Annotated in this window: 109 protein-coding genes and 2 tRNA genes (2 of these 111 cut by a window edge); 57 read left to right on the top strand and 54 right to left on the bottom strand. The window is 63.4% G+C overall.

Annotated features, from left to right (window positions below):
* The 4 genes from CSQ93_RS02820 to CSQ93_RS02805 form a co-directional block, all read right to left on the bottom strand.
* Nucleotides 1-285, bottom strand: the 5' portion of a protein-coding gene (locus tag CSQ93_RS02820) for a methylated-DNA--[protein]-cysteine S-methyltransferase (RefSeq protein WP_099376617.1). 228 nt of this gene lie to the left of the window's left edge; the window shows 285 of its 513 coding nt (coding positions 1-285); its start codon is at nucleotides 283-285; its stop codon lies beyond the left edge, outside the window.
* Nucleotides 286-710: 425 nt separating this feature from the next.
* Nucleotides 711-1,991, bottom strand: coding sequence for a TRAP transporter large permease (locus tag CSQ93_RS02815; protein WP_034746868.1), 1,281 nt, complete (start codon nucleotides 1,989-1,991; stop codon nucleotides 711-713).
* The gene (locus tag CSQ93_RS02810; RefSeq protein WP_099376616.1) at nucleotides 1,988-2,560 is read right to left on the bottom strand and encodes a TRAP transporter small permease; all 573 of its coding nucleotides are present in this window, start codon (nucleotides 2,558-2,560) and stop codon (nucleotides 1,988-1,990) included. The genes CSQ93_RS02815 and CSQ93_RS02810 overlap by 4 nt, the downstream gene beginning before the upstream one ends.
* Before the next feature lie 116 nt (nucleotides 2,561-2,676).
* Entirely contained in the window at nucleotides 2,677-3,669 is a 993-nt protein-coding gene (locus CSQ93_RS02805) for a TRAP transporter substrate-binding protein (protein WP_374106368.1), read from the bottom strand.
* 135 nt (nucleotides 3,670-3,804) lie between these two features.
* Here CSQ93_RS02805 and CSQ93_RS02800 point away from each other — a divergent pair, with 135 nt between their 5' ends.
* Together CSQ93_RS02800 and CSQ93_RS02795 are read left to right on the top strand one after the other, a co-directional pair.
* Complete coding sequence (locus CSQ93_RS02800) at nucleotides 3,805-5,829, top strand: sensor histidine kinase (protein ID WP_233516005.1); 2,025 nt, start codon at nucleotides 3,805-3,807, stop codon at nucleotides 5,827-5,829.
* A 25-nt stretch (nucleotides 5,830-5,854) separates the two neighbouring features.
* Nucleotides 5,855-6,439: a response regulator transcription factor gene (locus CSQ93_RS02795; RefSeq protein ID WP_034780029.1), complete on the top strand. Its 585-nt coding sequence runs from the start codon at nucleotides 5,855-5,857 to the stop codon at nucleotides 6,437-6,439.
* Nucleotides 6,440-6,488: 49 nt separating this feature from the next.
* Here CSQ93_RS02795 and CSQ93_RS02790 read toward each other — a convergent pair whose 3' ends face one another.
* The gene (locus CSQ93_RS02790) at nucleotides 6,489-7,316 is read right to left on the bottom strand and encodes a siderophore-interacting protein (RefSeq protein ID WP_099376613.1); all 828 of its coding nucleotides are present in this window, start codon (nucleotides 7,314-7,316) and stop codon (nucleotides 6,489-6,491) included.
* 22 nt (nucleotides 7,317-7,338) lie between these two features.
* Nucleotides 7,339-8,025: a PadR family transcriptional regulator gene (locus CSQ93_RS02785; RefSeq protein ID WP_099376612.1), complete on the bottom strand. Its 687-nt coding sequence runs from the start codon at nucleotides 8,023-8,025 to the stop codon at nucleotides 7,339-7,341.
* 113 nt (nucleotides 8,026-8,138) lie between these two features.
* On the opposite strand from CSQ93_RS02785, the gene CSQ93_RS02780 reads away from it, so the two are divergent.
* Nucleotides 8,139-8,516, top strand: a complete 378-nt coding sequence (locus tag CSQ93_RS02780; protein WP_099376611.1) for a DUF3052 family protein — start codon at nucleotides 8,139-8,141, stop codon at nucleotides 8,514-8,516.
* A 7-nt stretch (nucleotides 8,517-8,523) separates the two neighbouring features.
* Here CSQ93_RS02780 and queG read toward each other — a convergent pair whose 3' ends face one another.
* Nucleotides 8,524-9,615 carry a tRNA epoxyqueuosine(34) reductase QueG gene (gene queG, locus CSQ93_RS02775; RefSeq protein WP_099376610.1) on the bottom strand — a complete coding sequence of 364 codons (1,092 nt, stop codon included), beginning with the start codon at nucleotides 9,613-9,615 and terminating at the stop codon, nucleotides 8,524-8,526.
* A 78-nt stretch (nucleotides 9,616-9,693) separates the two neighbouring features.
* Here queG and tsaE point away from each other — a divergent pair, with 78 nt between their 5' ends.
* From tsaE to CSQ93_RS02760, 3 genes are read left to right on the top strand one after another with little or no spacing between them, the layout of a single operon-like run.
* Nucleotides 9,694-10,182 carry a tRNA (adenosine(37)-N6)-threonylcarbamoyltransferase complex ATPase subunit type 1 TsaE gene (tsaE, locus tag CSQ93_RS02770; RefSeq protein ID WP_034746843.1) on the top strand — a complete coding sequence of 163 codons (489 nt, stop codon included), beginning with the start codon at nucleotides 9,694-9,696 and terminating at the stop codon, nucleotides 10,180-10,182.
* Entirely contained in the window at nucleotides 10,146-11,546 is a 1,401-nt protein-coding gene (locus tag CSQ93_RS02765) for an N-acetylmuramoyl-L-alanine amidase (RefSeq protein ID WP_099376609.1), read from the top strand. The genes tsaE and CSQ93_RS02765 overlap by 37 nt, the downstream gene beginning before the upstream one ends.
* 14 nt (nucleotides 11,547-11,560) lie before the next feature.
* A complete protein-coding gene (locus tag CSQ93_RS02760; protein ID WP_099376608.1) occupies nucleotides 11,561-12,397 on the top strand; it encodes a D-hexose-6-phosphate mutarotase in 837 nt (278 codons plus the stop codon).
* On the opposite strand, the gene CSQ93_RS02755 is transcribed toward CSQ93_RS02760, so the two are convergent.
* The gene (locus CSQ93_RS02755; RefSeq protein WP_416208697.1) at nucleotides 12,394-13,293 is read right to left on the bottom strand and encodes a carbonic anhydrase; all 900 of its coding nucleotides are present in this window, start codon (nucleotides 13,291-13,293) and stop codon (nucleotides 12,394-12,396) included. The genes CSQ93_RS02760 and CSQ93_RS02755 overlap by 4 nt on opposite strands.
* Between CSQ93_RS02755 and CSQ93_RS29300 the strand changes: the two genes are divergently transcribed.
* Nucleotides 13,292-13,483, top strand: a complete 192-nt coding sequence (locus tag CSQ93_RS29300; RefSeq protein ID WP_233516018.1) for a hypothetical protein — start codon at nucleotides 13,292-13,294, stop codon at nucleotides 13,481-13,483. The genes CSQ93_RS02755 and CSQ93_RS29300 overlap by 2 nt on opposite strands.
* 99 nt (nucleotides 13,484-13,582) lie before the next feature.
* On the opposite strand, the gene CSQ93_RS02750 is transcribed toward CSQ93_RS29300, so the two are convergent.
* Complete coding sequence (locus CSQ93_RS02750) at nucleotides 13,583-14,233, bottom strand: VTT domain-containing protein (protein ID WP_099376607.1); 651 nt, start codon at nucleotides 14,231-14,233, stop codon at nucleotides 13,583-13,585.
* A 248-nt stretch (nucleotides 14,234-14,481) separates the two neighbouring features.
* Here CSQ93_RS02750 and CSQ93_RS02745 point away from each other — a divergent pair, with 248 nt between their 5' ends.
* The 9 genes from CSQ93_RS02745 to CSQ93_RS02705 all read left to right on the top strand — a co-directional run bounded on the left by CSQ93_RS02745 (nucleotide 14,482) and on the right by CSQ93_RS02705 (nucleotide 24,542).
* A complete protein-coding gene (locus tag CSQ93_RS02745; RefSeq protein ID WP_099376606.1) occupies nucleotides 14,482-15,420 on the top strand; it encodes a peptidylprolyl isomerase in 939 nt (312 codons plus the stop codon).
* Nucleotides 15,421-15,458: 38 nt separating this feature from the next.
* A complete protein-coding gene (mutL, locus tag CSQ93_RS02740; RefSeq protein ID WP_099376605.1) occupies nucleotides 15,459-17,366 on the top strand; it encodes a DNA mismatch repair endonuclease MutL in 1,908 nt (635 codons plus the stop codon).
* 27 nt (nucleotides 17,367-17,393) lie between these two features.
* Entirely contained in the window at nucleotides 17,394-18,353 is a 960-nt protein-coding gene (miaA, locus tag CSQ93_RS02735) for a tRNA (adenosine(37)-N6)-dimethylallyltransferase MiaA (protein WP_099376604.1), read from the top strand.
* Between the two features lie 91 nt (nucleotides 18,354-18,444).
* Nucleotides 18,445-18,521 (top strand) — tRNA-Met (locus CSQ93_RS02730).
* Nucleotides 18,522-18,581: 60 nt separating this feature from the next.
* Nucleotides 18,582-18,658, top strand: a tRNA-Met gene (locus CSQ93_RS02725).
* Nucleotides 18,659-18,840: 182 nt separating this feature from the next.
* Nucleotides 18,841-19,368 carry a sigma-70 family RNA polymerase sigma factor gene (locus tag CSQ93_RS02720; RefSeq protein WP_099376603.1) on the top strand — a complete coding sequence of 176 codons (528 nt, stop codon included), beginning with the start codon at nucleotides 18,841-18,843 and terminating at the stop codon, nucleotides 19,366-19,368.
* Complete coding sequence (locus CSQ93_RS02715) at nucleotides 19,365-20,369, top strand: FecR family protein (RefSeq protein WP_099376602.1); 1,005 nt, start codon at nucleotides 19,365-19,367, stop codon at nucleotides 20,367-20,369. Before CSQ93_RS02720 ends, CSQ93_RS02715 begins: the two co-directional genes overlap by 4 nt.
* Nucleotides 20,370-20,442: 73 nt before the next feature.
* A complete protein-coding gene (locus tag CSQ93_RS02710; protein WP_099376601.1) occupies nucleotides 20,443-22,926 on the top strand; it encodes a TonB-dependent siderophore receptor in 2,484 nt (827 codons plus the stop codon).
* 107 nt (nucleotides 22,927-23,033) lie between these two features.
* Nucleotides 23,034-24,542, top strand: a complete 1,509-nt coding sequence (locus CSQ93_RS02705; protein WP_099376600.1) for a histidine-type phosphatase — start codon at nucleotides 23,034-23,036, stop codon at nucleotides 24,540-24,542.
* A gap of 52 nt (nucleotides 24,543-24,594) precedes the next feature.
* Here CSQ93_RS02705 and CSQ93_RS02700 read toward each other — a convergent pair whose 3' ends face one another.
* The 7 genes from CSQ93_RS02700 to CSQ93_RS02670 form a co-directional block, all read right to left on the bottom strand.
* Nucleotides 24,595-25,881, bottom strand: coding sequence for an MFS transporter (locus CSQ93_RS02700; RefSeq protein ID WP_099376599.1), 1,287 nt, complete (start codon nucleotides 25,879-25,881; stop codon nucleotides 24,595-24,597).
* A 518-nt stretch (nucleotides 25,882-26,399) separates the two neighbouring features.
* The gene (locus CSQ93_RS02695; protein ID WP_099376598.1) at nucleotides 26,400-26,723 is read right to left on the bottom strand and encodes a thioredoxin family protein; all 324 of its coding nucleotides are present in this window, start codon (nucleotides 26,721-26,723) and stop codon (nucleotides 26,400-26,402) included.
* Nucleotides 26,724-26,741: 18 nt separating this feature from the next.
* Nucleotides 26,742-27,437: a fumarylacetoacetate hydrolase family protein gene (locus CSQ93_RS02690; protein WP_099376597.1), complete on the bottom strand. Its 696-nt coding sequence runs from the start codon at nucleotides 27,435-27,437 to the stop codon at nucleotides 26,742-26,744.
* Between the two features lie 75 nt (nucleotides 27,438-27,512).
* The gene (locus CSQ93_RS02685; protein WP_035828173.1) at nucleotides 27,513-28,808 is read right to left on the bottom strand and encodes an MFS family transporter; all 1,296 of its coding nucleotides are present in this window, start codon (nucleotides 28,806-28,808) and stop codon (nucleotides 27,513-27,515) included.
* 154 nt (nucleotides 28,809-28,962) lie between these two features.
* Nucleotides 28,963-30,165, bottom strand: a complete 1,203-nt coding sequence (gene pcaF / locus CSQ93_RS02680) for a 3-oxoadipyl-CoA thiolase (protein WP_099376596.1) — start codon at nucleotides 30,163-30,165, stop codon at nucleotides 28,963-28,965.
* 26 nt (nucleotides 30,166-30,191) lie between these two features.
* Nucleotides 30,192-30,833 (bottom strand): 3-oxoacid CoA-transferase subunit B, encoded by a 642-nt coding sequence (locus CSQ93_RS02675; protein WP_099376595.1) that lies wholly within the window; start codon nucleotides 30,831-30,833, stop codon nucleotides 30,192-30,194.
* A 10-nt stretch (nucleotides 30,834-30,843) separates the two neighbouring features.
* A complete protein-coding gene (locus CSQ93_RS02670) occupies nucleotides 30,844-31,542 on the bottom strand; it encodes a 3-oxoacid CoA-transferase subunit A (RefSeq protein ID WP_077408447.1) in 699 nt (232 codons plus the stop codon).
* 165 nt (nucleotides 31,543-31,707) lie between these two features.
* Here CSQ93_RS02670 and CSQ93_RS02665 point away from each other — a divergent pair, with 165 nt between their 5' ends.
* Nucleotides 31,708-32,535, top strand: coding sequence for an IclR family transcriptional regulator domain-containing protein (locus CSQ93_RS02665; RefSeq protein WP_099376594.1), 828 nt, complete (start codon nucleotides 31,708-31,710; stop codon nucleotides 32,533-32,535).
* Nucleotides 32,536-32,552: 17 nt separating this feature from the next.
* Here the strand turns inward: CSQ93_RS02665 and CSQ93_RS02660 are convergent, their stop codons facing one another.
* Genes CSQ93_RS02660 through CSQ93_RS02645 form a run of 4 tightly spaced genes read right to left on the bottom strand, consistent with a single transcriptional unit; the run spans nucleotide 32,553 to nucleotide 34,667 of the window.
* A complete protein-coding gene (locus CSQ93_RS02660; protein ID WP_099376593.1) occupies nucleotides 32,553-33,410 on the bottom strand; it encodes a ChaN family lipoprotein in 858 nt (285 codons plus the stop codon).
* Nucleotides 33,411-33,452: 42 nt separating this feature from the next.
* Nucleotides 33,453-33,884 carry a DUF6691 family protein gene (locus tag CSQ93_RS02655; RefSeq protein WP_099376592.1) on the bottom strand — a complete coding sequence of 144 codons (432 nt, stop codon included), beginning with the start codon at nucleotides 33,882-33,884 and terminating at the stop codon, nucleotides 33,453-33,455.
* Nucleotides 33,881-34,306: a YeeE/YedE family protein gene (locus CSQ93_RS02650; protein ID WP_099376591.1), complete on the bottom strand. Its 426-nt coding sequence runs from the start codon at nucleotides 34,304-34,306 to the stop codon at nucleotides 33,881-33,883. Before CSQ93_RS02650 ends, CSQ93_RS02655 begins: the two co-directional genes overlap by 4 nt.
* A gap of 7 nt (nucleotides 34,307-34,313) precedes the next feature.
* Nucleotides 34,314-34,667, bottom strand: coding sequence for an ArsR/SmtB family transcription factor (locus CSQ93_RS02645; protein WP_099376590.1), 354 nt, complete (start codon nucleotides 34,665-34,667; stop codon nucleotides 34,314-34,316).
* Nucleotides 34,668-34,997: 330 nt separating this feature from the next.
* Between CSQ93_RS02645 and CSQ93_RS02640 the strand changes: the two genes are divergently transcribed.
* Nucleotides 34,998-35,402 (top strand): hypothetical protein, encoded by a 405-nt coding sequence (locus CSQ93_RS02640; RefSeq protein ID WP_158301082.1) that lies wholly within the window; start codon nucleotides 34,998-35,000, stop codon nucleotides 35,400-35,402.
* Nucleotides 35,403-35,484: 82 nt separating this feature from the next.
* Here the strand turns inward: CSQ93_RS02640 and CSQ93_RS02635 are convergent, their stop codons facing one another.
* Genes CSQ93_RS02635 through CSQ93_RS02620 form a run of 4 tightly spaced genes read right to left on the bottom strand, consistent with a single transcriptional unit; the run spans nucleotide 35,485 to nucleotide 38,242 of the window.
* Nucleotides 35,485-35,664, bottom strand: a complete 180-nt coding sequence (locus CSQ93_RS02635) for a hypothetical protein (protein ID WP_099376588.1) — start codon at nucleotides 35,662-35,664, stop codon at nucleotides 35,485-35,487.
* On the bottom strand, nucleotides 35,661-36,062 hold the full coding sequence (locus CSQ93_RS02630) for a DUF3224 domain-containing protein (RefSeq protein ID WP_099376587.1): 402 nt from the start codon (nucleotides 36,060-36,062) through the stop codon (nucleotides 35,661-35,663). Before CSQ93_RS02630 ends, CSQ93_RS02635 begins: the two co-directional genes overlap by 4 nt.
* Entirely contained in the window at nucleotides 36,062-36,649 is a 588-nt protein-coding gene (locus tag CSQ93_RS02625; protein WP_099376586.1) for a DUF1697 domain-containing protein, read from the bottom strand. Before CSQ93_RS02625 ends, CSQ93_RS02630 begins: the two co-directional genes overlap by 1 nt.
* A gap of 15 nt (nucleotides 36,650-36,664) precedes the next feature.
* A complete protein-coding gene (locus CSQ93_RS02620) occupies nucleotides 36,665-38,242 on the bottom strand; it encodes a sensor histidine kinase (protein WP_099376585.1) in 1,578 nt (525 codons plus the stop codon).
* A gap of 201 nt (nucleotides 38,243-38,443) precedes the next feature.
* Here CSQ93_RS02620 and CSQ93_RS02615 point away from each other — a divergent pair, with 201 nt between their 5' ends.
* Nucleotides 38,444-38,782: a hypothetical protein gene (locus CSQ93_RS02615; protein WP_233516004.1), complete on the top strand. Its 339-nt coding sequence runs from the start codon at nucleotides 38,444-38,446 to the stop codon at nucleotides 38,780-38,782.
* On the top strand, nucleotides 38,779-39,624 hold the full coding sequence (locus tag CSQ93_RS02610; RefSeq protein ID WP_099376583.1) for an HDOD domain-containing protein: 846 nt from the start codon (nucleotides 38,779-38,781) through the stop codon (nucleotides 39,622-39,624). Before CSQ93_RS02615 ends, CSQ93_RS02610 begins: the two co-directional genes overlap by 4 nt.
* Nucleotides 39,625-39,779: 155 nt before the next feature.
* Here the strand turns inward: CSQ93_RS02610 and CSQ93_RS02605 are convergent, their stop codons facing one another.
* Nucleotides 39,780-40,106, bottom strand: coding sequence for a hypothetical protein (locus CSQ93_RS02605; RefSeq protein WP_034746769.1), 327 nt, complete (start codon nucleotides 40,104-40,106; stop codon nucleotides 39,780-39,782).
* A gap of 640 nt (nucleotides 40,107-40,746) precedes the next feature.
* On the opposite strand from CSQ93_RS02605, the gene miaB reads away from it, so the two are divergent.
* The 11 genes from miaB (at nucleotide 40,747) to CSQ93_RS02550 (ending at nucleotide 52,169) form a co-directional block, all read left to right on the top strand.
* The gene (gene miaB / locus CSQ93_RS02600; RefSeq protein ID WP_099376582.1) at nucleotides 40,747-42,114 is read left to right on the top strand and encodes a tRNA (N6-isopentenyl adenosine(37)-C2)-methylthiotransferase MiaB; all 1,368 of its coding nucleotides are present in this window, start codon (nucleotides 40,747-40,749) and stop codon (nucleotides 42,112-42,114) included.
* On the top strand, nucleotides 42,111-43,175 hold the full coding sequence (locus tag CSQ93_RS02595; protein ID WP_099376581.1) for a PhoH family protein: 1,065 nt from the start codon (nucleotides 42,111-42,113) through the stop codon (nucleotides 43,173-43,175). Before miaB ends, CSQ93_RS02595 begins: the two co-directional genes overlap by 4 nt.
* Nucleotides 43,159-43,623, top strand: a complete 465-nt coding sequence (gene ybeY, locus CSQ93_RS02590; protein WP_099376580.1) for an rRNA maturation RNase YbeY — start codon at nucleotides 43,159-43,161, stop codon at nucleotides 43,621-43,623. The genes CSQ93_RS02595 and ybeY overlap by 17 nt, the downstream gene beginning before the upstream one ends.
* 4 nt (nucleotides 43,624-43,627) lie before the next feature.
* Nucleotides 43,628-44,047, top strand: coding sequence for a DUF4259 domain-containing protein (locus tag CSQ93_RS02585; RefSeq protein ID WP_099376579.1), 420 nt, complete (start codon nucleotides 43,628-43,630; stop codon nucleotides 44,045-44,047).
* Nucleotides 44,048-44,164: 117 nt separating this feature from the next.
* Nucleotides 44,165-45,043 (top strand): HlyC/CorC family transporter, encoded by an 879-nt coding sequence (locus CSQ93_RS02580; protein ID WP_034746750.1) that lies wholly within the window; start codon nucleotides 44,165-44,167, stop codon nucleotides 45,041-45,043.
* Between the two features lie 16 nt (nucleotides 45,044-45,059).
* Entirely contained in the window at nucleotides 45,060-46,640 is a 1,581-nt protein-coding gene (gene lnt, locus CSQ93_RS02575) for an apolipoprotein N-acyltransferase (protein WP_233516003.1), read from the top strand.
* Nucleotides 46,641-46,785: 145 nt separating this feature from the next.
* Complete coding sequence (gene glyQ / locus CSQ93_RS02570; protein ID WP_099376578.1) at nucleotides 46,786-47,703, top strand: glycine--tRNA ligase subunit alpha; 918 nt, start codon at nucleotides 46,786-46,788, stop codon at nucleotides 47,701-47,703.
* 39 nt (nucleotides 47,704-47,742) lie between these two features.
* Nucleotides 47,743-49,845, top strand: a complete 2,103-nt coding sequence (gene glyS / locus CSQ93_RS02565; protein WP_099376577.1) for a glycine--tRNA ligase subunit beta — start codon at nucleotides 47,743-47,745, stop codon at nucleotides 49,843-49,845.
* Nucleotides 49,845-50,432 carry a D-glycero-beta-D-manno-heptose 1,7-bisphosphate 7-phosphatase gene (gene gmhB, locus CSQ93_RS02560; protein ID WP_099376576.1) on the top strand — a complete coding sequence of 196 codons (588 nt, stop codon included), beginning with the start codon at nucleotides 49,845-49,847 and terminating at the stop codon, nucleotides 50,430-50,432. The genes glyS and gmhB overlap by 1 nt, the downstream gene beginning before the upstream one ends.
* A 16-nt stretch (nucleotides 50,433-50,448) precedes the next feature.
* A complete protein-coding gene (locus CSQ93_RS02555; protein ID WP_034746739.1) occupies nucleotides 50,449-51,189 on the top strand; it encodes a lysophospholipid acyltransferase family protein in 741 nt (246 codons plus the stop codon).
* 44 nt (nucleotides 51,190-51,233) lie between these two features.
* Nucleotides 51,234-52,169, top strand: a complete 936-nt coding sequence (locus CSQ93_RS02550; RefSeq protein ID WP_099376575.1) for a M48 family metallopeptidase — start codon at nucleotides 51,234-51,236, stop codon at nucleotides 52,167-52,169.
* Here the strand turns inward: CSQ93_RS02550 and waaA are convergent.
* From waaA to CSQ93_RS02530, 4 genes are all read right to left on the bottom strand, one after another.
* The gene (gene waaA, locus CSQ93_RS02545) at nucleotides 52,166-53,443 is read right to left on the bottom strand and encodes a lipid IV(A) 3-deoxy-D-manno-octulosonic acid transferase (RefSeq protein ID WP_099376574.1); all 1,278 of its coding nucleotides are present in this window, start codon (nucleotides 53,441-53,443) and stop codon (nucleotides 52,166-52,168) included. The two genes, CSQ93_RS02550 and waaA, sit on opposite strands and share 4 nt — an antisense overlap.
* A gap of 18 nt (nucleotides 53,444-53,461) precedes the next feature.
* Complete coding sequence (waaC, locus tag CSQ93_RS02540) at nucleotides 53,462-54,484, bottom strand: lipopolysaccharide heptosyltransferase I (protein ID WP_099376573.1); 1,023 nt, start codon at nucleotides 54,482-54,484, stop codon at nucleotides 53,462-53,464.
* Nucleotides 54,485-54,488: 4 nt separating this feature from the next.
* Nucleotides 54,489-55,871, bottom strand: coding sequence for a phosphomannomutase/phosphoglucomutase (locus CSQ93_RS02535; RefSeq protein ID WP_099376572.1), 1,383 nt, complete (start codon nucleotides 55,869-55,871; stop codon nucleotides 54,489-54,491).
* Between the two features lie 89 nt (nucleotides 55,872-55,960).
* Nucleotides 55,961-56,269 carry an H-NS histone family protein gene (locus CSQ93_RS02530; RefSeq protein WP_099376571.1) on the bottom strand — a complete coding sequence of 103 codons (309 nt, stop codon included), beginning with the start codon at nucleotides 56,267-56,269 and terminating at the stop codon, nucleotides 55,961-55,963.
* 455 nt (nucleotides 56,270-56,724) lie between these two features.
* Here CSQ93_RS02530 and CSQ93_RS02525 point away from each other — a divergent pair, with 455 nt between their 5' ends.
* The 7 genes from CSQ93_RS02525 (at nucleotide 56,725) to CSQ93_RS02495 (ending at nucleotide 63,154) form a co-directional block, all read left to right on the top strand.
* On the top strand, nucleotides 56,725-57,564 hold the full coding sequence (locus tag CSQ93_RS02525; RefSeq protein ID WP_099376570.1) for a symmetrical bis(5'-nucleosyl)-tetraphosphatase: 840 nt from the start codon (nucleotides 56,725-56,727) through the stop codon (nucleotides 57,562-57,564).
* A gap of 93 nt (nucleotides 57,565-57,657) precedes the next feature.
* Entirely contained in the window at nucleotides 57,658-58,578 is a 921-nt protein-coding gene (locus tag CSQ93_RS02520) for an AraC family transcriptional regulator (RefSeq protein WP_099376569.1), read from the top strand.
* A gap of 118 nt (nucleotides 58,579-58,696) precedes the next feature.
* Nucleotides 58,697-59,251 (top strand): carboxymuconolactone decarboxylase family protein, encoded by a 555-nt coding sequence (locus CSQ93_RS02515; protein WP_099376568.1) that lies wholly within the window; start codon nucleotides 58,697-58,699, stop codon nucleotides 59,249-59,251.
* A gap of 1 nt (nucleotide 59,252) precedes the next feature.
* The gene (locus tag CSQ93_RS02510; RefSeq protein ID WP_099376567.1) at nucleotides 59,253-60,335 is read left to right on the top strand and encodes an acyl-CoA dehydrogenase family protein; all 1,083 of its coding nucleotides are present in this window, start codon (nucleotides 59,253-59,255) and stop codon (nucleotides 60,333-60,335) included.
* Nucleotides 60,332-61,126 (top strand): ABC transporter ATP-binding protein, encoded by a 795-nt coding sequence (locus CSQ93_RS02505; RefSeq protein WP_099376566.1) that lies wholly within the window; start codon nucleotides 60,332-60,334, stop codon nucleotides 61,124-61,126. Before CSQ93_RS02510 ends, CSQ93_RS02505 begins: the two co-directional genes overlap by 4 nt.
* Before the next feature lie 16 nt (nucleotides 61,127-61,142).
* On the top strand, nucleotides 61,143-62,387 hold the full coding sequence (locus CSQ93_RS02500) for an ABC transporter substrate-binding protein (protein WP_099376565.1): 1,245 nt from the start codon (nucleotides 61,143-61,145) through the stop codon (nucleotides 62,385-62,387).
* Nucleotides 62,388-62,389: 2 nt separating this feature from the next.
* Nucleotides 62,390-63,154 carry an ABC transporter permease gene (locus CSQ93_RS02495; protein WP_034780216.1) on the top strand — a complete coding sequence of 255 codons (765 nt, stop codon included), beginning with the start codon at nucleotides 62,390-62,392 and terminating at the stop codon, nucleotides 63,152-63,154.
* Here CSQ93_RS02495 and CSQ93_RS02490 read toward each other — a convergent pair.
* From CSQ93_RS02490 to CSQ93_RS02465, 6 genes are all read right to left on the bottom strand, one after another.
* Nucleotides 63,151-63,897 carry a lysophospholipid acyltransferase family protein gene (locus CSQ93_RS02490; protein ID WP_099376564.1) on the bottom strand — a complete coding sequence of 249 codons (747 nt, stop codon included), beginning with the start codon at nucleotides 63,895-63,897 and terminating at the stop codon, nucleotides 63,151-63,153. The genes CSQ93_RS02495 and CSQ93_RS02490 overlap by 4 nt on opposite strands.
* Nucleotides 63,898-63,984: 87 nt before the next feature.
* Nucleotides 63,985-65,286 (bottom strand): dihydroorotase, encoded by a 1,302-nt coding sequence (locus tag CSQ93_RS02485; protein ID WP_099376563.1) that lies wholly within the window; start codon nucleotides 65,284-65,286, stop codon nucleotides 63,985-63,987.
* A gap of 24 nt (nucleotides 65,287-65,310) precedes the next feature.
* Nucleotides 65,311-66,276, bottom strand: coding sequence for an aspartate carbamoyltransferase catalytic subunit (locus tag CSQ93_RS02480; RefSeq protein ID WP_034746695.1), 966 nt, complete (start codon nucleotides 66,274-66,276; stop codon nucleotides 65,311-65,313).
* Nucleotides 66,269-66,793: a bifunctional pyr operon transcriptional regulator/uracil phosphoribosyltransferase PyrR gene (pyrR, locus tag CSQ93_RS02475; protein ID WP_099376562.1), complete on the bottom strand. Its 525-nt coding sequence runs from the start codon at nucleotides 66,791-66,793 to the stop codon at nucleotides 66,269-66,271. The genes CSQ93_RS02480 and pyrR overlap by 8 nt, the downstream gene beginning before the upstream one ends.
* A gap of 38 nt (nucleotides 66,794-66,831) precedes the next feature.
* On the bottom strand, nucleotides 66,832-67,230 hold the full coding sequence (gene ruvX / locus CSQ93_RS02470; RefSeq protein WP_233516002.1) for a Holliday junction resolvase RuvX: 399 nt from the start codon (nucleotides 67,228-67,230) through the stop codon (nucleotides 66,832-66,834).
* Nucleotides 67,227-67,829 (bottom strand): YqgE/AlgH family protein, encoded by a 603-nt coding sequence (locus CSQ93_RS02465; RefSeq protein WP_034746689.1) that lies wholly within the window; start codon nucleotides 67,827-67,829, stop codon nucleotides 67,227-67,229. The genes ruvX and CSQ93_RS02465 overlap by 4 nt, the downstream gene beginning before the upstream one ends.
* A 386-nt stretch (nucleotides 67,830-68,215) precedes the next feature.
* Here CSQ93_RS02465 and CSQ93_RS02460 point away from each other — a divergent pair, with 386 nt between their 5' ends.
* Nucleotides 68,216-69,679, top strand: coding sequence for a cryptochrome/photolyase family protein (locus tag CSQ93_RS02460; protein ID WP_099376561.1), 1,464 nt, complete (start codon nucleotides 68,216-68,218; stop codon nucleotides 69,677-69,679).
* Here the strand turns inward: CSQ93_RS02460 and CSQ93_RS02455 are convergent.
* The 7 genes from CSQ93_RS02455 to CSQ93_RS02425 all read right to left on the bottom strand — a co-directional run bounded on the left by CSQ93_RS02455 (nucleotide 69,672) and on the right by CSQ93_RS02425 (nucleotide 79,621).
* Nucleotides 69,672-70,301 carry a hypothetical protein gene (locus CSQ93_RS02455; RefSeq protein WP_099376560.1) on the bottom strand — a complete coding sequence of 210 codons (630 nt, stop codon included), beginning with the start codon at nucleotides 70,299-70,301 and terminating at the stop codon, nucleotides 69,672-69,674. The two genes, CSQ93_RS02460 and CSQ93_RS02455, sit on opposite strands and share 8 nt — an antisense overlap.
* Before the next feature lie 29 nt (nucleotides 70,302-70,330).
* A complete protein-coding gene (locus CSQ93_RS02450) occupies nucleotides 70,331-75,652 on the bottom strand; it encodes a hybrid sensor histidine kinase/response regulator (protein ID WP_099376559.1) in 5,322 nt (1,773 codons plus the stop codon).
* A gap of 40 nt (nucleotides 75,653-75,692) precedes the next feature.
* Complete coding sequence (locus CSQ93_RS02445; RefSeq protein ID WP_099376558.1) at nucleotides 75,693-77,930, bottom strand: methyl-accepting chemotaxis protein; 2,238 nt, start codon at nucleotides 77,928-77,930, stop codon at nucleotides 75,693-75,695.
* A complete protein-coding gene (locus CSQ93_RS02440) occupies nucleotides 77,930-78,568 on the bottom strand; it encodes a chemotaxis protein CheW (RefSeq protein ID WP_099376557.1) in 639 nt (212 codons plus the stop codon). The genes CSQ93_RS02445 and CSQ93_RS02440 overlap by 1 nt, the downstream gene beginning before the upstream one ends.
* A 2-nt stretch (nucleotides 78,569-78,570) precedes the next feature.
* The gene (locus CSQ93_RS02435) at nucleotides 78,571-78,936 is read right to left on the bottom strand and encodes a response regulator (RefSeq protein WP_099376556.1); all 366 of its coding nucleotides are present in this window, start codon (nucleotides 78,934-78,936) and stop codon (nucleotides 78,571-78,573) included.
* 36 nt (nucleotides 78,937-78,972) lie between these two features.
* A complete protein-coding gene (locus tag CSQ93_RS02430) occupies nucleotides 78,973-79,383 on the bottom strand; it encodes a response regulator (protein WP_099376555.1) in 411 nt (136 codons plus the stop codon).
* An 85-nt stretch (nucleotides 79,384-79,468) separates the two neighbouring features.
* Nucleotides 79,469-79,621, bottom strand: a complete 153-nt coding sequence (locus CSQ93_RS02425) for a rubredoxin (RefSeq protein WP_010401308.1) — start codon at nucleotides 79,619-79,621, stop codon at nucleotides 79,469-79,471.
* 96 nt (nucleotides 79,622-79,717) lie between these two features.
* On the opposite strand from CSQ93_RS02425, the gene thiD reads away from it, so the two are divergent.
* The 9 genes from thiD (at nucleotide 79,718) to CSQ93_RS02380 (ending at nucleotide 90,137) form a co-directional block, all read left to right on the top strand.
* Nucleotides 79,718-80,569 carry a bifunctional hydroxymethylpyrimidine kinase/phosphomethylpyrimidine kinase gene (gene thiD / locus CSQ93_RS02420; protein WP_099376554.1) on the top strand — a complete coding sequence of 284 codons (852 nt, stop codon included), beginning with the start codon at nucleotides 79,718-79,720 and terminating at the stop codon, nucleotides 80,567-80,569.
* A gap of 41 nt (nucleotides 80,570-80,610) precedes the next feature.
* Nucleotides 80,611-81,900 (top strand): glutamate-1-semialdehyde 2,1-aminomutase, encoded by a 1,290-nt coding sequence (gene hemL / locus CSQ93_RS02415; RefSeq protein WP_099376553.1) that lies wholly within the window; start codon nucleotides 80,611-80,613, stop codon nucleotides 81,898-81,900.
* Nucleotides 81,901-82,275: 375 nt separating this feature from the next.
* Nucleotides 82,276-83,154 carry an AraC family transcriptional regulator gene (locus CSQ93_RS02410; protein WP_099376552.1) on the top strand — a complete coding sequence of 293 codons (879 nt, stop codon included), beginning with the start codon at nucleotides 82,276-82,278 and terminating at the stop codon, nucleotides 83,152-83,154.
* Between the two features lie 86 nt (nucleotides 83,155-83,240).
* A complete protein-coding gene (locus CSQ93_RS02405) occupies nucleotides 83,241-84,158 on the top strand; it encodes an ABC transporter substrate-binding protein (protein WP_099376551.1) in 918 nt (305 codons plus the stop codon).
* Between the two features lie 73 nt (nucleotides 84,159-84,231).
* The gene (locus CSQ93_RS02400) at nucleotides 84,232-85,728 is read left to right on the top strand and encodes a sugar ABC transporter ATP-binding protein (RefSeq protein ID WP_099376550.1); all 1,497 of its coding nucleotides are present in this window, start codon (nucleotides 84,232-84,234) and stop codon (nucleotides 85,726-85,728) included.
* Nucleotides 85,706-86,713 (top strand): ABC transporter permease, encoded by a 1,008-nt coding sequence (locus CSQ93_RS02395; RefSeq protein WP_099376549.1) that lies wholly within the window; start codon nucleotides 85,706-85,708, stop codon nucleotides 86,711-86,713. Before CSQ93_RS02400 ends, CSQ93_RS02395 begins: the two co-directional genes overlap by 23 nt.
* Nucleotides 86,714-86,741: 28 nt before the next feature.
* Complete coding sequence (locus CSQ93_RS02390; RefSeq protein WP_099376548.1) at nucleotides 86,742-87,833, top strand: alcohol dehydrogenase catalytic domain-containing protein; 1,092 nt, start codon at nucleotides 86,742-86,744, stop codon at nucleotides 87,831-87,833.
* Between the two features lie 13 nt (nucleotides 87,834-87,846).
* Nucleotides 87,847-89,397: an FGGY-family carbohydrate kinase gene (locus CSQ93_RS02385; protein ID WP_099376547.1), complete on the top strand. Its 1,551-nt coding sequence runs from the start codon at nucleotides 87,847-87,849 to the stop codon at nucleotides 89,395-89,397.
* 8 nt (nucleotides 89,398-89,405) lie between these two features.
* Complete coding sequence (locus CSQ93_RS02380) at nucleotides 89,406-90,137, top strand: SDR family oxidoreductase (protein ID WP_099376546.1); 732 nt, start codon at nucleotides 89,406-89,408, stop codon at nucleotides 90,135-90,137.
* Nucleotides 90,138-90,148: 11 nt separating this feature from the next.
* Here the strand turns inward: CSQ93_RS02380 and CSQ93_RS02375 are convergent, their stop codons facing one another.
* From CSQ93_RS02375 to mpl, 9 genes are all read right to left on the bottom strand, one after another.
* Nucleotides 90,149-90,877 (bottom strand): HAD family hydrolase, encoded by a 729-nt coding sequence (locus tag CSQ93_RS02375; RefSeq protein ID WP_099376545.1) that lies wholly within the window; start codon nucleotides 90,875-90,877, stop codon nucleotides 90,149-90,151.
* A 293-nt stretch (nucleotides 90,878-91,170) separates the two neighbouring features.
* Nucleotides 91,171-92,136 (bottom strand): magnesium/cobalt transporter CorA, encoded by a 966-nt coding sequence (gene corA, locus CSQ93_RS02370; protein WP_034746658.1) that lies wholly within the window; start codon nucleotides 92,134-92,136, stop codon nucleotides 91,171-91,173.
* 223 nt (nucleotides 92,137-92,359) lie between these two features.
* Complete coding sequence (gene mtgA / locus CSQ93_RS02365; RefSeq protein ID WP_099376544.1) at nucleotides 92,360-93,085, bottom strand: monofunctional biosynthetic peptidoglycan transglycosylase; 726 nt, start codon at nucleotides 93,083-93,085, stop codon at nucleotides 92,360-92,362.
* On the bottom strand, nucleotides 93,082-93,909 hold the full coding sequence (gene aroE / locus CSQ93_RS02360) for a shikimate dehydrogenase (protein WP_099376701.1): 828 nt from the start codon (nucleotides 93,907-93,909) through the stop codon (nucleotides 93,082-93,084). The genes mtgA and aroE overlap by 4 nt, the downstream gene beginning before the upstream one ends.
* Nucleotides 93,910-93,920: 11 nt before the next feature.
* A complete protein-coding gene (locus CSQ93_RS02355; RefSeq protein ID WP_099376543.1) occupies nucleotides 93,921-94,778 on the bottom strand; it encodes an energy transducer TonB family protein in 858 nt (285 codons plus the stop codon).
* Between the two features lie 138 nt (nucleotides 94,779-94,916).
* Nucleotides 94,917-96,992, bottom strand: coding sequence for a ribonuclease catalytic domain-containing protein (locus CSQ93_RS02350; protein ID WP_099376542.1), 2,076 nt, complete (start codon nucleotides 96,990-96,992; stop codon nucleotides 94,917-94,919).
* Between the two features lie 2 nt (nucleotides 96,993-96,994).
* The gene (locus CSQ93_RS02345; protein WP_099376541.1) at nucleotides 96,995-97,609 is read right to left on the bottom strand and encodes a chorismate--pyruvate lyase family protein; all 615 of its coding nucleotides are present in this window, start codon (nucleotides 97,607-97,609) and stop codon (nucleotides 96,995-96,997) included.
* A complete protein-coding gene (locus CSQ93_RS02340; RefSeq protein WP_099376540.1) occupies nucleotides 97,606-98,190 on the bottom strand; it encodes a YqiA/YcfP family alpha/beta fold hydrolase in 585 nt (194 codons plus the stop codon). The genes CSQ93_RS02345 and CSQ93_RS02340 overlap by 4 nt, the downstream gene beginning before the upstream one ends.
* On the bottom strand, nucleotides 98,187-99,527 hold the full coding sequence (gene mpl / locus CSQ93_RS02335) for a UDP-N-acetylmuramate:L-alanyl-gamma-D-glutamyl-meso-diaminopimelate ligase (protein WP_233516015.1): 1,341 nt from the start codon (nucleotides 99,525-99,527) through the stop codon (nucleotides 98,187-98,189). The genes CSQ93_RS02340 and mpl overlap by 4 nt, the downstream gene beginning before the upstream one ends.
* A 150-nt stretch (nucleotides 99,528-99,677) precedes the next feature.
* On the opposite strand from mpl, the gene CSQ93_RS02330 reads away from it, so the two are divergent.
* The 8 genes from CSQ93_RS02330 (at nucleotide 99,678) to CSQ93_RS02295 (ending at nucleotide 106,650) form a co-directional block, all read left to right on the top strand.
* Nucleotides 99,678-100,328, top strand: a complete 651-nt coding sequence (locus tag CSQ93_RS02330; protein WP_099376538.1) for a hypothetical protein — start codon at nucleotides 99,678-99,680, stop codon at nucleotides 100,326-100,328.
* A 19-nt stretch (nucleotides 100,329-100,347) separates the two neighbouring features.
* Complete coding sequence (locus CSQ93_RS02325; RefSeq protein WP_099376537.1) at nucleotides 100,348-100,902, top strand: TlpA family protein disulfide reductase; 555 nt, start codon at nucleotides 100,348-100,350, stop codon at nucleotides 100,900-100,902.
* A gap of 82 nt (nucleotides 100,903-100,984) precedes the next feature.
* Entirely contained in the window at nucleotides 100,985-101,422 is a 438-nt protein-coding gene (gene aroQ, locus CSQ93_RS02320; RefSeq protein ID WP_034746628.1) for a type II 3-dehydroquinate dehydratase, read from the top strand.
* Nucleotides 101,423-101,512: 90 nt separating this feature from the next.
* Nucleotides 101,513-101,977, top strand: coding sequence for an acetyl-CoA carboxylase biotin carboxyl carrier protein (gene accB, locus CSQ93_RS02315; RefSeq protein ID WP_035822119.1), 465 nt, complete (start codon nucleotides 101,513-101,515; stop codon nucleotides 101,975-101,977).
* Between the two features lie 101 nt (nucleotides 101,978-102,078).
* Entirely contained in the window at nucleotides 102,079-103,494 is a 1,416-nt protein-coding gene (gene accC, locus CSQ93_RS02310; protein ID WP_034746622.1) for an acetyl-CoA carboxylase biotin carboxylase subunit, read from the top strand.
* On the top strand, nucleotides 103,491-104,435 hold the full coding sequence (prmA, locus tag CSQ93_RS02305; RefSeq protein ID WP_099376536.1) for a 50S ribosomal protein L11 methyltransferase: 945 nt from the start codon (nucleotides 103,491-103,493) through the stop codon (nucleotides 104,433-104,435). The genes accC and prmA overlap by 4 nt, the downstream gene beginning before the upstream one ends.
* 8 nt (nucleotides 104,436-104,443) lie before the next feature.
* Complete coding sequence (locus CSQ93_RS02300) at nucleotides 104,444-105,700, top strand: DUF3426 domain-containing protein (RefSeq protein ID WP_099376535.1); 1,257 nt, start codon at nucleotides 104,444-104,446, stop codon at nucleotides 105,698-105,700.
* Nucleotides 105,701-105,711: 11 nt separating this feature from the next.
* Nucleotides 105,712-106,650 carry a carbohydrate kinase family protein gene (locus CSQ93_RS02295; RefSeq protein ID WP_099376534.1) on the top strand — a complete coding sequence of 313 codons (939 nt, stop codon included), beginning with the start codon at nucleotides 105,712-105,714 and terminating at the stop codon, nucleotides 106,648-106,650.
* 49 nt (nucleotides 106,651-106,699) lie between these two features.
* Here the strand turns inward: CSQ93_RS02295 and CSQ93_RS02290 are convergent, their stop codons facing one another.
* The gene (locus CSQ93_RS02290; RefSeq protein ID WP_233515999.1) at nucleotides 106,700-107,233 is read right to left on the bottom strand and encodes a YggT family protein; all 534 of its coding nucleotides are present in this window, start codon (nucleotides 107,231-107,233) and stop codon (nucleotides 106,700-106,702) included.
* Between the two features lie 378 nt (nucleotides 107,234-107,611).
* Between CSQ93_RS02290 and CSQ93_RS29140 the strand changes: the two genes are divergently transcribed.
* On the top strand, nucleotides 107,612-108,613 hold the full coding sequence (locus tag CSQ93_RS29140; protein WP_199534218.1) for a hypothetical protein: 1,002 nt from the start codon (nucleotides 107,612-107,614) through the stop codon (nucleotides 108,611-108,613).
* Between the two features lie 719 nt (nucleotides 108,614-109,332).
* Here the strand turns inward: CSQ93_RS29140 and CSQ93_RS02280 are convergent.
* Together CSQ93_RS02280 and CSQ93_RS02275 are read right to left on the bottom strand one after the other, a co-directional pair.
* Nucleotides 109,333-110,484 (bottom strand): ribonucleotide-diphosphate reductase subunit beta, encoded by a 1,152-nt coding sequence (locus CSQ93_RS02280; RefSeq protein ID WP_034746600.1) that lies wholly within the window; start codon nucleotides 110,482-110,484, stop codon nucleotides 109,333-109,335.
* A gap of 118 nt (nucleotides 110,485-110,602) precedes the next feature.
* Nucleotides 110,603-111,049, bottom strand: partial view of a ribonucleoside-diphosphate reductase subunit alpha gene (locus CSQ93_RS02275; protein WP_099376531.1) — the final stretch only. Its footprint extends 2,505 nt past the window's final position; only the last 447 of its 2,952 coding nucleotides appear in the window; its start codon lies off the right edge, out of view; the stop codon is at nucleotides 110,603-110,605.

The raw sequence follows: 111,049 nt of genomic DNA, 5'->3' as shown, positions 1-111,049 counted from the left end.
CACCTGGCCGCGCGCAATGCCCCGAATCGCCGTCCAGACCCGTTGCTGGTAAGCGCTGCCCGAAGCGGCCAGTGGCAGGTCGAAGACATAATCGGGATCGCGGAAATAGCGCGCCAGCTGCTGGCACGCCCGCTCGGAAACGGCATCCTGCGCGTCTTTTTCCGCGAAGTGCGGCGGCAGGTAGACCAGTTCGCATAACTGGCCATCCTGCGCGCGCACGCCCATGGCGCCGAACGGCGCGGCCACGATGGCGCTGAACAGTTCACTGCCCTGTTGTTTTTTCATCTGCTGATCATTGTTCAAGTGTGGCAAATATACAACCTGCCGGCGCATCTGGCTGCGCCCTGGCGATTATGCACCGACTTTGGGCGTGCCGGCGGACGTTTCCCGCGCACGAAAAAAAAGCGCACCAGTCGGTGCGCTTCAAATATTGCTTCACGTTCCCGGTCGTTTGGGTCCGCCGGTGCCGGCTTGTGGCCGCAGACAGCTATGACTCAACAACTTCTGTGAAACGTGTGTCTCCTCAATATATCCCCGGTATCAATACCGTTTTTATAGACCACTCCCCCACTAACCTTGTTGCCAATTCTGTATTTCAGCCTTGCTACCGGGGCGCATATGCATATACGTGTTTCCCCTTAAGGCTGCCCATCATAGCGCATTTATTCGGCCGGATCGACTTTTTTTGCACCATGACGGGGACAACTGTTTTAGTTGTAAATTAAATTTGGCAGCCACAGCGAGATTTGTGGTACGTAGGTAATCAGGCCCAGGAAGGCCAGCATCGTCAGCAGCCATGGCATCACGGCCACGGTCAGCTCCGAGATGCCCATCTTCGTAATGCCGGACGCCACGTACAGGTTCAGGCCCACGGGCGGATGGCACATGCCGACCTCCATATTGACCACGATCAAGATGCCGAAGTGCACAGGGTCAATGCCCAGCTTCATGGCGACCGGGAACAGGATCGGCGCCATGATCAGCACGATGGACGACGGCTCCATGACGTTACCAGCCAACAACAGCAGCACGTTGACCACCAGCAAGAAGCTGATCACGCCCAGGCCCTTGCCCGTAATCCACTCGGCCATCGCTTGCGGAATGTTTTCACTGGTCATCAGGAACGAGAACAGCACGGCATTGGTGATGATGTACAACAGCATCGCCGACATGGCGGCCGAATCGAGCAAGACCTTGCCCACTTGCTTGATCTTCAAGTCCTTGTAGACGAAGACGGCGATGATGAAGGCGTACACGGCAGCCATGGCGGCCGCTTCCGTCGGCGTGAAGGCACCCGAATAGATGCCGCCCATGACGATGACGATCAGCAGCAAGCCCCAGGCGCTCTTCTTGAACGTGACGAAGCGCTCGCCCCAGCTGGCCTTTTTCATGCGCGGATAATTGTGCTTGCGCGCCAAAAACCACGTGGTCAGGCCCAGCAACATGGCCAGCATCATGCCGGGAATCACGCCCGCCATGAACAGTTTACCAACGGACGTGTTCGTGCTGACGGAATACATCACCATCACGATCGATGGCGGTATCAAAATGCCCAGCGCGCCCGAGGTGGTGATGACACCGGCGCCGAAACCGCGCGGGTAGCCCTGCTTGACCATGGCCGGCAGGATGATGGAGCCGATCGCCACCACGGTGGCCGGGCTGGAACCGGAGACGGCGGCAAACAGCGCGCACGCCATCACGCCGGCCAGCGCCAGGCCGCCATGCCAGTGGCCCACCATGGAGCTGGCGAAGTTGATCATGCGCCGCGCCACCCCGCCATGCGTGAGGAAGTTGCCCGCCAAAATGAAGAACGGGATGGCCATGATCTCGAATTTCTCGATGCCCGTGAAAATCTTCAGGGCCACCGATTCGATGGGCACGCTGGTCATGGTAAACAGGAACGTCAGTACCGTCAGGCCCAGCGAAATGGAGATCGGCATGCCGGTCAGCATCAACGCCAGCAGCAATACAAAAATGATCAGCGCGTTCATGCCTTGGCTCCTTTTTCTTCAGCCGTCAGTTCGTCTTCCAGGCCCTCGACGTGCGAATGGTCGTGTTTTGGCAAGGCGCCCGTCTTGATGAAATGCACCATCACTTGCAGGAAGCGGAAGCACATCAGGTAGGAGCCGAGCGGCACGGCCAGGTAGACCAGCCACATCGGCACTTCCATGTCGGCCGAAGTCTGGTCCGTGTGGCCGATCGACCACACGAAGCTGGCGCCCAAAGTACCGACGATGCCCGTAAACAGGGCGCCGGCACCGAGGCCGAAGACGATGAAACGGTCGCGCCAGCGCGGGTTCATGCGGTTGATCAAGACATCGACGCCCACGTGGATGCCCGTGCGCACGCCGTACGCGGCGCCGAACTTGGCCATCCAGACGAACATGTAGATGCACAGTTCCTGGGCCCAGCTGGTATTGATTTGTATCAGGAAGTCTTGCACGACCGGTATCGGCAAGCCTGCCAGGTAGCGGTGCACGACCGCGACGAAGATGATGAGGGTGGCCGCGCCCATCAGGGTCGCGATCAGCCACTCTTCCAGGTGATCCAGAAATTTCATGGTGGACTTTCAAAGAATGCGGGTACGCTGGCACCCACGCAGGACGCGCAGGTGCCGTTGCTGCAGAAAGACAGGGATGCCCCTGACAGCCGCGCCGGGTGGCGCGGCCAGCGCGATTACTTCGCGCTTTCCTTGTTGATGGCCGAGATCAGATCCTTGCCGATGCGCGCTTCCATGGTCTTCTGCACGGGCGCCAGCGCCTTGCGCCACTCGGCCTGTTCCTGCACCGTCAAGGTGTAGATCTGCGTCTTGCCCGCTTTCTTGATGGCGTCGAGGGCCTGATCGTTGTCGCGCTGGGCGATGGCTTTTTCAAACGTGGTTGCCTCGCGCATGGCTTTTTCCAGCTGGCCGCGGATATCGGGCGGCAAGCCATCCCAGAATTTCTTGTTGACGATGACGGCATAGCCCAGGTAGCCGTGGTTCGACACGGTCACGTGCTTTTGCACTTCATGCATCTTTTGCGTGTACATGTTCGATGGCGGATTTTCCGTGCCGTCGACCACGCCCGTCTGCAGCGCCTGATACACTTCCGAGAAGGCCAGCACCTGCGGATTGGCGCCCAGCGCGCGCATTTGCGCGTCGAGTACCTTCGACGACTGGATGCGCATTTTCAGGCCCTTGAAGTCGGCCGGGCTGTGCAGCGGCTTGTTGGCCGACATCACCTTGAAGCCATTGTCCCAGTAAGCCAGGCCCGTGATACCCTTGGGTTCCAGTTTTTTCAGCAGGCTCTTGCCGATTTCGCCTTCGGTGACGTTGTACAGCGCCGTCTTGGTGGGGAAGATGTAGGGCAGGTCGAAGGCTTCGAATTCCTTCACGCCCAGCGGGCCGAACTTGGCCAGCGACGGTGCCAGCATCTGCACGGCACCCAGCTGCAGGGCTTCGAGTTCTTCCTTGTCCTTGTACAGCTGGCTGTTCGGGTACAGTTCGACCTTGACCTTGCCATTCGTGGCTTTTTCGGCCAGCTGCTTGAAACGTTCGGCGGCCTGGCCTTTCGGCGTGTCGGTGGCCACGACGTGGCTGAACTTGATAACGATGGGGGCTTGCGCGTAAGCGTGCACGCCGGCGGTGGCGCCTATGGCCGCGCACAGCGCGACGAACATGGTTTTCATCTGCATTATTGTCTCCTGAGTGGTTTTTGAAAAACTTTATTATTTGTCTACTTGGATATTGTGCCAAAGAAACTGCCTTCGCTATTGTGGTTAACCACAATAGCCGGCTCCCGATAAGCCGCTACCCTGCCAGCCATGCCGACTCCCCCCACTCTTGCACGCCGCTTCAAGCTATCGAGCCCGATGCGCTGGCTGCTGCCCGTCATCCTGCTGCTGCTGTTCCTGTCCATCCTGTTCTGGCTGCCCTGGCAGGCGCGTCAGATGGAAAGCAACGAGCGCCAGGAGCAGCTGATCGCCGATACGCTGTGGGTGGAGCAGACCATCCGCTTCCAGTTGGCGCGCAACGAGGAAAGCCTGTTCAACCTGGGCGTGGACATCGCCAGCAGCTCCCTGTCGGCGGAAAAAGTGCACGAACGGCTGCAGCAGATGTTGCGCAATGGCCGTGAATTGCAGCGCGTGCTGTGGCTCGACACCAGCGGCAAGGTGCTGGCCACCAGCGACAACAACCTGCCGCATGCCCTGTCGTTTTCGCCCGCCTCGCTGACGGCGGCCGACAATGCGCGCCGTTTGCACCGGGGCCAGTACGCCCAGCCTTCGCAGCAGAGCGGCTTTCCCGACGCGCCGCCGGGCGCCATGCTGATGGATTACCACCAGCCCCTGTTCGATGGCCAGCGCTACGTGGGCAGCCTGGTGGCCACCTACCAGATCAGCAGCCTGCTCGATGAAATGGTGCCGTGGTGGTTTGCGCAGGATAACCAGATTTCGCTGATCGACCGCGACGACAAGGTGCTGGCGCGGCGCGCCGCCGCCGGTCCCGGCCACGGCGTGTACACGCACAAGCGTGCGCTCGACGTGCCCGGCGCCACCATCACCCTGTTTACCGACAGCGTGAAAAGCCAGCCCAAGCTGCTGCCCAATTTGCTGGTCGGCTCCGTCATCGCCCTGTCGCTGGGGCTGCTGTGGAGCTTGCTGGCCCTGTGGCGCCACATTTCGCGCCGCCTGGTGGCCGAAGGCGCGCTGCGCCAGCAGATGCTGTTTCGCACGGCGATGGAAAACTCGCTGGTGACGGGCATGCGCGCGCGCGACCTGGAAGGCAGAGTCACCTACGTGAATCCCGCGTTTTGCCAGATCGTCGGCTATCCGCCCGAGGAAATCCTGGGCCGTTTGCCGCCGATGCCCTACTGGGTGCCCGAGGCGCTGGAGGAATACCAGCAGCGCTTCGTCAAGGCCCTGGCCGGCAATCCCACGCCGCAGTTCGAAACCTATTTCCAGCGTCCCGATGGCACGCGCGTGGCCGTGCTGATCTTCGAGGCGCCCTTGGTGGACAAGAATGGCCAGCAGACGGGCTGGATGGGTTCCGTGCTCGATATCTCGGACCGCAAGCGGGTCGAGGAACTGAATCGCCAGCAGCAGGAAAAACTGCAAACGAGTTCGCGCCTGGCCACCATGGGCGAGCTGGCGTCGATGCTGGCGCACGAACTGAATCAGCCGCTGGCGGCCATTTCCAGCTACACGACGGGCGCCTTGAATTTGATCCGCCGCGCCATCGACAGCGGTGTCCCCGTCGAGCCGAATACATTGAAGCCGGCGCTGGAACAGGCCAGCGCGCAGGCGCAGCGGGCCGGCCAGATCATCCGCAGCGTGCACGATTTCGTGCGCAAGAGCGAGCCGCAGCGCCAGGATATCGCCATCCGCACCCTGATCGACGGCATCCGCGCACTGATCGACCTGCAGGCGCGCAAATACTATGTCACCATCCAGGAAGAGCTGCCGCCGGACCTGCCGCTGCTGCGCGCCGACCCCGTGATGATCGAGCAAGTGCTGCTGAACCTGACGCGCAACGCCATCGAGGCCATGCAGGACGCGGCGCCGGGACGGCGTATCATGCGCCTGCGGGCCAGCCACGACGCGCAGCAAGGCATGGTGACGGTGGACGTGATCGATCATGGACATGGCATCCCGCAGGATGTGGCCGAGCGGCTGTTTTCGCCGTTTTTCTCGACCAAGTCCGAAGGCATGGGCATGGGCCTGAACATCTGCCGCACCGCCATCGAATTTCACGGCGGCGCGCTGACCTTCGGCGCCAACCCCGCAGGCGGTACGATCTTTACATTCAGCGTACCGGCCGCGCCGCGCGCCGCACCAAGCAATAACGAATAACGCATAACGACAATCCGGAGACACCATGCTGCACATCATTGACGACGAAGAGGTCGTACGCGACTCCCTGTCCTGGCTGGCCGCCTCGCGCAGCATCGAGGCGCGCAACTACGCCAGCGCCCAGCAATTCCTCGATAGCCTCGATGGCAGCTTCGACGCCGCCGGCGACTGCGTGCTGCTCGACGTGCGCATGCCCGACATGAACGGCATCGCCCTGTTTGACCAGTTGGTCAAGCGCGACCTGACGGCGCGCCTGCCCGTGATCTTCCTCACCGGCCACGGCGACGTGCCGATGGCCGTCGACAGCCTGAAACGGGGCGCCTTCGATTTCTTTGAAAAGCCGTTCAACGACAACGACCTGATGGACCGCGTGCAGCAAGGCCTGGCCAACTCGCGCCAGGCGGGCGAACTGGCCGCCGTGCATGCGCGCCTGGCCACCCTGTCGACGCGCGAACGCGAAGTGCTGGACCTGATTTTGGCGGGCAAGATGAACAAGGTGGTGGCCGACAAGCTGGGCATCAGCATGCGCACCGTGGAAGTCCACCGCGCGCATATCTTCGACAAGATGCAGGTCAAGACGGCGGTGGAGCTGGCGGGGTTGTTGAAGTAAATGCAGTAGGTCGGCTTAGCGCAACGCGCGTAAGCCGACACCACCACCATCACTCATCGTGATGCTCATGATGCTCGGCCGCCCCATGCTTCCAGTAGCTGGCCACATGCAGATGCTGCTTCGGCACCCCGGCGTCAATAAAGTGCCCACGCAAGCCCTGCACCTGCGCATGCTCGCACGCCACCCATACATAGCCGTCGCCATCCTGCGGCAAGGCCACTTGCGCCAGAGCTTCCAGCAGCAGCGATCCCCTGCGGCCATTGCGCGCCACCCAGCGCACGTCCAGCTGCGCCGCACACTCGAGCGCAATCTGTTCGCCATCTTCGACGATCTCGATCACGGCCATCGCGCGCGCCGTGGCCGGCAACTGCTCCAGGCGGCGGGCGATGGCCGGCAAGGCCGTCTGGTCGCCCACCAGCACATACCAGTCGAAATCGAGCGGCACCAGCATCGAGCCGCGCGGTCCACCCACGCCCAGGGTCTGGCCAGGCGCGGCTTGCGCCGCCCAGCTGGCCGCAGGGCCGTCGCCATGCAGCACGAAGTCGATTTCCAGCTCGCGCCGCGCGGCGTCGTAGCGGCGCGGCGTGTAATTGCGGGCAATCGGGCGCGCGCCTTCCGCATACTGGATGGGATTCGGGCCATTGCCCAGCACGGGAAACACGGGCGTAGCCTGCCCCCGGGCGGGGAAGAACAGTTTCACGTGGTCGTCGTGCGCCGGCGAGACAAAGCCGTCCAGGTCGTCGCCGGCCAGGGTGATGCGGCGCATGTGCGGCGTGATCTGCTCGGTGCGCACGACGGTGAGCACGCGCAGTTTCAAGTCATGCCGCACGCGCTCGATGGCATGCGGACGTGGTGTTGCTGGTGATGCAGTAGTCATGGCTTATCCTTGTAAAGTGGGCTCAGTGGCCGTCGACGATGGCGTTCGCCGCCTGTTCCAGCACGGCGGATACGCGCTCGGCTTCCGCGTCGCTCCAGCTGGTCTTGTTCAGCAACAGCGCATGCTTGAGCGTGTGCATGGCCTGGCGCACGCGCTCGGGCAAGGCGTTGCGCGCCTGGACGCGGGCAAACATGTCGAGGCGGGCCAGGATGCCGTCCACCTGGGCACGGTTCTCGTCCAGATACGCGCGGCCCAGGTCCGTGATCGTGTAGAGCTTCTTGCCGCTGGCGCTTTCGGAGGACGTGACATGGTCCTGCTCTTCCAGCAAGGTCAGGGTCGGATACACGGCGCCCGGACTGGGGGCGTAGGCGCCGCCGCAACGCTCTTCGATGGCCTTGATGATTTCATAGCCGTGACGGGGGCTGATTTCGATCAGCGCCAGCACGATCAGGGGCAGGTCGCCGCGGCCGAAGACGCGCTCGGCCCGTTCACCGCGCCCGCCGCGTCCACCAGGACCACCGCCCATGCCGCCCATGCCATCACCGCGCTCGTCGAAGCCGCGCGGGCCGCGGCCATGCATGAAGTAGTCACCGCGGTGCTCATGGCGATGTTCGTGGCGGTGTTCGCCATGCTGGTGATGCTGGCCGCAATGGCCGTGATGATGGTGATGGCCATGCTGGCCGTGTTCTGTGTGGTGTGAGTTTCTCATGTTTTCTCTTTAAAGATATATCGTTAGTAGGTATCGCCATTTTATAACGATATATCGATAAGTCAAGGAGAAATTTGTTATGCTCGTCTTTTCACCATCCACACGCCGATGCCATGCCTGACAAATCCGCCTTTGAGAAAATGTATGTGAAAAATGCCAGCTCCCTGGCCGTGCTCAATGACGGCGGCGAACATGGAGAATTGCTGGCGCAGTTGCCGGCGGAACGGCGGGTGAGTAAAGGAGAAAGGGCCGACTGGGTACTGCTGTACGCGCGCAGCCGCGCGGAACTGGAACAGTTCCTGCCGATGGCGCAGGCGCGCCTGGCGCCCGGCGGCGCCGTCTGGGTGGCATACCGCAAGGGCGGAATCAAAGCGGGCAGCGACATCCACCGCGACGATATCCGCGACTTTGCGCACACCGTAGGCCTCGACAGCGTGGCCATGGTCGCCATCGATAGTGAGTGGTCGGCACTGCGCCTGAAGCAGGCTTAAAAAGGGTCTAGGCGATGCCGTGCAAGGCCAGCGCCCATTCGACGTGTTCACGCACGATGGCCGATGGATGCTCGCGGCGCGACAGCAGGGCCGCGACGATGTCGGCCTGGCCCCGGGCCTTGGCGGCCGCGTTGCCCATGCCGACGGCCAGGTTGCGCAGCCAGCGTTCGTGGCCGATGCGGCGGATCGCGCTGCCTTCCATGCGGCGGTTGAATTCTTCTTCCGTCCAGGCGAACAGCTCCACCATGCCGGCGCTGCCCAGGCTGTGGCGCTCGTCGAAATCGGGCACGACGGCGCGCTGGGCGAACTTGTTCCACGGGCAGACAGTCTGGCAATCGTCGCAGCCGTACACCTTGTTGCCGATCAGAGGGCGCATCTCGACGGGAATGGCGCCCTTCAATTCGATCGTCAGGTAAGAGATGCAGCGGCGCGCGTCAAGCTTGTACGGCCCCAGGATGGCTTGCGTCGGACACACCGTGATGCACGCCGAGCACTGGCCGCAGCGCGGGGTCTCCGGCGGGTCGACGGGCAAAGGCACGTCGATGAGGATCTCGCCGAGGAAAAAGAAGGAACCGCCCTGGCGGTTGATCAGCAAGGTGTGCTTGCCGCGCCAGCCCAGCCCCCCCTTTTGCGCCAGCTCGACTTCCATCACGGGCGCCGAATCGCTGAAGACGCGGTAGCCGAAGTCGCCGATTTCGCCCTTGATGCGCTCTGCCAGCTGCTGCAGGCGCGAACGCATGACCTTGTGATAGTCGCGGCCCCGCGCATACACGGAGATCACGGCCGCGGCAGGGTCGGCATCGCGCGCCGCCTCGTGCGCGCGCCAGTCGGGACCCAGCGCCGGCGGCAGATAATTCATGCGCGCGCTGATGGCGCGCACCGTGCCCGGCACCAGTTCGGCCGGGCGAGCGCGCTTCATGCCGTGGCTGGCCATGTAGTCCATTTCGCCGTGGTACCCTGCATCGAGCCAGGCTTGCAAGGGCGCTTCCATGTGCGACAAGTCCACGTCGGCGATGCGCACCTCGGCAAAACCCAGCTCGCGCCCCCATTCTTTGATGGTGCGCGCCAGGACGGCGAGATCGGTGATGGTGGCGGACATAGGGGACTTTACGGAAAACGGCAGGCGCGCGGGCGGTTACAATGACAGCAGCCTCCATTTTATGCGATACCGAAGATCATGACCGAACACTTCAAAGCCCACCTCCACGACGAAGCCGGCACCGCCGCGCTGGGCGCCGCGCTGGCGCGCGCGCTGGCGCCGGGCCTGGCGATCTACCTGCACGGCGACCTGGGCGCCGGCAAGACGGCCCTCACGCGCGCCCTGTTGCACGCGGCCGGCCATGCTGGCCACGTGAAAAGCCCCACCTATACGCTGTCCGAACCGTACACGGTGCAACTCGATGGCCAGCGCGTCAACGTCATCCACTTCGACCTGTACCGCATGGGCAGTGCCGAGGAATTCCTCGACGCCGGCTTTCGCGAAGACTTCGACGGTCGCAATATCTGCATCGTCGAATGGCCAGAGAAAGCCGAACCGGTGCTGCCGCCGGCCGACCTGAATATTTATTTGAACGTTGCGGGTACAGGACGTGATGTAGAATTGCAAGCGTCTTCTGAATTGGGTCTGTCATGCCTTCACCGTCTCAAATTCGCCCCGAACCTTTGATCTCCTCGCCCATCACCCGGCGCACGGTCCTCAAGGCCGGCGGCACCCTGCTGTTGTCCGTGTTCGCGCCCATGTCGGCGATGGCGGCGCAAATTCTCGCCGTGCGCGTCTGGCCGGCCGAGGACTACACCCGCGTCACCCTGGAAAACGACAGCATCCTCAAGGCGACCCACTTCATCGTCAAGGACCCGGAACGCCTGGTGGTCGACATCGAAGGCCTGGAACTCAATCCCACGCTCAAGGGCCTGGTGGCGAAGATTCAGTCGAACGACCCGTATATCAAGCAGGTGCGCGTGGGCCAGAACCGGCCCAATGTCGTGCGCCTGGTGTTCGACCTGAAAGAGGAAGTCACGCCGCAGCTGTTTACCCTGCCGCCCGCCGGCTCCTACAACCACCGTTTGATCTTCGACCTGTATCCCGTGCGCGAGCCGGATTTGATCGCGCAGATGATCGAAAAGGGCGACTGGTCGAGCGACCCCGCCAAGCCGCCCATGGCCGGCACGCATACGCCGCCGCCCGCGCTGCCCCTGCCCGAGAGCGGCAAGCCGCCCGTGGCCGCCGTGGCGCCGCCGGCAGCGCCCATCGTGCCGCTCGTTCCCGACGTGCGTCCGGAACAGCGCCCCGAAGCGCGCCCGCTGCCGGGCCAGAAAGTGGTGCGCATGATTACCATCGCGCTCGATCCCGGTCACGGCGGCGAAGACCCTGGCGCCATGGGCAGCCGGGGCAGCCGCGAAAAAGACGTGGTGCTGGCCATTGCCAAGCGCCTCAAGACCAAGCTGGAACTGCAGCCGAACATGCGCGTCATGCTCACGCGCGACGCCGATTTCTTCGTCCCGCTGGGCATGCGCGTGGAAAAGGCGCGCAAGGTGCAGGCCGACCTGCTCGTCTCGATCCACGCCGACGCCTTCATCCAGCCGACGGCGCGCGGCTCGTCCGTCTTCGTGCTGTCCGAAAAGGGCGCCACCTCGACGGCCGCGCGCTGGCTGGCCAACAAGGAAAACCAGGCCGACCTGATCGGCGGCGTGAACGTGAAGAACCACGACAAGCAGCTGGCCAGCGTGCTGCTCGATCTGTCGACGACGGCGCAGATCAATGACAGCATGAAGCTGGGCAAGGCCGTGCTGCGCGAAATCGGCGGCATCAACCGCCTGCACAAGGGCTCCGTCGAGCAAGCCGGCTTCGCCGTGCTCAAAGCGCCGGACATCCCTTCCATCCTGATCGAGACGGCGTTCATCTCGAATCCGGAAGAAGAAGCCAAGCTGACCGACAACGGCTACCAGGACCAGATGGCCGACGCCATCGTCACGGGCATCAAGAATTATTTTGCCAAGAATCCGCCGCTGGCGAAAAGCCGCCTGACCTGACATGAAAGCCTAGCATGAGCGAGAGTATCTTTGGCGAGCTGCCGGCCGTGACCATCCGCGCCGCCGATGGCGCGCAAGCGACCGTCACCCTGTACGGCGGCCACTTGGTCTCGTGGCAGACCAGCGATGGCCAGGAGCGCCTGTTCTGCAGCCGAGATTCCGCGCTCGACGGCAGCCGCGCCATCCGGGGCGGCGTGCCCGTGATCTTTCCCCAGTTCGGCGCGCGCGGCACGGGCATGCGCCACGGCTTTGCGCGCGTGGCGACCTGGCAGCTGGAATCGAGCGGTGAGGCTGATGGTGCCGCATGGGCGCAATTTGTCCTGACCCAGGCTGACTTGCCGGAAGCGATCGCCGCCAGCTGGGCATACAACTTCACCCTGCGCCTGCGCGTTGCCGTCACGGCCCAATCACTGGAGCTGCACCTGTCCGTGCACAACACGGGCGAGCAGGCGTTTCCATTCTCGGCCGCCCTGCACAGTTATTTTGCGATTGATCAATTGAGCGAAGCGCGCATTGGCGGCTTGCAGCGCGTGCGCTACTCGGACGAGACGCCGCAAGACGCCTTGCAGGCGGAAGAAGTACTGCAATTTTCGGACAAACTGGACCGCATCTACTACCAGCTGCCGGGCACCTTGAGCCTGCAGTCTGGCAGCCATACGCTGCGCCTGGAGCAGCAGGGCTTTACGGACGCCGTCGTGTGGAACCCGGGCGCGCAAGACGCGGCCGCCCTGCCCGACCTGGCCGACGACGAGCAGCCGCGCTTCATCTGCATCGAGCCTGCCCTGATCCAGCCCGACCTGCTGGCCGCCGGCGCCGAATGGACCGGCCGCCAGCGCCTCGCATTCGTTTAATTGGACTCTTTGATGATGCGGCCGTTCGTAGGCTGAATCGGGCGCGCATTCAAGGGATACAAGCGGCTGAACAGCGCCATCTGCGCCGGCGAGGCTTGCACCGGCTGCTTCATCACCATCCACAGCACGCCTTCGCTGCAAGGCGGCTCCGTCATCGATCCCATGTAGGTGTAGTAATCGCGCCGCGTCGGCAGCATCTCGGCCGGGTCGAGCAGGATGGTCGGCTGCATGGTCTCGAATTTTTCCAGCGGCAAATTGTTCCACACGGTCTGGATGGTCGCCTGCGGCGCCCCCCGCTCCAGCAGCAGCGCCAGCACGGCTTGCCGGCCTTCCGCGTCGCGGTGCACCAGGTGCACCACCATCTCGAACGCCTTGCCATTGATGCGCTCTTCGGACGGACGGTGGAAATGGAATTGCTGCAGCTCGAACATGCGGTTCTGCACCGTGATGTAATTGCCGCCGCTCACGCCCACCTGCACCGTGTGGCCATTGTCAACCACGTTGAACGACGACGGATGGTAGTCAAAGCTGATCTGCTCGAGCTCCACCTTCATGCCGTCGCGGATATCGATCGGCGACTGGCGGCTGCCATTGCCGCACTTGGCCCAGTCGACATTGATCTTGCTCCAGTGGGCCGGGCCGCTGTCGCCTTCGTACGACCAGTGCGTGCCGCGCGGCACAGGCGGCGGTGGCGGCGGCGCGGCCTTCACCACGGCGGCGCGCTTGGCACGGGCGGCGGCGCGGGCCGCCTGGGTGGCGCGCATTTCCGCCAGGCGCGCGGCGATGCGTTCGGACAGGTCGACTTCGGCCGCTTCTTCCTTTTCGCGCGCCGTGGGCGCAACGACGACTGGCGCCTTGGCCTCCTTGCCCTTCACCGATTCGGTCAGGGTTTTCATGGCGGCCGCACGCGCCGACGCCGACATCGGCGCGGATGCGGTGGCGCTCGCGGAGGCGGGGGCATCTTTGGCGCTTGCCATGGCCGTCATCGCGGCAAGGCTGCAAGCTAACAGGGCGCTCAAATGTCGCATGGAAATCCAGAAAGTGAGAATACCCTCTGGTTTACGGCTGGAAAGCAACAAAACTTGAATCAACGCGGGAGTAAAACAGAAACGAGGCAGGGAAAAACGGGATCCGGGGCCGGCTGCGGACTGTGCCGCAGCGCGCTTGCCCCGTATCCATGCGGCCTTACGCCGACTTGCCGACCATGCGCTTGTAGAGTTTCCACATGCCGCCCAGTACCACCGGCACGACGGCGGCGCCGACACCGATCAGCACGATCAAGGTCAGGTGGTCGCGGATCCACGGGATATTGCCGAAGAAGTAGCCCGCCGTCACCAGACCGACCACCCACAGCAGGGCGCCCGTCACGTTGTACATCTGGAAGCGCGCATGCGTCATGTCGGAAATGCCGGCCACGAACGGCGCGAAGGTGCGCACCACGGGCACGAAGCGGGCCAGGATGATGGTCTTGCCGCCGTGCTTTTCAAAGAATTCATGCGTGCGGCGCATGGCATCCTTGTTGATCCAGCGGTAATCGTGGGTAAACACCCTTTGCCCGATGGCCTCGCCTATCCAGTAATTGAGCGTGTTGCCCGTGACGGCCGCCGTGACGAGCAGGAAAATCAGCAAGCCCAGGTGCATCTGTCCCGTCGCGCAAAACGCGCCGGCGATAAACAGCAAGGTATCTCCAGGGAAGAAAAACAGCACCACGAGGCCTGTCTCGCAAAAAATAATGGCGAACAGCACCGCATACACGAGGGTGCCGTACTGCTCGATCAAGAGACCCAGCGTCTTGTCGACATGCACGATCATGTCGAGGAATTGCACAAAATCCATATATTTTTCCCTAAAGGTAGCGGCGGAATCATACACCACCGGACCGGCGCAACGGCAGTCCCCGGGCCGATATTTCTGGATTAATTATGCGGCGCCCTTGGCGGCGTGGCAATTTAAGTAAAGGTTAAGGAATCGCCTTATCGGCAGGCAACTGTCAGGATTGCTGTCTGCAATGTTTTTCCAACGAAATATTGGCATTCCGGTATACACTTTCTGCACGGCGCAACCCGCGTCGACCAGGAGAAAACATGTATCGACACCCACTGAGCGGCCTGACCATGGCCACCGTACTGGGCCTTGCACATCTGACCGCCCACGCGGCGCCCGTCCGGATCAAGGCGCCCACCGAACTGCCCGCCAAGGCGACCTTGGCCGACGTGATCAAGGCTTCGAAACCGTCCGACTGGCGTGCGCTGGATCCGGACAACACCCTGTACCTGGACATTCCCGCCGGCCGCGTGGTGATCGAACTGGCGCCGGACTTCGCGCCGAAACACGTGGCCAACATCAAGGCCCTGGTGGCCGAGCAGTATTACGACGGCCTGGCCATCACCCGTGCGCAGGACAACTGGGTGGCACAGTGGGGCGATCCGAACGAGAAAAATCCAAAACCGATCCAGCATGCGCAGCGCACCCTGCCCGGCGAATTTACGGTGCCCTTGAAAAACGTCAAGAGCTTCACACGCCTGCCGGACGTCGACGGCTATGCGCCGCAAGTGGGCCATTCGAACGGCTTCCCGTCCGCGCGCGATCCGAAAACCGGCACGGCCTGGCTCACGCATTGCTATGCCACCGTGGGCGTGGGGCGCGACAGCGCCAGTGACAGCGGCGGTGGCACGGAGCTGTACGCCGTCATCGGCCAGTCGCCGCGCCACCTGGACCGCGACATCACGGTCGTCGGCAGGGTCGTCTCCGGCATGCCATTGCTGTCCACCCTGCCACGCGGCACGGGCCCCATGGGTTTTTATGACAGCCCCGAGAAAAACGTGCCGATCAAGGCCATCCGCCTGGCCGCCAGCGTACCGGCCGGGCAACGCAGCAACCTGGAAGTGATGCGCACCGACAGCGCCGCCTATCAGGCCGTGCTGGAAGCCCAGCGCCACCGCGGCGGCCCATGGAGCAAGGTCACGGCCGGCCATGTCGACCTGTGCAATGCGCCGATACCGGTGCGGGAGGTGGCGAAGTAGCCGATGCCCGGCAATTCGCAAACCGTTATAATCAGGGCATGAACGCTCCCATCACGCCCCACCGCCCGATCCAGGCCCTGCCTGACCAGTTGATTTCGCAAATCGCCGCCGGCGAGGTGGTCGAGCGGCCATCGGCCGTCGTCAAAGAGCTGCTGGAAAACGCGCTCGACTCGGGCGCCACGCAGATCACCGTGCGGCTGGAAGAAGGGGGCGTGAAACGCATCGCCATTACCGATAACGGCCGCGGCATCGACAAGGACCAGCTGCCGCTGGCCCTGGCGCGCCACGCCACCTCGAAGATCGCTTCGCTGCACGACCTGGAAAACGTGGGCACCCTGGGTTTTCGCGGCGAGGCGCTGGCCTCGATCGCCTCGGTGGCCGCCGTCACCGTGACCTCGCGCACGGCGGACGCGGCGCATGCGTGGGAAATCGTCGGCTCGCACAATGGCAGCGTCTCGCCCTCGTCGGGCGCGCACGGCACCACGGTCGACGTGCAAGACCTGTATTTCAACACGCCCGCGCGGCGCAAATTCCTCAAATCGGAGCAGACGGAATACGGCCATTGCGCCGAAGTCGTGCGCCGCATCGCGCTGGCGCGGCCGGACGTGTCGTTCTCGCTGTCGCACAATGGCCGCACCATCGACCAGTGGAATATCAGCGAACTGGCCAAGCGCAGCGCCCACATCCTAGGCAATGACTTCGCCGAAGCGCGCCTGGCGCTGGACGAATCGGCCGGCACCTTGCGCATTCACGGCTTTGCCGGCTTGCCGACAGCGTCCAAGGCGCGCGCCGATGGCCAGTTCTTTTATGTCAACGGGCGCTTCGTACGCGACAAGCTGCTGGTGCACGCCGTGCGCATGGCCTACCAGGACGTGCTGCACGGCGACCGTTTTCCCTCGTACGTGCTGGCGCTCGACCTCGACCCGGCGCTGGTCGACGTCAACGTGCACCCGTCGAAGATCGAAGTACGCTTCCGCGACAGCCGCTCCGTGCACCAGTTTGTCTTCCACGCGGTGCAGCGCGCGCTGGCGCAGACGTCGGCCACGGCATTCGGCAGCGTGCCGGCGCCCCTGCCGGCCGCCTCCACCCTGGGCGGCGATACCGCTGGCGCGGGTTTGGGTGGCCCCGGAATCTGGCGCCGCGAGCAGACGCAGACGTCGTTCGGCGCGCAATTCACGAATACCTTCGCGCCCGCCTCGCCCGGCGCGGCCCGCCCCTTCTTTGCCGATGCACCAGGCGTGGGGCAAGACACAGCGGCCTACGGCGCCCTGTTCGGCGGCGCTGCTGCATCCTCGCCGATCACGCAGGTGGAACCGTATATCGCTTCGCCCGAAGCGATGGCGCGCGAAGAATATCCGCTGGGCTTTGCCCTGGCCCAGCTGCACGGCATCTACATCCTGGCGCAAAACACCAAGGGTCTGGTGCTGGTCGACATGCACGCGGCGCACGAGCGCATCCTGTACGAGCAACTGAAAAACGCACTGCAGGCGCAGGTCTCGGGCCAGGACATGCAGGTGCAGTCCTTGCTGATCCCCGTGACGTTCTACGCGGACGCCATCGAAGTGTCGACGGCGAATGAAAACCAGGACACGTTAAAAGCGCTGGGTTTTGACATCGCCGCCCTGTCGCCCACGACGCTGGCCGTGCGCAGCGTGCCGACCCTGCTGAAAAACGCCGATGCGCAAACCCTGGCGCGCGACGTGCTCCGCGACGTACGCGAATACGGCGGCTCGCGCGTGCTGATCGAGCGCCAGAACGAATTGCTGGGCACTCTGGCCTGCCACACGGCCGTGCGCGCCAACCGGATATTATCGGTGCAGGAAATGAACGCCCTGCTGCGCCAGATGGAAAGCACGGAACGCGCCGACCAGTGCAACCATGGCCGGCCCACGTGGGTGCAGGTCGAGATCAACGCGCTCGATAAACTGTTCCTGCGCGGCCAGTAGACAGTAGGTCGGATTACAAAAGTCAACATGCAAAACACCCCACACCTCCCCCTGGCCGTCGCCATCATGGGCCCCACGGCCAGCGGCAAGACGGCCAGTGCGCTGGCCATCGCGCAAGCCATCCCATCCGAGATCATTTCCGTCGATTCCGCCCTCGTTTACCGGGGCATGGATATCGGCACGGCCAAGCCGTCAAAGGAAGAACTGGCCCAGGTGCCGCATCATTTGATCGACATCATCGACCCGCTCGACGCCTATTCCGTGGCGCAGTTCCGCAACGACACCCTGCGCCTGGTAGCGGAGATCACAGCGCGCGGCAAGCTGCCACTGCTGGTCGGCGGCACCATGCTGTATTTTAAAGGCCTGGCCGATGGCCTCGACGATTTGCCCGGCGCCGATCCCGTGCTGCGCGCCCAGCTGGAAGAAGACGCGGCCGCCATCGGCTGGCCCGCCATGCATGCGCGCCTGGCCGAACAGGATCCCGTCACGGCCGCGCGCCTGGCGCCACAGGATGCGCAGCGCATCGGCCGCGCGCTGGAAATCATCGCCCTATCCGGCCAGCCCATGTCGGCCCTGCTGGACCGGCGCGAAAAGACGGTGCTGCCATTCCAGTTGCAATCGTTCGCGCTGGAACCGTCGGATCGCGCCGTGCTGCACGCGCGCATCGCCACGCGCTTCGACCTCATGCTGAAAAACGATGCCCTGCTCGATGAAGTGGATGGGTTGCGCCGGCGCGGCGACCTGCACCCGGGTTTGCCCTCTATGCGCTGCGTCGGTTACCGCCAGGCCTGGGACTATCTCGATGGCCGCATCGACCGCGCCGCCCTGCGCGAGACGGGCATCATCGCCACGCGCCAGCTGGCCAAACGGCAGCTGACCTGGCTGCGCTCCATGCCGGAACGCATCGTCATCGATTGCCTGGGAGCTGATCCGGCCACGGCCATGCTGGCGCAGATCCAGCCCTTGCTGATGCCGTTACAAAAATAATCATGCCGGCGCCGGCGCGTGAAAAAACCGCACATTTTTTTGCGCCGGCATTGACAAGGAAATGGGAAGACTGGATAATGCTCGGCTGTTGGGTGATATAGCTCAGTTGGTTAGAGCACAGCATTCATAATGCTGGGGTCGGTGGTTCAAGTCCACCTATCACCACCAAAGAACATCGATCAGGTTTTTTACTGGTCAAAACCAGCATCCGGTCTGACCGGTCTGTTTGGTGATATAGCTCAGTTGGTTAGAGCACAGCATTCATAATGCTGGGGTCGGTGGTTCAAGTCCACCTATCACCACCAAGAATTAGCAGTATGAAGAACCCGCCCCTGCACCGTGCAGCGGCGGGTTTTTTCATTTCCGGCACCGCCGCGCGTGCGGCCTGCGCGCAACACCTGCCCCCTCCACATGCAATCGGGGATTGTGGCGAGCCGCCACTGGCGCTTACAATGAGAATAATTCTCATTTATGTTATTCATCACCCATGTCCACCATCCAGCCCAGCCTGCAACAGCAAGTGCAGTCGCTCTACAGCGAGCATCACGGCTGGCTGGTCGGCTGGCTGCGCAAAAAACTCAGCTGCCCGCATGGCGCGGCCGACGTGGCGCAAGATACCTTCGTGCGCATCATCGCTTCGCGCGACGCCCTGTTCGGCATGCGCGAACCGCGCGCCTACCTGTCGACGACGGCGAAGCGCCTGCTGCTTGACCGCGCGCGCCGCCAGATACTCGAACGCAGCTACCTGGCGGAACTGGCCCTGCTGGCCGACAGCCTGCCCGGCGCGCCCTCGCCCGACGAGATCCTGATGGCCGTGCAGGCGCTCGAACAGATCGCCACGGCGCTGGCCGGCTTGTCCGCCAAGGCGCGCGACGCCTTTCTGTTGCACTACCTGGAAGAGCAATCGCAGGCCGCCGTCGCCGCGCAGCTGAACGTTTCCACGCGTATGGTGCAAAAATACCTGGTGCAAGCCTTGCTGGCCTGCCGCCACGCCTGCCCGGCCATGGCCGCATGAATAGCCCCCGCACGGATATCGCCGCTGAACAGGCTGCCCGCTGGATCGTGCAGCTCAGCGCCGACGACCCGGCCGAACGCGACACCGCGCAGGCCGGCTTTGCCGCATGGAAGGCGGCCGACCCGCTGCACGCGAGCGCGGCCGCCGGCATGGAAAACCTGCTGCGTCAATTGAACACCGTGCGCGAGCCGGCCGGCGGCGACCATAGGCCCGCGCGCGCCGCCCTGGCCGCCATCGCCCCAAAGCGTCCCCGCCAGCGTCTGCGCCAGCTGGCCGCGGCCAGCGCCGTGGCCGTGCTCGCGCTGACCGGGGCGCTGGTCATCAGCGAGCGCCCCGCCTACCTGCTGGCCGACCTGCGCAGCCCCACGGGACAATGGCAGACGCACACCCTGGCCGATGGCAGCCGCCTGACCCTGGGCAGCAACAGCGCCGTCAACGTGCACTTCAATGGGGGCGAGCGGCATGTGGAACTGGTGCGCGGCGATATCCTCGTCGACGTGGCCAAGGATGCGCAGCGCCCCTTCATCGTCGACAGCGGCCAGGCGGCGATCCGCGCGCTGGGCACGCGTTTCAGCGTGCGCAGGGAAGACGGCGCCACCATCCTCAGCATGCTGGAATCCAGGGTGCTGGCGCAGGTGCCGCAACATCCGGCCGTCGTGGTGCAGGCGGGCCAGCGCACGCGCATCACGGACGATGGCGTGGGCCCCATCACGGCCATCGATGCGGCCAGCGTGCAGGACGCGTGGCGCGCACGCCGGCTGGTGGTCGACGACTTGCCGCTGGCCGAGGTGCTCGACGAGCTGGCGCGCCACCGCCCCGGCCAGCTGCATTACGACCGCGCGCAGATCGCCGGCATCCGCGTGGCCGCCGTGCTGCCGCTGGACGACACGGACAAGGCGCTGCAGCTACTCATCGACAATTTCCCCCAGCTGCGCATCCGCATGTTGACGCGCTACCTGGTGATGGTGGACGCACCAAACACTGGAACCGCAAAAAAATAATGTGCCACGCAGGTTCGTGTTGGCGCATCTCGTGCGTCAAGGCAGCTGAGATCATTCAAAAAAGGCTGTCACCATGTACGCTCCTGCCGTTCCCGTTTCGTCCCCGAATCCCTTGCGCACGCGTTTGCGTCCGCTGGCCCTGGCGGCCATGCTGCTCACTGGCGCAGGCCTGCATGCCCAGGCAATCGCCCAGGCCGTGCCGGCTGTCGCCAGCTACGCCATCCCCGCCGGCCCGCTGGCTGGCGCCCTGAACCGCTATGCGCAGCAGGCGGGCGTGTCCATCGTCATCGACGCCTCCAAAGTACAGGGTTTGACCAGCGCCGGCCTGCAAGGCAGCTACGCCATCAATGACGGTTTCGCCGTGCTGCTGCGCGGCAGCGGCTATGCGATCGGCAAGACGCCCACCGGCTATGTGCTGGTGGCCGCGCCTGCAGTCGCCGCTCCCACGGCGGCGGCCAGTAGCGCCTCGGCGGCCGAACGCACCATGCCCTCGATTACCATCGTCGGCCAGGCCGAGCAAGGCGCCACCACGGAAGGCAGCGGCTCCTACACGGCGCGCAAGATCAGCATCGGCAAGGGCGAGCAAGCGATGAAGGACATCCCGCAATCGGTCAGCGTGCTGACGCGCCAGCGCCTGGACGACCAAGGCATCACGGACTTGCGCGAAGCCGTCAATAACGTCACCGGCGTGGTGGGCGTGCATGGCGTGGGGCCGGGCGTGGTGATCACGGCGCGCGGCTTCCAGATCGATCAATGGCAGTACGATGGCGTGCCGATCGACCGCAATACCTATGCGCTGGGTAACTGGGGCCAGGAAAACATGGTCATCTACGATCGACTGGAAGTGCTGCGCGGCGCCTCGGGCATGCTCGTTGGCACGGGCAGCCCCGGCGGCTCCGTCAGCCTGGTGCGCAAGCGCCCGGGCGCCACGCGCAGTGTCAGCATGACGGCGCGCGCGGGATCCTGGGACCATTATGGCGCGCAGCTCGACGTCAGCAGCCCCCTGACTGCGGACGGCAGCCTGCGCGGACGCGTCATTGTCGATGAAGACGATACCCACTCCTTCATCGACCAGGTGTGGAGCAAGAACCGCACCCTGTACGCGGCGCTCGACTATGACCTGGGTCCGGCCACCACCCTGGGCCTGGCCATCAGCAACGTCAATGACCACGGCCGCCCCACCTTCATCGGCCTGCCCCGCTACGTGGACGGCAGCGCACTGAATCTGCCCCGCTCCACCTTCACGGGCGCCGACTGGAACCGCAGCGAAGCCCGGCAAACCAACGTGTATCTCGACCTGGAGCACCACTTCAACAGCCAGTGGAGCCTGAAGGCATCGGCCGTGAACATGAAGGAAAACACCGGCTCCGTGCACCAGCGCCTGGCTTCCGCCATCCAGCCCGACGGCAGCGGCGCGAGCTATGGCGACTTTGGCATGGATTTCGACAACCGCAAGCGCGGCATCGATACCTACGTACGCGGCAAATTCGACGGCCTGGGCATGGCGCAGGAAGTGCTCGTGGGCGCCAGCTATGTCACGCTGGCGTCGGACGACCGCTACGCGCGCGCCTGGGAATCCGGGGCGAACGTCTTCAACATCAAGCACCACCGCCCATGGCAAGATATCGACAGCATCGCCGCGCGCCCAATGGGCGTGACCAGCAACAGCACCTACGAAATACGCCAGAAAGGCCTGTATGGCAGCTGGAATGGCCAGTTGACCGGCAAGCTGAAAACCGTGCTGGGCGGACGCTTCAGCTGGTATGACTTCCTGTATGCGACGCCGAAAGGTTCCGAAGAACAACTCAACGCCACCGCCAAGTTCACGCCATCGGCGGGACTGATCTACGCGCTCGATCCGCAATGGTCGGCTTACGCCAGCTATGCCGACATCTTCACGCCGCAAAGCATCCGCGACGTGCAAGGCAAGGTCCTCAAGCCCATCACGGGCAGCAACTACGAGGCGGGCATCAAGGGGGAACTGATGGATGGCAAGGTCAACACCTCGCTGGCCGTATTCCGCTATGACCACAAGAACCGCTCCGTCACCGACTATGCTGCCGACCTCGCGTGCGACGGGCAGTACTGCTCGCGCGCCTCGGGCAAGGTGCGCAGCCAGGGCATGGAAGCGGAAGTATCGGGCGAAGTGGCGCGCGGCTTGCAGCTGTCGGCCGGTTACGCCTATACGACGACAACCTATCTGAACGACCCGGACAATCAGGGCAAGATCTTTTCCACCTGGACGCCGAAACACATGCTGCGTGTCTGGTCTTCCTATACCCTGCCTGGCGCCTGGGACAAATTCAGCGTGGGCGCCGGCGTCAACACGCAAAGCCATACGCTCGATACCGCGTACACATTCAAGGTTGCCGGCTTCTCGATCTGGAACGCGCGCCTGGCCTGGCAAGCCACGCCGCAAGTAGCCCTGTCGCTGAACGTCAACAATGTGCTCGACAAGCGCTACATCATCCCGGCCTACAACACCACCGGGTCGAACAACTACTATGGCGACCCGCGCAACGTGCAGTTCACCTTGAAGTACACGCCGAAATGGTAGGCTGACGCACTGCGCTGACAGCACAGGCGGGCACGGCATTCAGCCGTGCCCGCCTTTTTTTCGTTCAGTGCTAGGCTTGCATTCAAGAAACCATCCGCAAAAAAAACATGTCCCAACAGCTTACCCTGTCCAGCATTGCGCTGGCCCTGGCCCTGCACGCCAGTTCCGCCCTCGCCTTCGACGGCCATTACCAGACCAAGACACCGTACGCGCCGCAGCAGGATCCGGCCACCTATGCCGCGCCGCCGGCCGGCTTCCAGCCAATTTTCACGCAGCTGGTGGCGCGCCACGGTGCGCGCGGATTGACGAGCATGAAGGGCGACGCGGCCCTGTACGCGATGTGGCAGCAGGCGGCCGCGCAGGATGCCCTGACGCCGCTGGGGCGCGCACTGGGTCCCGACATCCTGGCCCTGATGCGGGCGAACGCCTTGCTCGGTTATGGCGTGGCCGGCATCGAGCAGCCCGGCTACGGCAACCTGTCGCAAACGGGCATCGAGGAACACCGGCAGCTGGCCGCGCGCATGCTGGCGCGCCTGCCCACCCTGTTTGCGCAAATCGGGCAAGATGCCGCGACGGCGCCGCGCCAGCTCGTCACCATCCATTCCGGCGTGGACCGCGCGCGCGACAGTGCGCGCTTCTTCACGCAGTCGCTGCTCGAACACGCGCCCGCGGTACAGCCGATATTACAAGCGGATGGCGTCAACCGCTTCCTGCTGTACGCGCACAAGCTGGCGCCGCAGACGGACCGGGTCACCGATCCGGGCCATCCTTATTACGCCACCTACCATGCCAGCCAGGCGTACCAGCGCTATATCCGCACCAAGGGCCTGCACGCGCTGATGGACTCGCCCGCCCGGCTGCCGGCAGCGGCGATGCACGCGCGCCATGTGCTCGAACGGCTGTTTGCGCCCGCCTTCCTCGACCAGCTTGAGCGCGGCGGCGCCAGCTATGCCGACACGGGCAACTACACCTTCACCAGCGACGACGGCAAACTCACGCGCAGCATGAAGGGCAGCGGCAAGACCTTCATCCGCAGCCTGAGTGCGGCCGCCACGCAGCTGTATGCGCTGTACGCGATCGCCGCCGGCATGCGCCATGAAGCGCCGGCCGATTTCAACCGCTACATGCCCGCCGAGGATGCGCGCTACTACGCCGCTGTCGCCGACCACGAGGATTTCTACGAAAAAGGACCGGCCACCACGGAAAGCGCCGGCGTGACCTGGCGCTTCGCGCTGGCCCTGCGTGAGGATTTTTTCAAGGAAGTCGATGCGCTGGCCAAAGGAGATTTGCGCCACGCGGCCAAGCTGCGCTTCACACATGCCGAGATGATCATCCCGCTGGCATCGGCCATGGGCTTGCAGCAGCCGCTGCCGGCTTCGGCCAGTTACAGTTATGACGCGAATCCCTGGCGCGGCCAGACCGTCGCGCCGCTGGCGGCCAACATGCAGTGGGACGTATACCGCAATGGCGAGGGCCAGCTGATCGTGCGCCTGCTGTACAACGAAAAGGAAACGCCGTTCCAGCCATCGTGCGACAGTGCCCGCATCGCGCCGGGCAGCGTCTTCTATGATTACGCGGGACTGAAAGCCTGCTACGGCCACGTGGCGGCGCAATAAAAAAGCCGCCAGCTGGGCAACTGGCGGCTTTCGAACTTCGAGCAGAAAGCAGTTACTGCCAGGCTTCCTTGCCCTCGCGTGGCTTGCCCACCATCAGCAAGGCGCCCAGGGTCAGCACGGCGGCCAGCGACAGGTAGTAACCCACGTATTGCAAGCCGTAATTCGTCGCCAGCCAGGTGGCGATGTACGGCGCCAGCGAGGCACCCAGAATGCCGGCCAGGTTGAACGTCAGCGAAGCGCCCGTGTAGCGCACTTCGGGCGGGAACAGCTCGGACAACATCGTGCCCAGCGGTCCGTAGGTCATGCCCATCAGGCCCAGGCCGACGGCCATGAAGACCGTCACTTCCCACGTCACGCCGGAGCCGAACATGGGCGCGAGCACCAGGCCGAAGATGGCGATGGCGACGGAGACCCAGATCAGGGTGGCGCGGCGGCCGCGGCGGTCGGCCAGCACGGCCGAGAATGGAATCGTCAGGGCAAAGAACAGCACGGCAAACAGCTGCACGACGAGGAATTCCTTGCGCGTGAAGCCCAGCTTGGTCGTGCCCCAGCTCAGCGCGAACACCGTCATCAGGTAGAACAGCACGAAGGTGGCCAGGGCGATGATGGTGCCCAGGAACAGCATGCGGCCATGCTGGCGGAACACGGTGGCGACGGGCAGTTTGACGACCTCGTTCTTGTCGATGACTTTCTGGAAGTCCGGCGTTTCCGTGATCTTCAGACGCACATACAGGCCGACGATGACCAGCAGCGCGCTGGCCAGGAACGGGATGCGCCAGCCGTAGCTGAAGAATTGCTCATCGGTCATGGTTTCGCTCAGCAGCAGGAAGATGCCGCCCGACAGGAAGAAGCCGATCGGCGCGCCCAGCTGCGGGAACATGCCGTACCAGGCGCGTTTGCCGGGTGGCGCGTTTTCCGTGGCCAGCAGCACCGCGCCGCCCCACTCGCCGCCCAGACCCAGGCCCTGACCGAAACGGCACAGCGCCAGCAGCAGCGGCGCCAGGGTGCCGATGGCGGCATACGTCGGCAGCAAGCCGATGATGACGGTCGAGATACCCATCGTCAGCAAGGCGGCGACCAGGGTCGCCTTGCGGCCGATGCGGTCGCCGAAATGGCCGAACACGGCCGAACCGATGGGGCGGGCGAAGAAGGCGATGGCGAACGTGGCCAGCGACTGCAGCACGGCGGCCGACGGGTCGCCGGCGGGGAAGAACAGTTTCGGGAACACCAGCACGGCGGCGGTGGCGTAGATATAAAAGTCAAAGAACTCGATGGTGGTGCCGATCAGGCTGGCGAACAGCACCGTGCCGGGGGAATTTTTCTTGGGGGGGGTGCTCATTTACTGCGCTCCTTGGGGAGGGTGTCTAAAGGCCATTCTCTGGATGTTTTTTCAGGCAGCAGCACAGCACGGTGTCTAGGCGCGCGGTTCACATATCATAGCTGTGCGCGGGCGTAATTGCTGCGAATTTGCTATTAAATTCGCAAACAAATTCCATGCCGCAACACGCCGTTGTTAACGGCAGACAACGGTGTACCAACGCGCGCTATCGCGCCGTGATCAGTGCTGATTTAGAGAAACAACGGTCGTGCGCCATCCGGTTACCCGGGGCACGGCAGGAAAGGCGTCAGGGGATGGGCGACGTGTATCAGGCCCGGCGTATCGCCAGGCATTCCGTACCAGACCCGCGCGTCGGCATCGCGGCATCGGTCATTTGTGGTGAATCCTTGCCTGCGGCCCCTCCGGGTGGAGCGGGCCGGCGATCATCGCGCTGCATCACGAAGGATGCGGTTAATCTTGCTGTAAGCGGCTTATGATACGCGCAGTGGTGCAGTGCGGCAAGAAATGATGGAAATCACCTAGGCCTCGATCAGGGCGAACGCCTTGCCGATTTCCGCGCTGTCGAGCGGGCGCACGAGGCGCGCCACTTCCTGGCCATCCTTGAGGAAAATCAAGGTCGGCCACAGCTTCACCCGGAACGCGCGCCCCAGGGCGCGGCCGGGGCCGTCTTCCACGCGCAGGTGTGGTACCGCGGGGTGCTGCGCAAACGCGGCGGCCAGCGGCGCCTGGGTGGCGCGGCAATGGCCGCACCACCCCGTGCCAAATTCCAGCAGGGCCGGCCCCGTCAAGGCGTCGATCTCGGCCCGCGTCGGTTGTGCTACGGAATATGTGTCGTGCATCATGCCCGTCTCCTTGAGAACTTAGACCACTTTCACGCGCAAGGTCTCCAGGCCATCGATGGCCCCCACCAGCTCGTCGCCGCGCTGCACGGCCGCCACGCCGGCCGGCGTGCCCGTGTAGATCAGATCGCCCGGCTGCAAGGTAAAGTAGGTCGACAGGTCGGCGATAGTTTCCGCCACGTTCCAGATCAGCATGTCGATGCTGCTGGCCTGGCGCAGCTCACCGTTCACGTGCAGGGTAATGGCGGCGCTGCCAATATTCCCCGCCTGCACGGCCGGGGTGATGGGACCGATGGGCGCCGAATGCTCGAAGGCCTTGCCCGTGTCCCATGGACGGCCCAGTTTTTTCGCTGCGCCCTGCACGTCGCGTCGCGTCATGTCCAGGCCCACGGCATAGCCCCACACGTGGCTCAACGCCTCTTCGGCGCCGATGTCGCTGCCGCCCTTGCCGATGGCCACCACCAGCTCCATCTCGTGCTGGAAATCCTGCGTCTGCGCCGGATATGGCAGTTCGCCCGTCGTGCCGGCAGGCACGGGCAGCACGGCGTCGTTTGGTTTCATGAAGAAAAACGGCGCCTCGCGGCCCGTGTGGCCCATTTCCTTGGCGTGGTCGACATAGTTGCGGCCCACGCAATAGATGCGGTGGACAGGGAACGTATCAACGCTGCCGGTGACGGGAACGCTGGGCTGGATGGCTGCGGGAATGACATACGACATGAAAACTCCTGATCGGCACGATAAAAAGACGGTGATGAAAAAGGGACACCGCAGTGCCCCCATTTTACGACAACGTTACTTCAACAGCCCCGAGCGGCTCGGGTCCGGCATGCGGATGGCGACGATGAAGGAAATCAGGCACATGACGGTCACGTACCAATAGAAATATTCTTCCACGTGCCAGGCCTTGAACTGCAGCGCCACGTATTCGGCCGAACCGCCGAACATGGCGTTGGCGACCGCATACGACAGGCCCACGCCCAGCGCGCGCACTTCGACGGGGAACATTTCGGCCTTGATCAAGCCGCTGATCGACGTGTAGAAACTGATCACGGCCAGCGCGATGATGATCAGGCCAAACGCCGCGTACGGGCTGGTGACGTCCTTCAAGGCATGCATGATTGGCAACACGCACAGGGTAGCCAGGCCGCCAAAGAACAGCATCGACGTGCGGCGGCCGATGCGGTCGGACAGGGCGCCGAACACCGGTTGCAAAATCATGTACACCAGCAAGGCGCAGGTCATGACGGCGCTGGCCGTCTTGGTATCCATGCCGGCCGTATTGACCAGGTATTTCTGCATGTAGGTGGTAAACGTGTAGAACACGAGCGAGCCGCCGGCAGTAAAGCCCAGTACCGTGATGAAGGCGCGCTTGTGTTTGAGCAAGCCGCGCAGGCTGCCCGCATCCTTGTCCTTGCGCTCGCTGGCGGTGGTCGTTTCCGTCAGGGATTTACGCAGGTTCAGCGACACGAGGGCCGCCAGGGCGCCAAACACGAACGGGATGCGCCAGCCCCAGGCACGCAATTCTTCCAGGGTCAAGAGTTGCTGCAAGACCACCAGCACCAGCAAGGCCAGCAATTGGCCGCCGATCAGGGTCACGTACTGGAACGAGGCAAAGAAACCGCGCTTGCCCGATTCCGACACTTCACTCATGTAGGTGGCGCTGGTGCCGTATTCGCCGCCCACGGACAGGCCCTGGAACAGACGCGCCACCAGCAGCAGGAACGGGGCGAAGGCGCCGATGGTTTCATACGTGGGCAGCACGGCGATCATCAGGGAACCGCCGCACATCATCAGCACGGAAATCATCATCGACTGGCGGCGGCCGTATTTATCGGCGATGCGGCCAAACAACCAGCCGCCCACCGGACGCATGAGGAAGCCGGCGGCGAAAATGCCGGCCGTCTGCAGCAGCTGCGTCGTCGGGTTACCGGAAGGGAAGAAAGCGTGCGAGAAATACAGCGCGCAGAACGAGTAAATGTAGAAGTCGAACCATTCGACCAGGTTACCGGAGGAAGCGCCAATGATGGCCTTGATGCGCTGCTGGGAAGTCAGCTGCGCAACGTCATGCGGAGTATCGTGGGATGTCATATCAGTCTTCTTGTTCGTGTGAAAAAGCCAACGCCAGCCCGGTTGCCCGGGCTGGTTTTGCATCATACGCCCTTGATCAGGGTCAAAAAGCCGCCCGGCATACGGGTTAATACGTATGACGGGCAACTTTTTTTTTGCTTTCAGGCGCTGTCGATCAGACCCGTTCCAGCACCAGCGCGATGCCCTGGCCCACGCCGATGCACATGGTACATAAGGCATAGCGCCCGCCCGTGCGGTGCAGCTGGTTGACGGCCGTCATGGCCAGGCGCGCGCCCGAGGCGCCCAGCGGGTGGCCCAGGGCGATCGCGCCGCCGTTCGGGTTGACGCGCGGGTCGTCGTCGGGCAAGCCCAGCTGGCGCAGCACGGCCAGGCCTTGCGCGGCAAACGCTTCGTTCAGTTCGATGACGTCGAAGTCGGCCAGGGTCAAACCCGTCATGGCCAGCACTTTCAGGGTGGCGGGCGCGGGGCCGATGCCCATGATGCGGGGCGCCACGCCGGCGGTGGCCATGGCCACGACACGGGCGCGCGGCGTCAGGCCAAAGCGGGCCGCGTTCGCCTCGTCGGCCAGCAGCAGCGCCGCCGCACCATCGTTGACGCCGGAAGCGTTGCCGGCGGTAATCGTGCCGTCCGCGCGCACGACGGGTTTCAATTTGGCCAGGATCTCCAGGGTGGTGGCGCGCGGATGCTCGTCGCGGCTGACAACGACGGGGTCGCCCTTCTTGTGCGCGATGCTGACAGGACAGATTTCACTGTCGAACACGCCCGCCTGCTGCGCCGCCAGGGCCTTGACCTGGCTGGCCAGGGCGAACGCGTCCTGGTCCGCGCGGCTGATACCAAAGTCGGACGCCACGTTTTCCGCCGTTTCCGGCATCGAGTCGACGCCGTACCGGGCCTTCATCAGCGGGTTGATGAAACGCCAGCCGATGGTCGTGTCTTCCATTTTCATGCCGCGTGAAAAAGCGCCGTCGGCCTTGCCCATGACAAACGGTGCGCGGCTCATGCTTTCCACGCCGCCGGCGATCATCAATCCCGCTTCGCCGCTCTTGATGAAACGGGCGGCGCTGCCGATGGCGTCCAGGCCCGAGCCGCACAGGCGGTTCAGGGTGGCGCCCGGCACGCTGTCGGGCAAGCCGGCCAGCAAGGCCGCCATGCGCGCCACGTTGCGGTTGTCCTCGCCCGCCTGGTTGGCGCAGCCGTACAGCACGTCGGTAACAAAAGTCCAGTCCACCTCGGGATTGCGCGCCATCAAGGCACGGATGGGCACGGCGCCCAGGTCGTCGGCGCGCACGCCGGACAGGCCGCCGCCGTAGCGGCCAAACGGCGTACGCTGCGCGTCGCAAATGTATGCGTGAGTCATGTTCTCTCCTCCAAGAAAGTGTTGAATTAACGTCCGTCCGTCAGCGGCACGGCCGTCAACGCTTGCAGCTGTTCAAAACTCAAGCCATCGACCAGTTCGACGACTGTGGCGCCGGCGGGCGACAGGTCAAGCACGGCCAGGTCGCTGTAGATGCGGCTGACGCAAGCAATGCCCGTGAGCGGGTAGCTGCACGCCTGCACCAGCTTGCTTTCACCCGTCTTGGTCAGCAACTCCATCATGACCCAGGTTTTTTTCGCGCCGATGGCCAGGTCCATGGCCCCGCCCACGGCGGGAATGGCGTCCGGCGCGCCCGTGTGCCAGTTGGCCAGGTCGCCCGTGGCGGACACTTGAAACGCGCCCAGCACGCAAATGTCCAGGTGGCCGCCGCGCATCATGGCGAAGCTGTCGGCATGGTGGAAATAGCTGCCGCCGGGCAGCAGGGTGACGGGCTGCTTGCCTGCATTGATCAGGTCATAGTCTTCCTCGCCCGGCGCGGGCGCGGGGCCCATGCCGATGACGCCGTTTTCGCTGTGCAGGATGATGTCGGCGCCAGCCGGCAAGTGGTTCGCCACCAGGGTCGGCAAGCCGATGCCCAGGTTGACGACACTGCCTTCATGGATGTCGGCCGCCACGCGGGCTGCCATTTGATCTCGATTCCATTTATTCACTTGATACTCCTCAGGCAGCTTTGAAGCCGGCGGGGCCGGTGGCCGTGCGCGGCACTTGCACGAGGCGCTGCACGAACAGGCCCGGCGTGATGACATGTTCAGGATCGATGCTGCCCAGCTCGGCAACTTCATGCACGGAGGCAATGCTGACCTTGGCGGCCATGGCCATGATGGGACCGAAGTTGCGCGCCGTCTTGCGGTAAGTCAGATTGCCCCAGCGGTCGCCCTGCTCCGCCTTGATCAGCGCGAAATCGGCGTGGATCGGTGACTCGAACACATACATGCGGCCATCGATCTCGCGCGTTTCCTTGCCCTTGGCCAAGTCCGTGCCATAGCCCGTGGGCGTGAAAAAGCCGCCGATGCCGGCGCCGGCGGCGCGGATGCGCTCGGCCAGATTGCCCTGCGGCACCAGTTCCAGCTCCAGCTTGCCCGCGCGGTACAAGGCGTCGAAGACGTGGGAATCGGCCTGGCGCGGGAAGGAGCAGATGATCTTGCGCACTTGCCCGTTTTTCAGCAGGGCGGCCAGGCCCGTGTCGCCATTGCCCGCATTGTTGTTGACGATGACGAGGTCGCGCGCGCCCTGGGCGATCAAGCCGTCGATCAGCTCGGCCGGCTGGCCCGCGCCGCCGAAGCCGCCAATCATGACGGTGGCGCCATCGTGGATATCGGCCAGCGCATCAAGCACGCTGGAACGCAGTTTGTCGATCATTGCTGTCTCCTCCAAGTCAAACCCATCAGCCATTTGTTCGCATATCGAACAAATATTCGCATTTAGAACTTATTCGTGAGAATATGCCTGATCGGGGCGCTTGTCAATTTGCCGTTTTCGCCAGCGCCATGGCTATAATTGCCACCTTGATCAATTGGAATTGCCATGACCGCACGCAGCAGCACCTCCCTCTCCGCCGAAGACACCGTTGATGCCGATGGCGCACCGCGCCCAGGCGACAGCTATGTGCAATCGTTCGCGCGGGGCCTGGCCGTGCTGCGCAGCTTTGGCGCGGATGCGCCGCAACAGACCCTGAGTGAAGTGGCGGAACGGGCGCAGCTGACGCGCGCGGGCGCGCGGCGCATCCTGCACACCTTGTTGCATCTTGGCTACGTGGAAGCGGACGGGCGGCTGTTCAGTTTGACGCCCAAGGTGCTCGACCTCGGTTACGCCTACCTGTCATCCCTGCCCGTGTGGACGCAGGCGCAGCCGCTGCTGGAAGAATTGATGCAGACCTTGCGCCAGTCGTGCTCAGCCACCGTGCTCGACGGCGACGACATCGTGTATGTGGTGCGCCTGTCCGCGCACCGCACCATGTCGATCAACCTGGGCATCGGCAGCAGGCTACCCGCCTATTGCACCTCGATGGGACGGGTTTTACTGTCGGGCCTGGCGCCCGACGTGCTGCGCGAACGGCTATCGAAGATGGCGCTGCTGAAAATCACGCCGGCGACCAAGGTCGATATCGACGTCTTGATGGAAGAGATTGCACAAGTGCGACGCCAGGGCTGGTGCCTGGTGCAGGAAGAACTGGAACAGGGCTTGATCGCCCTGGCCGCGCCCGTGTTCGACCGGGCCGGCAAGGTGGTGGCAGCGATCAACGTCAGCGGCCAGACGGCGGGGCCGTCCGTGGCGCATCTGCTGGAACACAGCCTGCCGAAACTGCTCGATACGGCCAGCCGGGTCAGCGCCCTGGTGCGGGTGCAGCAGTAGCGTTTATTGCTTGAACCTTATTTCTTGAATTTGGCGCACGGGTCCGGGCGCGGTTGCGCCGGCATCGTTTGCGTCAGGTCAAACGTGCCCTTGAAACCAGTGCTACCCTGCTCCAGGTAGCCGATGCTGCGCAGGTTCAGTTGCGGGTCGGCCAGTTTCAGCCAGCGGGGCACGCCGATATCCTTGCGCACATGCGCATTGCCGGCGATCAGCACCACGTCGCGCGGCGCCTGGTCGCGGATCAGCTTGGCCATCCAGATATCGCGCGCCACCTGGGCGTTGACGACGCCTTTGATCATCATGTCGGGCAGCATGTTGCAACGGGCCGCCTGGACTTCCTTCTGTTGCCCGTCGAGGATATCGGCCGGCACGGGCGCGGCCAGGTAGGTGGCCACCATGGCGGGCGGCATCGACCACTGGATGCCGTCGCGTACGATGCGCGAGGCATCGGCGGGCGACAGATTGCCGGCGACCAGGGTCAGCTGGTAGCTGATGACGAGGTCCAGCACGGGGCGGTACAAGCTCCAGTCCCAGCGCGGCTGTTCCATCACGCGGATGATGCAATCGGGGTCGGCGCAATCGCGCGCGGCGCGCGTCAGCAAGGCCTGGTTTTCGCGGTCGAACTGTTCCATGACAATTACGGGACGCCAGCCGGTCGCCAGGCGGCGGCGCAATTCCTCCACGCGCAGGCGCTGGCCTTGCGCATTGTCATGGACTTCGCCCAGCAGCAACACTTGCGGATTGGGCAAGGTGTCAGCCACGGGCACAGGAGCGGGCGGAGCATCTTTCTTCAGCAAGCTGCCGCAGGCGGCCAGCGCCAGCACGCTGCACAGCAGGGCGGCGCGCGCGCCGGCGCGGAAAATCACGGTTGTCATGTAAGCGGTATCCAAAGTGGCGATGCGCCAGATTGTACCGTCTCAGGCCGGCGCGGGCAGCTTGCGGCGCTCCAGCACTTCAAACAGGGCCATGCCGGCCAGCATCGCGCTCACAAACAGCCACGCCTTCGGCTGGCCCGCCAGCAGGGACACGAGGGCGGGGCCGGGACAGAAACCGGCGATGCCCCAGCCCGCGCCAAAGGCCAGGCTGCCCAGCAGCAAGCGCCGGTCGATGCGCCGCGATGCCGGCAATTGCATGGTTTCACCCAGCAGCGACCTGGTGCGCCGCCGCGCCAGCCAGAAGGCCGGCAGGGCCACGCCGATGGCGCCGCCCATCACCAGCGCCAGCGACGGGTCCCAGGCGCCCGCCAAGTCGAGGAAACCAAGCACCTTGGCCGGGTTGCTCATGCCGGAGACGATCAGGCCCAAGCCAAAGACGAGGCCGCTCAACAGGGAAAGGAGTAGTCTACTCATAGGTGGCGCAACAGATAGACGGTGAAGAAACCGGCCGCCATGAAGGCACACGTGGCCGCCAGCGAACGGGGCGACAGGCGCGACAGGCCGCATACGCCGTGGCCGCTGGTGCAGCCGGCGCCGTAGCGCACGCCCACACCCACCAGCAGGCCCGCGACGATCAGGGCGGGCGTACCCGCGTCGATCTGCACGGGCGGCAAGGCATGCCACAGCTGATACAGCAGGGGCGTGCCGACCAGGCCGGCAAGAAAGGCGATGCGCCAGCCCAGGTCGCCACTGCGCGGGCGCAGCATCCCGGCGACAATGCCGCTGATGCCGGCGATGCGGCCATTGAACAGCATCAGCAAGGCAGCGGCCAGGCCGATCAGCATGCCGCCGGCCAGCGAGGCCCATGGCGTGAAGTGCTGCCAGGCTATGCTCATGGCAGTATCAATCCGCTTCGTCGTTGAAGGTGGCGCGCGGGGCGCAAAATTGCGCGTACAGCACTTGCAGCACGGCCAGCACGGGCGCGCTGGCGACGCGGTAATAGATCTGCTTGCCGTCGCGCCGCGTGGCCACCAGCATCTCTTCGCGCAGTACGCCCAGCTGCTGCGACAGGGTCGGCTGGCCGATGCCCACTTTCTGTTCCAGGTCGCTGACGCAATGCTCGCCCTGCGATAGCTGGCACAGCAGCATCAAACGGTCGGCATTGCCCATGGCCTTGAGCAGCGAGCTGGCCTTGTAGGCCGAGCCACGCATGGCGTCGAGGTTGTATTCGGCGTGTTGTGTTGCAACTGTCTCCATCTTGCCCTCCCACAGGCGGTCATATTGATCATCATGCGATAAACAATATACTAATCAATATACTGTTTTCCTGCTGGCGATTCGCACAAAAAACAACAGTGTTTTTCGACGATAGCGTGCTCATGCCAAGTGTGCGGCAGCGATAGCCTTCGCGCTATCAAAATGATAAATATTCGTAATTTAAAGCAAATATACGTAGCAAAATTGACACGATTTGTGCTGTAATAAGGCCTCATCAGAAAAATCGTGATACGCCCCCGTACAGGCGCATTGTCCGTCCAGGCGCAGGCCGGTTTCGGCCGCACCGCACGGTGAACCAGGGAGTCAAAGATGAAGATACTTCAGCCGCTAGGCATGGCCATGCTGGCGCTGTCGGCATGTGCCGGCAATGTGGCGGCCAGCGCCAGTCCCCCGCCCACAGCACGCGCGCATGTCGTGAGCGACGAAAGTCTCGGTTTCACTAATACTGCGAACAATCCCGGCTGGGATACACAGGACTTGCCGTATGCGCGCCTGCTGGCGCAGGGCACGACGCTCAATGCCACCCCGCGCTGGCGCAGCGCCGGTGCGCGCCAGGGCGCACTGCCGCCGCCCACGGCCGCCATCCCTGCGGTACAGCAGGCGAACGTGCCGCCGCCCGTGCCGGAAGCGAGCATGGTCTCGATGTTGTTGGTGGGACTGGGCTTGCTGGCCTTTAGCATGCACGGTGAAAAACAGGAAAAATTCGATAGCTGACCCCAATTCGGCGGCCGATGCTGCCTCAGTAAAAAAATTCCGCCTTGCGCGGAATTTTTTTGGCCACGTCATTCGTCAGGTCTCACTTGTCCAGCAAGCGGCACACCCGTTCGATATTACCCACAGGAATGCCTGATTTCAGGGCGCGCGCGATGCAGGCCGCCTTGTCCGTGCCCGAGGCGGAAATGAGCACGAAGGCCGTGCCCAGAGCACTGACGGCAACCAGCAAGATCAGCACGCCCTTGACGATATCCCAGTTCATGGCGCTTCAGCGATCTCGTACGTGAAATCATAATAATGCTTGCCGCCCTCGATGCGGATGGCCAGGCTGCCCGACAGTCCTTGCAACTGCTCCGTCCCCGTATCGGGCACCACCGTCACCGACAAGGCGGGCGCACCGCGCGTCATCGTGCCGCTATGCTGCAAATAAAAACTGCCATGACGCCCGTCCAGGCTGCCTTCCACCCGCTCCAGCGCCACATAGCCTGCCGAGCCGGCCACGCTGGCGCGCACGCTGAGCATCTCGCCCTGTGCGCTGGCGTCGAGGGCGCCGTGGTAGCGCTTGTCGAGCGACAAGCGTCCCAGCCCCGATTGCGCGGCCGTATCCGACAAGGTTTCCGGCGTGATGGTGACATTGAATTCGCCTGTAATGGTAGGCATCAGTGCTCCTTTGCAAATGAAGAGGTAGCGGCCGCCTCCGGCCCGTTCAGCAGCGCATGTAATTTTTGCATGGTGGCCCAGTTGCGCGAGGTGACGCCATCGCCCAGCAGCACGCCCAGCGCCGCCACCACCTTGCTGGCCAACACGCCATCGGGACACCAGGCATACGCGGCCCATTGGCCCAGCGCCAGCACTTCCGGCTGCCACGGCCGCTGCAGCAAGGGCGCCAGGCGCTGCATGTCGGCCGGATTGTTCAGCACCAAGGTCAGCAGACGCGCCGCGTCGGCCGCCGGCGCCAGCGTGTTTTGTTCGATCAGTTCGGCAAACTGGCTGGCCGACAGCACCGTCACCCTGGCCGCCACACCGAGCTTCAGCACCAGCGCTTCCTCGATGCGGGCAGCGGCGTCGGCCGGCGCGACCTTGCCGCCGTCATACACGACATTGCCGCTGTTGAGCACGGTGCGCACCTGCGCAAAACCCAGGTCGCCCAGCAGCTTGCGCAAGTCGGCCATGGCCACGCGCTTGGCGCGGCCCACATTGATCCCGCGCAAAAGCGCCACTTGCTGACTATTTTCCATCTGTGCCATATCTTGCCTCCTTGCCTATGCCTGGCCGGCAGGAACGCTGGCGGCGCCTTCCGGCAATGGCGTCACCTTGGGCAGGCGCAGCAGGAACGTCGCGCCCTGCCCCAAGGTGCTGCTGACCGTGATGGTGCCGCCAAACTGCTTGGCAATCAAGTTGAATACGATATTCAAGCCCAGGCCCGTGCCGCCCTGTCCGCGCCGCGTGGTGACAAACGGGTCAAACACGCGGTCGAGCATATCGGGCGCGATGCCGCGGCCATTGTCGCGCACCTGCATGGCGATCCAGTCGTTGTCGCCGTGCACGCCAATATGGATATGGCCGTCCGTGTCCGCATCAAAGGCGTGCTCGACGCAGTTCAGGACGAGGTTGGTCAGCACCTGCGCCAGCGCGCCCGGATAGCTGTCGAGCATGATGCCGGGCGGGCAATCGATATCGATGCGGATGCGCGTCTTTTTCAGGGTCGGCTGCAGGCTCGAGATTACCTCGCCGATATAGTCGCGCAATTCAAATAAACGGCGCGCCTCGCTGACCTGGTCGACGGCGATCTGCTTGAAGCTGTGGATCAGGTGCGCGGCGCGGTAGGCATTGTTCATGATCAGGCGCGCGCTCTCACCGGCCGTTTCCAGGTAGCGCACGATATCGGTCTTTTTCACGCTGCCGCCGGCCACCGCCGCGCTGATCTCATCAGTGGCTTCCTTCAGCACCGAGGCGCTGGTCAGCGCGATGCCGACCGGGGTGTTGATTTCATGCGCCACGCCGGCCACCAGGCTGCCCAGCGAGGCCAGGCGTTCCGACTGCAGCAACGATTCCTGCGCGCGGCGCAGCTCGTCCATGGCCTGCGCCGTTGCCTGCTGCGAGCGGCGCGCCATGTCTTCCGCCTCGCGACTGCCCTCGATGATGGACTTGAGCTTGCGCTGCACCGCATTGAAGCCGCGGATCACGTCGCCCAGCTCGTCGCGCCGGTTTTCCGGCAGCTCTTCGACCTCGTCGCTGCCGCGCGTCGCCAGGTCGAACAAGCCGTCGCGCAACTGTTTCAAGGGTCCGAAGACGATGCGCAGGCTCAGCGCCAGGGCGCCCACCAAAATGATGTCAAGTAGCAACACTTCCAGCACCTTGCGCCGCACTTCGCCGCGCAGGGCCGCATCGATCTGGGCGCGGCTGAAATTGACGATGACCTTGCCGACGATCACCGGCTTGCCGCCCGTGGCTGCGGCCACGGCGTCGCGGAACACCAGCGGCGCCTCGACGGGCGTGCCGCCCATGGCCACGTCGGCGGTCAACGGCACCAGGGTGCCGGCCGCGTCGCGCACTTCGCCCGCGAACAGACCGACGGAGGCGTCGTAGACGCGGATACCGACCAGTTCCGGCGGCAGCATTTCGGCCGCGACGATGCTGTCGACCTTGGATTTGTCGAGGTCCCACAGGGCGGAAGGCAAGCTGGTCTGCAAGCGCGTCAGCACGCCGCTGCGCAGGCGCGCGCTGCCCGATTCGAGTTCCTTGCTCAAGGTATATTGGGTATAGCTACCCGAAATGCCCAGCACCAGGGTGACGATCACGACAAAAAGCAGGGTCAGCCGGACTTGGATACTCACCATCGATCAATACTCCCCGGGCCAGGCCGCCGGCCCGCGGCGCGGGCGCACAGACGTCAGCGGACAACAGCCTGAATCAAATGTACGGTATGACATGCTTATTGGCAAGATTTACAGCAATGCCGTTTTCCACCAGGCCTTGATACAGGTTGAGACATTGCGTCATGGCAATGGTAATATCCCGCAATCATCTAAGGAGTCGTCATGGCGGTCATGCATCAACATCTACCCCTGGAACAAGTTCGTCCTGGCATGGTCTTGTCGGATGTCTTGCTCGATGCGCATGGACAAGTGCTGTTGCCGCAAGGCGCGGTATTGACGGAAAACATGCTGGCCCTGATGCCCCGACACAATATCGACATGCTGCCGATCCAGGCGCCGCCGCCCTCGCCCGAAGAAATCGCCGCGCAACAGGCTGCCGACAGCGAACGGCTGGCTTACCTGTTCCGCAAGCACGACCCGGATAATCCCGAAGACGCGGCCACCACCTTGCTGCGCGCCTATGTCACGGCTTACCGTCTGGGCACGGGAGAGGCCGCATGAGCACCCAGCTGACGCTCGACGACATCGTCGCCCACCTCGATGATTTACCCTCGCTGCCCGCCGTCGTGATGGAACTGCTCAACAGCATCGACCAGGAAGACGTGGATATTTCCGTGCTGGCCAAAAAAGTGTCGTACGACCAGGCGCTGACGGCAAAAACCCTGCGCCTGGCCAACTCGTCCCAATATGGCTTGCAAGTGAAGGCCACCACCATCCAGCAGGCGATCACGTACCTGGGCTTCCAGACCACGCGCAGCCTCATCACGTCGGCCGCCATCACGGGCTGCTTCCCGGAAGGACGCTGCCCCGGCTTCGACGACAAGGCCTTCTGGCGCCATTCGGTGGCGACGGCCGCCTGCGCCAAGGTGCTGGCGCGGCAGATCCGCTTCAACCAGGATTACGCCTTCACGGCCGGCTTGCTGCACAACATCGGCCGCCTGGTGCTGGTCAGCAGTTTTCCCGCGCACTATGCGCAAGTCATCGCGTACCAGGCAGCGCACGATTGCAGCCTGCTCGAAGCGGAACAAACCGTGCTGGGCGTGGACCACGTGCAGGCTGGCGTGGCGCTGGCCGAACACTGGAACTTTTCCGACACGATGCGCCTGGCGCTGGGCAACTACCTGCAGCCGGAAACGCCGGGTGCAGGCTTCCTCGCGTCGCTGATCCACGTGGCCAATGCCGTCGTCTGCGCGCTGGACCTGGCGCAGGCGGGCGACGACATGGTGCCGCGCGTCTCGCCGGTGGCCTGGGATGCGCTGTGCCTGGGCGAAGACACGTATCTGCAACTGTTCCGCGAAACGGAGCTGCGCTACGACGAAATCACCTCTGCACTGCTGAGCTAAACACTGGTGCAAACGCAAACGGCTCTCGCTGCGAGGCGAAAGCCGTTAGGGGTACTGCAATACGTTCATGTTGCCCAGTCCATGCTGCCCGGTCCACGCCAGCCTGTTGCCGCCAGCAGCTACGCAAGCGGCACAGTCAGCGCGCAACCGCCACATCAGTGCGCGTAATTCGATTCTTGCGCATCGCCGCGGTCTTCCGCTTTTGGACGGCCCTGGGCGTCGGACAGACGATACTTGGTGCGGCGGTCGCCCATCAAGTCGCGCAGGTCACGGATGCTCATGCCCGTCACTTCGTGCATGCGGATCAGCAGCGAGGCGCCGACCGGCAAGCGGTGGTGGCGGATCTTGCTGATGACAGGTGGCGCCACCTCGAGCAGACGCGACAGGGCTGCATCGTTTTTCAGCTGCATCTTGCTCAGCAGAATGTCCAGCAGGTGGTTCGGGTTGTAACTCTCTTGCGATGCTAATGCATGATGTGCCATGATTTTTCCTCGTCTGGTGAATGTAGAAAATAATGCCGATACGAACTTAAGGCTGGCTTAGAGTGTTCAAATAAACGTCCTCCATCGAATTCAACCCTCCCTCCTTATCGCACTGCCTGCCAGGACTCGCACTGCCACGCCCAGCCAACGTACGCAACTTGCCGCGTGAGTAAAAGCACGTGCAATTCACTGAAATGAATTGCATATAAGACAATATACTAGCCCAAACACGCGGCATCTGCGCCTCGCGCAAACTTCCTGATTGTTAAATATCAATCAAGCTGCTGGTTGGCTTGGCAACGATGCTATTTCAACACATTAGGATGCCAGCGGGCGCACACAAGGCTTTGCAGCAACTTGTTACAAATCAATGGTGTCGCACGGCAATAAATGCTTTTAGGCATCACGACCCAGGGCGGCATATACAGGCGGCAACCTTGTCGGCAAGGTAAGCACAACATGGCCCGCCCCGGCGATTTACGCTAAACTATGGCCTGAACTTGCAGCGAGCCTGCCACCGGGCAGCCAGAGGCGCCCGGCCGGTCATCCACCGCGCCCCACCCTGAGCGGCCCCCTGCGCTGCAGCATCCTGCCCAACCATCTTGTTTGCCGCCACACTTACCGATAAGCGCCCGACGCCATGCAGAAAAAAGTATTCATTAAAACCTTCGGCTGCCAGATGAACGAGTACGACTCGGACAAGATGGCCGACGTGCTGGGCGCCTCCGATGGCCTGGTGCGCACCGACACGCCGGAAGACGCCGATGTGATCCTGCTCAACACCTGCTCAGTGCGCGAAAAGGCGCAGGAAAAAGTGTTTTCCGACCTGGGCCGTCTGCGCGAGCTGAAACTGGCCAAGCCGCACCTCTTGATCGGCGTAGGCGGCTGCGTGGCGTCGCAGGAAGGCGACGCCATCGTCAAGCGCGCGCCGTATGTCGACATGGTCTTCGGCCCGCAGACCCTGCACCGCCTGCCGCAGATGATCGAACTGCGCCGCTCCAGCGGCGCCTCGCAAGTGGACATCAGCTTCCCGGAGATTGAAAAGTTCGATCACATGCCGCCAGCCAAGGTGGAAGGCGCTTCGGCGTTCGTTTCCATCATGGAAGGCTGCAGCAAATATTGCAGCTACTGCGTCGTGCCCTACACGCGCGGCGAGGAAGTGTCGCGCCGCTTCGAGGACGTGCTGACGGAAGTGGCGGGCCTGGCCGCCCAGGGTGTCAAGGAAATCACGCTGCTGGGGCAAAACGTGAACGCCTACCGCGGTGCGATGGAAGGCGGAGACATCGCCGACTTCGCCCTGCTGCTCGAATACGTGGCCGATATCCCCGGCATCGAACGCATGCGCTTCGTCACCAGCCACCCGAAGGAATTCACGCAGCGCCTGATCGACGCCTACGCGAAGATCCCGCAACTGGTCGACCATTTATACCTGCCGGCGCAGCACGGTTCCGACAAGATCCTCGGCGCCATGAAGCGCGGCTACACGGGCCTCGAATACAAGTCCATCATCCGCCGCATCCGCGCCGTGCGCCCGAACATGGCCATTTCGTCGGACTTCATCGTCGGTTTCCCTGGAGAAACCCAGGCCGACTTCGACGCCATGATGAAGCTGATCGCCGACGTGGGATTCGACAACAGCTATAGCTTCATCTTCAGCAAGCGCCCCGGCACGCCGGCCGCCAGCCTGGAAGACGACACGCCGCATGAAGTCAAGCTGGCCCGGCTGCAACAATTGCAGGCGGCCATCGACGCCAACACGCGCAAGTACAGCCTGGCCATGGTGGGCACGGTGCAAACCATCCTCGTCGAAGGCCGTTCGAAGAAGGACACCGATGACAGTGAACTGCAAGGCCGCACGGAGAACAACCGCGTGGTCAATTTCGACGCCGGCCCCGACGGTTTGCAATTGATCGGCCAGCTGGTCGACGTGCGCATCACCGAAAGCCATTCCTACACCCTGCGCGGCGAACTCGTCGCCAGCGCACCCGCATTGAAAAGAGCCAGTTGAAAACCAAAGCCCCGATACAGCCGCATTACTTCATCCCCGAGCCGCTCGACAACACGCGCCTGGCGCATCTGTGCGGCCCCCTCGATGAAAACCTGCGCCAGATTTCCGCCGCTCTCGACGTGACGATCTTCCGCCGCGGCGAGAAGTTCATCGTCGGCGGCAGCAATGCCGCGCGCGCCATGGAAATCCTCGAACAGTTCTACGCCATCGCCAACAAGGTCGTGCCGCTGGAAGAAGTGCAGCTGGCCCTGGTGGAACAGCGCGCGGGCCTGTCCGCCGCCTCGGAACACCACGCCAACGCGCCCGCCAGTACCTTCGTCGAGCCGGACATCGCCAGCCCCGTGCTGAAAACGCGACGCTCCGACTTGCGCGGACGCACGCCGCACCAGATCGCCTACCTGCGCGACATCCTCGAACACGACATCAGCTTTGGCGTCGGCCCGGCCGGCACGGGCAAGACGTATCTGGCCGTCGCCTGCGCCGTCGATGCGCTCGAAAGGGACGCCGTCAAGCGCATCATCCTGACGCGCCCGGCCGTCGAAGCGGGCGAGCGCCTGGGCTTCCTGCCGGGCGACCTGGCGCAAAAGGTCGACCCGTACCTGCGTCCCCTCTACGATGCGCTGTATGATTTGCTGGGCTTTGACCGCACGCAAAAACTGTTTGAAAAACAGGTGATCGAGATCGCCCCGCTGGCCTACATGCGCGGGCGCACCCTGAACCACGCGTTCGTCATCCTCGATGAGGCACAAAACACCACCGTCGAACAGATGAAGATGTTCTTGACGCGCATCGGCTTTGGCAGCAAGGCCGTGGTGACGGGCGACGTGACGCAAGTCGACCTGCACAAGAGCCAGACGAGCGGCCTGATCGACGCCGTGCACGTCTTGAAAGACGTGCGCGGCATCGGCTTCACGCAATTTAACAGCACTGACGTGGTGCGCCATCCGCTCGTCGCGCGCATCGTCGACGCCTATGAAACGGCGCAGGCGGCCAGTGCCGACGCCGCCCAGTTACTTCCCTTATTAAAACCAGCTGCCGCCAAAAATGTCCGAAAAAAATAAACTGTCCTTGTCCGTGCAATACCCGGATGCCCGCCTGGAAACCCTGATCACGCGCTCGAAAGTGCGCCGCTGGGTCAAGGCGGCCATGTTCGCGCCGGCCGAATTCACCATCCGCTTCGTCGACGCGGAAGAAGGCCGCAGCCTGAACCGCGACTACCGCGAAAAGGACTACGCCACCAACGTGCTGACGTTCGCCTACAACGAAGGCGAAGAATTGCATGACGACGAGCCGACACGCGCCGACATCATCCTGTGCACGGACGTGCTGGAAAAGGAAGCGGCGGAACAAAAGAAGAGCGTGGAAGAGCACACGGCCCATTTGATCGTGCATGGCGTGCTGCATGCGCAGGGCTACGACCACATGGATGACGAGGAAGCCACCGAGATGGAGGGCCTGGAAACGGACATCCTCGCAAAGCTCGGCATCACCGACCCGTACAAGGAATAAGCGCATGGGAACCTGGGCACTTGACGCCTTCGGCAACGACTACGCCATGGATTGGGCGCAGGACTTGCACGAATATAAAACCCTGGAACTGATCGAGACGACGCTCGACAACGTCATCGACAGCCAGGAAGCGGCACTCGAAGCACCGTTCGCCGCCGAAGCGCTGGCCGCGCTGGACGTGATCGCGCGCCTGCAAGGCAAGCCGGGCGAGGATGACCCGGCCACCGCGGAAGTGGACGAATGGGTGGCCGCCTGCAAGAAGAAAGTCACGCCGCCGCTGCTGGAAAAAGCGCGCCTGGCCTTCGAGCGCATCATGGCGGAGTCGTCGGAACTGCGCCAGCTGTGGCAGGACAGCGAGCATTTCGCCGACTGGCAGGCCGACGTGGCGGCCCTGCGCGCCCGTGTGCTGGGCCCGGACGCCTGAAACGTCGGGCAACGGCGCACTTCAACGTATTAAATTTGCATCAAAAGCGGGGAAATCCGGTATTCCCCCACTTTTGGTGTATCCTATATCCCTTCGCAACAACGGCTCACGCCTCCTATGCCCGAGCACCCTAGTGGCGTCAGAACTGACGTCAAGCCCCACCGGTCACTGTTTGAACGCCTGACCGCACTCATTTCCCCCGAGCCAGAGAACCGTGCAGAATTGCTCGAAGTTCTACACGATGCGCATGAACGCAAGCTGATTGACGCCGACGCCCTGTCGATGATCGAAGGCGTGTTCCAGGTATCGGATCTCTGTGCGCGCGACATCATGATTCCCCGTTCGCAAATGGATGTCATCGACATCAGCAAGCCGATCGAGGAATGGATGCCGGAAGTCCTGTCCACCGCCCACTCGCGCTTCCCCGCGATCGAAGGCGAGCGCGACAAGGTCATCGGCATCCTGCTGGCGAAAGACTTGCTGCGTTATTACGCAGAAGAAACTTTCGACGTACGCGACATGCTGCGCCCCGCCATCTTCATCCCCGAATCGAAACGCCTGAATGTGCTGCTGCGCGATTTCCGCGCCAACCACAATCACATGGCCATCGTCGTCGATGAATACAGCGGCGTCGCCGGCCTGATCACCATCGAAGACGTGCTGGAGCAGATCGTCGGTGACATCGAGGACGAATACGACTTTGACGAAGCCGAGGACAATATCCTCTCGCTCAAGGAAGGCCAGTTCGGCCCCCGCTGGCGCGTCAAGGCGCTGACCGAGATCGAACAGTTCAACGAGGAAGTGGGCAGCCACCTGGTGGACGACGACGTTGACACCATCGGCGGCCTCGTCTCGAAGTACCTGGGCCGCATGGCGCACAAGGGCGATATTTTCGACCTGGGCAATCTGCGCTTCGAGGTGCTGCGCGCCGATGCGCGCCAGGTGCACGTGCTGCTCGTCGAGCGCCTGCCCAACGTGCCGGAACTGGAACTCTGACATGCGCGTGCTGTAAATGCGTTTCAGACGCGTCGATCCCAACGCCCCCGCCAAACCGCCCCGCAGCACGTGGGCGCGCATGCTGACTGCTGCCGTCGCCGGCGCCGTCGCGGTGCTGGCGTTCGCCCCTTTCGGCTACTGGCCCCTGCAAATCCTCAGCCTGGGCGTGCTGTTCTACCAGGTGCTGCGGTCGTCCAGCGTCAAGGGCGGCGCGCTGATCGGCTGGGCCTATGGCTTCGGCTGGTGCGCGGCCGGCACGCACTGGCTGTACATTTCCATGCACCGTTATGGCGACATGGCCGCGCCGATCGCGGTGATAGCCGTGGCCCTGCTGGCACTCCTGATGGCCATTTACGTGGCCCTGGCCATGGGCGCTGCCGCCTGGCTGCGCCAGCGCTGGGTGCTGTCCCTGCCCGCCATGACCCTGCTGGTTCTGCCCGCTACCTGGACGCTGTTCGAATGGACGCGCGGCTGGCTGTTTACAGGTTTCCCGTGGCTGGCCACCGGTTACGCCCACAATGCCAGCCCGCTGGCCGGCTTTGCCCCCGTCGTCGGCGCGTATGGCCTGGGCTGGCTGGCGGCGCTGTCCGCCGGCGCTCTGCTGCTGCTCACACACCGCACGCGCTGGTTTGCGCTGGGCGGCGTCATCGCCCTGTACGCGGCCGGCATCGGCTTGCAGTACGTGGCGTGGACGCACCCGGTCGGGCGCCCGATCACGGTGCGCCTGTTGCAGGGCAACGTGCCGCAACAGCAGAAATTCGATCCCGGCTTCGTGCTGGGCGCCCTGCAGATGTACCAGAGCGCCATCACCAGCGCGCCGGCCGACCTGATCGCCACGCCGGAAACGGCCGTCACCGTGCTGCCGCACCAACTGCCACCCGGCTATCTGGACAATCTGGCGACGTATTCACAGCAGACGGGCAGCACGATTCTGGTCGGCATGCCCGTACTCGACGAGCAGCAGCGCTTCTACAATGCGGCATTGGGGATCACACCCAACGGCACGCCGGGACCGTATTACCAGTACCGCAAGCACCATCTGGTGCCGTTCGGCGAATTCGTGCCGCCTGGCCTGCACTGGTTCGTTGCCATGATGGCCATCCCGCTGGGCGACATGGGCCGCGGCGCCGAGGTGCAAGCGCCCTTGCCCGTGCGCGACCAGCTGGTGCTGCCGAATATCTGCTACGAAGACTTGTTTGGCGAGGAAATCGCCGGCCAGCTGGCCAGCGCCCACCGCCATGGCAAGCAGTCGGCGTCCGTACTGCTGAATATTTCGAACCTGGCCTGGTTTGGCGATTCGATCGCCATCCCGCAGCATCTGCAGATTTCGCAGATGCGCAGCCTGGAAACGGGCCGCCCCATGCTGCGCTCGACGAACACGGGCGCCACGGCCGTCATCGACGGCAAGGGCGTGGTGCAAAGCCTGCTGCCACCGGAACAGCAAGCCACCTTGGCGGCCAAGGTGCAAGGCATGGGCGGCATGACGCCATACATTCTCTACGGCAATAAACTGGTGCTGGCCATGGTCGCGCTGGCCCTGTTGGCGGCCTTCCTGCTGTCGCGCGCCGCCCGTCGTGGCCGCGCCGCGCAGCAATAAGCGGCCGATATTGCCCGAAGAGTCACAGTGGGTCCGTAAAAACCGCTAAAATTAGCAAAACCCCGGCCCGGACGCTAGCCCAACAGCGTCCGGGCTTCAAGCAAACCTTAACAGCGCGCAGTCTCCCGCGCGGCGAACTCATACGATGCTCACATTTCAACAAATTATCCTGACCTTGCAAACCTATTGGGACAAGCAAGGTTGCGCCCTGCTCCAGCCTTACGACATGGAAGTCGGCGCCGGCACCTTCCACACCGGCACCTTCCTGCGTGCGATCGGCCCGGAACCGTGGCGCGCCGCGTATGTGCAGCCGTCGCGCCGCCCGAAAGATGGCCGCTATGGCGAAAACCCGAACCGCATGCAGCACTACTACCAGTACCAGGTGGTCTTGAAGCCGGCGCCGGAAAACATCCTCGACCTGTATCTGGGTTCCTTGGCCGCGCTGGGCCTGGACTTGAAGCAGAATGACGTGCGCTTCGTCGAAGACGACTGGGAAAGCCCGACCCTGGGCGCCTGGGGCCTGGGCTGGGAAGTCTGGCTGAACGGCATGGAAGTGACCCAATTTACCTACTTCCAGCAAGTGGGCGGCCTCGATTGCAAGCCCGTGTTGGGCGAAATCACCTACGGCATCGAACGCCTGGCCATGTATCTGCAAGGCGTGGAAAACGTGTATGACCTGGTGTGGACCGAGTGGGAAGAAAACGGGATTACCAAGAAGCTGACCTACGGCGACGTCTTCCACCAGAACGAGGTGGAGCAATCGACCTACAACTTCGAGCACGCGAATACGGACCTGCTGTTTGAACAGTTCGGCAACTACGAAGCGGAAGCGAAGCGTTTGATCGAGCTGCAACTGACCCTGCCCGCCTACGAAAAGATCATGAAGGCTTCGCACAGCTTCAATATGCTGGACGCACGTGGCGCCATCTCGGTGACGGAACGCGCCGCCTACATCGGCCGCGTGCGCACCCTGTCGCGCCTGGTGGCGCAAGCGTATTACGACTCGCGCGAGCGCCTCGGTTTCCCGATGCTGCCCGCCGCAGACCAACCCGCCGCCGCCTGATCGCCTAGCTCATACACCGCCGTACCAGACAAGAACACCATGAACCAAACACTGCTCATCGAACTGCTGACCGAAGAACTGCCGCCGAAAGCGCTGGCCAAACTGGGCGCCGCCTTCACAGCCGGCATCGTCAACGGCCTGAAGGCACGCGACTTCCTGGAAGCCGACAGCGTCGCCACCAGCTATGCCTCGCCGCGCCGCCTGGCCGTCTCCATCACCAACGTGCGCGAAGTCTCGCCCGACAAATCGATCCGTGAAAAAGTCTTGCCCGTCTCCGTGGCGCTGGACGCGAACGGCAACGGCACGCCGCCGCTGGCCAAGAAACTGGCCGCGCTGGGCTTCCCCGACCTGACGGTGGCCGAGCTGGAACGCGCCGCCGACGGCAAGGCCGAAAGCTTCTTCTACACCTACACGGCGCCGGGCAGCCAGCTCGCCACCGGCGCGCAGGCAGCATTGACCGAGTCGGCCGCCAAGCTGCCGATTCCAAAGCTGATGAGCTATCAGCGCCCGGACGGCAGCACCGTGCAATTCGTGCGTCCTGCCCACAGCCTGATCGCCCTGCATGGCATCAATATCCTGCCCCTGACACTGCTGGGACTGACGGCCGGCCGCACCACCCTGGGCCACCGCTTCCTCACCGACGGCAAACCGATCACCATCGCGCACGCGGAAAACTATGCGCCGTCCCTGATCCTCAACGCCAGCGTCATCGCCAGCAACGAGGAACGCAAGGAACGCATCCGCGCCCAGTTGCTGGACAAGGCGGGCGCCGACCAGGTCTTGATGCCCGAAGCGCTGCTCGATGAAGTGACCGCCCTGGTCGAATGGCCGGTCGTGTATGAATGCCACTTCGAGGAAGAATTCCTGGCCGTGCCGCAGGAATGCCTGATCCTCACCATGCAGACCAACCAGAAATATTTCGCGCTGACGGACAGCGAAGGCAAGCTGCGTTCGCGCTTCCTGATCGTCTCGAACATCGAGACGGACACGCCCGAGCACATCATCGGCGGCAACGAGCGCGTCGTGCGCCCGCGCCTGTCCGACGCCAAGTTCTTCTTCGAGCAAGACAAGAAGAAGACCCTGGCATCGCGTCTGCCGCTGCTGGCCAACGTCGTCTATCACAACAAGCTGGGCACGCAAGCGGCCCGCACAGAGCGCGTCAAGTCGCTGGCCGGCGCCATCGCCGCCAAGCTGCAATATGACGTGGCCCTGGCCGAACGTGGCGCCCTGCTGGCCAAGGCCGATCTGCTGACCGACATGGTGGGCGAATTCCCCGAGCTGCAAGGCATCATGGGCACCTACTACGCGCGCCATGACGGCGAGCCCGAAGAAGTGGCGCTGGCCGCCTCCGAACACTACCAGCCGCGCTTTGCCGGCGACAGCCTGCCAGCCACCGCCACCGGCACCGCCGTGGCCCTGGCTGACAAGCTCGAAACCCTGGTCGGCATCTGGGCCATCGGCCTGGCGCCGACGGGCGACAAGGATCCGTTCGCGCTGCGCCGCCATGCGCTGGGCGTGCTACGCATGCTGCTGGAAAAACGTTTGCCTTTGTCGATCCAGGGCTTGCTGGCGGATGCCGCTGCGCAGTTCGCAGCCGTACCAGGCTTCAAGGATCCGGTCGCGGATGTCACCACCTTCATGCTGGATCGCCTGCGCGGCATCCTGCGCGAACGCGGTTTCTCGCCGAATGAAATCGAAGCCGTCGTGGCGCAAAACCCGGACCGCCTGGATGACATCGTGCAACGCCTGGAAGCCGTGCAGGCGTTTGCCGCCCTGCCGGAAAGCGCCTCGCTGGCAGCCGCCAACAAGCGCATCACGAACATCCTGAAAAAGAACGAGGAAGCCGTGAGCCAGGTCGCCGCCGGCGGCGTCAACGTGGCGCTGCTGCAGGACGAAGCGGAGAAAAAACTCGCCGCCGCCGTCTCGCGCGTGCAGCCGGAAGTCGACGCGGCCTTTGCCAAGGGCGACTTCACCAGCACCCTGCAAACGCTGGCGCAGCTGCGCGACGATGTCGATGGCTTCTTCAATGACGTGATGGTGATGGCCGAGGATGTCGCCCTGCGCAACAACCGCCTGGCCTTGCTGTCGTCCTTGCACGGCATGATGAACCGCGTGGCCGACATTTCCAAGCTGGCGGCATAATGGGCACGCCGGCGCTGAAACTGATTATTCTCGACCGCGACGGTGTCATTAATCATGACTCGCCGGACTTCATCAAGTCGCCTGCCGAATGGCTGCCGATACCCGGTTCGCTCGAAGCGATCGCCCGCCTGAACCAGGCTGGCTATCGCGTGGTCATCGCCTCGAACCAGTCTGGCATCGCGCGCGAGTACTTCGACATGACGGTCTTGAACGCGATCCATCAGAAGATGCATACCTTGGCGCAGCAGGTGGGCGCCGATATCGACGCCATCTTCTTTTGCCCGCACGCGGGCGCGGACAATTGCGACTGCCGCAAGCCGAAACCGGGCATGTTTCATGAAATTTCGCAGCGCTACAACACCGGCCTGAAAGGCGTGCCCACGGTCGGCGATTCGCTGCGCGACCTGCAGGCCGGTTTCATCAGCGGTTGCGTGCCCTACCTGGTGTTGACGGGCAAGGGCGAAAAGACCAACGAAACGGGTGGCCTGCCGCCTGGCACCCAGGTCTTCCCCGACCTGGCCGCCGTCGTCAGCCACCTGCTCAAGGCGCCCGCAGCATCGGCGCCCGCCGTGGCATTCAGCATCTAATCTTCGGAGAACCGCATTGCGTAATATTTCCCTGTTCCTGCGATCCCTGCTGTTCATGATCATCATGATCGTGGCCACCATCGTCTGGGCCTGCGTGTGCTTTTTCGCCGCGCCATTGAGCTACAACAAGCGCTATTGGGTCACCTCGCGCTGGAACGTGTTTATCCTGTGGTGTGCCAAGGTCATTTGCGGCATCCGCTACGAAGTCAAGGGCGCCGAGAACTTCCCCGATGCGCCGGCCATCGTGCTGTCGAAGCACCAGTCGGCCTGGGAAACCATCTTCTTGCTGCCAAGCTTGCCACGCCCGCTCGTGTATGTGTTCAAGAAGGAGATTTTGTACATCCCGTTCTTCGGCTGGGCCATGGCGCTGCTGCGCATGATCCCCATCGACCGCAAGCAGGGCAAGCATGCGTTCAAGAGCGTCGTGGCCCATGGCAAGCGCCGCCTGGCCGATGGCCAATGGATTATCATGTTCCCTGAAGGGACCCGCATTCCCGTCGGCCAGGCGGGCAAGTACAAGAGCGGCGGCACGCGTCTGGCGATTGCCACGGGTGCCGTGGTGGTGCCGATTGCGCACAATTCAGGCGAGTGCTGGCCCAAGCAGTCATTCCTCAAACGCCCGGGACTGATCACCGTCTCGATAGGCAAACCGATTTCGCCGGAAGGGCAAACCCCGGACAGCATGATGCAACAGGTGGAAAATTGGATAGAATCAGAAATGCGCGTCATTTCGCCTCACGCCTACAACGCTGGCTAGACGGCATCAGCGCGGTCATCCAGGAGCCGACACTGCGCCAGCAGATGAAGACCATCAAGGTCGGCGACCAGCAACTGGATTTGTTCGCGCATGACGTCTCGACCAGCACGCCCCCGGCGGTGCGCCCCACGGCACCGCCAGCGCCGCCCGTGGAGGCGAAGCCTGTAGTTCCCCTGGCGCCGCCACCGGCGCCTGCCACGCCTCCCGCGCGCCCTGTCCTTCCCTCCCCGCCACGCACCGCCGATGGCCCGCCGCTGCGCCAGCTGCAGCTGGGCAGCCACCTCGTCGAATTCGCCCTGCGCCGTTCCACGCGCCGTTCCATCGGCTTCATGATCGACGATAACGGCTTGCGCGTGACGGCACCCAAGCGCGTCACCCTGGCCGAAATCGACAACGCCATCCGCGCCAAGCAAGGCTGGATCGTCTCGAAACTGCTGGAACGGGGCGAGCGCAAGGTGCAGCGCCAGCAGCGCCCGCCCGTGGCCTGGGTCGACGGCGCCGTGCTGCCCTACCTCGGCGGCGACATCACCTTAAGATTGCACCAGGCGCCGCGCCACCGCGCCAGCTTCCAGCGCGAGACGAATGAGCTGCACGTATGGGTCACGCCCACGGGCAGCGAGCAGCAATTGAAGGAAAAAGTGAAGGGCTGGTTCCAGCATGAAGCGCGCCAGCTGTTCGAGGCGCGCCTGGACGTGTATGCGGACAAGCTGGGCGTAAGCTATGACTCGCTGTCGCTGTCGTCGGCCGGCACGCGCTGGGGCAGCTGCACCATCGAGCGCAAGATCCGCCTGAACTGGCGCCTGATCCACTTCGCCCTGCCGCTGATCGACTACGTGGTGGCGCATGAACTGTCGCACCTGCTGGAAATGAACCACAGCCCCCGCTTCTGGGCCACCGTGGAATCGATTTATCCCGATTACGATGGCGCCAAGCAGGCACTCAGAAAACGCTCGCAGGAGCTGCCAGTCCTGTTCAATTAAGCTGGCAGCAAAGGCCGGATGGCCGCGACGGTCCGCGGCGTGGCGCCCCGGTGCTGGTTCGCAAACGCCAGCGCTTTTTCTCCCATTGACGATAGACGCGCAGGATCTTGCAGCAGCGCCGATGCCTGCGCCATCAGCGCATCGGCATCCGCCACCAGCGCGGCGCCGCCTGCGGCAATCGCCTGCTCGGTGACCAGCGCGAAATTGAAGGTGTGCGGGCCGATCAGCACGGGCTTGCCCAGGGCTGCCGGCTCGATCAGGTTTTGCCCGCCCAGCGGCAGCAGGCTGCCGCCGACGAAAGCGCAATCGCAGGCTGCGTAATACGCAAACATCTCGCCCATCGAATCGCCCAGCAACACCTGCGTGCCCGCAGAAACGGTATCGTCCTGCGCCAGGCCGGACCTGCGCTGCACGGCCAGGCCCTGCGCCACGACCAGTTTTTCCACCTCGTCGAAACGCTGCGGATGGCGCGGCACGACCAGCAGCAGCGCATTCGCAGGCAAGCTGGCACGGGTATAGGTATCGAGAATCAGCTGCTCTTCCCCTTCGCGCGTGCTGGCGCATAGCAGCACGGGACGCTGGCCGATGGCGCCGCGCAGCCAGGCGCCCGTCGCCAGGGCCGCCTCGGGCACGACGACGTCGAACTTGATGCTGCCCGTGACGACGACTTCCTGCACGCCCAGCTGGCGCACGCGATCGGCGTCGTCCTGCGTCTGCGCCGCCACCAGGGTGATGCCGCGCGCCGCATCGGCAATCAGCTTGCCCAGGCGCTGCGCCTTGCCCAGCGAGCGCTGCGACAGGCGCGCATTGGCCAGCACCACGGGCACTTTGTAGCGATTGCATTGGTGGATCAGGTTCGGCCACACTTCCGTCTCCATCAGGATGCAGATGCGCGGCGCGAAATGGCGGATGAAACGGGCCGGCATGACGCCCGTGTCATATGGCAGGTAGCTTTGCACGAGGCGCGCGCCGTGTTTGGCGAACAGGGACTTGCCCGTGGCGCGTCCCGTCGGTGTCATGTGCGTGAGCACGATGCGGCACGCCGGCCATGCGGCCAGCAGCGCATCGATCAGCGGCTCGGCCGCGCGCGTCTCTCCGACGGAGACGGCGTGCAGCCAGATGGTGTCAGGAAGCGGTGTGGCCTGGCGGCCGTAAAAGCCCAGGCGCTCGCCCCAGTGCTGGCGATAGCCGGGTTCCTGGCGTCCGCGCAGCCACAGCCGCGCCAGCACCAGGGGCAAGGCCAGCCACCAGGCAAGGGTATAAAGAAGTCGCATGTTTGTTTAATGTTGAAGTCAGGCGGGAGGATAGTCGGCCAGCAGGCGCTGCGCCGCGGCCAGCACGTCCGGCACGCCTGGCGGCGCGCCCTTGTCGCCCAGGTTGATGATTTTCGGCGACCAGTTGCCTTCCGTTTTCCACAGCGGCGAATCGGCATAGATTTCCACCGTCGGACGCACGAAGGCGGCGGCGATATGCGTCAGGCCCGTGTCGACGCCGACCACCAGCGCCGCGTAGCGCGCCAGCAGGGTGGCGTCGCCCATCGACAGCTTCGGCAGCACGCGCGCATTCGGCAAGCCGGCCGCCACTTGTTCGGCTTCCGCCTTTTCCTTGGGCGAACCCCAGGGCAGCAGAATCGGCATCGGTGCCAGCGCCTGGCCCAGGGCGATCCAGTGTTCCGGCGCCCATTTCTTGGCGTCGCGCGCCGTGCCGTGGAAATACACGCAGTAGGGCGCCTCTCCCATCCAGTCCGGACGCGGTTCGCTGCCGGATACTTCCGGCAAGCCGAAATCGGCCGGCGTGTCGACCGTGTAACCGAGTGCCGCGCCCGCCACCAGGCGGCCGCGCGCCACCGCATGCGTGCGCGGATCGAGCGGAATGCTTTTCGTGTGGAACAGGCGCGAGATGCCCTCGTAGCCGGAGCCTTCGCTGCCATTGGCCAGGCCGACTTTCTGTCCGCCCGGTGCCAGGCGCGCCGCGCCCATGATGATGCCCGTCTTCAGCAAGCCCTGGGTATCGAACACATAATCGTACTGCGTCTGGCGCAGGCTGCGGAAGAAGGCGGCGATTTCCGCGCGCGTCTCTTTCTTGCCCAGGCTCTTGCGCCAGCGCCGCAGCGCGAACGGGAAAATGGTAGCCACGCGCGGATTCAGGCGCACCAGGCTCGTGTAGCCCTCCTCGACCACCCAGTCGATGGTCGCGTTCGGGAAATGGCGGGCGATGTCCGCCACCATCGGCAGGTTATGCAGCACGTCGCCCAGCGAAGACACCCGCACCAGCAGGATTTTCAAGGGCGCCTGTGCGCCAGGTTGAGCCGCCATGCTGTCAGAACGGCAGCACGGCGTCTGGCTTGGCGGCCAGGATCACGCTCTTGAACTGTCCCTGGATGCGCGCCAGGGCTTCCGGCGTTTCCGCTTCGAAGCGCATGACGATCACCGGCGTGGTGTTCGACGAGCGGGCCAGGCCGAAGCCGTCCGCGTATTCCACGCGCAGGCCGTCGATGGTGATGATCTGTTCATTGCCGGGGAAGACGGCGTCGCGGCGCAGCATGTCCATCAGCGCGACGTTCTCGCCTTCCTTCAGTTCCAGGTGCAGTTCAGGCGTGCTGTCGGACTGCGGCAGGGAGTTCAGCAGGCTTGACGGATCGGCTTCGCGCGTGAGGATTTCCAGCAGGCGCGCGGCCGAATACAGGCCGTCGTCGAAACCGTACCAGCGGTCCTTGAAGAAGATATGGCCGCTCATTTCGCCGCCCAGCGGCGCACCCGTTTCGCGCAGCTTGGCTTTCACCAGCGAGTGGCCCGTCTTGTACATCAGCGGCACGCCGCCATGCTTGGTGATGTACGGCGCCAGGTGGCGCGTGCATTTGACGTCGTACAAAATCTGCGCGCCAGGGTGGCGGGTCAGCACGTCGGCGGCGAACAGCATCATCTGGCGGTCAGGGTAGATGATCTGGCCATCCTTGGTGACCACGCCCAGGCGGTCGCCGTCGCCGTCGAAGGCGATGCCGATTTCGGCATCCGTCTCGGCCAGGCAGCGGATCAGGTCTTGCAGGTTTTCCGGATGCGCCGGGTCCGGATGGTGGTTCGGGAAATTGCCATCGACGTCGCAGAACAGTTCGATGACGTCGCAACCCATGCCGCGGAACAGGTCGCCCGCGAACGCGCCGGCCACGCCATTGCCGCAGTCGACGGCGATCTTGATCGGACGCACCAGCTTGACGTCGCCCAGGATGCGCTGCAGGTAGGCGGCGCGGATATCATGCGTGGCATAACTACCCGGCGTGGCGCTGGCGCTACCGTCATGCGCGACGATGCTGTGATACAGGGCCTGGATCGCTTCGCCGTGGATCGCTTCACCGGCCAGCACCATCTTGAAGCCGTTGTAGTCGGGTGGATTGTGGCTGCCCGTGACCATGATGCCGGAGCGCGTGTCGAGCACATTCGTGCCGAAGTACACCATCGGCGTGGCCACCACGCCCAGGTCGATCACATCGACGCCTGCCGCTTGCAAGCCCTGCGCCAGCGCCGCCGTCAATTCCGGTCCCGACAGGCGGCCATCGCGGCCGATCACGACTCGCTGCTCGCCCTTGGCCAGGGCAGCCTGGCCAAATGCCTGACCGATCTTGTGGGCCACGCTGGCATCGAGGGTTTTAGCGATGATGCCGCGAATATCGTAGGCCTTGAAGATCGTTCTGGACAATGGAAGCATGGTGTGGGCGGTATAAGAGGGTCAATAGGGTGCCTGGCGAGGTGCAGCGCGGGGCTGACAGCTTGCTACTGCGCCAAGAGTATACCGAATTATACGCGCAGCAGATCGATCGACTTGCCCGATTCCACCCACTGCCTGACCCACAGCGGCTGGCGGCCACGGCCTGTCCATTGCTCGGCTGCATTGTCAGGATGGCGGTAACGCACGGCGACTTTGCCCGTGCGCGGGTGCAAACCGTCGAGTATCAGCTGTTTCAGCGGAATGCCCGCCTGCTGCGCGATGGCCATGATCTGTTCGCGCGCCTTGTTCAAATCTTCACGTTCGCGGCCGCTCAATTCCTGCTTGACATTATCTTCCAGCTTGCGCAATTCCAGCATCGTCATCGTCGACAGATCCATCCCGTACATCCTTTACATTAATTTAAATAATAAAATAAGCGTGAAATATACTACATTGTATAAATATTTGCGCAGCGTTGCATAATCGATCCTCTATTGAATCACGGCCATCGACTTATTTATCTGCTCAACATTAAGATTCAATGAGGAATATGCCGAAAGTGCGCGTGAAACATAAATAAACATGGATGAGTGGCATTCCAGCTTTCCTGTGCAGGCCGCTTGCAAGGCTGGCGTGGCGCGGCGATCCATTCCGATAAACGCGCTGGCGCATTATTATCGCTATACGCCAGCGGGAAATGCAGCCCGATTAAATCACCAAGCGGCATAATCCGCATCCGTTTTTTCTTCCCGCCGGCCATGCGTGCAATCGGGTACTGGCCAGGAATGCACCCAACGCCAAACGGCAGGCATGCTTATAATGCAGGCGCATAGTTCACTTCACCCCGGCACATATGAAAACTTACTTTATCGGCGATCTGCAAGGCTGCCATGCACAAACCGTCGAACTGATCGAACGGATCCAGGCGGCAGCGGATGGCCCGTACCGCCTGCTGTTCGCGGGCGACCTGATCAACCGCGGCCCGGCTTCGCTGGCCACCCTGCGCCACGTGCACGCGCTGGCGCAGCAGGGCCTGGCCGACAGTGTCCTGGGCAACCATGACTTGCACCTGCTGGCCGTGGCCAACGGCATCCGCCCCGAGCATGCGTCCGATACGCTGGCCGAGATCCTCGACGCGCCCGACCGCGACGAGTTGATCAACTGGCTGCGCCAGCGACCATTGGCGCTGGAACACGATGGCCACGTGCTCGTGCATGCGGGCTTGCTGCCGCAATGGAGCGCGACCCAGGCCCTGTCCCTGAGCGGGGAAGTGTCCGCCATGCTGCGCAGCGACGAGTGGGCGGCCTTCCTGCGCACCATGTACGGCAACGAGCCGGCCGCCTGGTGCGACGACCTGCAGGGCGCCGACCGGCTGCGCTGCATCGTCAACGCCATGACGCGGCTGCGTTTTTGCACGCCGGACGGCGTGATGGACTTCAAGATGAAGGAGAGCGGCAGCCCGCCACCGGGCTCCGGCCTGCTGCCGTGGTTCGACGTGCCGGGACGGCGCAGCGCCGGCGACACCATCGTCTTCGGCCACTGGTCGGCGCTGGGACTGCAGTTGCGGGAACACCTGATCGGCCTCGATAGCGGCTGCGTCTGGGGTGGAAAACTGTCGGCCGTGTGCCTGGAAGACCGCTCCTTGCTGCAAGTCGATTGCCCCGCCTTCCAGCAGCACAGCGGCAAGCGCTAAATGGCAAGCATGGCGCGCATATGCTTAGTCGAAATCGGTCGTTGGCCTTGCCGCGCGCAGCCCGTATGATGCAGCTTTTGCCTTTGCTATCCCATGCATCCTGATACCGACAGACTGGCGCGCTGGCTGCTCGGCAGCCTGGAACTCGACACCGCCGTCCTGCATGTGGGCCAGTACTGCGGCCGCTGGCGCGCTTCCACGGCGGGCCGGGAACTGGGCAGCTTTCACCTGGTGCTCGATGGCCACTGCTATTTGCACCTCGATGGGGCGGCGCCGATTGCGCTCGGCCCGCGCGACGGCGTCTTCCTGCTGCGCGACTTGCCGCACTTCCTCAGCCCCCACAGCGACCCGCTGCAGGCGGTGAGCGCGCAAGCGATGCTGCCGCTGCAAGCGTCCACGGACCAGCCGGCGACGGCGCTGGCCTGTGGCTTCTTTCAATTTCGCGGCGCCCTCTCCGCGCTGATCGTCGACTCCTTCCCGCCGTACCTGCTGATACGCGGCGACGCGCCCGCCTTCAGCGCCGCTGCCGCCCTGTTCGACCTGATCCTGGCGGAAGCGGGCGGCGATCCGGAGCAGCCGTCACCCCTCATCGCGCGCCTGGTCGAACTGCTGTTCTTTTACCTGATCCGCCATGTGGCGCAGGGCGAGCAGGTGGCGGCCGGCTTGCTGTCGCTGCTGCACCAGCCCGCGTTTTCGCCGCTGCTCGAACGCATGCTCGACGCGCCCGCCGACGACTGGTCGATCGAGAACATGGCCAAGGCCGCGTGCATGTCGCGCGCCAGCTTCTGCAAGCATTTTGCCAGCGCCAGCGGCCACTCGCCGGCCCAGTTCCTGCTCCTGCTGCGCATGAAGATCGCCGCGCGGCGCCTGCACGATGGCGTCTCCGTCGAACGCGCGGCCGAACTGGTGGGCTACCGCTCGCACGCCGCCTTTACGCGCGCCTTCAAACGGGTCACGGGCGAGCAGCCGGGCGCCTACCGGCGCGACCAGCGCCAGCGCCAACTGGCCAGCTGAAATCAAGGATCACGCAATCGCAGACGAACGAGCACAAAAGGACGACGCTGACGTCTGTTGCGTGCACGGCATGGCCGATATAATGGCCGGGTGACTTACCAACTTAGCAAGGTACCCCATGTCCCGTCTGACGCTGCACACTCTCGATACCGCCCCGGCCGATAGCCGCCCCTTCGTGGAAAAGGCCATCGCCAACAATGGCTTCCTGCCCAACCTGATCGGCGTGCTGGCCAATGCCCCGCTGGCCCTGGAAACCTATCTGACCGTCTCCGGCATCAATGCGCGCGCCAGCCTGACGTTAATGGAACGCGAAGTGGTGCAAATCACGGCCGCGCGCATCCATGGCTGCGATTTCTGCATCGCCGGCCATAGCGCCATCTCGCTGAAAAAAGCGGGCCAGACGCCGGACACGGTGCGCGCCCTGCAGCACGGCCAGCCGACGAACGACGCCAAGCTCGACGCCGTCGCCGCCTTCGCCACGGCCGTCATCGCCACGCGCGGCGCCGTCAGCGACGCCGAGTATCAAACCTTCCTGGCCGCCGGCTACAACGAACAGCAGGCGCTGGAAGTCGTGCTGGGCATCAGCCTGGCGACCCTGTGCAATTTCTCCAACAGCCTGGCCGGCACGCCCGTCAATCCGCAATTGACGCCCTACCTGCCTGGCGCCGTCTGACATGGGCCAACTCAATCACTGGCTGCACATGCATGCCGACCAGCTCGACCAATCGTCGGAACTGGCTGAAACCGTCCTGCCGGCACTCGCTGGCGACCAGCTGCTGGCCATCGGCGTGCCGCAGGAACACGGCGGCGCTGGCGGCGACGTGCGCGATGCCATCGACGCCATCGCCAAAGTCGCCGAGCAATCGGTAACGGCGGCCTTTGTTTTCTGGGGCCAGCGCTGCTTCATCGAATTCCTGCTGCAAAGCGGGAACCGCGCGCTGGCCGAGCGCCGCTTGCCAGGCCTGCTGGCAGGCACGCAGGCAGGCGCCAGCGGCCTGTCGAACGCCATGAAATTCTTGTCCGGCATCGAACAGCTGCAAATCACGGGCGCGCGCCATGATGACGGCTTGCTCGTCGACGGCGGCCTGGCCTGGGTGACGAACTTGCGCAAGGCGGGCTTCGTCGCGGCCGCCGCCGTGGCGCCGGACGACGGCGCGCCACCCGTCATCGTCGCCTTCGACAGCGGCACGGCAGGCGTCAAGCGCAGCGACGACCTGGACCTGATCGCCCTGCGCGGCAGCAATACGGCTTCCGTCAAGCTGGCGCAGGTGCACATCCCCGCCGCGGACATCATCAGCGACAACGCGCCGGCCTGGCTGCCGCAGGTACGCCCCTCGTTCCTCGGCATGCAGTGCGGCCTGTCGATCGGCCTGGCGCGCGCCAGCCTGGCCAAAGCGGCGCAAATTTCCGCCGGCTCGCGCAACCAGCTCACGCCGCGCATCGAAGCGCTGCAAGCGACCCTGGAAAGTGCCGTCGCGACCCTGCTGGCCGGCGTGCACGATGGCCGCTTCCAGACGCAGGCACCAGCCATGTTCCGCCTGCGCATACAACTGGCGGACGTGCTGCAGCAGGCGCTGATGCTGGAACTGCAAGCGATGGGTGGGCGCGCCTACCTGAACGCCGAGCAGCAGGGCTTTGCCCGCCGCTGGCGCGAATCGTCGTTCATCCCCATCGTCACCCCCAGCCTGACGCAATTGCAGGCGGCCTTGCAGCTGTTCGACAGCCAGCAGGCGGCCAAGGCGGGAGCATCGGCATGAGCGTTGCTGATTGGGCCTTGCAGGCGCAGGATCTGAGCTATGCCTATGCGGGCAACGCGCCCGTGTTCCAGCACGTCTCGCTGGGCGTGCGCAAGCGCGAAATCGTCTGCCTGCTGGGCGGCAGCGGCTGCGGCAAATCGAGCCTGCTGCGCGTGCTGGCCGGCTTGCAGCAGCCGTCGACGGGCGAGATCCAGTTCCTCGACGCGCCCATGCGCGAACCGGACCCGCGCAGCGCCCTCGTGTTCCAGCAAGCCAGTTTGCTACCCTGGCTGAACGTCACGGGCAACGCCGGCTTCGGCCTGGACTTCAAGCACCAGCCGCAGCTCACGCGCGCAGCGCACGAGGCGCGCGTGGCGCAAGCCATCGAAGCGGTGGGCTTGAAGGGCCGCGAAAAATTGTATCCATCCGCCCTGTCGGGCGGCATGGCGCAGCGCGTGGCCCTGGCCCGCGCGCTGGCGCGCGAACCGGAACTGCTGTTCGCCGACGAACCGTTTTCCGCCCTCGACGCCATCACGCGCGCCGAGATGCAATCCTTGCTGGTGGACGTGGTGCACCGCTGGCATACGGCCGTGCTGCTCGTCACGCACGATATCGATGAAGCCATCCTCGTGGCCGACCGCATCTTGCTGATGGGCGGCAAGCCGGGCAACATCGTGCGCGAATGGCCCGTCGCCATCGACCAGCCACGCATCGGCCACAGCGCCGAAGTGATCGCCCTCAAGATGGACATCCTCGACGCCCTGCAGGCGCTGCAAAAGCAGGATCAAACGCCTGCCTTCGCCCCCCTATAACCAATCGGAGCACTTCATGTCCTTCCCAGAAAATAACAACCCCCTGCACATCTGCGCCTCGTCCGATTGCGACTGCGGCCTGACGCGGCGCGACTTCCTGCGCATGTCGGCCCTGGCCACGGCCAGCGTCGCCTCACCCCTGCTGTTCGCCGGCGACGCCATGGCCCAGCAAGGCCCGAAAGGCGACGACCAGCCCGTGAAAATCGGCTATCTGCCGATCACCGACGCCACCCCGCTGCTCGTCGCCCACGCGCGCAAGCTGTTCGAGGCGGAAGGCTTGCAGGCGGAAACGCCACGTTTGTTCCGCAGCTGGGCACAGATCATCGAAGCGTTCGTCGCCGGCCAGGTCAACGTCATCCACCTGCTGTCGCCCGCCACCCTGTGGGTGCGCTACGGCGCCAAGTTCCCCGCGAAAGTCGTCGCCTGGAACCACGTCAACGGCTCCGCACTGACGGTGGCCAACGAGATCAACAAGGTCTCCGACCTGGGCGGACGCACGGTCGCGATCCCCTTCTGGTACTCGATCCACAACATCCTGTTGCAGCAAATTCTGTCCTCGAACGGCTTGACCCCGGTCACGCGCGCGCGCAACGCGGCCATCAAGCCGAATGAAGTCAACCTGATCGTGCTGGCGCCGGCCGAAATGGTCTCGGCCCTGGCCAGCAAGTCGATTGCCGGCTACATCGTGGCCGAGCCGTTCAATGCGGCGGCGGAAAACGCCGGCATCGGCAAGATCCTGCGCTTCTCGGGCGACGTGTGGAAAAACCATGCGTGCTGCGTCACGTTCCTGTCCGAGCGCGACATCAACACGCGTCCCGAATGGGCACAGAAAGTCACCAATGCCATCGTCAAGGCGCAGCTGTGGACGCGCTCGAACCAGGTCGATACGGCCAAGTTGCTGTCGAACGTGGGCGAGCACCGCTACACGCCGCATCCACTGCAGGTGCTGACCAAGGTGCTGGCCACCACCGATTACGCCGGCTATGAAAAGCAGGGCCTGATCGTGCACAAGAACTGGCAGCAGCGCCGCATCGACTTCCAGCCGTATCCATTTGCTTCGTACACGGAAGAACTGGTGCGCGCCATCGGCCGCACCAAGGTCGAGGGCGATACGCGCTTCCTGGCCAACCTCGATCCGAAGTTCGCCGCGCGCGACCTGGTCGATGACCGCTTCGTGCGCAAGGCCATCACGGCAGTCGGCGGCCCGGCCGCATTCGGCTTGCCGGCCAACCTGCTGCGCAGCGAAACCGTGGCGGTCTGACGATGGCAAGCAAGTTGTTCACGAAGTTCGGCCTGCCCCTGGTGGGGCTGGCCTGTGCCTTGCTATTGTGGTCCATGGGCGTGACGGCGCTGGAGAAATCCACGCCCATCGCCACCGCCTTTGCGCCGCTGCCTACGGCGCTGGCGTTCCAGGAGATGGTCGGCGGCTCGGATATCTGGCTGCACGTGGTATTGAGCCTGCAGCGGGTGGCGGTCGGCCTGGGACTGGCGATCGTCATCGGCGTACCGCTGGGCGTGCTGGTGGCCATGTCGAAAAGCTTTTCCGGCGCCGCCATGCCGCTATTCCAGCTGCTGCGCATGATTTCGCCGCTGTCGTGGATGCCGATCGCCGTGATGGTGCTCGGTGTCGGTGACGCGCCCGTGTACTTCCTGCTGGCGTTTGCGGCCGTCTGGCCGATTTTGCTCAATACGGCGGCCGGCGTGGCGCGGCTCGATCCGAACTGGCTGCTGCTGGCCCGCAGCCTGTCGGCCACGCGCAGCGAAATCGTCTTCAAGGTGATTTTGCCGGGCATCACGGCCGATATCCTGACGGGCGTGCGCCTGGCCATCGGCATCATCTGGATCGTGCTGGTACCGGCGGAAATGCTGGGCGTGTCAGCAGGTCTTGGCTACTTCATCCTCGACACGCGCGACCGACTCGCGTATTCGGAACTGATGGCCGCCATCGTGCTGATCGGCATACTCGGTTTCATCCTCGACTACCTGGCCCGCGCCGCGCATGCGCGCTGGCTGCACGTGAAGAATTAAGCTACCTTCTCCAGCGGCAGCGTAGCGGCGATAGTCGCCTGCGTTGCCGCTGCCAGTTCGCGGCGGTGCGCGTCAACCGTCGCCACCGGTGCCAGACAGGTCAGGCGCGCCGTAATGGGCGGGCCGCTCAGGATCGCCACCATGCTTTGCGCAAAGCTCATGTCGCCGATGAAATCGACGGCGTGATGCAAGACCCCCTTGTCATCCACATACACGAGCGCGAACGGCTGCACCGGCACTTGCGCGTCGATGGCCGCCTCAAACAGGTTGGCGTGAAACGGCAGGATCTGTCCTTGCGCGGCGGTCGTGCCTTCGGGGAAGAACGCGATGCGTTCGCCCGCCGTCAACTTATCCACCAGGCCCTGGAAAATCAGGCGCAAATCGCGCTTGCTGCCGCGCGAAATGAAGATGGTGCCGGCGCGTCCCGCCAGCCAGCCCAGGATCGGCCAGGCACGGATTTCCGCCTTGGCGACGAAACGGCAGGGGTGGACGGCGTTGATGACGAAAATATCGAGCCACGAAACGTGGTTCGCCACCACCATCGCATGGTCGAGCGCCGGCACGCTGTCTGCCGGCTGCGCCACGTGCACGCCGCAGATGTCGAGCAGCTGTGTCGACCAGCGGCGGATGCGCCGGTTGCGCCCCTCCAGGTCCAGCCAGGGAAAGAGCACGGCGCTCTTGGCCATGCCGCAGCCCAGGTGAATGGCGATGCGCGCGAGGCGGTAGGTAAGCAGAAGTTTCAAATCACACCAACAAATAAACCAGAACCGAAATCCGGGAGCAGACAAGGGGTGCCGGGGCAGCGTGCCCCCGGTCCATGGATCTGATTTTTAACGCTGAAACGCCACCTGTCCGGCAACGATGGTCGCCTTGACGATGCCGCTCAACTCATAGCCGAGGAAAGGCGTGTGCTTGCCCTGGCTGGCCAGCGATGCCGACGACACGGTCCAGCGCGCGGCGGCATCGAAGACGCAGATGTCAGCCGCTTCACCCACGGCCAGGCTGCCGGCCGGGATGCCGGCGACACGGGCCGCGTCGGACGTAACCTTGGCCACGGCGCGTGCCAGCGGACGGGCGCCAGCTTGCGGCTGCGCCAGCGCATAGTCGTCGGCCCATTTCAGGGCCAGCGACAGCAGCAGTTCCAGGCCCGTGGCACCGGGCGACGCTTCGCCGAACGGCAGCAGTTTTTCATCGTCGTCGACGGGCGTGTGGTCCGAGCACATGGCGTCCACCGTGCCATCAAACAGGCCGGCTCGGATCGCATCGCGGTCGCGCTGGCTGCGGAATGGCGGCGTGACGCGCGCATTCGGGTCGAAGAAGCCGATATCGGCATCCGTCAGGTGCACATGGTGCACGCCCACGTCGCAGGTGACGGGCAAGCCTTCGGCCTTGGCCGCGCGGATCAGTTCCAGGCCCGCCGCCGACGAGATGCGGCACAGGTGCACGCGCGCGCGGCTGGCGCGCATCAATTCGAAAATCGTGTGCAGCGCGATGGTTTCGGACATCACGGGCACGCCGGACAGGCCCAGGCGCGAGGCCAGCGGGCCGCTATGGGCGATGCCGCCGCGGCCAATGTGCGGGTCTTGCGGGCGCAGCCAGACGGTGTAGCCGAAGGTGTTCGCGTACTGCATGGCGCGCAGCAGCACGGTGGTGTCTTCGATCGGCTCTTCCGCCTGCGCAAAGCCGATGCAGCCCGCTTCCGTCAGTTCGGCCATCTCCGTCAGCGACTTGCCTTTCAAGCCCATGGTCAGTGCGCCCAGCGGGTGCACGTGGGCCTTGTTCTGCGTCTTGGCGCGGTACTTCAGCATTTCCACCAGGCCCGGCTCGTCCAACACGGGGTCGGTGTCGGGCGGGCAGACCAGGCTCGTGACGCCGCCTTGCAGCGCCGCCTGCAATTCCGATTCCAGGGTCGCCTTGTATTCGTAACCCGGCTCGCGCAGCCGCGCGGACAGGTCGACCAGGCCGGGGGAAACCACCAGGCCGGCCGCGTCAAACGTGGTGTCAGCCTTGAAGCCGGCCGGGGCGCTGCCCACGGCCAGCACCTTGCCATCGGCGATAAACAGGTCTTGCAAGCCATCGATGCCGTTGGCAGGGTCGATCAGGTGGCCGTTCTTGATATGTAGTGTCGTCATGCTCGCTTACTCGTCCTTGGGCTATCAGCCCTGATTACCAGCCAAAATACTCATCACCGCCATGCGTACGGCGATACCGAAGGTCACCTGCGGCAGGATCACCGCCTGCGGACCGTCGGCCACAGCCGAATCGATCTCCACGCCGCGGTTCATCGGGCCCGGATGCATCACGATGGCGTCCGGTTTCGCCAGCGCCAGGCGCTCGGGCGTCAAGCCGTAGCTCTTGAAATATTCCTGCGCCGACGGCAGCAGCGCGCCGCTCATGCGTTCATTCTGCAGGCGCAGCATGATGATCACGTCCACACCCTTGAGGCCTTCATCCATGTTCGTGAAGGTGCGCACGCCCATCTGCTCCAGGCCACCCGGCAGCAGGGTGTGCGGGCCGATGGCGCGCACTTCCGGCACGCCCAGGGTGGTCAGCGCGTGGATGTCGGAACGGGCCACGCGGCTGTGCAGGATGTCGCCCACGATGGCCACCGTCAGGTTGGTGAAATCCTTCTTGTAGTGGCGGATCGTGTACATGTCGAGCAAGCCCTGGGTCGGGTGCGCATGGCGACCGTCGCCCGCGTTGACCACGTGGACATGCGGCTGCTTGGTGTCGATCAGGTGCTTGGCAATCAGGTAGGGCGCGCCCGACTGCGCGTGGCGCACGACGAACATGTCGGCATGCATGGCCGACAGGTTGTCGATGGTGTCGAGCAGGGACTCTCCCTTGCTGGCCGACGAGGCCTGGATGTTCAGGTTGATGACGTCGGCCGACAGCCTTTTTGACGCGATTTCGAAGGTGGTGCGGGTGCGCGTGGAGTTTTCAAAGAACAGGTTGAAAACGCTCTTGCCGCGCATCAGCGGGACCTTTTTCACATCGCGGTCGGAGATACCGACGAACGAGGAAGCGGTATCGAGGATGTGGTTGACGATAGACTTCGGCAAGCCTTCAATCGTCAGCAGGTGTTGCAGTTCGCCGTGTTTATTCAGTTGCGGATTAAGCATGGTTGGTATCTATGGTGAGCGTGAATTTTCCATCGTCGGCTTGCTTCAGGACCAGGGCCTGGCCCGCCGGCACGGCAGTGAAGGCGGCCACGAAATCGGCGGCTACCGGCAACTGTCGTTCGCCGCGGTCGACCAGGGCGGCCAGCATGATCTTGGCCGGGCGGCCATAGTCGAACAATTCATTGATGGCCGCGCGCGTGGTGCGGCCCGTGTACAGCACGTCGTCGACCAGCAGGATAGTGGCGCCGGCCACGTCAAAGCTGATTTGCGTCGGCTTGACGTCCGCATGCAGGCCTTTCTGGGCGAAGTCGTCGCGGTAGAACGAGACATCGAGCACGCCCAGGCGGTCGAGCAGGTTCAGGTCGCGCGCCAGGCGTTCCGCCAGCCAGGCGCCGCCCGAATGGATGCCGACGATGGCCACGTTGGGGATGCCCGCCAGGCCGCTCTGCACCTGTTGCAGCAAGACCGCGTACAGGGCCTCGGCGTCGAGTTGGGAAGGATTCGTAGGATGCGGCATAGAGTTCTTGATCATTCAGGAATGGGTCTAAGGTCGGATTAATAATTCGCGTCGAAATACTGTTGCAGGATGATGGCGGCGGCGCGGTCGTCGATGACTTCACCGCGCTTGGCGGCGATGACGGCCGAGGAATAGCGCTCGTCGACCAGTTCCACGGGCAGGTTGAAGCGGCCGTGCACCTGGTTGGCGAAACGGCGGCAGCGCGCGCTCATCTCGTGTTCGGTGCCATCGGGATGGCTGGGCAAGCCCACCACGATGCGGCTCGCGCCCCACTCCTTGATCAGGCTATCGATGGCGGAAAACTTCGGTTCGTTCGCCGTGGCCGTGATTACGCTGAGCGGCTTGGCCTGGCAAATCATGGTATTGCCGATGGCCACGCCGATGCGTTTCAAGCCGAAATCGAAGGCGAGGATGGTGTCGATGGCGTCTCCGCTCATGCGTGGCCAGCCTCGCTCGCCAGCATGAGGGGATCGATGCCGAGCAACTTGATGGCCGCCACGTAGCGCTGCTCGATGGGGAAATCGAACAGGATGTCGGCCGAGGCGCCTACCGTCAGCCAGCCATTGCGGCCGATTTCGTCTTCCAGCTGGCCCGGACTCCAGCCCGAATAACCGATCGAGACCAGCATGCGCTCGGGACCATCGCCCTTGGCGACGGCTTCAAGCACGTCGATCGAGGTGGTAAACGCCACTTCATCGGTCACCGTCAGCGACGAGGAGTAGCGCGCGCCCGGCGTATGCAGCACGAAGCCGCGGTCGTCCTGTACGGGGCCGCCGAACATGATCGGTTCGTTGATGATGGGCGTGTCGCTGCCGGCCGCCAGTTTCAGGTCGATGCGGTCGAACAGCACTTCCATGGTCATGTCGGTGGGCTTGTTGATGACGACACCCAGGACGCCGTTTTCATTATGTTCACACACGTACACGACCGTGCCGCCGAAGATCGGATCTTGCATGGCCGGCATCGCAATCAGGAAGTGGTTGGCCAGATTCAGGGTGGAGGAACCGGTCGCGGCCGGCTCTCCCACACCCTGCATCAGACGATGTCCTGGTAGAGTCTGGTCGATTTTACTCTTTTTCATACGCGATGCTCTCTCTGTGGGCTTGCTGGCAAGTCTCGCTTACCCCGCTATCGTACGCCTGGCGCATCCTGCCGCGAACGTTGGGCGGCGAGAACCGTGTTGCCAGGCGCTATTCTTGTTATGTTATAAATTAATGATCCATTCGCTTTGCCTGCAGGCGCATTTCCATGCCAATTGTAAAATTGATTGCAAAATCGCTGTCGCACATAAAGCACCATGAACATACCCGGTAGTTTACACTGAATTGCCGCCGCAGCGACGCCAAAGGCGCGACGCGAGCGGCCATAAAGCCCAGTTGGCGGCAAAAAATGGCCTATCTTTGACCCTGAACACGCGAAATAATGACAATCAAGACTTCCCTGGTGTGGTTCCGGCGCGATCTGCGCGCGTTTGACCATGCTGCACTGCATCACGCCCTGCGCCAGAGCCAGGCCGTGCATTGCGTCTTCGTCTACGACACGGCCATCCTGGCCGCCCTGCCGCGCCGCGACCGGCGCGTCGACTTCATCCATGCCAGCGTGGCCGAGCTGGCCGCCGAGCTGCGCCAGCTCGGTGGCGACCTGATCGTGCTGCACGCGGACGCGGCCGAGGCCATCCCGCGCCTGGCCGCCGAATTGAACGCCGACGCCGTCTTTGCCAACCACGACTACGAGCCGCAAGCGATCGCGCGCGACGCCACGGTAGCCGCCGCGCTCACGCGCGACGCGCGCCTGTGGTTCAGCTTCAAGGACCAGGTGATCTTTGAAAAGGACGAGGTGCTGACGCTTTCCGCCAAGCCGTATACCGTCTACACGCCGTATAAAAATGCCTGGCTGAAGAAAATGCGCGCCGAACCCGGTTGCCTGGCGCCGTTCGCTATCGAGCCGCATGCGGCCAGCCTGGCGCCGCCGCGCGCCGGCACGCCAGCGCCGTTGCCTACCTTGGGCGAACTGGGTTTCGAGGCCAGCAACCTGGCCGAACTGGCCATTCCCACCGGCATGTCGGGCGCCAGTCAACTGTTCGAGGATTTTCTGCCGCGCGTGGCCCGCTATGACGTGGCGCGCGATTTTCCCGCCCTGAAGGGACCGTCGTATCTGTCCATGCATCTGCGCTTCGGCACCGTGTCGCTGCGCTACCTGGTGCGCACCATCGTCGACCTGATGGACCGGGGCGGCGGCGGCGATGGCGCGCCCGTGTGGCTGGCGGAACTGATCTGGCGCGATTTTTACGCCATGATTTTGTACCAGAACCCGCATGTGGAAGGCGGCGCCTTCAAACCCGCCTACGACGCCATCGCATGGGAAACGGGACCCGAGGCCGATGCCGCGTTTGCCGCCTGGTGCGAGGGGCGTACCGGCTATCCGCTGGTGGACGCGGCGATGGCGCAGCTGAACCAGACGGGCTATATGCACAATCGCCTGCGCATGGTCACAGCCTGCTTTTTGATCAAGGATCTGGGCATCGACTGGCGCCGCGGTGAAGCGTATTTCGCGCTGCACCTGAATGACTTCGACCTGGCCTCGAACAACGGCGGCTGGCAATGGGCTTCGTCGTCCGGCTGCGATGCGCAACCCTACTTCCGCATCTTCAACCCCATCACGCAGTCGGAAAAATTCGATGCCAGCGGGCGCTTCATCCGCCGCTACCTGCCGCAACTGAAGGCGCTGGGCGACAAGGAAATCCACGCCCCCTGGCTGGTGCCGCGCATGCTGCTCGAACAAAAAAACATCGTGCTGGGGCGCGATTATCCGGAACCGCTGGTGCAGCACGACGAGGCGCGCAAGGAGACCCTGGAGCGCTATGCAGTGGTCAAAGTGGTCACGTAAGGCCGCCGGCTTCCTGTGTGGTGAACGGCGTCCACACCGACCGCCAGGCGCCGTGCGGAAGTTTCGCCTGCATGGAAAGGGACAGTCCGCCCGTTCCCAACGGCTCACCTGGCTGCCATTGCTGGTTTTCTAAACTCAGTGCCCGCGCCCTTCCCACGTCGATATTGATCATTTCCCTGGTGTCATGGCCGACTTCCAATATGGGGTGCAACACCTTGCCCATGCCTGAAAAATACAGGGTATCGACATGGACATCGGGCTTATCAAAACGTTCATACTGCCTCGTCGCGGCGGATTTGAACCCCTTGCCCATGGCGATACCGATGGTGGCCGGACCATCGCACCCCAGCAGCGCGGCGAGTGCCCAATAGTCATGATCGGCAGTGAGCAGCCTGGTCAGGCAGCGTTCTATCCATGCCGGCTCATCGGCCCTGAACGCATTCCAGTAGGGCTTCAGCGAGTTCTGCAGGTAGCCCACTTCGTGCAGCGCCCCGACAAGGTTGATTTGCCTGTCCATGGAGTCAATATCCTGCACCAGATGGGCTGCGGCCGCGGCGACCGCATGCTCGCCTTTGGCCATGGCTTTGTCTTCGAGTTTTTTCAGTTTGGCGTGAAGGCTCATAGTTTTCCTGGTTTGGCGATGCACGCCTGTTATGGTTGCCGAGGTGTTTCGGCACCAGCCTCCGTTTGCAAGCGCTGCACTTCCGCCAGCAATTCCTCTTCCTGGAACGGCTTGCCGAAATACGCATTCACGCCCAGTTCCAGCGCATGCTGGCGGTGCTTGTCGGCGCTGCGCGAGGTGATCATGATGACGGGGATGGCGCGCGTCTTGTCGTCGCTGCGCACATTGCGCGTCAAATCAAAACCATCCATGCGCGGCATTTCCACGTCGACCAGCAGCAGGGCCGGCATGGCAGCCGGTTCCAGCGCATGCAGCTGTTCCAGCGCATCGACGCCATCCTTGGCCAGCAGCACCTGGTAGCCTTCGCGCTCGAACAGGCGCTGCATCACACGGCGCACCGTCAGCGAATCGTCGACCACCATCACGCGCACGGCAGGCACGGCCAGCGCGCTGGAAGCGGCATGCTGCTCGCTGCTGGCCAGCGCATACTGCGACAGCAGTTCCGGATGATGCTCGAGGTGCTGCGCCAGCGCCACCGGGTTCAGGATCAGCACGATGCCGCCCGTGCCCAGTACCGTGGCGCCGGCGATGCCGGGCATGCGCGCCAGCTGCGGGCCCACGTGCTTGACCACGACTTCGCGGTTGCCCACCACGTCATCGACCTGCAAGGCCAGCCTGTCATTGCCATTTCGCAGCAGGAGCACGGGCGCATAGCGCTGCGTGGCCTGCGCCGACGGCGTCTCGCCCAGCATGGCCGACAGGTGGTGCAGCGCCAGCGACTGCCCGTGCGACTCGATGCGCCCGGCCGCCCGCACCTGCTCCAGCTGTTCGCCTTTCAGGTGCAGCACCTGCTCCACCAGCACCGATGGCAAGGCATACGTCTTGCCGCTGGCCGCCAGCAGCACCACCTGGGTGACGGCCAGGGTCAGCGGCAGGTGGATGGTGAAGCGCATGCCCAGGCCGGCCTGCGTCAGCGTTTCCACGCGCCCGCCCAGGGCCAGCGCTTCGGAGCGCACGATGTCCATGCCAAAACCGCGCCCGGCCAATTCCGTCAGGCTGTCGGCGGTGGAAAAGCCAGGCGTGAAAATCAGCTCGGCCGCCTGTGCGTCGGTCAATGGTGCATCCGTCGCCACCAGACCGGCGCCGTGCGCCTTGGCGCGGATGCGTTCCAGGTCCAGCCCTGCGCCATCATCGGAAAAGGCGATCGCCACTTCATTGCCCTGCTGGCTGACCTGCACCAGCAGTTCGCCCGTCTCGCTCTTGCCGGCGGCCAGGCGCGCGTCGCGCGGCTCGACGCCATGCACGATGGCGTTGCGCAGCAGGTGCTCGAATGGCGCCGCCATGCGTTCCAGTACGCTGCGGTCGATTTCCACGCCACCACCGCGGATGTCGAGGTTGACGCGCTTGTCGACTTCCTTGGCGCTTTGCCGCGCCACGCGGAACAGCCGTTCGGCGATGCTGGCAAACGGCACCATGCGGATCTGCATCAGGTCGCGCTGCAGCTCGCGCGTCAGCCGCGCCTGCAGCACCAGGTCGTCCGTCACCGCGTCGACGCTGTGGCTGAGGTTTTCATGGAACGAGGCCACGTCGTTGACGCTTTCGGCCATCATGCGCGTCAGTTCCTGCAGGCGCGTAAAGCGGTCGAATTCGAGCGGATCGAAATCGCGCTCGCTGCCGACGGCCATGCGCGAGGCGATCTGCGATTCGGCCTGCATTTCCACTTCGCGCAGCTGGCGCCGCAAGCGCGCCAGGTTGTCGGAAAACTCGGACAGCGAAGCGCCCAGCACGCCCACTTCATTTTCCATTTTAGAGCGCGTGATCGATACTTCGCCGGCCTGGTTCACCAGGCGGTCGAGGATATCGGCGCGCACACGCACCAGTGCCGCCTTCGGTTCGGCGGCCGGCGTGTCTTCCATGCCCGGCAAGGGCAGCAAGGGTTGCTGCAGCTGTTCGAACAGGTGCAGCGCATGGTCGTAATGGGCCAGCAATTCCTCGAAGGCCTGCGGCGTGGCGGTGCCCGCGTGCAGCATGTTTTCGATATGCGTCTCGATTTCATGCGCATGCTGGCCCAGGCGCATGGCGCCGGCCATGCGCGCGCTGCCCTTGACCGTATGCAGGGTGCGCAACAGCATCTGCGCCTGGCCGCTGTCGTGCGGCTGCTGCTGCCAGCTGCGCAGCGCCTCGCCGATCTGCGGCAGCAGGTCGGCCCCCTCTTCCAGGAAGACGGACAACAAATCGAGGTCGAGTTCATCGCTGATGCCGGCGCTGGCCGCCAGCAGCGCGGCTGCATCGGCCGGCATGATGGCGGGCGCCGGCGCTTCCGGCGCCGCGTGCTCCAATGGCGGCGCATGTTCGAAACCGGCGTCGAACAGGTCATCGCTTACGCCGCTATCCTGCACCGGCGCCGGCACAGGTACTTCGGCAGCAGCAGGCTGCAGCGCGTCGGCGACGATGCTTGCATATGTCGATTCGAACAGGGTCTCGAGCTGCGGCACAGGAACCTCGGCCACCACGTCGGGTAGCGCTTCCGCAGGCTGCGCCGGCGCGCCGACGATGCTGGCGTAAGCGGCTGCAAACAGGGCGTCGAGCCGCTCTTCCTGGCTCTCGCCAGGCGGCGTCGTCAGGGCGCGCCACAGGGTATTGAGCGCTTCGATCATGTCCGGCTGCGTGGGCGCCAGGTCGCCCAGCGCGAACGCCTGCAGCATTTGTCCGATGCGCTGCGTGGCCTGTTCCAGCACGTCGTGCTGCTCGGCGCGCAGGCCGGCCAGCGGCGGCACCACCGTTTCAATCACCGTTTCCAGCGCGTGCGCCAGGTCGCGCAGGGACTGGAAGCCGACCGTGCCCGACGTCCCCGCCAGGGTATGCACGGCTTGCAGCGCTTCCGCGCTGACGGCACGCTGTTCATGGCGCCATTCGCCGAAGTCGCGCGTGAGCACGCGCAGCAATTCATCCGTCTCGGCCAGGTAGATGTTGTACAAGGGAAGGCTGATGCGCAGTTCGCCCACGTGCTTGAGGTGATCGTCCGGCGCTTCGTGGAGCGCGGGTGCCGTGGCCAAGGGAAGTCCGATCACATTGCCATTGCTGACCACGGGTGCGGCCGATGCCGAGCGAGGCTTGCGCAGTTCGAACGGTCCGCCTTCGCGCACGCGCTCGGCCGCCGCCAGCAGCATGCCGGCTTCACGCTCGCGTCCTGCGCCGCCTTCCAGTTCCGCCAACCATTCACTGAGCTGGTACCAACCGTAATTGAGCAGGGTAAACAGATCGTCGCTGACGGGGCGCGCCTCGGCCAGCCATGTATTCATGACGCGCTCGATGGCGCCGGCCGCTTCGGCAAACTGCGCCAGGCCGATCATGCGGCTGCTGCCTTTCAGGGTGTGGAACGAGCGGCGCAGCATGGCCAGGTGGTCGCCGCTGGCGGCCTGCTCGCGCGGCAGGGCCAGGGTGGTGTCGATAAAGGCCAGCACTTCGCGCGCTTCGGCAATGAAAATGTCGAGCATCTCCGCATCGACATCGGTCACGGCCGGCGCGGCATCCATGCCGGCTGGCGCGGCGGGCGCCAGGGCCTGGTCAAGCAAGGGCACGGGCACGGCGCCGGCGGCGGCGACTTTTTCAAATGGCAGGGCGCGGAAGGTGCCGGCGGCGGCATCGAAATGGAAACGCCCGCTGGCCGCCTGCGCGTTGCGGCCCAGCATATCGACAAAAAAGCCCAGCGCGCTGACATTTTGCGCGATCTCGTCGAGCGCCCCGGCGCGCGCATCCGCATTGGCTTCCGCCTTGGCGTCGCCACCGGCCAGCTGCCGCACGGCCGCATCGACGTGCAGCACGGCGGCGCGCGCGTCTTCCTGTCCCAACCCGGCCAGCTGCTGCTGCAACTGTTCCAGGACGGGTGCGACGCCGTCGAGGGTTCCCGTCCCCGTCCCCGCTGCATCCGCGTAATACGCGTTGAGCACCTTTTCCACCTGGCGCAGGCCCGTCTTCATTTCCTCGGCCAGCGTGGCCACCGTCTGGCCCTGTTCGATCTGACGCGACAGCTCCCCCGCCGTGACGGGCGGCGGCGCTTCGCCAGCCAGCAGCGCCTGCAGGCGCGCGGCGATGGTTTCCGCATTGCCGGCGAAATCGTCTGGCAGGCGGCGCAGCTGCTCCAGGCCCGTGTCGGCAAACAGCAGCGCCATGCCGATTTCATTTTCCAGGGCCGCACTGCGTCCGCTGGCCACGGCTTGCCGCGCCACGGCCGCGCATTCGCGCAGCAGGCTGGCCAGGGCCGGCTGTTTCAAGGTATCGACATGTGTCGCCACCTGTTGCAGCGACGCTTCAAACTCCGTACCCAGGGCAGGATCGAGGTCGGCTTGCGCCAGGCGATTCCAGCAGGCGCGCGCCTGCGCCAGGGCCGTGCGGGCGCCTTGCAAGGCATCCTGGTCGACCTGGCCGTAGCGCCGCGTTTCCACGTCGGCGGGCACCTGCCCCTCCAGCGCGAAAGCGGCACGCAGCTGGCGCGCCTCAGATGTGGGCTCGTGTGCCGCAGCGATGAAAAACAGGGCGTCGCGCAGCATCGCTTCGGGCAGGCTGGCCGTGCCCTGCGCCAGGCGGCGCAATTGCAGGTTGATCAGGCCGAACAACTGTTTGACGTTAAGCGTGCCCATGCCTTCGCCGCTGGCCTCCAGCCCGGAAAACGCCTGCATGGCGAACCAGAAGGTGCGCGCAGGCGCTTCCTGCTGCGCATCGGCCACCAGGGTCAAGGTGGCGTGCAAGTCGCCCGCATGCTGGCGCCGCGTTGCGTCATCCTGCGCCTTCAGGAAGGGCAACAAAGACTTTTCGAAGCGCCCGCGCCAGGCCGGATAGTCAGCCGCCGGCGGCGCGTCGGCCAGCGCGATGGCATGCCCTTCCAGCGTCGACGCGGGCGGGAAAAACAGGTCGGCCGGGTGGATGCGCCCGGCGCCCAGCATGGTTTGCAGATCGCGGTAATAGGGAAACAAACGCGTCGGCTGCGGCGGCGTGCCGGCCACCAGGTCTTCCAGGTATTCGGTCAGGGCCTGATACAGTTCGGCGACAACTTGCGCATGGTCCAGCGTGTATTCGAGGCTGCCGTCGCGAAAACGCGCCAGCGCCTGTTCCGCGCCGTCCGTCAGCAAGCTGGCGCCGGCCACGTCCACCATCACCAGTGCGCCATGCGCCTGGTGCAGATGCGAGCGCGCATGCTGCAGGGCCGTGGCGCGTTCCTCGCGCTCGCGGCCACCCGCCTCGAACAGGGCTGTTTTCGAGCGGCCCAGCGCTTCGCGGATTTCCACCATCACCCACGACAAAGGTTCGCTGTCGAACGGCTTGGACTGCTGTGGACTATCTGGTGTGCTCATGCATGCCTCGGTAAGGAAATCGCCTGGACTGGCGCGGCGTTCAGGCGGCGACGCGGAAGCGCGACACCGAATTTTTCAGTTCCTGCGCCAGCATCGACAATTTATGGATCGACTGCGCCGTTTGCTGCGTGCCATCCTGCGTCTGCTCCGTCACGCTCAGGATATGCTGGATATTCAAGGCCACGCCGCTGGCCGAACCGGCCTGCGTGCCGGTGGCGAACGAGATGCCCTGGATCAGTTCAGCCAGGTGTTTCGACACCTGGCTGATGTCGTTCAAGGCCGCGCCGGCCGCGTCGGACAGGCGTGCGCCCTCGACCACGCCCTGCGTGGACGTTTCCATCGCCCGCGTCGCATCCTGGGTATCGGCCTGGATGGTGCGCACCAGCGCGCCGATCTGCTTGGCGGCGGCGGCCGAGCGCTCGGCCAGGCGCTGCACTTCCTCGGCGACGACCGAGAAGCCGCGCCCCGCCTCGCCGGCCGAGGCGGCCTGGATGGCGGCGTTCAGCGCCAGCACGTTGGTCTGCTCGGTGATGTCGGAAATAAGCTCGGTGATCTCGCCGATTTCCTGCGACGATTCGCCCAGGCGCTTGATGCGCTTGGACGTATCCTGGATCTGCTCGCGGATTTCATGCATGCCCTTGATGGCGTTTTCCACCGCCGTCGAACCCTGCTGCGCGGCCGCCACCGACTGGCGTGCCACGTCGGCCGAGACGCTGGCCGACTTCGACACGTCGGTAATCGCATTGGCCATCTTGACCACGGTGGCGCTGACGCCCTGGATCTCGCGCGACTGCTGCTGCGACGCGATAAGCAGCTTGCTGGAAATGCTTTGCGCCTGCGTCGAGGCCCGGTTGACCTGTTCTGCCGTCGCCGTCACTCGCCCCACCAGGCCGCGCAATTCCTCGACCGTGTAGTTGACGGAATCGGCGATGGCGCCCGTGATGTCTTCCGATACGGTGGCCTGCACCGTCAGGTCGCCGTCGGCGACCTTCTGCAATTCATTCATCAGGCGCAGGATGGCCGCCTGGTTCTGCTCATTCCTGGCCTTCGCCTCTTCCTCTTTTCCCTGCGATTGGAGGCGCAGGATTTCCGCTTCCTGGCGCCGCCGCTCGGCATCGCGCGTGCGGTTGACGGAGTCCTGCAGCAGCACCCTGCCGATGCCGGCCGCCGCGATCAGGGTCAGCAACACGCCGCCGACCATCATCCAGAAGGCGATGCCGAGGGTTTCCTGGTTCACGTGGTACATCTTCTGCAGCAAGGTCAAACGCTGGCGCAGGTCTTCGTTCTCGTTGAAGATCAGCTGTTCCGCGCTTTTCGCCGAACTGAATTTATCGAGCCGGTCGAGTATCGACGACACCAGCTTCTGGTAAGTGTCGAAACTGGCTTTCAGCGCCACCAGCCGGTCGCGCAGTTCGGCGTCGCGCGTGGGTGCCAGTTGCAGCGACACGCTGCCATTGAGCAAGCCTTCGACGGCGGTGCGGAAATACGTCGTGTCGCGCCCCAGCGAAAACGCCGTTTCCGAGCTGATGCTGCCAGACGACAGGAACTCGCTGGCGCTGCGGCTCATGCGCTGGCTCAGCATCATCAGGCGGCCGATGACGGCCAGGTCGCGCGCATTGCCGCCACGCTGCACCTTCAGGGCCGCGATTTCCTCGGCCTGCGCCAGCAGCGCCGGCGACAGCGCGTTCAATTGCTGCAAGGTCTTGTCGAATTCGCCCAGCTCCGGCTTCAGGCGCAAGATCGTGCTGGCCGCGCGGTCGCTGCTGGCCCATTTTTTACGCGCATCGGCCACCGCCGCCAGCAGGGCGGAACGCGACTCGCCGATATCGCGTCCGTGATACGTCCCGCCGCGCAGCATCAGTCGAAAATCCTGATTCAGTTCATTGCGGCTTTCCTCGAGCTGGCGGAAGGCTTCCGGATTGCCTTGCACGGCGTTCGGCGCGGCCTTGCCGATGCGCTGCGAATGCATCAGCGCATCGCTGGCCAGCTGCGTCTGTGCCGAGGCGATATTGCCGCTGCGCGTGTTCAGCCCGACGAACAGCAGGCTGGCGGCCAGGCTCAGGGCCATCACCGTCGACAGGATGCTCAATTGTTTTTGCAACGGAAAGTGGCCGATCAGTGGCAGCTTCCAGTCCCCGGCAGGCGCGCTGGCCAGCGACTTGCGCCGTCCCAGCGCGTCGCGCAGGCGCAGCGGCAGGTCGGCCGCCGATGCCGGGTCCCCGGGCGCGTGCTGCGCTTCGGGCATGCCGGCCGCCAGAATAGGGGAATGGGCACCCATCAGCAAATGTCCTTGTGCATGGGGAAGCCGCCAAAGCCGGCATCGAGGAAGCGTTCCGCTTGCGCCAGCTGCGCCAAGTCCAGGCGCAGCCACTGCTGCCCTTCGCTGTCGCGCAGCGCCTGCGCGGCCCACGATGGGAGCACGCCCGGCGCCGCCTCGTGAACGGGCACGGATTGCATCGCGCGCAACTGGCGCAAGCCCAGCACGCGCTCGACCAGCAAGGCGCAATTGAGGCCAAGGCGGGGAGAAAAGGTGATGATGCGGCAGTGATTGCCCGGCGCGCAAGCCGGTTCGCCCATGTAGCGGGCCAGGTCGACGACCCCCGTCAGGCGTCCGCGCATGGCCGCCAGGCCCAGGTACCAGTCCTGCGCCAGCGGCACGCCCTGGATCTGCACACCGGCGGCAATGACGATTTCACCGAGCTGCGTCAGGTCGAGCAGGCACGGCCGGCCACCGAGCATCACGCCCAGTTCCTTGCGCGCGGCCAGCGCGCCACTGCGCGCGGCCTGTATCCGCTCGATCAATTGCAGCTGATACTGGCGCAAGCGGCCCTGCCGCGCGCCCGTCTCGAAGGATGGCATGGCGGCGGCAGGCGAAAAGGCCGCAGTGGACACGCCGTGACCTGGCATCGTGTGCATGCTCAGGAAATCGCGGCGATCTTGGCCAGAAGATCGGCTTCGACCACCGGCTTGACCAGGTAATCGCGCGCGCCCTGGCGCAAGCCCCAGATGCGGTCCGTTTCCTGGCTCTTGCTGGAACAGATAATCACCGGCACGTCCTGCAGTTCGGGATCGCGCGCGATCGCCCGCGTGATCTGGAAGCCATTCGCACCGGGCATCACCACGTCCATCAGGATCAGGTCGGGCCTGGCCTGCTTCAGTTGCGCCAGCGCGTCGGCGCCGTCCTGCGCCGTGAGGACAGCGTAACCGGCACGCACCAGGATCTCGCTCAGGTAATAGCGTTCTGTCGGCGAGTCATCGACGATCAGAATTGTGTGTATGGCCATCTGCTTCCTTGCTGCGTTGTCAATCAATAAAACCACTTAGTCAAAATGCCCGGCCAGGTGCCGCCGCACGGCCTCCAGCAGCGCCTCGCGCGCCAGCGGCTTGGCCAGGCAGGCGCTGGCGCCTGCCATGGCGCCGCGCGCGCGGTCGAACAGGCCCTCCTTCGACGACAGCATCAGCACCGGCGTGGCGTGGAAAGCCGCACTGGCCTTGATCAGCGCGCAGGTGCGGTAGCCGTCCAGGCGCGGCATCACAATGTCGCACACGATCAGCGCTGGCTGGCAGTCGGCGATCTTGGCCAGGGCCTCGAAGCCGTTTTCCGCCACCACCACGCGATAACCGGCCTCGCCGAGGATCTTCGCGGCGGCGCTGCGTATCGTCGCGCTGTCGTCGATGACGAGTATCGTCACGGCATCGGACGGCGCCTCGGGCAAAAAGGGACGCGTCATGTGATTATTCGACAATCTTTCATACCATAGCACAGGCAGCCGCGATACCTGCGTGCGGCAGCGGCATCCCATGGCCTTCGATTAATTACAGCGCCACCATCTCGAAATCATCCTTGCGCGCGCCGCATTCAGGACAGGTCCAGTTCATCGGAACATCGGCCCAACGCGTGCCGGGAGCGATGTCTTCGTCGGGCAAGCCGGCCGCTTCATCATAAACCCAGCCGCAAATAAGACACATCCACGTTTGGAATTGCTGCGTTGTTTCGTTGCTACTCACGTTCTGCCACCCTTCAATCAAGTAAAATGCTGAATTAGGTATCTTAATCTACCCGCCGTGCAAAACCAAACTTCTCCCCTCATATTAAGCTTCGGCGTGTCCGATCCGGTCGGCGCGATCGGCATCCAGGCCGATCTGGCCACCTTTTCAGCCTTCGGCTGCCATGGACTGTCCGTCACCACGGGCCTGTTGATCAGCGATACGGCGCGCGTGGAAGACGTGCAGGCGGTCGACCCGGACTGGGTTTCCGACCAGGCGCGCGTGCTGCTGGAAGACATGTCCGTGGCCGCCATCAAGATCGGCGCGCTGGGCAGCGTGGAAAACGTCACGGCCATCGCCGAAATCGTCTCCGACTATCCGAACGTGCCGCTGATCCTCGATCCCTTCATTTCGGCGCTGCCGGAACAGGGCATGGACGACGAAGACATCCTCACGGCCGTGCGCCAGCTGCTGATCCCGCAAACGACCCTGCTGGTGCTCTCGCCGGTGGAGCTGGAACGCCTGGCCGAGACCTGGCGCGACGCCGACCCGGACGACACATTACAAAACGACGTCGACTACCTGGTGGCGCTGGGCTGCGAATACGTGCTCGTCACCGGCATGCCGGCCGACGCCAGCAAGTCCGGCACGGCCGAAGGAAAGCTGCGCGCCAATACCCTGTTCGGCGAAGACGGCGTGGTGCGCCACGACGAATGGCAGCACCTGCCCGGTATCTTCAACGGCGCCGGCAGCACCCTGTCGGCCGCGGCCACCGCTCTGCTAGCCCTGGCGGAAAACGAAGACGATGTGCCGCAGATAGTCGTGGCGGCGCAGGAATTCACGGCCGGCGCGCTGGCCCACGCGCAGCGCCACGGCATGGGCAAGCTGGTGCCGAACCGGCTGTTCCGGCGCCTGGCGGGCGCACAGTAATCACGACACAGACAACGATCCACTTTCAAGGCACGATTATCATGACGACGACTTCACAGAACGACATCCTGTTTGCCCGCGCACAAAAAACCACGCCAGGCGGCGTCAATTCGCCCGTGCGCGCCTTCCGCTCCGTGGGCGGCACGCCGCGCTTCATCACGCGCGCCGAAGGCCCGTACTTCTGGGATGCGGACGGCAAGCGCTATATCGACTACATCGGTTCCTGGGGTCCGGCCATCGTCGGCCATGCCCACCCGGAAGTGGTGAAAGCGGTGCAGGATGCGGCCGCGCTGGGCCTGTCGTTCGGCGCGCCGACGGAAGGCGAAGTGCTGATGGCCGAGGAAATCACGCGCCTGGTGCCGTCGATCGAACAGGTGCGCCTGGTCTCGTCGGGCACGGAAGCGACCATGAGCGCCCTGCGCCTGGCGCGCGGCGCCACGGGGCGCGACAAGATCGTCAAGTTCGAAGGCTGCTACCACGGCCACGCCGATTCGCTGCTGGTGAAAGCAGGCAGCGGCCTGCTCACCTTCGGCAACCCGACGTCGGCCGGCGTGCCGGAAGATTTCGTGAAGCACACCCTGGTGCTCGACTATAACAATGTGGAACAGCTGAAAGACGCCTTCGACAGCTTCGGCGCGGAAATCGCCTGCGTCATCGTCGAACCGGTGGCCGGCAACATGAACCTGGTGAAAGCCACGCCGGCATTCCTGCAGGCGATGCGCGAACTGTGCACGCAGCACGGTGCCCTGCTCATTTTCGATGAAGTCATGTGCGGCTTGCGCGTGGCCTTGGGCGGCGCGCAGGCGCTGTACGGCATCAAGCCCGATCTCACGGCGTTGGGCAAGGTGATCGGCGGCGGCATGCCGGTGGCGGCCTTCGGCGGCAGCGCGGCGCTGATGCACCACATGGCGCCGCTGGGCGCCGTCTACCAGGCCGGCACCTTGTCGGGCAACCCGGTCGCCGTGGCGGCCGGCATGGCGACATTGAAACTGATTCAGCAGCCCGGCTTCTACGAGCAGCTGGGCGCCACGGCCAAGCGTCTGGCCGAAGGCCTGACCGCCGCCGCCAGGGAAGCGGGCGTGGTTTTCTGCGCCGACTACATCGGCGGCATGTTCGGCATTTATTTCAGCGCCACGCCACCGACCAGCTACGCGGAAATGATGGCGGGCGACCGCAGCAAGTTCAACGCCTTCTTCCACGCCATGCTGGACGAAGGCGTGTACTTCGCGCCAGCCGCCTTCGAGGCGGGCTTCGTCTCGGCGCAGCACGACGATGCCGTCATCGACGCCACCATCGCTGCCGCGCGCAAGGTGTTTGCCACGCTGGCCTAAGCTGCATCATTAAGCTGCACCTGTCTGCCTGACCACGCAGCGGCCCGCCTGGCCGCTGCGCGCCTCCCCGCCCTGCCATCCCCCTGCCGCGTTATTGCTCATAATCATTTGACGCAATGCACAAAATTTGACCCTGGGCCGCCTCCGGCCATGCAAATGCAAAAAAAGTATCGGTTTCAGCACATGTAATCGGTAGCCCTGCCGCGCTCGCCTGCATAGAATGGGGACATAAACCAATAACCCGCCCAGCCGGCAACATGGCTGGAGCGCACGGTAACCCAGCAGGAGACACGCCATGACACGCATCCGCCTTGCCGCCACGCCCCGTTCCTGCCGTCCTGTTCCCCGCCTCGCCTGACCCGCGCGGAGCCCGCCATGCATCCCGATCTCGAAGTCGTCTGCGTGCCCGCCGATGAATCGTTTACAGCCTGGTCGCACGGCTACCCCTACCGTACCGTGCGCTGGCACTTTCATCCCGAATATGAAATCCAGCTGATCACCGACACCAGCGGCAAGTACTTCGTCGGCGACTATATCGGCGATTTCGAGCCGGGCAACCTGGTCATGTCCGGCCCCAACCTGCCGCATAACTGGGTCAGCGAACTGCCCGATAACCAGCCGGTGCCGCAGCGTTGCCTGATCCTGCAATTCACGGCCGAATTCATGGCCAAGGCCATCGCCGCCTTCCCGGAATTGCAGCCGGTCGTGACCCTGCTGGACGAATCGCGCAGCGGCCTGTTGTTTACGCCGGAGGCAGGCGCCGCCGCGCTGCCCCTGATGCAGGCCTTGCTGGAAGCGCGCGGCTGCCGCCGGGTCATGCTGTTCCTGTCGCTGCTGGAACTGCTGCTGCACGACAGCGAGCGCCGCAAACTGTCCAGCCCCAGCTACCTGCCCGATCCGCACAGCTATATGGCGTCGAAGATCAACCTGGCGCTGGCCTATATCGGCAAGAACCTGTCGACCGACCTGCGCGAATCGGAACTGGCCGAACTGATCGGACAAAACGTCAGCTCCTTCTCGCGCTCGTTCAGCAAGCACACGGGAATTTCCTTTGTGCAATACGTGAACTTGCTGCGCATCAAACTGTCCTGCGAAATGCTCAGCAACAGCGCCTTGAGCATCACGGACATCTGCTACCAGGTCGGCTTTAACAATCTGTCCAATTTCAACCGCCAGTTCCTCGCGCACAAGGGTATTTCCCCGTCGAAATTCCGCCGCTACGACGGCCTCAAAACGGCGGCGCCAGGCAATTGAGTTCGCTTCTTCCCGCTTCATGCCCCGGCAGCAGGCAAGGCAAGGCTGCCACGACACCCAAAATGCATACTAAAAATCAGGAGACGATGATGTTGAAAAGAAAATTGCTTGCCCTGTCCACGACCGCCCTGTGCGCCGCCGGCCTGGCCATGCCCGCCAGCGCCGCGCCGCTGAAGATCGGCATGTCCTTCCAGGAACTGAATAATCCGTATTTCATCACCATGAAAAAGGCGCTGGAAGAGGCAGCCGCCAGCATCGGCGCCACGGTGGTGATCACCGATGCGCGCCATGATGTGGCAAAGCAGACGAGCGACGTGGAAGACATGATCCAGAAAAAGATCGACATCCTGCTGCTCAACCCCACCGATTCGGTGGGCATCCAGTCGGCCGTCAAGGCGGCCAAGGCGGCTGGCGTGATCGTCATCGCCGTCGATGCGAATGCCAACGGCCCCGTCGATTCTTTTGTCGGCTCGAAAAATTTCAATGCGGGCCAGCTGGCCTGCACCTACCTGGCCAAGAGCCTGGACGGCAAGGGCGACGTGGCGATCCTCGACGGCATCCCTGTCGTGCCCATCCTGGAACGGGTGCGCGGCTGCAAGGATGCGCTGGCAGCATTTCCTGGCATCAAGATCGTCAGCACCCAGAACGGCAAGCAGGAACGCGACCAGGCCTTGACGGTCACGGAAAACATCCTGCAGGCGCAGCCCAAACTGAAAGGCATTTTCAGCGTCAACGATGGCGGCGCCATGGGCGCGCTGTCAGCCATCGAGGCGAGCGGCAAGGACGTGAAACTGACCAGCGTCGACGGCGCGCCGGAAGCCATCAAGGCGATGCTCAAGCCCAATTCCAGGTTCATCGCCACGGCCGCCCAGTACCCGCGCGACCAGGTGCGCCTGGCGCTGGCCATCGCCATGGCAAAGAAATGGGGCGCCAACGTGCCGGCGCAGGTGCCGGTCGACGTCAAGCTGGTGGACAAGGCCGGCGCCAAGTCCTTCAGCTGGTAAGCGTCGCAGCCACCGTGCTTGCCCACTCCCGCGGCCTGGCTGCGGGAGCTTCACCGTTATTCCGGATCCCATCATGCAGACGATCTTGCAGCTACAAAACATCACCAAGGGTTTCCCCGGCGTGAAGGCCTTGAACGACATTAACCTGAGCATCCGCCAGGGCGAAATCCACGCCTTGCTGGGTGAAAATGGCGCCGGCAAGTCGACACTGATGAAAATTCTCAGCGGCATCTACCGGCCCGATGCGGGCAGCATCGTGGTCGATGGCCAGCCCTGCTATTTTCACAGCTACAACGATGCCATCGCCGCCGGCATCGCCATCATCTTCCAGGAGTTTTCCCTGGTTCCCTACCTGAATGCGGTGGAAAACATCTTCCTGGGACGCGAGCGGGCGAATGCCCTGGGCCTGCTGTCGAAAAAAGCCATGCGGCAGGAAGCGGCAGCCATCTTCGCGCGCCTGAACATCGAGATCGACCTGTCGGCCGAGGTCAGCCAGCTCAGCATTGCCCAGCAACAGTTCGTGGAAATCGGCAAGGCCCTCTCGCTCAATGCCCGCATCCTGATCCTCGACGAACCGACGGCCCCCCTGACGCCCAGCGAAGCGGGGCACCTGTTTGCCATCATGCGCGAACTGCGCCAGCAAGGCGTGGCGATGATCTTCATTTCGCATCACATGGAAGAGATCTTCGACGTGTGCGATCGCATCACCGTCCTGCGCGATGGCCAGTACGTGGGCATGACGGACGTGGCCGCCACCGATATCGGCCAGTTGGTGGAAATGATGGTGGGGCGCAAGCTGGAAGCCAACTTCCCCGCCAAGCCGGCGCCTCCCGCCTCGCCCGCCATCGTGCTCGAGGCCCGCGACGTGCGCCTGTCCAGGGATGGCCCCGTCAACAGCTTCGAGCTGCGGCAGGGCGAAATCCTCGGCTTTGCCGGCCTCGTCGGTTCCGGCCGCACGGAACTGGCGCTGGCCGTGATGGGCGCCCACCCGGCCTGGCACAAGGACATCCGCATCCACGGCAAGCGCGCCAGCCTGCGCGATCCGGCCGATGCCTTGCGGCACGGCATAGGCCTGTTGCCGGAAAGCCGCAAGACCGAAGGACTGATCCTCGATTTCGACATCAGGGAAAACATGTCCATCAATAACCTGGGGAAATACACGGGTGCGGGCCTGATACGCCGCCCGGCCGAGCTGGCCGCCACGCGGGCCATGATGGCCAAGGTGGGCGTCAAGGCGCCCGGTCCCGGCACGCGCGTGGGCACCCTGAGCGGCGGCAACCAGCAGAAAGTGGTGATCGCCCGATGGCTCAACCATCACTGCAAGATCCTCATCTTTGACGAGCCCACGCGCGGCATCGACGTGGGCGCCAAGGCGGAGATCTACCGCCTGATGCGCGCCCTCACCAGCGATGGCTATTCCATCATTCTGATTTCATCGGAACTGCCGGAAATCACCGGCATGTGCGACCGGGTCGCCGTGTTCAAGCAGGGCGCCATCGTGGCCATGCTGGAAGGCACGTCCATTCACTCCAGCGAGGTAATGCGCCATGCAACAGCCGGTCAACACTGAACCCCTCGCGGCGCCGCGCCGCGCCGCCCCTCCCCTGTCAGCCAGGCGGCTGTGGGCCATGCTGAAACAGTCGCCCGCCTTCCTGCCGCTGCTGGGCCTGCTGCTGGTGTCGGCGGCGATGGCGGCCACCACCGACCATTTCTTTTCCAGCGATAACCTGGTCAATATCGCCCGGCAAGTGTCGATCAACGCCATCATCGCCGTCGGCATGACGTGCGCCATCCTCAGCGGCGGCATCGACCTGTCCGTCGGCTCCGTGATGGCGCTGACGGGTACCTTGACGGCGGGCCTGATGGTGGCGGGCCTGCCGCCCGGGCTGGCCATCGCGGCCGGCCTGGCCGTGGGCATCGCCTTTGGCGTGGGCAATGGTTTCTTTGTCGCCTACGCCAGGATGCCGCCAATTATCGTCACCCTGGCCACCATGGGCATCGCGCGCGGGCTGGCCCTGCTGTACACGGGCGGCTACCCGATCAACGACTTGCCGGACTGGTTCGAATTCTTTGGCCGCGGCACGGTGCTGGGGGTGCAGACGCCGATCCTGGCCATGCTGCTGGTCTTCCTCGTCGCCTATGTGCTGCTCGACCACACGCCGCTGGGCCGCTATATCTACGCCATCGGCGGCAACGAGGAAGCGACGCGCCTGAGCGGCGTGCGCGTGGCGCGCTACAAGCTGCTGGTATATGCCATCAGCGGCGGCACGGCCGCCATCGCGGGCCTGGTGCTGACGTCGCGCCTGATGAGCGGCCAGCCGAACGCCGGCATCGGCTTCGAACTGGACGCCATCGCCGCCGTCGTCATGGGTGGCACGGCCATCACGGGCGGGCGCGGTTCCATCGTCGGCACGCTGATCGGCGCCGTCATGCTCGGCGTACTGAATAACGGCCTGAACATGATGGGCGTCTCGCCCTACCTGCAAAACATCATCAAGGGCGTGATCATCCTGCTCGCCATTTACATCAGCCGCAACAGCAGCAAGCGCGCCTGACCACCACCTTTATCACCTGGAGCCTCCCATGAAGTACACCGAAGTCGAGATGCAAGCCGTCGTTTGCCACGGTCCGAAAGATTACCGCCTGCAAAAGATCACCCGCCCCAAGCCACGCCTGAACGAGTTGCTGATCCGCATCGCCGCCTGCGGCATCTGCGCCAGCGACTGCAAATGCCACTCAGGCGCCGCCATGTTCTGGGGCGGCGACGGCCAGCCATCGTGGGTCAAGCCGCCCGTGATCCCCGGCCACGAATTCTTCGGCTACGTGGTCGAGGCGGGAGAGCACGGCGAGGAACACTTCGGCGTGAAGGTGGGCGACCGCATCATTGCCGAGCAGATCGTGCCTTGCGGCAAGTGCCGTTTTTGCAAATCGGGCAAATATTGGATGTGCGAAGTGCACAATATCTTCGGCTTCCAGCGCGAAGTGGCCGATGGCGGCATGGCCGAATACATGCGCATTCCGCCCACGGCCCTCGTGCATAAAATTCCCGAGAGCATTTCGCTGGAAGACGCCGCCATCATCGAGCCGATGGCGTGCGCCATCCATACGGTCAACCGCGCCGAAGTGCAGCTCGACGACGTGGTGGTGATCGCCGGGGCCGGGCCGCTGGGCCTGATGATGGCGCAGATCGCCGCCCTGAAGACGCCCAAAAAACTGGTGGTGATCGACATGGTGCCGGAACGCCTGGCGCTGGCGCGCGAGTATGGCGCCCACGTCACCATCAATCCCGCCACCGACGATGCGCTGGCCATCATCCACGGCTTGACGGACGGCTACGGCTGCGATGTGTATATCGAGACGACGGGCGTGCCGGCCGGCGTGACGCAGGGCTTGAACCTGATCCGCAAGCTGGGCCGCTTCGTCGAATTCAGCGTGTTTGGCAAGGAAACCAGCGCCGACTGGTCCATCATCGGCGACCGCAAGGAACTCGACGTGCGCGGCGCCCACCTGGGACCGTATTGCTACCCGGTCGCCATCGACCTGCTGGAACGGGGCCTGGTCACCTCGAAAGGCATCGTCACGCACGACTTTCCGCTGGAAGACTGGGAACAGGCGTTCGCACTGGCCAACTCGCTCGATTCCATCAAGGTCTTGCTGAAACCGGCACAACATTAACGGGGAAACCGGCATGGATTACGTCATCGGTGTCGATATCGGCACGCAAAGCACCAAGGCCCTGCTCGTCACCAGCGGCGGCACCCTCGTGGCCCAGCATGCGCACGGCTACCAGGTCGACACGCCCCGGCCCCTGTGGGCCGAGCAATGGCCGGCCGTGTGGTACGACGCCGTGGTGGCGTGCGTGCGGCAAGTGCTGCATGCCAGCGGCGTGCCGGCCGCGAGCGTCAAGGCCCTCTGCGTGAGCAGCCTGTATGGCGGCTCCGGCATTCCCGTCGATGCCGCCATGCAGCCGCTGCACCCGTGCCTGATCTGGATGGATCGGCGCGCCACCGACGAGGTGGAATGGGTCAATCAGCACGTCGACCTGGAACGGCTGTACGCCGTAACCGGCAACGGCGTCGACAGCTATTACGGCTATACCAAGATGCTGTGGCTCAAGCGCCACCGTCCCGAAGTGTGGGACCGCACGCGCTACTTCCTGCCGCCGAACAGCTACATCAACTATCTGCTGACGGGGGAAGTGGCCGTCGACCATAGTTCGGCCGGCAATATCGGCGGCGTGTACGACCTGGCCGCGCGCAGCTGGTCGGCCCCTATGCTGGAGGAACTCGGCATCCCGGCGCGCATGATGCCGGAGCGCCTGGTCGACTCGTCCGACGTGGTGGGCACGCTGCTGCCGCTGGCGGCCCAGCAGTTGGGCTTGCTGGAAGGCACGCCCGTCATCGCCGGCGGCGTCGATGCGGCCGTGGCCACCTTCGCCGCCGGCGCCAGCCGCGCGGGCCAGCACGTGGCGATGATCGGAACCAGCATGTGCTGGGGCTATATCCACCAGCAAGTCGATGCGCGCCACGGCCTGATCAGCATGCCGCACGTGTTCAACAGCCAGTCCGACCTGTATGTGTTTGGCGGCGCCATCACGGCCGGCGCGTCCGTCAGCTGGTTCCGCGACGAGTTTTGCCAGGCCGACGTGGAGGCGGCCAGACGGCTGGGCCATGCCGATGCGCACCAGTTGATGGAAGAGCAGGCGCAAGCGGTACCGCCCGGCGCGGAAGGCGTGCTGTTCCTGCCCTATCTGATGGGGGAGCGCAGCCCCATCTGGGATGCCAGGGCCAGCGGCGCCTTCCTGGGCCTGAGCCTGTACCACAGCCGCGCCCATCTGTATCGCGCCGTGCTCGAAGGCGTGAGCTTTGCCCTGAAACACAATATCGAGGCGGGCGCCAAAGGTACCGGCACGGTGGCGCTCGACGACAAGCTGATCGTCGTCGGCGGCGCCGCGCACTCGCCCCTGTGGATGCAGATCATTGCCGACATCACGGGCTATCCCGTCTACACCATCGCGGAAAACGTCGAGGCGGCGCTGGGCGCAGCCTTGCTGGCGGCGCTCGGTACCGGCCTCGTCACCAAGGAAGCGGCCCAGCTGGGCTGGGTCACCCTGGTGCCGCGCAGCAAGCCACAAGCGGAGGCCAGCGAGGTGTACCGCCGCACCTTTGCCCTGTACCGCGATGCCTATCCCGCCTTGCGGCCCCTGATGCACCGCATCAATAACGACAACCAGACCTGAGGAATACCATGCTATTCGATTTCCGCCACAAGAAATTCATCGTCACGGGCGCTTCCAGCGGCATCGGCCTCGTCACGGCGCGCATGCTCAGCGCGGCCGGCGCGCGCGTCATTGCCATCGGACAAAACGCCGAACGGCTGGCCGCACTGGCCGACGAAACCGGTTGCGAGCCGCTGCAGCTCGACATCAGCGACAGCGACGCCATGGCGGCCGCGCTGGCGCCGCTGCGCAACATCGATGGTCTCGTCAATTGCTCCGGCATCTCGCAACTGGGGCCCAGTTTGGAAGTCGATGCGGCCAGCTTTGACCGCGTGATGGTGGTCAATGCGCGCAGCGCGGCCATGATGGCGCGCCATGTGGCGCAGGGCATGCTGCGCGAAGGACACAAGGGCAGCATCGTGAACGTTTCGAGCCAGGCGGCGCTGGTGGCGCTCGAGCATCATCTGGCGTATTGCGCTTCGAAGGCGGCCATGGATGCGATCACCCGCAGCCTGTGTCTGGAACTGGGGCCGCACGGCATCCGCGTCAACAGCGTCAATCCCACCGTGACCCTGACGCCGATGGCGGAACGGGACTGGAGCGACCCGGTAAAAAGCGCTCCCATGCTGGCGGCCATTCCGCTGCGCCGTTTCGCCACCCCGGAAGAGGTAGCGAGCCCCATTTTGTTCCTGCTCAGCGACGCCGCCGCCATGATCAGCGGCGTCAGCCTGCCGATCGATGGCGGCTATACCTGCCGCTAAATCACTTGCAATTAAGCAACTTGCGGCTCGGTGGCCGGCTGCAGCAGGGCCGCCACCAGCGCCGGCAGGCTGGCCATGTCGCTGAACACGACATGCGCGCCAGCCGCCTTCAGGCGCGCTTCCTGGCCGGCGGCAATATGCCCGCCGCCGATAAAGCCCAAGACCGTCATGCCCGCCGCCACGGCAGCCGTCACGCCCGTGACGCTGTCTTCCAGCACCAGGCACTGGCCCGGTGACACGCCGAAAGCGGCCGCCGCTGCCAGGTACAGGCCCGGATGCGGCTTGGCATGGCCCACCAGGTCCGGCGTGAATACACGCTGATCGAACAACGGCGCCATGCTAGTCCGCTCGAGCGCCGACAGCACGCGCGCGCTGACGCTGTTCGAGGCCACGGCCTTGGGCAGGGGAATGGCGGCCAGCGCTTGCGCCACGCCGGGCACGGCGCGCAATTGCGCGTCGCAAGCCGCATCGACCGCGTTGCCGATGGCCATGATGTCATCGGCCGGCAATTGCGGCAAGCCCAGCTCCTTGTAGATATCCTGCATCAGCGGCACCAGGCGCTGACCCAGGCGCGGCTCGATCAAACCTTGCAGGGTGATGCCCTCAGGCAGGTTCTGCAGGCGCGGCCCCAGCAATTCCAGCAGCGCTTGCAGGGCCACGGCTTCGCTGTCGATCAGCACGCCATCGCAGTCGCTGATCAGGTGGGTGAAGCGCGGTGGGGTAGTGGCGGTATCAGGCATGGACTCTCCAGAAGGCAACAGTGACGGGAAATGCGGCGGCCAGCCAGCCAAGGCTGGCATCGCAACGATCATAGGTGGAACAGGCGGACGCTACCACGCAGAAAACGTCTGAATGACGATACTTTTCTGCCACAGGCAGCCAGCGGGGGAAAGAATCGGGCGCCAGGCAGGCGGCGACGAACGAATACCAATTCAATACCACGCAATACCAGTGATTATCGCTGATTTTTGAAATTGCTGCGTTCGTCTTGAAACCGGGACGCGGAAGCGCCCCGGCGATGCTGCGCTGCGGCTTATTTCAGCCAGCCACGGTGGCGGAAATACAGGAAGGGCGCGATGGCGCTGGTGATCATCAAGCCCCAGGCCCATGGATAGCCGAACGACCATTCCAGTTCCGGCATCAACTTGAAGTTCATGCCGTACACGCTGGCGATCAGGGTCGGCGGCAGGAAGGCCACGCTGGCCACCGAGAAGATCTTGATGATCTTGTTCTGGTTGATGTTAATGAAACCGACGGTGGCATCCATCAGAAAGTTGATCTTATCAAACAGGAAAGACGTATGGCCGTCCAGCGATTCGATGTCGCGCAAAATCTGCCGCGCTTCCTCGAACTGCTCCGAATTCAATAAGCGGCCGCGCATCAGGAAACTCACGGCGCGGCGCGTATCCATCATGTTGCGACGGATACGGCCATTCAAATCTTCCTCGTGGGCAATGGCATTCAGTGCTTCGGCCGCGTGCGCATCGGTAAATTCCTTTTGCAATACGCGCGTGCTGACTTCTTCCAGGTTCTGGTAGATGCCTTCGAGCACGTCAGCCGAATATTCGGCATCGGTGGCGTACAGGTCGAGCAGCACGTCCATGTAGTCGGCAATCGAACCTGGCCGCGAGCGGGCGCGCATGCGCACCAGGCGGAACACGGGCAGGTCGTCCGTATGCATGGAAAACAAAATCTTGCGGGCAAGAATGAAGGCTACCGTAATGACGCGCGAGGGACCGTCGTCCTCTTCACGCAGGAAGTCCGTGCGCAGGTGCAAGTCGCCGTTTTCCGCTTCGTAATAGCGGGCCGACGCTTCAATATCCTTGACTTCGTCTTCGCCCGGCAGGGTGACGTTGTAGATGGCCTTGACCCAGGCCCGCTCATCATCGGTAGGGTCGGTCAGGTCGACCCACACCGGTTCGGCATTTTCGAGGTCTGCGCGGCTGTCGATCGGCACCTGGTTGAGCCGGCCATTCTGTAATACAAAGACATTGATCATGCGCGCTCTCAGCCGGATGTGGGGTTATCGTGATGTGCTGGCGCTGGCGCCAAAAATGAAAACAGCGCAAGTGTACCCGCAAAGGCCTTTTCACGACCACCCCCGGCACCGCTTTTTCACGGAAAAAGTGCGGCGTTGCACCAAGCGGGGCCGATTAAGATGCTGCCCCCGCAATAGTGCCAATCAAGCAGCTTTGATTTTATGCAAAGAAAGCCCGCTGCCCTCAAGGCAGCTCCGCCGCCCCCATGCGGCGCAGGATGACACTGGTACGCCGGTTCAGGTAGCCCGTATCACGGTGACGGTCATAAAAGCGGGGATTCGGCAGCATCACGGCCAGTTTCGCCGCCTGTCCCGCGCTCAGGCCCGCTGCGCTGACCCGGTAATAGTGGCGCCCCGCCGCTTCGGCGCCAAAGATGCCCGTGCCAAACTCCACCACGTTCAGATAAATCTCGAAAATGCGCTGCTTTTCCATCAGGTTTTCCAGCATATACGTGATGATCAGTTCCTGGCCCTTGCGCACATAGCTGCGCGAACCGGACAGGAACAGATTCTTCGCCAACTGCTGCGTGATGGTGGAGCCGCCCGCCACGACCTTCTGCTTCTTGCTGTTTTTTTCATATGCTTTTTGCAAGGCTTCCCAGTCCACGCCTTCGTGCTCGGAAAAATTCGCGTCTTCCGAGGCGATGATGGCCCGTTTCAGATTGTTCGAGATGCGGTTGTACGGCACCCACGTCTGCTTGATGGTGGCGTTGGGATTCTTGTCCTGCAAGACAGACAATTGTTCGCGCATGAACGCCGTGCTGGACGGGTTATGATCGACCCACCACCAGATTTGCAGGAAGAAATACAGTTGCACGACGATAAAGGCCAGCACGGGCACGATGAACAGCCACTTGATCCAGCCGTAGCGGCTGGCGCCCTTGCGCGCGCCCTTCTTGCCGCCGCTCACAGGGCACCGCGCAATTGCGCCAGCAAATCCTGCGTCTGCGGCCGCACGCCGCGCCACACGTAAAACGCTTCGGCCGCCTGCTCCACCAGCATGCCCAGGCCGTCGCGCACCTGCGCGCCATGCTGCGCGGCAAAGTCCATGAAGACGGTGGGCTGGGCACCATACATCATGTCCAGCGCCAGCGTGTGATCGCCGAAGATACCCGGCGGCACGGGCGGCAAATCGCCCGCCAGGCTGGCCGAGGTGGCATTGATGACGATATCAAAAACGCCCGCGGGCTGCGTGTAGCCGCCGGCGCGCAGCTGAGCAGCGTGACTCGCCGCATCCGCAAACTGCGCCACCAGCGCCTCGGCCGTGGCCACAGTGCGGTTGGCAATGAAGATTTCCTGCGGTCCCTGTTCCAGCAAGGGCAGCACGACGCCGCGCGCCGCGCCGCCCGCGCCCAGCAGCAGGACGCGCTTGCCGGCGACGCTCACGCCCGCGTTGCGCACGATGTCCGCCACCAGGCCCGCGCCATCGGTATTGTCGCCAAGAATGGTGTCGCCATCGAAACGCAGGGTATTGACGGCGCCGGCGGCCCTAGCCCGCGGCGTCAGCTCGGTGGCCAGCGCGCACGCGTCCAGTTTAAAGGGCACCGTCACGTTTGCACCCTTGCCGCCCTCGGCGGCAAACGTACGGGCCGCCAGGGCAAAGCCGTCCAGCGGCGCCAGCCGGTGATCATAGACCATGGCCTGGCCTGTCTGCAGGGCAAAGGCGGCGTGGATCAGGGGGGACTTGCTGTGGGCGATGGGATTGCCGAAGACACAATATTGATCAGGATTCATTTCTTGCTTGTTCAATTGCTGCCGCCAGTCAGGTTAGCTTCCATTTTTTCTTCGCGCGTAAATTTGAAGCGGGTGATGACGACCCACAGGTCATCCTTGTCACTCGACAACATGTTCGGTGGGAAACGGCCAAACGGCGCCGCGCGGCGCACGATGGCCAGGGCCGCCGCATCCAGTGCCGGATTGCCCGAGCTTTTCTCCACGCGGGCGCCGCCCTCTTTCTGGTAAATCGTGCCGTCCTGGAAGATGGGGATGTAGACGACCAGTTCGCCATACATCTTGCGGCCATTCTTTTGCGGGAAATTCAGGGTGCCGATTTCCTCGATGCGCTTTTGCAGGGTCTTGTAATACATGGCGTAGCCGACTTCCTGCGTGCTGGGCGTAATGAAAGTCTTGCGCGGACGTTTATTTTGGTCTTCCACGGTCTGGCTGATCTCGGCCGCCATACGCGCGATGGCCTTGCTGCTTTCCATCAAGTCTGAGCCGCTGGCCAGGGGATTGGGCTTGTCTTTTTCAGTGACGGGCGCGGCGCTGTAAGGCGTAGGCTTGGCCGCCTGCGTCAGCAATTCCTGCTGTCTTTGTTCCAGTTCGGCAATGCGCCGGGCGCTGGCCTTGACGCTGTCGCCCTCTTCCACCTTGCGCATGTCGGGCAAGGGCGACTTGGCGCGGCCCTTGTCGGCCTGTCCACCACCGTCGAGGTTAGCTTGCGCCAGGGCCTCGGCCTTCAGCGGCTTGTTGGCATGCTTGGTATTGACCAGTATCACTTCCAGGCCGGGATCGGTAGCCACGGCCCGCTGCGGGGCCGGGGCGACAAAATGCATCGCCAGTAAGGCGCCGTGCGCCAGCAGCGATACCGCCACGGCTATCATCAGAAAACGATTCTCTCGGAAAGACTTCACGCGCAACCCAGTTCGCAACAAGCACAAGATACAAGATGGCTGAATTCTACGTCAAAGGGCGGTGCCGGCAACAGTTTTCAGCACCGCCTTGATGGCGTGACGACGACCTTACTTGACCTCGGGTTCGCTGACCACGTCTTCGCTGGCCAGCTCCGCCACTTCCGCCTCGGCGTCGCCGACCTGGTTTGCTGCTTCCGGCGCCATGTCACCCTCTTCCGCGCCTTCGTCGCCCGACTCTTCCTCATAGTCCAGCTCGGCATCGGCCGCCGCATCGGGCACGGCAGCGATTTCCAGCAGGCGCGCTTCGATGCTCAGGTCGACTTCATCCCAGCGCAGCAAGTCCAGTTTCACTTGCGCACCGCGCGCCACCGATGGCATGCCCGGCAGCTTGATGACCAGCGGAATGTCGACCAGGCGCAAAATCTCGTCTTTCAGCACGACGGCATCGACCTGGCGCGCGTTTTCCTGGTGCAGCCAGCGCAAGCACCAGTAGCGTTCCATGTTCGACTGGAAATCGCCATACGCGGCATATGCAGCATCGAAGGCCGAGACGATGGCGAACAAATTCGCGTCGCGCGGCTTGAACGGGGCCACCAGCGGCGCCGTCACGCCATGCTCGGCGCAGGCGATGATTTGCCACTGATTGACCAGATCGGTATAGCGGCGCAAGGGCGAGGTGCTCCACGCGTATTGATCCACGCCCAGGCCCTGGTGCGGCGCCGCATGGGTAACCATGCGCACCTGCATCTTTGCCGCCCAGCTATTGCCACTGCCGCCGCCCTGGCTACGGTAAATGCCCGGCACGCCATGGTCGTGCAGCATCTTGCCCCACGTGCTGTTTGCAAAAATCATCAGTTCGGCGACGATCTTGTCGAGCGGCGCGCCACGCTTGCGGCGCGCCACGGTGACGATGTCATTTTCCACATAGAAATTGAAATCGACACGGTTATTCTGTTCCGGCTTCAGGCCAAACGCTTCGCGTTTCTTCATGCGGCCCTGTTCCAGCTGCTGCGCCCATTGCCACAGCACGGCAAAATCGGCCTTGTGAGGATACTCGCCTTCACCGCTGGCCAGGGTTTCCTCGTTGACCAGGTCGTCGAGCTGGTTATGGCGCAAATTGCTGGCGATCGGCACCAGCTCGGCGCGCGTCTGCGTGCTGACCACGGCCCAGTCCGCTTTCGGGTCCAGCGTGGCGTACAGCGACAGGGCCGGGCACGTCGTGCCTTCCGCGAGGGTGAAGGCATTCACGATTTCGTCCGGCAGCATGGTGATCTTGTCGCCCGGCATGTAGACGGTCGACATGCGCTGGCGCGCCATCTTGTCGATCACGTCTTCCGGGCGAATGCCCAGGCCGGGCGCGGCGATGTGAATACCCACTTTCACGGTGCCGTCCGGCAAAGGCTGCACGGAGAAGGCATCGTCGATCTCGGTGGTGGTCACGTCGTCGATCGAGAAGGCGGCCACGTCGGCCAGCGGCAGCTTGGCCGTCACGGCGGGCACGGGCACGTTCGGGAAACCGGCGCCTTTCGGGAAATTCTCGAAGAGGAATTTCGACAAGTGCAAGTCTTTCGGTGAAGCAATACCGCCGACAGCCAGCATCAAACGCGGCGGCGTCGTGTGCAATTCCGTGCACGCCGCTTCCAGCGCCTTGTATTCGATCGTGTTCTTGTCGGGCTTGAACAGCAGTTGCAGCACCATGGGCTGCATCGAGGCGGGCAAGCGGTTCTGTTTCAGCTCTTCCACATAGGCGGCTTGCACCAGCGCCTGCTGCTTTTTCTTTTCAATGCCGGCCAATGCCGCCTTCAGCGACGCTTCCGGCGCCGCCTTGTAGCGGCCACGGCCCTTCTTGTAGAAATACACGGGTGCCGAATGCAGGGCCAGGATCAGGCCGGCCGCTTCCGGCGGCAACGGGGCGTGGCCGAAATATTCGGCGCCCAGCTCGGCAAAGCCGAACTCGTCTTCGCCCGCCACTTCCCACAGGAAATCGAGATCGATCTCGGCAGCAACCGCCTTCGCTTGCTCCAGCAGCTCGGCCGGGGCCGGCTTTTCATACTGCAGCAGCACATCCTTGACCTTGACTTTGGTGCGCTTGCCGCTGGCCATTTCGACCTGGTACGCTTCACCCGCTTGCGACAGGACCGTGCCGACCTTGAAATCGCCGGATTCTTCAAAAAATAGATTCATTGTTATGCTTTGTTTATTAATGTGTCGGTTGCAACAGTGCGAGTGACGGACGTCAACTCCAGCACCGCCGGCAAAAATACTTCGGTTACCAGCAGCAATCCCTGGTGACGCTGATACAGGCAGCGGCGGGCAAAAAACAGCGCCTGCTCGTCGGCGCGGCGCCCCTCCTCTGCCAGCGCCGCCTGCGCCCGCTGCACCAGCGGGTGCCCGGCACGCAAGCGGGCAAATTCCAGTTCCCCGCGCCGTACCATGCGGTCGCCAAACAAGGTCGTGCCCAGCGAACGCTCGCCCAGCGCGGAAAACAAGGGCCAGTCCGTGGCCGTCGCCTGCATGGGCACGACGGTATGGCCAAACACGGCCGGTTTGTTATCGCAGCGCAACAGCACTTCGCGTTCCCACACCCGGCCTGCGCGGTGCAAACCGATGATGGCAGCCTCATCGGTCAAGCAGCGCGATGTTTCCTGATGCAAACATTGCACGCGAAACGCGCTGCTGTGCGCTTTCAGCTTGGCCGTCAGCGAGCCGCCACCCGTGAGCCAGTGACGCAAGGCCGGCGGCGCATTGACGGCATTCACGTGCGCATGCCATTGCGCCTGCCGCAGCGAACCCGGCCTCACTTGGCCGCGTCCGCATCGATGCCGCAAAAGGCCAGCACGGGCGCCAGGTAGTCGGCAAATTCGCTGATGCCATGGTCGCTGCCATCGATGACCAACTGCCGCGCCCCCTGATAATGCGCCACCATGTCGCGGTAGTCGAGCACTTCATCGCCCGTGGCGGCAATCAGGAAATAGCGTTGCGGCTCAGTAATTTTCTCTACGGAAAACGCGCGCAGCTCATCGATGTATTCACGCTTGAACTCGAATGGCTTGTCCGAATGGAACTCCGTCGTCACGCCCACATGCTGTTCCAGGTCGATCAAGGGCACGATGGCGGGGTTGAGCAATACGGCGCGGCAACCGAGCTGCTCGGCCAGCCAGGTGGCGTAATAGCCGCCCAGCGAGGAGCCGATAATCGTCAGCTCGGTCGGCGCCACGTCCTTGACCAATGACAAGGCCAACTCAATGGCCAGCTTGGGCGAGGCCGGCAATTGCGGGCACAGCCACTGTGCTTCGCGGCCCAGCGCCTGCATCTGCGCGGCCAGCAAGCGCGACTTCATCGACAGGGGCGACGAGCGAAATCCATGCAGGTACAGAATCATCGGCCCAGCGCCTCCAGCAACTTCTGATGCACGCCGCCAAAGCCGCCGTTGCTCATGACCACGATCTGGTCGCCGGGACGGGCGCTTGCCGCCACGGCCGCCACCAGGGTATCGATGTCTTCATAAGCGCTGGCAATCTTGCCCAGCGGCGCCAGCGCGTCGCCCAGGCTCCAGCCCAGCGCGGCATGGCTGCCGAAACCGAAGACTAGGTCCGCATCCTTCAGGCTGCCCGGCAGCGCATCTTTCATGGCGCCCAGCTTCATGGTGTTCGACCGCGGTTCCAGCACGGCCAGGATGCGGCCGGTGTTGCCTATCTTCTGGCGCAGGCCGCCCACGGTGGTGGCAATGGCCGTCGGGTGATGCGCGAAATCGTCGTACACGGTCATGCCGTTGACCACGCCACGCACTTCCATGCGGCGCTTGACGCTCTCGAACGTGGCCAGCGAAGCGCACGCCTGGCCAATCGGCACCCCCACGTGACGCGCGGCGGCGATGGCTGCCAGCGCATTGCTGCGGTTGTGCTTGCCCGTCAGGGCCCACGCCACCTGGCCTTCCTGCTTGCCATTGAAGAACACGTCGAAGCTGCCATCGGCCTGCTCTTGCAGTTGCCAATTAGCATCTTGACCAAAACTTTCCTTTTCACTCCAGCAACCGCGCGCCAGCACGCGCTGCAACGACGCTTCGTCGCCGTTGAAGACGAGACGGCCAATGCCGGGCACCGTGCGCACCAGGTGATGGAATTGCGTCTCGATCGCGTGCAGATCGGGGAAGATGTCGGCGTGATCATATTCCAGGTTATTCATGATGGCCGTCTTCGCGTGGTAATGCACGAACTTGCTGCGCTTGTCAAAGAAGGCCGTGTCGTACTCATCGGCTTCGATGACGAAGAAGTCCGACTCGGCGCTCTTGCCGTCAATCTTGCCGCTGAGGCGGGCGGAAATGCCAAAGTTCATCGGCACACCACCGATCAGGAAGCCCGGCGCGTAGCCCGCGTCTTCGAGGATCCAGGCCAGCATGGCCGATGTTGTCGTCTTGCCATGCGTGCCAGCCACGGCCAGTACCCACTTATCGCGCAAGATGTGTTCGCCGATCCACTGCGGGCCGGATACATACGGCAGGCTGCGGTTGAGGATTTCTTCCACCAGCGGGTTGCCGCGCGAGACCACATTGCCAATCACATACAAATCCGGGTTCAGCTTGGTTTGTTCCGGATCAAAGCCCTGGATCAGTTCGATTCCCTGCGATTCCAGCTGGGTGCTCATCGGCGGATACACGTTGGCATCGCAACCAGTGACTTTATGGCCGGCTTCCTTGGCCAGGACAGCCAGGCCGCCCATGAAGGTACCGCAAATGCCGAGAATATGAATATGCATGTGATCAGTGCGAAAGGTGCTCGGTTAGTAAGTAAGACGGTGAGATAAAAAACAGCAAGTGCAGGATTTTACCTGACGCCATGACTTTTTCCGCTTCGGAGTATCATCTCGCTCATGACGAACGATGCATTTGACGATAGCGCGCAGTTGCGCCTGGAAATCGCCGCCGCTGCCGCGCGCCTCGTGGCGCAGGATGGCGCCGACTATGGCAGCGCCAAGCGCAAGGCGGCGCGGCAAGTCCTCGGTGACGCGCCGAACCGGCCCACGAATCGGCCCAATATACTGCCTGACAACGAGATGATCGAAGAACAGGTGCGGCAATACAATGCCCTGTTCCTGGCCGACAGCCAGCCGGCACGGCTGTTCCAGCTGCGCACGATCGCGCTGCAGGTGATGGAAGCGTTGCAACAATTTCATCCCCTGCTCAGCGGCCCCGTGCTCAATGGTACGGCCGGCCCCCATGACGAGATCTATTTGCAGCTGTTTGCCGAGAGCGCCAAGGAAATCCACGTCTTCCTGCTGAATAAAAATGTCGTGCTCGACATGTCGGAAAGCCCGCATTTCAAGGGAGCGCGTTATGATGCGGTCGAGACAGCCAGTTTCTTGTGGAAAAACGAAGGCGTGCACGCGGCCATGTATGAGCTCGATGATATGCGCGGCGCGCTGAAAGCCAAGGCGGACGGAAAAGTGCTGCGCACCGACATCGCCGGGCTGCGCAGCCTGCTGGCCGCCAGCCTCGCCGATGGCGTGCCGGCTGCCGACTAACATTGATATAGATAAAGTTATGACAAAAAAGAATTGGATCGCCTGCGCCATCGTGGCGCTGATGTTTGGCGGCATGGGCGCTTACGTCGGTTTGAGCAAGGAAAAAGCGAAAGAAGCGGGACCGCTGACGACCACCATCGCGCCAGGCGCGACGGGTCCCGTCAACGAGCTGTATGCACTGTCCCTGCCGGACGCGGCCGGCGCCACGCAAGCCTTATCGCAATGGAAAGGCAAGAATGTGCTGGTCAATTTCTGGGCGCCGTGGTGCCCACCTTGCGTGGAAGAAATGCCAGAGTTATCCGAAGTACAAGGCCACTATGCGGCGAAAAACCTGCAGGTCATCGGCATCGGTATTGATTCGGCCAGCAATATTGCCACCTTTGCCAGCAAGTTCAAGATCGCCTATCCCGTGTATGTGTCCGGCATGAGCGGCACCGACCTGTCGCGTCATTTTGGCAATGCCACGGGCGGTTTGCCCTTTACGGTGCTGATCGGCGCCGATGGCGAAGTCAAAAAGACCTATCTGGGTCGCTTGAAATTTGATCAGTTGCGCGCCGATCTGGATAAATTGTAAATTCGGAGCGTGCTTTTTTCTCTTGCCAATGCGTATCTTTGGCGGCAAAATGCGGAACTTTCGCTAAAACGGTCTTCCATACATGGCAAAAAACCTCCTTCTGCTCAACGGTCCCAACCTGAATTTGCTGGGAACGCGCGAGCCTGAGGTCTACGGCGCCAGCACCTTGGCCGATATCGAGCAGGCAGCAATGGCGCAAGCCATGGCGGCCGGTGCCGACCTGGTTTGCTTTCAAAGCAACCATGAAGGCGCGCTGATCGACCGCATCCATGCCGCGCGAGCGGAAGGGATCGATGCCATTGTCATCAATCCGGGCGGCCTGACCCATACCAGCGTTGCCTTGCGCGATGCGCTGGCCGGGGTCGCCATCCCGTTCGTGGAAGTCCATATCTCGAATATTTATCAACGCGAAACGTTTCGACATCACTCATTTCTCAGCGCGATCGCGCAGGGGACGATCTGCGGCCTGGGTATCGATGGATATCGGTTTGCCATCGACTTTGCGCTTAAAAAACGTTAATCTACGCGATCTGCACGCATTTAGCGCGGCGATAGGTTCTGGACATCACCGCATCACTCATAAAACAAACTACATTCCTAGGGGTTTTACATGGATCTACGAAAACTCAAGACCTTGATCGACCTGGTCGCCGAATCGGATATCGCAGAGCTGGAAGTTACCGAAGGCGAAAGCAAGGTTCGCATCGTCAAATCGTCGGCCATGCCGCAAAACCAGATGGTCATGATGCAGCCGCAAGGCATGCAAGCCCAATACCAGCCAGCCGCGCCAGCCGCCGCCCCCGCTGCGGCAGCTGCCGTCGTGGTCGCCGCCGAGCCAACGGGCTATGTGGTCAAGTCGCCGATGGTCGGTACCTTCTACCGCTCCTCCGCTCCTGGCACCGCCGCCTATGTTGAAGTGGGCTCGACTGTCAAGGAAGGTGATACCCTGTGCATCATCGAAGCGATGAAGCTCCTGAATGAAATCGACTCCGATAAAGCCGGTGTCGTGACCCAGATTCTGGTCGAAAACGGCCAACCGGTCGAATTCGGTCAACCCTTGTTTGTGATCGGCTAAAACCCAGTCCACACGGCCGGCAACGGCCGTTTGCAGTTTTAGCCCCTCACACTTGTTGTTTCGCCGGCTCGCCGGCTCTCACAGACATACGCGAACCTACCATGTTTGAAAAAATCCTGATTGCCAACCGTGGTGAAATTGCCCTCCGTATTCAGCGCGCCTGCCGCGAAATGGGCATTAAAACGGTTGTAGTCCACTCCGAAGCCGACAAGGACGCAAAATACGTCAAGCTGGCCGACGAATCCGTTTGTATTGGCCCGGCACAGTCGTCCCTGAGCTACCTGAACATGCCCGCCATCATCAGCGCCGCTGAAGTGACGGATGCGCAAGCGATTCACCCAGGCTATGGCTTCCTGTCGGAAAATGCCGACTTTGCCGAACGCGTCGAGAAATCGGGCTTCGTCTTCATCGGCCCCCGCTCCGAATCGATCCGTTTGATGGGCGACAAAGTGTCGGCCAAGCAAACCATGATCAAGGCTGGCGTACCGTGCGTACCCGGCTCGGAAGGCGCGTTGCCGGACGATCCGAAAGCGATCGTGCAAATTGCCCGCAAGATCGGCTACCCGGTCATCATCAAGGCCGCCGGTGGCGGTGGCGGACGCGGCATGCGCGTGGTGCACACGGAAGCAGCCCTGATCAACGCCGTGGCGATGACCAAGACGGAAGCCGGCACGGCCTTCGGCAACCCTGAAGTGTATATGGAGAAGTACCTGGAAAATCCGCGCCACGTGGAAATCCAGATCCTCGCCGACGAACACAAGAACGCCGTCTGGCTTGGCGAGCGCGACTGCTCCATGCAGCGCCGCCACCAGAAAGTGATCGAAGAAGCACCAGCGCCGGGCATCCCGCGCAAACTGATCGAGAAAATTGGCGACCGTTGCGCCGAAGCTTGCCGCAAGATCGGCTATCGCGGCGCCGGTACGTTTGAATTCCTGTACGAAAACGGTGAGTTCTATTTCATTGAAATGAATACCCGCGTGCAAGTGGAACATCCCGTCACCGAGATGATCACCGGCATCGACATCGTGCAAGAGCAGATCCGCATCGCCGCCGGCGAAAAACTGCGTTTCCGCCAGCGCGACGTCTTGCTGTCGGGCCACGCCATCGAGTGCCGCATCAACGCCGAAGATCCATTCAAGTTCACGCCATCGCCAGGCAAGATCGTGTCGTGGCATGCACCGGGCGGCCCTGGCATCCGCGTCGATTCGCACGCTTACGCCGGCTACTATGTGCCGCCGCACTACGACTCGATGATCGGCAAAGTGATCGCTTACGGCGCCACGCGCGAGCAAGCGATCCGCCGCATGCAGATCGCCCTGTCCGAAATGGTGGTCGAAGGCATCAACACGAATATCGCCCTGCACCGCGAACTGATGATCGACGCGCGCTTCATCGAAGGCGGCACCAATATTCACTATCTGGAACAGAAACTGGCCGACATGCCGGACCTGGGCAAGAACCTGAATGGCGGCAGCCCCAGCATCGCCAAGAAATCCGAAATCAAGGCGGGCGCATGAGCTGGACGGAAATCGTCATCGAAATCGCCCGTGACAACGCCGAGGCCATGTCCGACGCGTTGATGGAAGCGGGCGCCCTGTCGGTGTCGGTGGAAGACGCCGATGAAGGCACGGATGCCGAACAGCCCCTGTTTGGCGAGCCCGGCATGGAACCGAAGGAAGCGGCGTGGGAACGCAGCCGCGTGGTGGCGCTGACGGACGTCGACGCCGACCAGGCCGCCATCGTGGCCGCCGCCGCCCAAGCGGTCGGCATGGCGGAAGTTCCCGCCTTTACCATGCGCCCCGTGGAAGAGCAGGACTGGGTGCGCCTGACCCAGTCGCAATTCGCACCGATTCACATCGGCAAGAATATCTGGGTCGTACCCAGCTGGCACGAGGCACCGGATCCTGACGGTCTGATCCTGGAGCTGGATCCGGGCCTGGCCTTCGGCACGGGCAGCCATCCGACCACGCGTTTGTGCATGGAATGGCTGGAAGCCAACCCCGCTCCAGGCAAGACCGTGCTCGACTACGGTTGCGGTTCCGGCATCCTGGCCATGGTGGCCAAGAAACTCGGTGCGCAAACGGTAGCCGGCGTCGACATCGACCCGCAGGCGATCGAATCGGCGCGCGACAATGCCGAACGCAACCAGTGCGACATCGAATATTTCTTGCCAGACACGTTTGCCACCTCGGCACACGCCACGGCCAAGTTTGACATCGTCGTCGCCAACATCCTGTCGAGCCCATTGAAGCTGATGGCGCCGATGCTGTCGGGCCGCGTCGCCGACGGCGGCGCCCTGATCCTGTCCGGCGTGCTGGCACGCCAGGCGGAAGAAGTGGCCGCTGCCTATGCACCATTCATCCAGCTGGGTGTGTGGGCCGAGCAAGACGGCTGGGTGGCCCTGCATGGCCGCCTGGGCACCACGCAAGCGCCTGCGCCCCGCGCGGAAGGTGCATAAGCACAGCAATGGCCCTCGCCACCAAATGCCCCCATTGCAACACGATATTTCGGGTCGCTGCTGACCAGTTGAAGTTACGTGGGGGCATCGTGCGCTGTGGCACGTGCAGGGAAGTGTTTGACGGCAATGCCGCGCTGGTCGATCCAGCCGCAGCATCGCCGTTTTTAACCTCCGCTCCCGGCACTGCCACCCCGCTGTCGACCAGTTACCCTGCCGACAACAGCCTGCCGTCCGCCACGGACGACGAACCCATCTATTCCCTCGACTTCGACACCTCGTTCGACCCGTTCGGCATCCTGCCGGAAACGGCGCAGCTCAAGGACGACGCAGACGATGGCGAACACATCGAGCTGGACCTCGACGTGGCCCTGCCCGACGAGGCGCCGGCCGCCGCACCACTCGACATACCGCTCGACATACCTGAACCTGAAGCAACACCGGTAGAAGCACCGGCAGCACTGCCCGAACCACCGTTACCCCGGCCGATGGCGCCCTTCAAGCGCCGCCAGGTCGATGAGGCGCCCGCCTTCGCCACGTATTTGCGCGACAGCCGCCGCGAACCGAATCTGGAAGCTGGCGCCGCACCGGTGCTGCCTGCGGCCGAAAAGATCAGTCTGGACAAGCCCGTGCCCGCGCGCCAGGAACCCACGCTGGCCGACCATTCCTTCACGCCGCTGCCCGCCGCTCCCGTTGCGCCGGAGGCGGCAGAGCAGCAGCAAGACCCCGTCCAGCCGCCAGCCGACGACGAGCCGGCCTTTGTGACCCTGGGCCGGCGCCGCGAACAGAGCGGCAAGGCCTTGCGCGTCGCCATGGCCCTCGGCTCGACAGCACTGCTTTTGCTGCTATTCCTGCAAGTAATGACCACCTTCCGCAATCCGCTGGCGGCGCAATTTCCGCAGTGGAAGCCAACCCTGGTCGCGCTGTGCAAGCTCAGTGGCTGCCAGGTCGACTTGCCGGCACAGATCGAGGCGCTGGCCATCGAGCAAGGCGAGTTGCAGACCTTGAAGGACCAAACCTTCTCGTACGTCTCGCTGCTGCGCAACCAGGGCCGCAGCGTGCAAGCCTGGCCCAGCATCGAACTGATACTCAACGACGCCAACGACAAGCCGGTCTTGCGCCGCGTGATCGCGCCGCGCGACTACCTGCCGGCCACGATCGACGTGAGTGCGGGGTTTGCGCCGCGCTCGGAACAAACCATCAAACTGTATTTTGCATTAGACCAGCTCACGGCGTCTGGCTACCATATCGCCATCTTTTACCCTTAACAGACACTATCATGACCAAAACATCGCTGATCTGCGGCTCGCTTGCCACCGACACCATCATGCAATTCCCTGGCCGCTTCGGCGAATCCCTGCTGGCCGACCAGTTGCACAAGGTGAACGTCTCCTTCCTCGTGCCCACCATGCGCACGGAGTTCGGCGGCTGCTCGGGCAACATCGCCTACAGCCTGAAAATGCTGGGCGGCGACCCGCGCATCGTCGGCGTCATGGGCCAGGATAGCGCCGCCTACCTGGAGCGCCTGCAAAAGCTGGGCATTTCCACCGCCAACATCATGATCAAGGCCGACAGCTACAACGCGCAGTGCTTCGTTACGGCCGACGCGGACAATAACCAGATCAATGCCTTCCACCCGGGCGCCATGTCGTTTGCGCATGAAAACCCGATCGCCAATGCCGGCCCGGCCAAGGTCGCCATCATTTCGCCGGACGGCGATCAGGGCATGCTCAAGCACGCCGCCGACCTGGCCGAACTGGGCATCCCCTTCATGTTCGATCCGGGCCAGCAGTTGCCACGTTTCAATGGCGAACAGTTGATCGACTTCATCAACAAAGCCACGTATGTGTCGGCCAACGATTATGAGATGGAAATGTTGATGGAACGCACGGGCTTGACCCTGCCGGACATCGCCAGCCGCCTGGAAGCGCTGATCGTCACACGCGGCGAAAAAGGATCGGAAATCTATACGGACGGCAAGCGCATCGACATTCCTGTCGTGACCGCCAAGGAAGTGCTGGACCCGACCGGTTGCGGCGACGCCTACCGTGCCGGCTTGCTGTTCGGCATCACCAACGACCTGGGCTGGGAAACCAGCGGCCGCCTGGCCAGCCTGCTGGGCGCCATCAAGATCGCCACCCAGGGCGCGCAAAACCATGTGTTTACGCCAGAGAGCATCGCCGACCAGTTTGAAGCGGCGTTTGGTTACCGCTATTAATATGTAACCCGGTCGGCTTGCGCCCAAGCGCCAAGCCGACCTTCTCGCTTTACCTCAGTACAATAATCATCCCCACCAGCACTTGCGCAATCTGCAGCAAGATCAAAGCCACCAGCAAAGACAGGTCCAGGCTGCCGACCAGCGGCACGACCTTGCGTATCGGACGCAGCAGCGGCTCGTTCAGGGCCCGTACAAACGGCGCCAGCGGCGCATGCGGGTTGACCCAGCTGAAGATGGCTTCGATGATCAGCAAGGCCATAAAACCGTAGAGTATCCATTGCAGGAAGCGTTGCAGCGACTTGAGCAGCACCACTTCGACGGGATGGCCGGCAATAAACAGCACCGAGCTGGCCAGCAGCACGATCAGGAAGGCGCCGATCAGGCTGGCCCAGTCATACCCGCCCACGCCCGGCACCACGCGTCGCAGGGGGCGCACCAGCCAGTCGGACAATTGAAACGTGAATTGCGCCACCGACGAGGGCGGTCGCACGCGCACCGCCTGCATCCAGAAGCGCAGCAGCAACACGCCGCCCAGCAAGGTAGCGATGGTATCAACGATCAATGTAAGGATAACGATCAGCACGACTAATTCTCCAAAAAAAAACCGCTGTGTGATTGAGTCACACAGCGGCGTGTTGCCTCATCCAGGCACCCGTATCGCAGGAATTACGATGGGCGGGTGCTGGTTGGGAATGGCCAGGCTGCAGCCGGTGCCAACACGGTTTTTGCTACAGGTGCGATAGGCGCCGACGGCTTGGCGACAGGAGCTGCCTTCTTCGGTGCGGCCTTTTTAGGCGCGGCCTTCTTGGCGGCTGGCTTGGCTGCCACGACGGCTGGTGCCGCTGGAGCTGCTGCCGGCGCTGCTGCTGGTGCGGCTGCCACAACTGGCGCTGCGGCTGGCTTGGCGGCAGGTTTCGCTGCTGCTTTCGCTGCCGGCTTCGCTGCTACCTTGGTAGCTGGCTTGGCTGCAACTTTTGCTGCCGGCTTCGCTGCTACTTTGGCCGCTGGCTTGGCTGCAGGTTTTGCTGCAGGTTTTGCTGCAACCTTGGCGGCAGGTTTCGCTGCTGGCTTCGCTGCTACCTTGGCCGCTGGCTTGGCTGCCGCTTTTGCTGCCGGCTTCGCTGCTACCTTGACCGCTGGCTTGGCTGCCGCTTTTGCTGCCGGCTTCGCTGCTGCCTTGGCCGCTGGCTTGGCTGCCGCTTTTGCTGCTGGCTTCGCTGCTACCTTGGCGGCAGGCTTCGCTGCAGCCTTAGTTGCTGGCTTGGCTGCTGCCTTGGCGGCCGGCTTTGCTGCTGCCTTGGCGACGACTTTTTTCGCTGCTGGCTTGGCTGCCGCTTTGGCGGCCGGTTTCGCTGCTGCCTTGGCTGCAGGTTTCGCTGCGGCTTTTTTCACTGCTGGCTTGGCTGCCGCTTTGGCTGCTGGCTTCGCTGCTGCTTTTGCTGCTGGCTTGGCTGCTGCTTTTGCTGCTGGCTTCGCTGCTGCCTTGGCGACGACTTTTTTCGCTGCTGGCTTGGCTGCTGCCTTCGTTGCAGGTTTCGCTGCAGCTTTTTTCACTGCTGGCTTGGCTGCTGCCTTGGCCGCTGGTTTTGCTGCGGCTTTTGCTGCTGGCTTCGCTGCTGCCTTGGCGACGACTTTTTTCGCTGCTGGCTTGGCTGCTGCCTTGGCTGCAGGTTTCGCTGCAGCTTTTTTCACTGCCGGCTTGGCTGCCGGTTTTGCTGCTACCTTGGCCGCTGGTTTCGCTGCGGCTTTCGCTACTGGTTTGGCAGCCACTTTTGCTGCAGGCTTGACTGCGGCTTTGGCGGCTGGTTTTGCGGCTGGTTTCGCTGCGGCTTTAGCAGCTGGTTTAGCGGCAACCGTCTTTGCTGCGGCTGCCGGCTTCTTCGCGGCAGGAGCAGCCTTGGCGGCTGGTTTCTTTACTTCTGATTTCTTAGCGGCTGTTGCCATTTGTCTCTCCTTCATCTGAGATGAGAAATTTAAGCTACAAGATTTAAACCCGTCCGACCCACCACAGGGATAGGCCAGGCGAATTATTCATCGGCACAAACGGTCGTTTGCGCTAATGAATTCGGCACCAGCTGAACTGCTGCAACTCCTCACGTTTGCAGCACTTCAGCCATCGTCGGTGCCACCCTGCTTTATCTCGCAGCTGGTGGCAAAGTCTGAATTCGGTCATTCGTTTTCGATGCCGTGCGTTTTTTCGCTCCTCGCATCGCGCTCGCCACAACACCCATGCGTCAAATAAAAAACCGCCATGCCTGAAAAAATTCGGGCACGGCGGCAGACGAAAACGGTGTGGTTTTGTGCATATCCGTGTAAATCTGTATCCCTGTTTTGCGAGGTTTTTTCGCTACCGCGCTGGTTAAAAAACCCCGCATTCTAACGCTCGCATTTGCAATCTCATAAAGTACACGAAAACCTTGTCAATGCGCAACCGGCACGACACGTTTTCGCCCGCTTTTTTGCACGTTACGCGTGCTATCGCACAATCGCGTGGCAAATGCCGCCGCCAGCGTCTCCGGAAATGATTTTTTGAGCCCGCGATGCGGCCAGTTGCGGCAGCCGAAAATCCTGGCGCAAGCCGCGTCGCATGGCCCGATGATGGACGAATTTTGCCGCCGCCATGCACGCGAAAAAAAAGCGCCGTCACGATGACGGCGCTTTTTGGCGTTGACTGAAAAAGGCTTATTCCCAGTTCAGCGCACCACCTGTCTGGTACTCGGTCACGCGCGTCTCGAAGAAGTTACGCTCCTTCTTCATGTCGATCATTTCGCTCATCCACGGGAATGGATTTTCTTCCTGGGCGAACAGCGGCTCGATGCCGATCTGCTGCGCGCGGCGGTTGGCGATGAAGCGCAGGTAACCCTTGAACATCGGCGCGTTCAAACCCAGCACGCCGCGCGGCATGGTGTCTTCCGCGTATGCGTATTCCAGTTCCACGGCCTGCATGAACAACACTTTAATCTCTTCGCGGAATTCGGCCGTCCACAGCTGCGGGTTTTCCATCTTGATCGTGTTGATCAAGTCGATGCCGAAGTTGCAGTGCATCGATTCGTCGCGCAGGATGTACTGGTACTGCTCGGCAGCACCCATCATCTTGTTCTGGCGGCCCAGCGCCAGGATCTGCGTGAAGCCCACGTAGAAGAACAGGCCTTCCATCAGGCAGGCAAACACGATCAGGGATTTCAACAGCTTCTGGTCGTTTTCCACCGTGCCGGTGACGAACGCAGGGTCGGTCAGGGTGTTGATGAACGGGATCAGGAATTCATCCTTGTCGCGGATCGACTTGACTTCGTTGTAGGCGTTGAATATCTCGCCTTCGTCCAGGCCCAGCGATTCGACGATGTACTGGTAGGCGTGCGTGTGGATCGCTTCCTCGAACGCCTGGCGCAGCAGGTACTGGCGGCACTCGGGCGCCGTGATGTGGCGGTAGGTGCCCAGCACGATGTTGTTGGCGGCCAGCGAGTCGGCCGTCACGAAGAAGCCCAGGTTGCGCTTGACCAGGCGACGCTCGTCGTCCGTCAGGCCGTTCGGGTTCTTCCACAGCTCGATGTCGCGCTGCATGTTCACTTCCTGCGGCATCCAGTGGTTGGCGCAGCCGGCCAGGTATTTGTCCCAGGCCCATTTGTACTTGAACGGCACCAGCTGGTTGACGTCCGTCTTGCCGTTGATGATGCGCTTGTCGTCGGCATTCACGCGGCGCGCCACTTGCTCGGCGTTCGCTTCGGACGGCTCGGCACCTGCCGGCAGGTTCAATTCGGTATTACCCAGTGGCGCTTGCTGCGCCGGACGCGGCACAGCTGCCGACGTGGTTTCATCATCCCATGACAACGACATATTCTTCTTCCTTTCCATGCCGGCGAGCCGGCGATCCGCAACAGGCCCGTTGTATCGGACAATGCGGACATTGACAACATTGAATCAGCCCGACCGTGCCGGGCTGACAACTAAAATCTTACTGGCAGGCTTCGCACTCTTCAAAGCCGTCATCACCCGGACGCAGGTAGCAAGCTTCGCCATCGGCGTCGTCCGCTGCCGCTGCCACTACCGGCGCCACGGCCACCGCTGCTGCCGCCACGACGGCTGCCTGGGCGCTTTGCGCGCTGGCCGACATGCCGCCGTCGACTGCCACGGCGTTCAGGGCGCCCGTCTTGGAGGTCGATTTCTCCATGTGGGTAGCGGCGATGGTACGCAGGTAGTAGGTGGTTTTCAGGCCACGCAGCCATGCCAGCTTGTAGGTCTCGTCCAGTTTCTTGCCCGAGGCGCCGGCCATGTAGATGTTCAGCGACTGGGCCTGATCGATCCACTTCTGGCGACGCGAAGCCGCCTCCACCAGCCAGCTTGGCGACACTTCGAAGGCGGTGGCGTAGATATCGCGCAGGTCTTGCGGGATGCGGTCGAT

Source organism: Janthinobacterium sp. BJB426, from assembly GCF_002735705.1.
Taxonomy (GTDB): domain Bacteria; phylum Pseudomonadota; class Gammaproteobacteria; order Burkholderiales; family Burkholderiaceae_D; genus Janthinobacterium.
The sequence above is the reverse complement of the archived record's forward strand: the minus strand, read 5'-3'. Positions and strand labels throughout refer to the sequence as shown.

What these genes read in the sequence shown, in the direction of transcription:
- CSQ93_RS02815 (WP_034746868.1), bottom strand. Translation starts at nt 1,991, where the DNA reads ATGAACGCGCTGATCATTTTTGTATTGCTGCTGGCGTTGATGCTGACC.
- CSQ93_RS02810 (WP_099376616.1), bottom strand. Translation starts at nt 2,560, where the DNA reads ATGAAATTTCTGGATCACCTGGAAGAGTGGCTGATCGCGACCCTGATG.
- CSQ93_RS02805 (WP_374106368.1), bottom strand. Translation starts at nt 3,669, where the DNA reads ATGAAAACCATGTTCGTCGCGCTGTGCGCGGCCATAGGCGCCACCGCC.
- CSQ93_RS02800 (WP_233516005.1), top strand. Translation starts at nt 3,805, where the DNA reads ATGCCGACTCCCCCCACTCTTGCACGCCGCTTCAAGCTATCGAGCCCG.
- CSQ93_RS02795 (WP_034780029.1), top strand. Translation starts at nt 5,855, where the DNA reads ATGCTGCACATCATTGACGACGAAGAGGTCGTACGCGACTCCCTGTCC.
- CSQ93_RS02790 (WP_099376613.1), bottom strand. Translation starts at nt 7,316, where the DNA reads ATGACTACTGCATCACCAGCAACACCACGTCCGCATGCCATCGAGCGC.
- CSQ93_RS02785 (WP_099376612.1), bottom strand. Translation starts at nt 8,025, where the DNA reads ATGAGAAACTCACACCACACAGAACACGGCCAGCATGGCCATCACCAT.
- CSQ93_RS02780 (WP_099376611.1), top strand. Translation starts at nt 8,139, where the DNA reads ATGCCTGACAAATCCGCCTTTGAGAAAATGTATGTGAAAAATGCCAGC.
- queG (WP_099376610.1), bottom strand. Translation starts at nt 9,615, where the DNA reads ATGTCCGCCACCATCACCGATCTCGCCGTCCTGGCGCGCACCATCAAA.
- tsaE (WP_034746843.1), top strand. Translation starts at nt 9,694, where the DNA reads ATGACCGAACACTTCAAAGCCCACCTCCACGACGAAGCCGGCACCGCC.
- CSQ93_RS02765 (WP_099376609.1), top strand. Translation starts at nt 10,146, where the DNA reads ATGCCTTCACCGTCTCAAATTCGCCCCGAACCTTTGATCTCCTCGCCC.
- CSQ93_RS02760 (WP_099376608.1), top strand. Translation starts at nt 11,561, where the DNA reads ATGAGCGAGAGTATCTTTGGCGAGCTGCCGGCCGTGACCATCCGCGCC.
- CSQ93_RS29300 (WP_233516018.1), top strand. Translation starts at nt 13,292, where the DNA reads ATGGCGGCCGCACGCGCCGACGCCGACATCGGCGCGGATGCGGTGGCG.
- CSQ93_RS02755 (WP_416208697.1), bottom strand. Translation starts at nt 13,293, where the DNA reads ATGAAAACCCTGACCGAATCGGTGAAGGGCAAGGAGGCCAAGGCGCCA.
- CSQ93_RS02750 (WP_099376607.1), bottom strand. Translation starts at nt 14,233, where the DNA reads ATGGATTTTGTGCAATTCCTCGACATGATCGTGCATGTCGACAAGACG.
- CSQ93_RS02745 (WP_099376606.1), top strand. Translation starts at nt 14,482, where the DNA reads ATGTATCGACACCCACTGAGCGGCCTGACCATGGCCACCGTACTGGGC.
- mutL (WP_099376605.1), top strand. Translation starts at nt 15,459, where the DNA reads ATGAACGCTCCCATCACGCCCCACCGCCCGATCCAGGCCCTGCCTGAC.
- miaA (WP_099376604.1), top strand. Translation starts at nt 17,394, where the DNA reads ATGCAAAACACCCCACACCTCCCCCTGGCCGTCGCCATCATGGGCCCC.
- CSQ93_RS02720 (WP_099376603.1), top strand. Translation starts at nt 18,841, where the DNA reads ATGTCCACCATCCAGCCCAGCCTGCAACAGCAAGTGCAGTCGCTCTAC.
- CSQ93_RS02715 (WP_099376602.1), top strand. Translation starts at nt 19,365, where the DNA reads ATGAATAGCCCCCGCACGGATATCGCCGCTGAACAGGCTGCCCGCTGG.
- CSQ93_RS02710 (WP_099376601.1), top strand. Translation starts at nt 20,443, where the DNA reads ATGTACGCTCCTGCCGTTCCCGTTTCGTCCCCGAATCCCTTGCGCACG.
- CSQ93_RS02705 (WP_099376600.1), top strand. Translation starts at nt 23,034, where the DNA reads ATGTCCCAACAGCTTACCCTGTCCAGCATTGCGCTGGCCCTGGCCCTG.
- CSQ93_RS02700 (WP_099376599.1), bottom strand. Translation starts at nt 25,881, where the DNA reads ATGAGCACCCCCCCCAAGAAAAATTCCCCCGGCACGGTGCTGTTCGCC.
- CSQ93_RS02695 (WP_099376598.1), bottom strand. Translation starts at nt 26,723, where the DNA reads ATGATGCACGACACATATTCCGTAGCACAACCGACGCGGGCCGAGATC.
- CSQ93_RS02690 (WP_099376597.1), bottom strand. Translation starts at nt 27,437, where the DNA reads ATGTCGTATGTCATTCCCGCAGCCATCCAGCCCAGCGTTCCCGTCACC.
- CSQ93_RS02685 (WP_035828173.1), bottom strand. Translation starts at nt 28,808, where the DNA reads ATGACATCCCACGATACTCCGCATGACGTTGCGCAGCTGACTTCCCAG.
- pcaF (WP_099376596.1), bottom strand. Translation starts at nt 30,165, where the DNA reads ATGACTCACGCATACATTTGCGACGCGCAGCGTACGCCGTTTGGCCGC.
- CSQ93_RS02670 (WP_077408447.1), bottom strand. Translation starts at nt 31,542, where the DNA reads ATGATCGACAAACTGCGTTCCAGCGTGCTTGATGCGCTGGCCGATATC.
- CSQ93_RS02665 (WP_099376594.1), top strand. Translation starts at nt 31,708, where the DNA reads ATGACCGCACGCAGCAGCACCTCCCTCTCCGCCGAAGACACCGTTGAT.
- CSQ93_RS02660 (WP_099376593.1), bottom strand. Translation starts at nt 33,410, where the DNA reads ATGACAACCGTGATTTTCCGCGCCGGCGCGCGCGCCGCCCTGCTGTGC.
- CSQ93_RS02655 (WP_099376592.1), bottom strand. Translation starts at nt 33,884, where the DNA reads ATGAGTAGACTACTCCTTTCCCTGTTGAGCGGCCTCGTCTTTGGCTTG.
- CSQ93_RS02650 (WP_099376591.1), bottom strand. Translation starts at nt 34,306, where the DNA reads ATGAGCATAGCCTGGCAGCACTTCACGCCATGGGCCTCGCTGGCCGGC.
- CSQ93_RS02645 (WP_099376590.1), bottom strand. Translation starts at nt 34,667, where the DNA reads ATGGAGACAGTTGCAACACAACACGCCGAATACAACCTCGACGCCATG.
- CSQ93_RS02640 (WP_158301082.1), top strand. Translation starts at nt 34,998, where the DNA reads ATGAAGATACTTCAGCCGCTAGGCATGGCCATGCTGGCGCTGTCGGCA.
- CSQ93_RS02635 (WP_099376588.1), bottom strand. Translation starts at nt 35,664, where the DNA reads ATGAACTGGGATATCGTCAAGGGCGTGCTGATCTTGCTGGTTGCCGTC.
- CSQ93_RS02630 (WP_099376587.1), bottom strand. Translation starts at nt 36,062, where the DNA reads ATGCCTACCATTACAGGCGAATTCAATGTCACCATCACGCCGGAAACC.
- CSQ93_RS02625 (WP_099376586.1), bottom strand. Translation starts at nt 36,649, where the DNA reads ATGGCACAGATGGAAAATAGTCAGCAAGTGGCGCTTTTGCGCGGGATC.
- CSQ93_RS02620 (WP_099376585.1), bottom strand. Translation starts at nt 38,242, where the DNA reads ATGGTGAGTATCCAAGTCCGGCTGACCCTGCTTTTTGTCGTGATCGTC.
- CSQ93_RS02615 (WP_233516004.1), top strand. Translation starts at nt 38,444, where the DNA reads ATGGCGGTCATGCATCAACATCTACCCCTGGAACAAGTTCGTCCTGGC.
- CSQ93_RS02610 (WP_099376583.1), top strand. Translation starts at nt 38,779, where the DNA reads ATGAGCACCCAGCTGACGCTCGACGACATCGTCGCCCACCTCGATGAT.
- CSQ93_RS02605 (WP_034746769.1), bottom strand. Translation starts at nt 40,106, where the DNA reads ATGGCACATCATGCATTAGCATCGCAAGAGAGTTACAACCCGAACCAC.
- miaB (WP_099376582.1), top strand. Translation starts at nt 40,747, where the DNA reads ATGCAGAAAAAAGTATTCATTAAAACCTTCGGCTGCCAGATGAACGAG.
- ybeY (WP_099376580.1), top strand. Translation starts at nt 43,159, where the DNA reads ATGTCCGAAAAAAATAAACTGTCCTTGTCCGTGCAATACCCGGATGCC.
- CSQ93_RS02585 (WP_099376579.1), top strand. Translation starts at nt 43,628, where the DNA reads ATGGGAACCTGGGCACTTGACGCCTTCGGCAACGACTACGCCATGGAT.
- CSQ93_RS02580 (WP_034746750.1), top strand. Translation starts at nt 44,165, where the DNA reads ATGCCCGAGCACCCTAGTGGCGTCAGAACTGACGTCAAGCCCCACCGG.
- lnt (WP_233516003.1), top strand. Translation starts at nt 45,060, where the DNA reads ATGCGTTTCAGACGCGTCGATCCCAACGCCCCCGCCAAACCGCCCCGC.
- glyQ (WP_099376578.1), top strand. Translation starts at nt 46,786, where the DNA reads ATGCTCACATTTCAACAAATTATCCTGACCTTGCAAACCTATTGGGAC.
- glyS (WP_099376577.1), top strand. Translation starts at nt 47,743, where the DNA reads ATGAACCAAACACTGCTCATCGAACTGCTGACCGAAGAACTGCCGCCG.
- gmhB (WP_099376576.1), top strand. Translation starts at nt 49,845, where the DNA reads ATGGGCACGCCGGCGCTGAAACTGATTATTCTCGACCGCGACGGTGTC.
- CSQ93_RS02550 (WP_099376575.1), top strand. Translation starts at nt 51,234, where the DNA reads ATGAAGACCATCAAGGTCGGCGACCAGCAACTGGATTTGTTCGCGCAT.
- waaA (WP_099376574.1), bottom strand. Translation starts at nt 53,443, where the DNA reads ATGCGACTTCTTTATACCCTTGCCTGGTGGCTGGCCTTGCCCCTGGTG.
- waaC (WP_099376573.1), bottom strand. Translation starts at nt 54,484, where the DNA reads ATGGCGGCTCAACCTGGCGCACAGGCGCCCTTGAAAATCCTGCTGGTG.
- CSQ93_RS02535 (WP_099376572.1), bottom strand. Translation starts at nt 55,871, where the DNA reads ATGCTTCCATTGTCCAGAACGATCTTCAAGGCCTACGATATTCGCGGC.
- CSQ93_RS02530 (WP_099376571.1), bottom strand. Translation starts at nt 56,269, where the DNA reads ATGGATCTGTCGACGATGACGATGCTGGAATTGCGCAAGCTGGAAGAT.
- CSQ93_RS02525 (WP_099376570.1), top strand. Translation starts at nt 56,725, where the DNA reads ATGAAAACTTACTTTATCGGCGATCTGCAAGGCTGCCATGCACAAACC.
- CSQ93_RS02520 (WP_099376569.1), top strand. Translation starts at nt 57,658, where the DNA reads ATGCATCCTGATACCGACAGACTGGCGCGCTGGCTGCTCGGCAGCCTG.
- CSQ93_RS02515 (WP_099376568.1), top strand. Translation starts at nt 58,697, where the DNA reads ATGTCCCGTCTGACGCTGCACACTCTCGATACCGCCCCGGCCGATAGC.
- CSQ93_RS02510 (WP_099376567.1), top strand. Translation starts at nt 59,253, where the DNA reads ATGGGCCAACTCAATCACTGGCTGCACATGCATGCCGACCAGCTCGAC.
- CSQ93_RS02505 (WP_099376566.1), top strand. Translation starts at nt 60,332, where the DNA reads ATGAGCGTTGCTGATTGGGCCTTGCAGGCGCAGGATCTGAGCTATGCC.
- CSQ93_RS02500 (WP_099376565.1), top strand. Translation starts at nt 61,143, where the DNA reads ATGTCCTTCCCAGAAAATAACAACCCCCTGCACATCTGCGCCTCGTCC.
- CSQ93_RS02495 (WP_034780216.1), top strand. Translation starts at nt 62,390, where the DNA reads ATGGCAAGCAAGTTGTTCACGAAGTTCGGCCTGCCCCTGGTGGGGCTG.
- CSQ93_RS02485 (WP_099376563.1), bottom strand. Translation starts at nt 65,286, where the DNA reads ATGACGACACTACATATCAAGAACGGCCACCTGATCGACCCTGCCAAC.
- CSQ93_RS02480 (WP_034746695.1), bottom strand. Translation starts at nt 66,276, where the DNA reads ATGCTTAATCCGCAACTGAATAAACACGGCGAACTGCAACACCTGCTG.
- pyrR (WP_099376562.1), bottom strand. Translation starts at nt 66,793, where the DNA reads ATGCCGCATCCTACGAATCCTTCCCAACTCGACGCCGAGGCCCTGTAC.
- ruvX (WP_233516002.1), bottom strand. Translation starts at nt 67,230, where the DNA reads ATGAGCGGAGACGCCATCGACACCATCCTCGCCTTCGATTTCGGCTTG.
- CSQ93_RS02465 (WP_034746689.1), bottom strand. Translation starts at nt 67,829, where the DNA reads ATGCAGGGTGTGGGAGAGCCGGCCGCGACCGGTTCCTCCACCCTGAAT.
- CSQ93_RS02460 (WP_099376561.1), top strand. Translation starts at nt 68,216, where the DNA reads ATGACAATCAAGACTTCCCTGGTGTGGTTCCGGCGCGATCTGCGCGCG.
- CSQ93_RS02455 (WP_099376560.1), bottom strand. Translation starts at nt 70,301, where the DNA reads ATGAGCCTTCACGCCAAACTGAAAAAACTCGAAGACAAAGCCATGGCC.
- CSQ93_RS02450 (WP_099376559.1), bottom strand. Translation starts at nt 75,652, where the DNA reads ATGAGCACACCAGATAGTCCACAGCAGTCCAAGCCGTTCGACAGCGAA.
- CSQ93_RS02445 (WP_099376558.1), bottom strand. Translation starts at nt 77,930, where the DNA reads ATGGGTGCCCATTCCCCTATTCTGGCGGCCGGCATGCCCGAAGCGCAG.
- CSQ93_RS02440 (WP_099376557.1), bottom strand. Translation starts at nt 78,568, where the DNA reads ATGCACACGATGCCAGGTCACGGCGTGTCCACTGCGGCCTTTTCGCCT.
- CSQ93_RS02435 (WP_099376556.1), bottom strand. Translation starts at nt 78,936, where the DNA reads ATGGCCATACACACAATTCTGATCGTCGATGACTCGCCGACAGAACGC.
- CSQ93_RS02430 (WP_099376555.1), bottom strand. Translation starts at nt 79,383, where the DNA reads ATGACGCGTCCCTTTTTGCCCGAGGCGCCGTCCGATGCCGTGACGATA.
- CSQ93_RS02425 (WP_010401308.1), bottom strand. Translation starts at nt 79,621, where the DNA reads ATGTGTCTTATTTGCGGCTGGGTTTATGATGAAGCGGCCGGCTTGCCC.
- hemL (WP_099376553.1), top strand. Translation starts at nt 80,611, where the DNA reads ATGACGACGACTTCACAGAACGACATCCTGTTTGCCCGCGCACAAAAA.
- CSQ93_RS02410 (WP_099376552.1), top strand. Translation starts at nt 82,276, where the DNA reads ATGCATCCCGATCTCGAAGTCGTCTGCGTGCCCGCCGATGAATCGTTT.
- CSQ93_RS02405 (WP_099376551.1), top strand. Translation starts at nt 83,241, where the DNA reads ATGATGTTGAAAAGAAAATTGCTTGCCCTGTCCACGACCGCCCTGTGC.
- CSQ93_RS02400 (WP_099376550.1), top strand. Translation starts at nt 84,232, where the DNA reads ATGCAGACGATCTTGCAGCTACAAAACATCACCAAGGGTTTCCCCGGC.
- CSQ93_RS02395 (WP_099376549.1), top strand. Translation starts at nt 85,706, where the DNA reads ATGCAACAGCCGGTCAACACTGAACCCCTCGCGGCGCCGCGCCGCGCC.
- CSQ93_RS02390 (WP_099376548.1), top strand. Translation starts at nt 86,742, where the DNA reads ATGAAGTACACCGAAGTCGAGATGCAAGCCGTCGTTTGCCACGGTCCG.
- CSQ93_RS02385 (WP_099376547.1), top strand. Translation starts at nt 87,847, where the DNA reads ATGGATTACGTCATCGGTGTCGATATCGGCACGCAAAGCACCAAGGCC.
- CSQ93_RS02380 (WP_099376546.1), top strand. Translation starts at nt 89,406, where the DNA reads ATGCTATTCGATTTCCGCCACAAGAAATTCATCGTCACGGGCGCTTCC.
- CSQ93_RS02375 (WP_099376545.1), bottom strand. Translation starts at nt 90,877, where the DNA reads ATGCCTGATACCGCCACTACCCCACCGCGCTTCACCCACCTGATCAGC.
- corA (WP_034746658.1), bottom strand. Translation starts at nt 92,136, where the DNA reads ATGATCAATGTCTTTGTATTACAGAATGGCCGGCTCAACCAGGTGCCG.
- aroE (WP_099376701.1), bottom strand. Translation starts at nt 93,909, where the DNA reads ATGAATCCTGATCAATATTGTGTCTTCGGCAATCCCATCGCCCACAGC.
- CSQ93_RS02355 (WP_099376543.1), bottom strand. Translation starts at nt 94,778, where the DNA reads ATGATAGCCGTGGCGGTATCGCTGCTGGCGCACGGCGCCTTACTGGCG.
- CSQ93_RS02350 (WP_099376542.1), bottom strand. Translation starts at nt 96,992, where the DNA reads ATGAATCTATTTTTTGAAGAATCCGGCGATTTCAAGGTCGGCACGGTC.
- CSQ93_RS02340 (WP_099376540.1), bottom strand. Translation starts at nt 98,190, where the DNA reads ATGATTCTGTACCTGCATGGATTTCGCTCGTCGCCCCTGTCGATGAAG.
- mpl (WP_233516015.1), bottom strand. Translation starts at nt 99,527, where the DNA reads ATGGGCGGCCTGGCTGTCCTGGCCAAGGAAGCCGGCCATAAAGTCACT.
- CSQ93_RS02330 (WP_099376538.1), top strand. Translation starts at nt 99,678, where the DNA reads ATGACGAACGATGCATTTGACGATAGCGCGCAGTTGCGCCTGGAAATC.
- CSQ93_RS02325 (WP_099376537.1), top strand. Translation starts at nt 100,348, where the DNA reads ATGACAAAAAAGAATTGGATCGCCTGCGCCATCGTGGCGCTGATGTTT.
- aroQ (WP_034746628.1), top strand. Translation starts at nt 100,985, where the DNA reads ATGGCAAAAAACCTCCTTCTGCTCAACGGTCCCAACCTGAATTTGCTG.
- accB (WP_035822119.1), top strand. Translation starts at nt 101,513, where the DNA reads ATGGATCTACGAAAACTCAAGACCTTGATCGACCTGGTCGCCGAATCG.
- accC (WP_034746622.1), top strand. Translation starts at nt 102,079, where the DNA reads ATGTTTGAAAAAATCCTGATTGCCAACCGTGGTGAAATTGCCCTCCGT.
- prmA (WP_099376536.1), top strand. Translation starts at nt 103,491, where the DNA reads ATGAGCTGGACGGAAATCGTCATCGAAATCGCCCGTGACAACGCCGAG.
- CSQ93_RS02300 (WP_099376535.1), top strand. Translation starts at nt 104,444, where the DNA reads ATGGCCCTCGCCACCAAATGCCCCCATTGCAACACGATATTTCGGGTC.
- CSQ93_RS02295 (WP_099376534.1), top strand. Translation starts at nt 105,712, where the DNA reads ATGACCAAAACATCGCTGATCTGCGGCTCGCTTGCCACCGACACCATC.
- CSQ93_RS02280 (WP_034746600.1), bottom strand. Translation starts at nt 110,484, where the DNA reads ATGTCGTTGTCATGGGATGATGAAACCACGTCGGCAGCTGTGCCGCGT.